67 protein-coding genes and 3 pseudogenes are annotated in these 81,415 nt (G+C 68.4%); 43 read left to right on the top strand and 27 right to left on the bottom strand.

Features of this window, described 5'->3' with window-relative positions:
- Positions 1-122: 122 nt before the first annotated feature.
- From MHN80_RS19735 to MHN80_RS19720, 4 genes and pseudogenes are all read left to right on the top strand, one after another.
- Positions 123-431: pseudogene (locus MHN80_RS19735) on the top strand (integrase core domain-containing protein); the annotation flags it as partial.
- A 34-nt stretch (positions 432-465) separates the two neighbouring features.
- Positions 466-990: pseudogene (locus tag MHN80_RS19730) on the top strand (IS630 family transposase); the annotation flags it as partial.
- Between the two features lie 742 nt (positions 991-1,732).
- A complete protein-coding gene (locus MHN80_RS19725) occupies positions 1,733-3,172 on the top strand; it encodes a cytosine permease (protein ID WP_058253433.1) in 1,440 nt (479 codons plus the stop codon).
- A gap of 123 nt (positions 3,173-3,295) precedes the next feature.
- Entirely contained in the window at positions 3,296-4,255 is a 960-nt protein-coding gene (locus MHN80_RS19720; protein ID WP_058253421.1) for a phosphotriesterase, read from the top strand.
- A gap of 21 nt (positions 4,256-4,276) precedes the next feature.
- Here the strand turns inward: MHN80_RS19720 and MHN80_RS19715 are convergent, their stop codons facing one another.
- Positions 4,277-5,074: an SDR family oxidoreductase gene (locus tag MHN80_RS19715; protein WP_058253420.1), complete on the bottom strand. Its 798-nt coding sequence runs from the start codon at positions 5,072-5,074 to the stop codon at positions 4,277-4,279.
- Positions 5,075-5,275: 201 nt separating this feature from the next.
- Between MHN80_RS19715 and MHN80_RS19710 the strand changes: the two genes are divergently transcribed.
- Entirely contained in the window at positions 5,276-5,818 is a 543-nt protein-coding gene (locus MHN80_RS19710; RefSeq protein WP_058253419.1) for a dihydrofolate reductase family protein, read from the top strand.
- Between the two features lie 118 nt (positions 5,819-5,936).
- On the opposite strand, the gene MHN80_RS19705 is transcribed toward MHN80_RS19710, so the two are convergent.
- The 6 genes from MHN80_RS19705 to MHN80_RS19680 all read right to left on the bottom strand — a co-directional run bounded on the left by MHN80_RS19705 (position 5,937) and on the right by MHN80_RS19680 (position 12,049).
- A complete protein-coding gene (locus tag MHN80_RS19705; RefSeq protein WP_064571441.1) occupies positions 5,937-7,268 on the bottom strand; it encodes a hypothetical protein in 1,332 nt (443 codons plus the stop codon).
- Between the two features lie 87 nt (positions 7,269-7,355).
- Positions 7,356-8,168: a hypothetical protein gene (locus MHN80_RS19700; protein ID WP_004019699.1), complete on the bottom strand. Its 813-nt coding sequence runs from the start codon at positions 8,166-8,168 to the stop codon at positions 7,356-7,358.
- 143 nt (positions 8,169-8,311) lie between these two features.
- Positions 8,312-9,481 (bottom strand): hypothetical protein, encoded by a 1,170-nt coding sequence (locus tag MHN80_RS19695; protein WP_058253417.1) that lies wholly within the window; start codon positions 9,479-9,481, stop codon positions 8,312-8,314.
- A 283-nt stretch (positions 9,482-9,764) separates the two neighbouring features.
- Complete coding sequence (locus MHN80_RS19690; protein ID WP_058253416.1) at positions 9,765-10,250, bottom strand: ATP-binding protein; 486 nt, start codon at positions 10,248-10,250, stop codon at positions 9,765-9,767.
- A gap of 6 nt (positions 10,251-10,256) precedes the next feature.
- A complete protein-coding gene (locus tag MHN80_RS19685; protein ID WP_004019695.1) occupies positions 10,257-10,688 on the bottom strand; it encodes an STAS domain-containing protein in 432 nt (143 codons plus the stop codon).
- Between the two features lie 161 nt (positions 10,689-10,849).
- Positions 10,850-12,049, bottom strand: coding sequence for a lipase family protein (locus MHN80_RS19680; protein WP_064571442.1), 1,200 nt, complete (start codon positions 12,047-12,049; stop codon positions 10,850-10,852).
- Positions 12,050-12,198: 149 nt separating this feature from the next.
- Between MHN80_RS19680 and MHN80_RS19675 the strand changes: the two genes are divergently transcribed.
- Positions 12,199-12,849, top strand: coding sequence for a hypothetical protein (locus MHN80_RS19675; protein ID WP_064571443.1), 651 nt, complete (start codon positions 12,199-12,201; stop codon positions 12,847-12,849).
- A 30-nt stretch (positions 12,850-12,879) separates the two neighbouring features.
- Here MHN80_RS19675 and MHN80_RS19670 read toward each other — a convergent pair whose 3' ends face one another.
- The 4 genes from MHN80_RS19670 to MHN80_RS19655 all read right to left on the bottom strand — a co-directional run bounded on the left by MHN80_RS19670 (position 12,880) and on the right by MHN80_RS19655 (position 18,551).
- Positions 12,880-14,403, bottom strand: coding sequence for a fatty acyl-CoA synthetase (locus MHN80_RS19670; protein ID WP_064571444.1), 1,524 nt, complete (start codon positions 14,401-14,403; stop codon positions 12,880-12,882).
- A 49-nt stretch (positions 14,404-14,452) separates the two neighbouring features.
- Entirely contained in the window at positions 14,453-15,085 is a 633-nt protein-coding gene (locus tag MHN80_RS19665; RefSeq protein ID WP_064571445.1) for an LGFP repeat-containing protein, read from the bottom strand.
- 62 nt (positions 15,086-15,147) lie between these two features.
- Complete coding sequence (locus MHN80_RS19660; RefSeq protein ID WP_101822739.1) at positions 15,148-16,875, bottom strand: DUF6777 domain-containing protein; 1,728 nt, start codon at positions 16,873-16,875, stop codon at positions 15,148-15,150.
- A 242-nt stretch (positions 16,876-17,117) separates the two neighbouring features.
- Complete coding sequence (locus MHN80_RS19655; protein ID WP_275447952.1) at positions 17,118-18,551, bottom strand: NAD(P)/FAD-dependent oxidoreductase; 1,434 nt, start codon at positions 18,549-18,551, stop codon at positions 17,118-17,120.
- 179 nt (positions 18,552-18,730) lie between these two features.
- Between MHN80_RS19655 and MHN80_RS19650 the strand changes: the two genes are divergently transcribed.
- Positions 18,731-20,971, top strand: coding sequence for a molybdopterin-dependent oxidoreductase (locus MHN80_RS19650; RefSeq protein ID WP_239403146.1), 2,241 nt, complete (start codon positions 18,731-18,733; stop codon positions 20,969-20,971).
- Positions 20,972-21,052: 81 nt separating this feature from the next.
- On the opposite strand, the gene MHN80_RS19645 is transcribed toward MHN80_RS19650, so the two are convergent.
- Both MHN80_RS19645 and MHN80_RS19640 read right to left on the bottom strand, forming a co-directional pair.
- Positions 21,053-21,718 carry a fasciclin domain-containing protein gene (locus MHN80_RS19645; protein WP_004019684.1) on the bottom strand — a complete coding sequence of 222 codons (666 nt, stop codon included), beginning with the start codon at positions 21,716-21,718 and terminating at the stop codon, positions 21,053-21,055.
- Between the two features lie 139 nt (positions 21,719-21,857).
- A complete protein-coding gene (locus tag MHN80_RS19640) occupies positions 21,858-22,439 on the bottom strand; it encodes a DinB family protein (RefSeq protein WP_064571447.1) in 582 nt (193 codons plus the stop codon).
- 243 nt (positions 22,440-22,682) lie between these two features.
- On the opposite strand from MHN80_RS19640, the gene MHN80_RS19635 reads away from it, so the two are divergent.
- Complete coding sequence (locus MHN80_RS19635; protein WP_239403130.1) at positions 22,683-23,345, top strand: pyridoxamine 5'-phosphate oxidase family protein; 663 nt, start codon at positions 22,683-22,685, stop codon at positions 23,343-23,345.
- A 182-nt stretch (positions 23,346-23,527) separates the two neighbouring features.
- On the opposite strand, the gene MHN80_RS19630 is transcribed toward MHN80_RS19635, so the two are convergent.
- Positions 23,528-25,105, bottom strand: a complete 1,578-nt coding sequence (locus MHN80_RS19630; protein ID WP_239403127.1) for an AMP-binding protein — start codon at positions 25,103-25,105, stop codon at positions 23,528-23,530.
- Positions 25,106-25,200: 95 nt separating this feature from the next.
- Here MHN80_RS19630 and MHN80_RS19625 point away from each other — a divergent pair, with 95 nt between their 5' ends.
- Both MHN80_RS19625 and MHN80_RS19620 read left to right on the top strand, forming a co-directional pair.
- Positions 25,201-26,004 carry a LuxR C-terminal-related transcriptional regulator gene (locus tag MHN80_RS19625; protein ID WP_078111943.1) on the top strand — a complete coding sequence of 268 codons (804 nt, stop codon included), beginning with the start codon at positions 25,201-25,203 and terminating at the stop codon, positions 26,002-26,004.
- A gap of 255 nt (positions 26,005-26,259) precedes the next feature.
- Positions 26,260-27,147 (top strand): DUF5995 family protein, encoded by an 888-nt coding sequence (locus MHN80_RS19620; protein ID WP_239403120.1) that lies wholly within the window; start codon positions 26,260-26,262, stop codon positions 27,145-27,147.
- 237 nt (positions 27,148-27,384) lie between these two features.
- Here the strand turns inward: MHN80_RS19620 and MHN80_RS19615 are convergent, their stop codons facing one another.
- A complete protein-coding gene (locus MHN80_RS19615; protein WP_101822725.1) occupies positions 27,385-27,660 on the bottom strand; it encodes a Rho termination factor N-terminal domain-containing protein in 276 nt (91 codons plus the stop codon).
- A gap of 352 nt (positions 27,661-28,012) precedes the next feature.
- On the opposite strand from MHN80_RS19615, the gene MHN80_RS19610 reads away from it, so the two are divergent.
- From MHN80_RS19610 to MHN80_RS19565, 10 genes and pseudogenes are all read left to right on the top strand, one after another.
- Complete coding sequence (locus MHN80_RS19610; RefSeq protein WP_239403106.1) at positions 28,013-29,101, top strand: S-(hydroxymethyl)mycothiol dehydrogenase; 1,089 nt, start codon at positions 28,013-28,015, stop codon at positions 29,099-29,101.
- Positions 29,098-29,730, top strand: coding sequence for an MBL fold metallo-hydrolase (locus MHN80_RS19605; protein ID WP_239403098.1), 633 nt, complete (start codon positions 29,098-29,100; stop codon positions 29,728-29,730). The genes MHN80_RS19610 and MHN80_RS19605 overlap by 4 nt, the downstream gene beginning before the upstream one ends.
- Positions 29,731-30,106: 376 nt before the next feature.
- Positions 30,107-30,775: an HAD family phosphatase gene (locus MHN80_RS19600; protein ID WP_239403097.1), complete on the top strand. Its 669-nt coding sequence runs from the start codon at positions 30,107-30,109 to the stop codon at positions 30,773-30,775.
- A 31-nt stretch (positions 30,776-30,806) separates the two neighbouring features.
- Positions 30,807-32,018 (top strand): sedoheptulose 7-phosphate cyclase, encoded by a 1,212-nt coding sequence (locus MHN80_RS19595; RefSeq protein WP_239403096.1) that lies wholly within the window; start codon positions 30,807-30,809, stop codon positions 32,016-32,018.
- Positions 32,015-32,836, top strand: a complete 822-nt coding sequence (locus MHN80_RS19590) for an O-methyltransferase (RefSeq protein ID WP_239403095.1) — start codon at positions 32,015-32,017, stop codon at positions 32,834-32,836. The genes MHN80_RS19595 and MHN80_RS19590 overlap by 4 nt, the downstream gene beginning before the upstream one ends.
- Before the next feature lie 3 nt (positions 32,837-32,839).
- The gene (locus MHN80_RS19585) at positions 32,840-34,135 is read left to right on the top strand and encodes an ATP-grasp domain-containing protein (protein ID WP_239403094.1); all 1,296 of its coding nucleotides are present in this window, start codon (positions 32,840-32,842) and stop codon (positions 34,133-34,135) included.
- Positions 34,135-35,160 (top strand): D-alanine--D-alanine ligase, encoded by a 1,026-nt coding sequence (locus MHN80_RS19580; protein ID WP_239403093.1) that lies wholly within the window; start codon positions 34,135-34,137, stop codon positions 35,158-35,160. Before MHN80_RS19585 ends, MHN80_RS19580 begins: the two co-directional genes overlap by 1 nt.
- A pseudogene (locus MHN80_RS19575) lies at positions 35,157-35,930 on the top strand (TauD/TfdA dioxygenase family protein). The gene MHN80_RS19580 and the pseudogene MHN80_RS19575 overlap by 4 nt, the downstream one beginning before the upstream one ends.
- Positions 35,931-36,093: 163 nt before the next feature.
- Positions 36,094-37,461 (top strand): MFS transporter, encoded by a 1,368-nt coding sequence (locus MHN80_RS19570; protein WP_004022229.1) that lies wholly within the window; start codon positions 36,094-36,096, stop codon positions 37,459-37,461.
- Between the two features lie 87 nt (positions 37,462-37,548).
- Positions 37,549-39,066, top strand: coding sequence for an ATP-dependent DNA ligase (locus MHN80_RS19565; protein WP_239403092.1), 1,518 nt, complete (start codon positions 37,549-37,551; stop codon positions 39,064-39,066).
- A gap of 85 nt (positions 39,067-39,151) precedes the next feature.
- Here the strand turns inward: MHN80_RS19565 and MHN80_RS19560 are convergent, their stop codons facing one another.
- Both MHN80_RS19560 and MHN80_RS19555 read right to left on the bottom strand, forming a co-directional pair.
- The gene (locus tag MHN80_RS19560; protein WP_239403091.1) at positions 39,152-40,039 is read right to left on the bottom strand and encodes an anti-sigma factor; all 888 of its coding nucleotides are present in this window, start codon (positions 40,037-40,039) and stop codon (positions 39,152-39,154) included.
- A 350-nt stretch (positions 40,040-40,389) separates the two neighbouring features.
- On the bottom strand, positions 40,390-40,797 hold the full coding sequence (locus MHN80_RS19555; RefSeq protein WP_239403090.1) for a YccF domain-containing protein: 408 nt from the start codon (positions 40,795-40,797) through the stop codon (positions 40,390-40,392).
- 90 nt (positions 40,798-40,887) lie between these two features.
- On the opposite strand from MHN80_RS19555, the gene MHN80_RS19550 reads away from it, so the two are divergent.
- Positions 40,888-41,142: a hypothetical protein gene (locus MHN80_RS19550; protein WP_033206618.1), complete on the top strand. Its 255-nt coding sequence runs from the start codon at positions 40,888-40,890 to the stop codon at positions 41,140-41,142.
- Positions 41,143-41,426: 284 nt separating this feature from the next.
- Here the strand turns inward: MHN80_RS19550 and MHN80_RS19545 are convergent, their stop codons facing one another.
- Positions 41,427-41,990: a maleylpyruvate isomerase family mycothiol-dependent enzyme gene (locus MHN80_RS19545; RefSeq protein ID WP_239403089.1), complete on the bottom strand. Its 564-nt coding sequence runs from the start codon at positions 41,988-41,990 to the stop codon at positions 41,427-41,429.
- A gap of 37 nt (positions 41,991-42,027) precedes the next feature.
- On the opposite strand from MHN80_RS19545, the gene MHN80_RS19540 reads away from it, so the two are divergent.
- The 4 genes from MHN80_RS19540 (at position 42,028) to MHN80_RS19525 (ending at position 46,448) form a co-directional block, all read left to right on the top strand.
- Entirely contained in the window at positions 42,028-42,861 is an 834-nt protein-coding gene (locus MHN80_RS19540; protein WP_004021501.1) for an AraC family transcriptional regulator, read from the top strand.
- 125 nt (positions 42,862-42,986) lie between these two features.
- Positions 42,987-44,279: a GAF domain-containing protein gene (locus tag MHN80_RS19535; RefSeq protein ID WP_239403088.1), complete on the top strand. Its 1,293-nt coding sequence runs from the start codon at positions 42,987-42,989 to the stop codon at positions 44,277-44,279.
- 157 nt (positions 44,280-44,436) lie between these two features.
- The gene (locus tag MHN80_RS19530; protein ID WP_004021499.1) at positions 44,437-45,960 is read left to right on the top strand and encodes an aldehyde dehydrogenase family protein; all 1,524 of its coding nucleotides are present in this window, start codon (positions 44,437-44,439) and stop codon (positions 45,958-45,960) included.
- Positions 45,961-46,022: 62 nt separating this feature from the next.
- Entirely contained in the window at positions 46,023-46,448 is a 426-nt protein-coding gene (locus MHN80_RS19525) for a DUF779 domain-containing protein (protein WP_004021498.1), read from the top strand.
- A 77-nt stretch (positions 46,449-46,525) separates the two neighbouring features.
- On the opposite strand, the gene MHN80_RS19520 is transcribed toward MHN80_RS19525, so the two are convergent.
- Positions 46,526-46,990, bottom strand: a complete 465-nt coding sequence (locus tag MHN80_RS19520; RefSeq protein WP_004021497.1) for a hypothetical protein — start codon at positions 46,988-46,990, stop codon at positions 46,526-46,528.
- A gap of 275 nt (positions 46,991-47,265) precedes the next feature.
- Here MHN80_RS19520 and MHN80_RS19515 point away from each other — a divergent pair, with 275 nt between their 5' ends.
- Entirely contained in the window at positions 47,266-47,808 is a 543-nt protein-coding gene (locus MHN80_RS19515) for a hypothetical protein (protein ID WP_239403087.1), read from the top strand.
- Here the strand turns inward: MHN80_RS19515 and MHN80_RS19510 are convergent.
- The 3 genes from MHN80_RS19510 to MHN80_RS19500 form a co-directional block, all read right to left on the bottom strand.
- The gene (locus tag MHN80_RS19510) at positions 47,789-49,297 is read right to left on the bottom strand and encodes a dynamin family protein (RefSeq protein WP_239403086.1); all 1,509 of its coding nucleotides are present in this window, start codon (positions 49,295-49,297) and stop codon (positions 47,789-47,791) included. The two genes, MHN80_RS19515 and MHN80_RS19510, sit on opposite strands and share 20 nt — an antisense overlap.
- Positions 49,294-51,288 carry a dynamin family protein gene (locus MHN80_RS19505; RefSeq protein WP_239403085.1) on the bottom strand — a complete coding sequence of 665 codons (1,995 nt, stop codon included), beginning with the start codon at positions 51,286-51,288 and terminating at the stop codon, positions 49,294-49,296. Before MHN80_RS19505 ends, MHN80_RS19510 begins: the two co-directional genes overlap by 4 nt.
- Before the next feature lie 129 nt (positions 51,289-51,417).
- Positions 51,418-54,774: an IniB N-terminal domain-containing protein gene (locus MHN80_RS19500; protein WP_239403084.1), complete on the bottom strand. Its 3,357-nt coding sequence runs from the start codon at positions 54,772-54,774 to the stop codon at positions 51,418-51,420.
- 345 nt (positions 54,775-55,119) lie between these two features.
- On the opposite strand from MHN80_RS19500, the gene MHN80_RS19495 reads away from it, so the two are divergent.
- From MHN80_RS19495 to MHN80_RS19475, 5 genes are all read left to right on the top strand, one after another.
- Positions 55,120-56,871, top strand: coding sequence for an Hsp70 family protein (locus MHN80_RS19495; RefSeq protein WP_239403083.1), 1,752 nt, complete (start codon positions 55,120-55,122; stop codon positions 56,869-56,871).
- A gap of 34 nt (positions 56,872-56,905) precedes the next feature.
- A complete protein-coding gene (locus MHN80_RS19490; RefSeq protein WP_239403082.1) occupies positions 56,906-59,407 on the top strand; it encodes a helix-turn-helix transcriptional regulator in 2,502 nt (833 codons plus the stop codon).
- 194 nt (positions 59,408-59,601) lie between these two features.
- Positions 59,602-60,402, top strand: a complete 801-nt coding sequence (locus tag MHN80_RS19485; RefSeq protein ID WP_239403081.1) for an enoyl-CoA hydratase/isomerase family protein — start codon at positions 59,602-59,604, stop codon at positions 60,400-60,402.
- On the top strand, positions 60,399-61,157 hold the full coding sequence (locus MHN80_RS19480) for an SDR family oxidoreductase (protein ID WP_064572087.1): 759 nt from the start codon (positions 60,399-60,401) through the stop codon (positions 61,155-61,157). The genes MHN80_RS19485 and MHN80_RS19480 overlap by 4 nt, the downstream gene beginning before the upstream one ends.
- 352 nt (positions 61,158-61,509) lie before the next feature.
- Positions 61,510-62,187, top strand: a complete 678-nt coding sequence (locus MHN80_RS19475) for a hypothetical protein (RefSeq protein ID WP_239403080.1) — start codon at positions 61,510-61,512, stop codon at positions 62,185-62,187.
- A gap of 192 nt (positions 62,188-62,379) precedes the next feature.
- Here the strand turns inward: MHN80_RS19475 and arr are convergent, their stop codons facing one another.
- The 4 genes from arr to MHN80_RS19455 form a co-directional block, all read right to left on the bottom strand.
- Positions 62,380-62,808: an NAD(+)--rifampin ADP-ribosyltransferase gene (gene arr, locus MHN80_RS19470; RefSeq protein ID WP_239403212.1), complete on the bottom strand. Its 429-nt coding sequence runs from the start codon at positions 62,806-62,808 to the stop codon at positions 62,380-62,382.
- Between the two features lie 163 nt (positions 62,809-62,971).
- Positions 62,972-63,436, bottom strand: a complete 465-nt coding sequence (locus MHN80_RS19465; RefSeq protein ID WP_239403079.1) for a hypothetical protein — start codon at positions 63,434-63,436, stop codon at positions 62,972-62,974.
- 153 nt (positions 63,437-63,589) lie between these two features.
- Positions 63,590-64,921 carry a sensor histidine kinase gene (locus tag MHN80_RS19460; protein ID WP_239403078.1) on the bottom strand — a complete coding sequence of 444 codons (1,332 nt, stop codon included), beginning with the start codon at positions 64,919-64,921 and terminating at the stop codon, positions 63,590-63,592.
- The gene (locus MHN80_RS19455; protein WP_239403077.1) at positions 64,905-65,543 is read right to left on the bottom strand and encodes a response regulator transcription factor; all 639 of its coding nucleotides are present in this window, start codon (positions 65,541-65,543) and stop codon (positions 64,905-64,907) included. Before MHN80_RS19455 ends, MHN80_RS19460 begins: the two co-directional genes overlap by 17 nt.
- A 351-nt stretch (positions 65,544-65,894) precedes the next feature.
- Between MHN80_RS19455 and MHN80_RS19450 the strand changes: the two genes are divergently transcribed.
- The 12 genes from MHN80_RS19450 (at position 65,895) to MHN80_RS19390 (ending at position 80,200) form a co-directional block, all read left to right on the top strand.
- Positions 65,895-67,325: an MFS transporter gene (locus MHN80_RS19450; RefSeq protein WP_239403076.1), complete on the top strand. Its 1,431-nt coding sequence runs from the start codon at positions 65,895-65,897 to the stop codon at positions 67,323-67,325.
- A gap of 22 nt (positions 67,326-67,347) precedes the next feature.
- Positions 67,348-67,992, top strand: a complete 645-nt coding sequence (locus MHN80_RS19445; RefSeq protein ID WP_239403075.1) for a GntR family transcriptional regulator — start codon at positions 67,348-67,350, stop codon at positions 67,990-67,992.
- A gap of 21 nt (positions 67,993-68,013) precedes the next feature.
- Positions 68,014-68,826 (top strand): carbon-nitrogen family hydrolase, encoded by an 813-nt coding sequence (locus MHN80_RS19440; RefSeq protein WP_239403074.1) that lies wholly within the window; start codon positions 68,014-68,016, stop codon positions 68,824-68,826.
- Positions 68,823-69,506: a DUF2848 family protein gene (locus MHN80_RS19435; protein WP_239403073.1), complete on the top strand. Its 684-nt coding sequence runs from the start codon at positions 68,823-68,825 to the stop codon at positions 69,504-69,506. Before MHN80_RS19440 ends, MHN80_RS19435 begins: the two co-directional genes overlap by 4 nt.
- Positions 69,507-69,508: 2 nt before the next feature.
- Positions 69,509-70,963 carry a 4-hydroxyphenylacetate 3-hydroxylase family protein gene (locus tag MHN80_RS19430; protein WP_239403072.1) on the top strand — a complete coding sequence of 485 codons (1,455 nt, stop codon included), beginning with the start codon at positions 69,509-69,511 and terminating at the stop codon, positions 70,961-70,963.
- Between the two features lie 11 nt (positions 70,964-70,974).
- Entirely contained in the window at positions 70,975-71,322 is a 348-nt protein-coding gene (locus MHN80_RS19425; RefSeq protein ID WP_064569928.1) for a cupin domain-containing protein, read from the top strand.
- 9 nt (positions 71,323-71,331) lie between these two features.
- On the top strand, positions 71,332-71,856 hold the full coding sequence (locus MHN80_RS19420) for a flavin reductase family protein (protein ID WP_239403071.1): 525 nt from the start codon (positions 71,332-71,334) through the stop codon (positions 71,854-71,856).
- Between the two features lie 105 nt (positions 71,857-71,961).
- The gene (locus tag MHN80_RS19415; RefSeq protein WP_239403070.1) at positions 71,962-72,954 is read left to right on the top strand and encodes a hypothetical protein; all 993 of its coding nucleotides are present in this window, start codon (positions 71,962-71,964) and stop codon (positions 72,952-72,954) included.
- Between the two features lie 71 nt (positions 72,955-73,025).
- Complete coding sequence (locus MHN80_RS19410; protein ID WP_239403069.1) at positions 73,026-75,215, top strand: DUF2254 family protein; 2,190 nt, start codon at positions 73,026-73,028, stop codon at positions 75,213-75,215.
- Positions 75,216-75,259: 44 nt separating this feature from the next.
- Entirely contained in the window at positions 75,260-77,998 is a 2,739-nt protein-coding gene (locus MHN80_RS25730) for a LuxR C-terminal-related transcriptional regulator (RefSeq protein ID WP_308219788.1), read from the top strand.
- 124 nt (positions 77,999-78,122) lie between these two features.
- On the top strand, positions 78,123-78,746 hold the full coding sequence (locus MHN80_RS19395) for a hypothetical protein (protein WP_239403068.1): 624 nt from the start codon (positions 78,123-78,125) through the stop codon (positions 78,744-78,746).
- A 44-nt stretch (positions 78,747-78,790) separates the two neighbouring features.
- Positions 78,791-80,200: a carotenoid oxygenase family protein gene (locus tag MHN80_RS19390; RefSeq protein ID WP_239403067.1), complete on the top strand. Its 1,410-nt coding sequence runs from the start codon at positions 78,791-78,793 to the stop codon at positions 80,198-80,200.
- A gap of 84 nt (positions 80,201-80,284) precedes the next feature.
- On the opposite strand, the gene MHN80_RS19385 is transcribed toward MHN80_RS19390, so the two are convergent.
- Positions 80,285-81,334 (bottom strand): alpha/beta hydrolase fold domain-containing protein, encoded by a 1,050-nt coding sequence (locus MHN80_RS19385; RefSeq protein ID WP_239403066.1) that lies wholly within the window; start codon positions 81,332-81,334, stop codon positions 80,285-80,287.
- Between the last annotated feature and the right edge of the window lie 81 nt (positions 81,335-81,415).

Here is an 81,415-nt window from a genome sequence, read left to right as displayed (position 1 = left end):
CATCGCCTACACCCTCAACAACCGTCCTAGAAAAGTCCTTGGATGGAAAACTCCCGCCGAAGTCTTTGGCGAACAACTACACTCGCTACAACAACCCAGTGTTGCATCGACCGATTGAACGCGCCCAGTACACATCGGTTACACTGACTGAGCGGCTGCGGCTCGAAGACATCGCCGCGTCGATCGGGTCGGTCGGGGACGCCTACGACAACGCTCTGGCCGAGTCGGTGAACGGGCTGTACAAGACCGAGTGCATCCGGACCACGATCTTCCACTCCGGCCCGTACCGGACGATCTCCGACGTCGAGTTCGCGACCGCTGGTTGGGTCGACTGGTACAACAACAGCAGGCTGCACTCGAGTATCGGCCAGATTCCCCCGACCGAGTTCGAAACGCTCCACTACGCTGGCCTCGGCCCCGAGGACCAGCCCACGTTGGAGGCGGCACAAAACCCTAGGGTGATTCACCCAGCCGATCTTTCCCATGCTCCCGGGCACCCCGCAACGGGCCAGCCACGACTATGTGCGCAACGGCACCTCCAGTCTGTACGCGGCGTTGGACATCGCGTCGGGAAAAGTGATCGGTTCGCTTCACTCACGGCATCGGGCAACAGAATTCATCGGGTTTCTCCGCAAGATCGACGCCGAGGTGCCCGACGAGCTCGACGTCCACCTGGTCATGGACAACGCCTCTACCCACAAGACGCCCGCGGTCAAACGATGGCTGACCTCGCACCCACGATTCGTTGTCCACTTCACCCCGACGAGCTCATCCTGGATGAACCTCGTCGAACGCTGGTTCGCCGAACTGACCACCAAGAAGCTCCAACGCTCCACCCACCGCACCGTGAGAGCGCTCAACGCCGACATCAGAGCATGGATCGAGACCTGGAACGACAACCCCCGCCCCTACGTGTGGGTCAAGACCGCTGACCAGATCCTCGACTCCATCGCCCACTACTGCACACGAATTAATGACTCAGAACACTAGCGGGAATTATGTCATAACGTAGGTTATCGGCGAATCTTGGAGAAAATCAGGTCATTTCGTCATCAATGACGAAACTGTGGAGCAATCACGAACCGTTCGGCCGTCGAGGCGTTCTCCAAGCTGATCCTGCGGAACGAGTACACCCTCTCCGACGTCGAGAAGGTCATCGCCGGGGACACCGATGCCGTCGACGTGCCACCCGACTAGACCCCGTCCAGCGGTGGGCCGCGACCTCTCACGGTCGCGGCCCAGCGCCCCGGCCCCGCTCACACCCGCCACCTCGAGGAACCATCGTGACCATCACCGCCGAACTTTTCCCCCGCTGCGCCCTGCCCGGCTGCGCGATCCCCACCGACACCCAGGGCCACCCCTGCAGACAATGCCGCCGTGACCTCGGAACCCTCGTGCGCCACAACCCCGGCGGCCGCCGACGCCCAAACCGGCCGCGACCACGACGTCGCCCTGGCCTACCGGGCTTAAGAACAGCTACGCATCGCCGACGCCGCCGAACAACGCATCGCCCTCCAGATCGGTCAGCGCGAGAAGCCCGGACAGTCCAGTTGGCTGTGCGAGAAACGCCGAAGGTGTGACATTCTGTCCGTTCCGTACCCGAGGAGTGCGAACGTTCTGTAGGTATCGCGCGACGGGCGGTGCGACCACCATGGATGCACTGCGCATCGTCGCGCGCCATGCCCGAACGCACCCCGCCCAATCGGGGGCCGACACTTCCTGGACGGACTCCATGACCGCACTCGACGCCGCGACCCCGTCGGCACCCGGACCGGGCCATTCGGGCCCGCAGGCCGAGGCCGAACTCGAACTGATCCCCGAGTCCGCGAAGACCCATGACGTGCGCGGACAGTTCTGGATCTGGGCCGGTGCGAACATCGCGCCGATCAACTGGGTGCTGGGTGCACTCGGCGTCACGATGGGCCTCGGGCTGTGGGAGACGGTGGCGGTCCTCGTCGTCGGCAATGCCATCGGCATGACCATCTTCGGCGTCTTCGTCGTCATCGGTCAGCGCACCGGGGTCACCGGAATGGTGCTGTCGCGAGCCGTCTTCGGACGCCGCGGCGCCTACGTTCCCGCCGCCGTCCAGGCCCTGGTCTGCATGGGCTGGTGCGCGGTCAACACCTGGATCGTTCTCGACTTGGTGATGGCGCTGCTCGGCGAGATGGGACTCGTCGACCCGGACCTCGACAACAACGCCGCACGGATCGTCGTGGCCGCGGTCATCATGGGGATGCAGGTGACGATCGCGTGGTTCGGGTACCGGGTGATCTCCGCGTTCGAACGATGGACGGTGCCTCCGACGGTCGCGATCCTGCTCGTCATGACCGTCGTCGCGTGGGTCGGCCTCGACGTCGACTGGGGACAGACGACCGCTCCGGAGCTCACGGGATCGGCCCACATCGGCGCGATCACGGCGGTGATGACCGCGATCGGCATCGGCTGGGGTCTGACGTGGATCGGTTACGCCGGCGACTACTCGCGCTTCGTGTCCCGGGACGTCCCGTCGCGCAGGCTGTTTCTCGCCAGTGCACTCGGGCAGTTCATCCCGGTCGTCTGGCTCGGAGTGCTGGGTGCGTCCCTGGCGACATTGAGCGACTCCGCCGACCCGGGTGAGATCATCGTCGACGCCTACGGCGTTCTCGCACTGCCGGTTCTGTTGCTGGTGATCCACGGACCGCTCGCGACCAACATCCTCAACATCTACACGTGCACGGTGTCGACGCAGGCGCTCGACATCCGCGTCGACCGGCGCGTGCTGAACCTGATCATCGGCGTCGTGGCGATGGCGGTCGTCGTCTACTTCGTGCTCAATAGCGACTTCGCGACCACCATCGACTTCTGGCTGGTGTCGATCGTCGGCTGGTTGAGCCCTTGGGGCAGCGTTGTTCTCGTGCACTGGTTCCTGATCGCGCGGCAACAGATCGACGCCGAGAGTCTGTTCGCCACACCGGCGGACAGCGTCCTGCCGATGGTCCGGCCGACCGCCCTCGTCGCACTCGCTCTCGGTGTCACCGCGACCTGGATGTTCATGTACGGGATGCTGCCGGCACTGCAGGGGCCGGTTGCGGTCGCACTGGGCGGGATCGACCTGTCGTGGCTCGCCGGGGCAGTCGTTGCCGGCACCTCCTACTGGACCATGGAGAAACTCACCGCGCCACGCGCTGCCTGAAGCCCGTCCCGCCAGAGCCGTGGCGGTCGGCGGCGACGACGGGCGAAAGCCGCCTGCCGCATCAGGTCGTCGACTAGGGTTCGGCGCAGTGGAGGCAACGCGGCCTCCTGGTGAGGAGGTTCCATGGCCACCGTCCACACCGCGACCGGCCCGATCGATTCCGCTGACCTCGGGAACGTGTTGGTGCACGAGCATGTGTTCGTCGTCGGCGAGGAGTTCCGGCAGAACTATCAGGACGATTGGGACGAGGACGAGAAGGTCGCCGAAGCTGTCCGCGACCTGACCGAACTGAAGGAACTCGGGATCGACACGATCCTCGACCCGACGGTTCTCGGTCTCGGCCGGTACATCCCACGCATCCAGCGGATTGCCGAACAGATAGACCTCAACATCGTCGTCGCGACCGGGTTGTACACCTACAACGACATCCCGTTCCAATTCCACTACGCGGGACCGGGAATGCTCTTCGACGTCCCGGAGCCGCTGGTCACCCTGTTCACGAAGGATCTCACCGAGGGCATCGCGGACACCGGTGTGCGGGCGGCTTTCCTCAAGTGCGCCATCGAATCCCAGGGACTGACACCGGGTGTCGAGCGCGTGATGCGCGCGGTGGGACAGACCAGCGCCCAGACCGGCGCGCCCATCACCGTGCACACCGATCCGCACAGTCAGTCGGGACTGGTCGCCCAGAAGGTCCTGGCCGAGGAAGGGGCCGACCTGACGAAGGTCGTCATCGGCCACTCCGGAGACAGCGTCGACCTCGACTACCTGATGAAACTCGCCGACGCCGGTTCCGTTCTCGGCATGGATCGTTTCGGGCTCGACCTCCTCCTGCCGTTCGACGAGCGCGTGAACACGGCCGCCGAACTGTGCAAGCGCGGCTATGCCGACCGCATGGCCCTCGCGCACGACGCCGCCTGCTTCATCGACTGGTTCGACCACGAGGCCAAGAAGCAGGCACTCCCGAAGTGGAACTATCGGCACATCAGTGAAGAGGTGTTGCCGGCACTACGGGAACGCGGGGTGAGCGAGGCCGACATCACGACGATGCTCGTCGACGTGCCGCGACGCTACTTCGAGTAGCGGCGCGACACGGCGACAGGGTCAGCGCAGGCTGCTCTGGTACCGGCGCATCCCGCGGAGCCACCGGTCGTAGTCGGCGCCCTTCTGCCGGTACATCTCGAGGACCTCGGGGTGGGGGAGGATCAGGAAGCGTTCGTCGGCGACGGCGTCGAGCACGATCGCGGCCACCGCCCCGGGCGTGAGCACCGTGCCCGCGGTCTCCACGGCGCGCTGCATCAGTCGTTGCTCCTCGGTGGCGGAATCACCGTCCGGCCGCAGCAGTTTGGTGTCGACGCCCATCGGGCAGAGGCAGCTCACCCGGATGCCGTCGTCGCCGTGGGTGATGTTGAGCCACTCCGCGAAGCCGACCGCCGCGTGCTTGGTGACCGAGTACGGGGCATTGCCGATCTGCGTGAGCAGACCCGCGGCCGACGCCGTGCTGACGAAGTAGCCGGTCCCTCGTTCCACCCACTCCGGGACGAGGCGCCGAGCTGCTCGGATGTGGGCGCGGAGATTGACGTCCAGCGTGAGATCCCACACCGCCTCGGCGGTGTCGACACCGCCACCCACACCCACGCCGGCATTGGCGAAGTAGAGATCGACCGGGCCGAACGTGTTCTCCGCCAGCCGAACCGCGGCGTCGATGTGCTCGTCGGATGAGGCGTCGCCGCCGATCGCGGTCGTCGAATCCCCCAGTGAGTCGGCGACGGCCAGGGCGCCGGACTCGTCGAGATCGGTGACGACGACCCTCGCGCTCGCATCGACCAGCGCATGCGCGATCGCCGCGCCGATACCCGCACCGCCACCCGTGACGATGGCCACCTTGCCTGCGACGTCCATGGATCTCCTTCGATCGCCGATGTGTGGGGTCCAGAGTTACCAGACGCGAGGGCGAAATCCCGCTCCCTGAGGTGCGAGGAGCGCAAGCGACGAGCCTCGAAGGGTCCCGACAGCAGTCACGAGACTCGAAGCCGATGACTTTTCCGCCGCCCCACGGTCTGACATCGTGACGTTCACCGCGAAGAGACGAGAGGCCACACCATGGGAAAGATCCACGTCCACGAATTCATCACCCTCGACGGCAGCTACGAGGACCCGAGCTTCACGATGCCGTATGGATTCGCCGACGGGATGGGCGAGCTGCTCGGCTCCTTCATGTCCGACTGCACCGGAATCCTGCTCGGACGCAACACCTTCGAGATGTTTGCCCCGGCCTGGGCGCACCGGACGGTCGAGGACGATCCCGGTGCGCCGTTCTTCAACGACACCACCAAGTACGTGGTGTCCTCGACCCTCGACGACGCGGCTGCCTGGCAGAACTCGGAGATCATCGGCGCCTACGACGCCGACCGGATTCGCGAACTCAAGAAGGATCGCGACCTCTACATCAGCGGCAGCGGCACCCTCGTGCGGGCGTTGCTGCGCGACGAGCTCATCGACGAGCTGCACCTGCTGGTGTACCCCGTGGTCCTGGGGAGCGGTGCCCGCCTCTTCGACGGTCTGGCCGATCTGCCTCTCACGCTCGTCGGCACAGACGTCTTCGACAACGGCGTCGTACACCTCTCGTACAGCTCCACCGACTGAGCGGTCGCGATCCTCGGCGGAGATGGCGCCGGAGTTCGTCGAAGGCGCAGCGGCCCTTCGTGGCTCGTCGCTTGCGCTCCTCGCACCTCAGGGAGCAGAGGGGGTCGCTCCTTTCGGACTAGGGAGCAGGGGGGCGTTGCGACGGCCCCGATGCCCCGTCGGCGAGGTCCATGGCGCTGAGGAGCAGGCGGGCGACGCGGGCGTAGGCCTGGTGCTCGGCCTCGCACAGTGCGATCTCCTCGTCGCCGAGCTCGGCATTGCGGGCTGTCGTCAGATTGTCCATCCACTCGCGCATCTCGGCGGCACAGATGTCGAAGAACTCGTGCACACGCTCCCGATCCCGGTGGCACGCCGCGAGAACCGTCGTCGGGGACAGCTTGTTGTCGAGCTTCTGGTTGACCCGCAGGAGACTGAGCAGGGCGCCGGGCAACCGATCGCCGCGGCCGCGATGATCCAGTTTCGGCTGGCTGCCGAGCCGCCTGATCATGTCGCCGCGGGCCGACCTGGCGAAGTCGTCCCAGCGCCGGAGGGCGGCATCGAGGTTCGCGGGACTGAACACCGCGACGTCGATCCGGCGCTGCGCGTACACGAGTCCGTTGCGCACGACCACCGCGACTTCGGGCCATCGCGGGGAGAACTCCGCGACCACCATCCCGAGCAGCGAGGGTGCGGGCACCGACGAGCTGAGGATGGTCACGATCTCCAGCGAGCGGGCATCTCGGGTCGGTCGTAGCAGCGAGGTGCCCGTCGACCGCAGGAAGATGGCCTTGCGCGGACTGACCACGGCGGGACGGCCCGCCGCGGTCATCGCGGCGCGGACCAGTTCGACGAGATGGTCTTTCGACTGCGGGATCACCCCGCCCTCCGCGGGGGCGTCGACGAATCGGGGCGGCGCGGTGAAGCGGAGTGTGTCGGCGTCGGTGATGCGTACGGTGTCGTCGGGATCCTCGCCGACCACGCGGCTCGACTCCGATGACCGGGCCTGGTCCCGCTCGGCGTCGAGATCGTCTGCGGGCAGAGGTGAGTGGTGGCGGGCGAAGGACGGGTCGCCGATGCTGACGAATGACGGATGGATGACACCCCACACCTCGCGCAGGGCCCGCACGGCGGCGTCGGCGAGGTCGGCGAACCGGAGGGGGTCGACCTCGAAACAGAAGGCGCTCCGACCTTCGAGCCGACACCAGCCGCGGTCGACGATGTAGGTGGCCTGTCGCATCCACCGGTCCTTGTCGGTCCAGGTGAGGTCACCCGCGGAGATGGTGCAGCGGAGGCGTTCGGTCGACCCGAGGGTTCCGGTCACCGCAAAGGTCATCCGTCGACGCCATCCCCCGGCGGCCGCCTCGACGATGGCGAGACTCTGACCCGGCAGGAGGCGTGGCACCCGGACCGCGAGAGTGTCGGCGAAGTCCCGCCAGGCCGCCTCGAGGACGGCGTCGAAGTCGGGGGACATGCGGGTTCCTCCTGGGCGGGACGTACGCGGACCGGATCCGAATAGTACGACGCGGAGCAGACACCCGGGGCGACACCCGCGACAGAACTAGCGGGGTGCCGAGTGCTCGACCGTCTCGTCGAAGACGGGGTGCCAGGGAAGGCTGTGCGCGGCGTAGTCGGCGCTCGTCGGCGCGGCCCGCGGCACCGGTTCACCGGTCATCGACCTCCACGCGATCGAGTTGACGATGCGGACCGTGGCGGCGTCGGAGATCGTCGGGTGCCAGGTGTCGACGGACTCGAGCGGACCCGTCACGAGCGGCGCGGCGAGGCGGGGATGCGCTCGTTCTCGTTCGGCTCGGGAGATGTCGCAGAGCACGCAGGTGCCGGGCGCCGACGGACGATGGCGTCGTCGCCGGGCCCACGCGTCGGCGCGCATCGGGATGACGGCCAGCTGCACGAGCGTCCCGAGTCGGCCGCCGTCCCCGACGGTGTGCGTCGAGGGGGCGAGGAACTGCTGATCGTCGAATCCACCGCCGGCCGGCCCCCGGTGCGAGGCGAGCGACGGTTGCGTGGGGACTTCGAGATAGTCGCCGGCGTCGAAGTCCGGCACCCCGGTGAACACCTCACCGCTGATCGCGTTGACACCGTCGACGCCGACCATCACCAGGAACGGATGCAGGTGCGGCGAGGAGAAATCCAGCCAGGTGGCCTCGGACTGCCACATCGGGATCGTCGCGTGTGCGTCCCCGTCGGGAGAGCCCTGGGCGAGGCGCAGGGCACCGTCGCCGCCGGCCGAGCCGCATCCTCCGACCGGGTCGGGGGTCCGCAGCGTTCGCTGGAACGTGACGTGCAAGCGCGCGTCGCGACCGAGTTCGGGAAAGGTGAACGTGAGCGCGCCGCGATCAGTGGTGATGGCCATGCGAGGGCTCCGATCGGTGACGCGAACCGCTGAGGGTGGCCTAAAGAATTGAACGCCTCGCCGGCCGCCGGCGCGATGGGCGGCGTCGAAAATCGTCCGCGCAGACTACGTGCGCCGATGATTCGGATCCCGATTTGCCGGTATCACTTGGCTGATGAGCTGCTGTCCGCGGTGTCGTCGTCGGACAGCACGACGACGCGGAGAGCGGCCCGCAGGTTGTGCGTGGTCGCCTTCCAGGTGTCGGCCTCGTGACGACACGCATCGGCCTCCACCGAGTCCGACGCGGCGGCCGCGTCGACCGCCGAGCGCCGCCACGTGAGGTGCTGTTCTTCGCTGGTGTGGATGTAGGAGAGGATGTCGGCCTGGTTGTAGCGGCAGATCTTGGCGACCTCGCGGGCGCTCAACGACCGGCCGTCCGGGTCGAGCTCGAGCAGGGTCTGCAGGGCGTCGGGGAGCCGGCCGTCGTTCCGCGCGGTCAGGGGTGTGTCCTCGCAGATCTTGGCGATGACGGACGGTGCGCAGTCGGCGAGGAACGAGAACCACTCGGCCAGGGCCGAACTGAGGTTGTGCGGGTGGAAGACCGCGCACTCGACGGTCAGCGTCGCGAAGACCTCGTTCTCGAGCAGGTGCACGCGCACCGCCGAACCCATGGTCGGCTGGGCGGCGACGATGTCGGCGGCGCGCCGGCGGTCGGTGATGTCGCCGGCCAGGCGAGCGAAGAACTCGAGCCGCGGGGCGTCACTGCGCGGACTCAACCACGACGAGACCGGCTTGGTGGGCAGGGCGATGTCACCGTCGGCGTCGGTCTGGATGCGGCAACCGGTGAGGTCTTCGAGCGAGCCGACGAGCAACGCGCGCAGATGGTCGGCGTCGAAGGGCTGGACCGCGACCTCGATCCGGGGTTCGGGGCGAGCGGCGGGGGAATGGTCGAGGAACGCGGGGTGCACGACCTCCCAGACCTGACGCAGCGTCAGCACCGTCACGTGCGCGAGCTGATCCACGCGGCGTCGGCCGACCTCGAAGATGTGGGTGCCGTTGCGCAGGCGCCGCCAGCCGAGAGAGGCGAGCATGGTCACGTGCTCGGCGAAGTACTCCGGGGTGGGATGCAGGTCGATGTCGTCGATCGTGCAGCGCAGCCGACGTGAACCGGTGATCGTGAACCGCAGCGTCCCGTGGGGTCCCTCCGGGATCATCGGGTCCTGCTGGATCGTGAGGGTCTCGCCCGGCTCGAGATGCGACAGGCGATCGCCGACGTGCAAGGCGAACGTGCGCCAGGCGTCGTCGATGTTCGAGTCCACGGTGAAGTCGGTCATGTCGACTCCCTTCCTCGTGCGCTGACGAGCATGCGCATTGTGCAGCGATGTCGGGATCGGGAGCACGCTCCACCGAGCTGTTCGACGGCCGGCCCCGAACCCGCCTCGGAGTTCAGGTTAGGTGACCTGGCCGACAGACTTGGTCGGTTGAACAGACCCCGCGATGAACTCGTTGCCCGAACCGTACTCCAAGGTCGGTGACCCGGCTGAGTCAGGCACAGGTTGTCAACCGACAACGAGTAGTTGTGTCCCCAGCCTTGGGGACACGCACTCGGACCGCCGCTCAGACGCTGAGCCGCTGATGCCAGCGCAACGTCACCGAGGTCCCGTCGGGCCCGCTGGTGACGTCGGATGCGTCACTGAGCGCCGAGATCAATGCGAGGCCGCGCCCGCGATAGGGCGACGACGAGGCATCGGATTTCCAGCGCCCCGAGTCGGTGACCGTGACCTCCAGCGATTCGTCGCGCGTCACGTGGGCGCGAACCCCGATGGCACGGGACCGCGTGGCGGAGGACTGGGCGGCGGAGGGCTGAGGGCCGGGCGAGGGCACGTCAGCGGCGTACGCGTGCTCGGCCGCGTTGGCCACGGCCTCGTAGACCGCGAGGACGATGTCGCTGCGACGTTCGGCGTCCACGTCGAGCGTCGCGTCCAGCCACCGTGTGAAGTGCTGCCGAAAGAGGTGGGCGGACTCGGGCGTGGCTGCCACCGACAGCGTCAGGCCGCCGTCCGAGTCCTCGGGGCGCGGGTGGGCCGATGAAATCCGGACCATCGGCGTCTAACCAGCCGGACGGTCGGCCAGCCCCTCTGTGGTGGTCATGGCCGTGACCGCGTCGTTCAGTGTCGGGTAGAGCACCATCGTCTGGTCGAGTCCCATCACGGTGAGGGGCCGTGTGGTCGCCGGTCCGGCGGCCACGACCCCGAACATGCCTCTCGGCGCGATGGCCTCATGGGCGGCGACGAGCGCTGCCATGCCCGCCGAGGCGAGGAATTCGGTGGTGGTCAGGTCGATGATCAGACCGTCCGGTTGCCCGCTCAGCGCCTGGGAGACCGCCTCGGACAACTGCGGAGCGGTGAGCACGTCGATGCTGCCCTCCACGGTCAGGATCACCAGCTGCTCGTGCGCCGCGGACACCACCGTCATCAGGGCGCGTCCGGCACTCAGGCCGTTGTCGTCGACGATCACAGCGTCAGGATGTTCTGCCTGCATCGGTGGTGGCCCTCTCTACGGGGGACTACAGCAGGCCGGTGTGCGGCCCCGTCCCGGCGATACGTATGACGGCAGTTGCTCAACCGGTGCCGTCCATCGTGCCATGGGACGCCGTCGCGTCGGTACCGGGGTGAGCGAGAGATTTACCGAGTGATGAGTGACTACTTGCCGAAGAGCCGGTCGAGGAACGGGATCGTGTCGGCTTGCGACCGAACCAGTGTTCCGCTGTGGTCACTCGGATAGGTCCGGAAGGTCACCGGTTGGCCGTTGGCCGCCAGCGTCGCGGCGTACGCCGCGGTGGTGGGATACGGCACGTCGGTGTCCAGCAGGCCGTGGCCCATGAAAAACGGCTTGTCGAAACCTTTTTCGGGCATGCCGAGGTAGTCGGCGAGGGTCGCCGAGAAGTTCGGCAGGCTGGTCAGCGGAGCGGAGAAGTAGTCGCCGACGGAGACTCCCCGGAGCTGCTCCTCGAACTCGCCGACACACTGTGTCTCGGCGAGCGCCACATACTTCCGGCCGGTCGGCGTGAGGATGCGATCGATGCCGAGTTCGGGGTGTGCGTACCGGAGGCCGGCTGTGATGTAGCTGAGGTAGGCGGTCAGCGCGGGTGTGATCGCCACCGGCGGTACGCCCGGGCCGGCGATCTGGACGAGGCGTTCGATGTAGGCCGGCGTACCGGTGCCCACGGCGCCGCGGTAGTCGAGTGCGGGACCGCCGAACTGCGTGGCGTAGCGCGCGGTGTAGATCGCCGCGCCGCCGCCCTGCGACTGCCCGACCGCCGCCCAGGATCGTGACAACCGCTGTGCGGCAGGCAGAGTCGCGGAGAACTCGCGACCCGCCCGCACCATGTCGACGACATTGTGGGCCGTGGTCCGGCCGTCGAGGTAGGCATGCAGGCCGGGGGTGCCCAGGCCGGCGTAATCGCTGGCGACGATGGCGTATCCCTGCTGCATCCACTTGGCCAGGTACGGCAGGTCGCGCTCCGGGAGGCCTGGTCCCCGGACCGACGGCGCGCAGTCGTCGCCGATCCCGGAGGTCCCGTGGGCCCACGAGATCACCGGCCAGCCGCCGGGCGGGGCGGTGCCCTCGGGGATGAAGACGGTCCCGGTGCTCAGCGCGTTGTTCCCGAACGTGTCGGTGGTGACGTAGGTCAGGACGGTGGCGTCGGCGGACCCGGGTACCCAGAACTGCGGCGCCAGCGGTCGCGACGAGACGACCGAACCGGTGTCGCCGAGAGTCGACGGTGAGGCGATCGCCGGACCGGCGGCGAGGGTCCCGGGCGCGCCGGAACTCCCGATCACGACGGCCGCACACGCGGTGAATGCCAGAACCCTGCGATGCCATCGAGTCACGGTCCTCACCGTACTGCGGACGAGTCCCGGTCGTCGATTCGCTCGCGTACCCCGTTGCTGCGCAGTCATTTCGGTGAGCGGTACCGGATTCAGTGAGCGAGGCCGGTGGCCGCGCCAATACGCTGGGTCGGACAATCCCGACAGACAGGTGCCACGACATGGCGTTGCAGACGGTCGACCTGCCGGCTCCGGCGGAGATGCGATCCAGGTGGGCTGCCTACGCAGCTCTCCTGGCGGTACGAGGAGAACGCTGGGCGCAGGGCGCGCATGCGACGCCGGACGGGTGGCACTACGACGACGGTGGCGGCAACTGGGTCGACGTGGTGCTGGTCGGTGCCGACCGGGCGGTGCTCGTCGGCCACGATCACGAGTACTCCGAGACGTACTTCCGCGAGGGCGCCACATATTTCGGCGAGTCGGAGACCGACCTGCTCGGCGGCGCGCCGCCGTGGTGGGAACCGGCCATCGCGTCTCACCTCGAGAGGCAACGCACCGACGGCATGTGGATCGGATTCGTCTACGGTTTCGACGGCCGATGGACCCGATCCGGTTACGACCTCGCCGACGGTTTCACCAGTGTCGGGCTCCCGTTCACCGATGACCAGAAGACCGTCGATGCGCTCGACGATCTGCTGGCGAACTGGTTCGTCGAACTGCGACTGCCGCCCCCGGCCGACATCCGTGCCCGTGTGCGGGAGATCATCGAGCCCGGGGCGGAGGTGACCGCGGCGGTTCTGCAACGGATACTCGGACCGGCGGGCGCACACGCCGACATCCCCGGGGCAGTGGCTGCGGCGCAACGGTTCTGACGATGTCAGGCCCGGCGCGCCGCACGTCCGTCACTGCGAGCGCAGCTCCCGCTTGAGCAGTTTACCGCTCTGATTGCGGGGGAGCTCGTCGACGAACCGCACCTTCTTCGGGACCTTGAACGGCGCGAGCCGGGACCGGACGTGCTCGATCAGTTCCTCCTCGGTCACCGACCGGCCGTCCCGCACCACGACGACCGCGGTGATGGCCTCGATCCACTTCTCGTCCGGCTCGCCGATGACGGCCACCTCCGACACCGCCTCATGGGTGTAGACGGTGTCCTCGACCTCGCGTGAGGCGACCAGGATGCCGCCGGTGTTGATCACGTCCTTGATGCGGTCGACCACGGTGATGAAGCCCTCGGCATCGCGGGTGACGAGGTCGCCGGAGTGGAACCAGCCGTCTCGGAACGCCTCCTCGGTGGCGGCGGGGTTGTCCCAGTACCCGCGGCAGAGTTGCGGCGAACGATAGAGGATCTCGCCGGGGACCCCGGGCTCGACGTCGTTCCCGTCGGTGTCGACGACGCGCGTCTCGACGAAGAACACCGGGCGACCGCACGACGACGGCCGGTCCTCGTGTTCCTCCGGGCGCAGAACCGTTGCGAGCGGGCCGATCTCGGATTGCCCGAAGCAGTTGTAGAACTGCATGCCGGGGAACTGGTCGCGGAGCCGGTTCAGCACGGTCACCGGCATGATCGACGCGCCGTACTGCGCCTTGCGCAAGGAGGACAGATCGCTGGTGGCGAGGTCGGGATGATTGGCCAGCGGAACCCACACGGTCGGAGCGAGGAACAGCGAACCGATGCGGTCGGCCTCGACGCGCCGCAGGATCTCCGGGATGTCCGGCGTGGCCATGAGTCGGACGGTCGCGCCCACGGAGAGGTACGGCAGCATGAAGACGTGCATGCCCGCCGAGTGGTAGAGCGGCATGGCGATCAGCGGATTGTCCTCGGCCGTGAAGTCCAGCGCGATGACCGACGAGACGTACTCGCTGATCAGTGCGGCGTGGGACATCATGGCGCCCTTGGGCTTCGACGTGGTCCCCGAGGTGTACAACAGCTGCGCGAGGTCGTCACCCGAGGCCTGGGAGTCGAATGCGGCGGGCGGTTCGGATGCGGCCGACGCGAGCAGCGAATCGTCGGCGTCACGCAACGGGACGACCGCCTCGACGTCGGCGAGATCGCCGCGGATCTCCTCGACCCGCTCGGACAGCGCGGGGTCGACGAGGACGGCGCGTGCGCCCGACTGCACCACGAGGTAGCGGAGCTCGTCACCCCGGAGCGCGTAGTTGATCGGCACGTGGACGAGTCCGGCGCGACAGCATGCCAGGAAGCCGATGACGTAGGCATCCGAGTTCGTGCCACAGGCCGCGACCCGGTCCCCCTGCTCCAGGCCGCGGGCGAGCAGGCCGGCGGCGGCAGCGGACACAGCGTCGTCGAGCTGACGATAGGTGTAGTCGCGGTCGTCGAAGACCAGCGCGGTGCGGTCGGGATGCCGCGCGGCGGACCTGCGGAGAATCCCGTCGATGCTGTTCGTGGAGGAGAGTCGCGAAGCCATGCCGACGACAATACTTGGACGTCCTAGTGACACGCGCCGATACCGCGTATCAGGGCCAGAAGATGGTGCCGTTCAGGAAGTCCTGCGCGAACCGGCCGCCGGTCCGGTACTCCCCGCCGAGCGGAACCCCGAAGTACCCGCCCGCACCGCCGGTGTTCTCCCACTTCTGCCGGATCTGGCCCCACACGATCTGTGCGCCACCGGTCTTGGACCACGTGACGACGCCGCCCTGGAAGTCGTTGCTCCGCCCGCTGCCCGACCGGTACTCGTTGCTCACGGGGTAGCCCAGCGCGCCGCGCTCCGCGCCGGCCTGCTGCCATCGACTCCGGATCGCGCCGCCGACCTGATGCGCGGTGCCGCCGTCGGCTGCCGGGTGCCAGTAGAACGACGTGTCGCGCGAGAACGTCTGGAAACGGCCGCGCTTGGCGGCCGCGCGTTCGGGACCGGTCGGGACGCCCCACTTGAAGAACCCGCCCGTCGAGGCGTACGCCTGCTCGATCTTCCCGCCCACCAGGTGCCCGTTGATGACGCGGTCGGCATGCGCGCTCGGCGCGAACATCACCAGCGACGCCATCGCCGCCACGATCGCGACGCTCGCCAGACGTACCCGCACTCGCCTACGGGCGGATTCCGGGCGGAGGTCACGAGAGGGGCGTCGGGTCGACGTCGTCAGAGCAGACATGCGCGCGATGGTACGGACGTCCCAGGGTGCCTGCTGTTGGACAGCTCACACCCGTGGTGCGGTCACGGAGTCCCCGCAGGTGCTTCCGGGTCGGCGGGGGCGTCGGCCGGAGGCGGGCTCTCCGTGGTCGTCGTCGTGGTCGTGTCGTCGGGGAGCTCCTCGGCAGGGGTTGCGGGATCCGCGGAGCCGTCGGATGCCGGTGGTTCGGAAGCCGGGGCCGCCGGCGGCGCGGCGATCCAGTTCGCCGATCGGACGGTCACCGATCGCGACGCGCCGACCGCCGTCAGCGTCAGGGTCCACACCCCGGTGCCGGTGGTGGAGCCCGACACCGCAGGGCGGTGCAGCGCGGAACCGGCGACCGACCGGGTCACGCCGTCGGTGCACGAGAGCGTGACGGTACCGAGTGCTGGACCGCCGGGGACCGTACAGCCCACCGACAGCCCGGCGTCGACGAAGCTGAAACTGCCGACGACCTCCCCCGATCCGCTGAACGAGGTCGGCGTCGTCGGCGTTTCGGCCGGTTGGTCGGGCCCGGGCGCGCCGGGCTCCGTCGCAGGCCCGGGGGCCTCGGAGCCCGGGGCCTCGTAGCCGGGCTCCTCCGGGACGGGTACGTCGGAAGCCGGCACCGGGGCGTCCGGGGCCGGGGAATCCGGGCCGGGACCGGGGGTGTCGGGGGCAGCCGAGTCCGGTCCCGATGAGTCGGGGGCCGAGGAGTCCGTCGACGGCGCGCCTTCCGGCAGGCCGTCGTGCTCCTCGGCACGCTTCTCCAGTGCGGGCGCGGCCGCGGGATTGCCCGCTGCGAGGAGGCCGTTGTGCTCGGCGTCTTCGTCGGTGGCCGCCTCGAACGGGGTGTTCAACGCGGCCGGGGTGGGCAGCGGACCGGACGGTGGCGGGAATCCGCTCAGGTCGAGCAACCCGCCCGCCGGTTGCGAAAAGATCTGTCCGGTGCGGAAATTCAAGAGCTGGAGAACGTCGCCGGCGGGCGCCCCGGGGTCCGGGACCGGCGGCGCGGGGACGATCGTCGTCGACTTGCCGACCGCGGTGACGTGCTGGTTGTTGTACGCGATCCGGGCGACCGACCGGCTCTTGTAGCCCTCCCACGGCTGTCCGTCGAGTCGATACCCACCGAGCGGGGCGGCGGCCGGCGGGGCGAGCGGATTCCCGCAGGAACACATCGCGCGCGGCACGCCGGCGGAATCGACGTAGACCGCGGTGCCGCGTTCCAGGACCGACTGGAACGGGACCGCCCGGCCGGAGGTGTACGAGTGATTGGTGACCCAGGTGTCGGTCGTCAGAACCACCGGGGTCAGCGTGTTCAGGTAGTGCGGGATGTCGGCGGTATCGATGCCGTAGACCCCGGCCCACGCGCGCGCCGCCGGCGGATCGGCGAGCAGCCGGTTGCTGAGCGCGGCGGTGTCGCAGGCTGCGGCGTCGCCGGAGCCGTACAGCCCGGCGTCGGTACCGTTCACCGCGCGGCCGCCGAGGTCGGCGGCCCCCGCCGTGCCGGTGAGGGCGACATTCGCCGGCAGGTCGCCCGCCCCGGCCACGAGGACCGGATCGGTGAACGGGTCGATCCCCGGATCGTTGGCCGCGGTGAGGGTGAGGCCGGGTACGAAGATGTCCCCATCGCGCGCCTTGACGACGAAGACGATGCCCGCGGCGAGGATCAGCGCCAGGACGACGACGATCGCGCCGAGCACGAGAGTGAGGGCGCGCCGGCTGTCGGACTGCGGCGGCACCGGGCCGTACGGGTTCGACGGGTGGGACGGGGGACCGGGCGGATAAGTCATCTCGGAGCTCCTACTGGTCCACTCCTGCCGGGACGCATGCCGTGGAGTGGCGCTCCGCGGGGGCGGGGCGGATTCAGCGAGACGGCTCGCTCGCCGAGCCCAGTATCGGCGCGGCGTCTCGCGAGGAGCAAGGCTTGACCAGCATATTTACGGTGCTGAGGCGAAATCTCGACCGTTTGGACCACACCGGCGTAACGCCTCGCGCGGGTCGGCCGACACCACCCCGGTCTGCGTGAGCTGAGTCAGACCCGGCCGAACACCATGGAGTCCTCGACCTTGTTGATCCGGTGGTCGATGGCGTCGCGGTAGTAGTTGTGCCGCACCTGCCAGTGACCCCGCGTGCCCGACTTCGGCAGCGCCTCCGGGGACCGTTCGACGTAACCCGCCTTGAGGTCCCACAGCGGCCGCGAACCCATGACCTCCGAACCGAGATGGGGATAGGCATGGGTGTAGCCGTTGGTGCGCATGTACTTGACCAGGTCGGCGACGGCGCGAGCGGTCATGTCCGCGCGCAGGGTCCACGACGCGTTCGTGTAGCCGACCGACCAGGCGAGGTTAGGCACGTCCTCGATGAGGTAGCTCTTGAAGACGAATCGGTCGTGGGGTTTCACCTCGGCGCCGTCGACGCGGAGCCGGGTGCCGCCGAAGCCGAGGAGTTGGAGCCCGGTCGCGGTGACGATGATGTCGGCGTCGAGGTGGCGACCCGAGGTGAGGGTGACGCCGGAGGCGTCGAACCGGTCGATGTGGTCGGTGACCATCTCGACGGTGCCCTCGGCGATGTCGGCGAACAGATCGGCGTCGGGGACCATGCACATGCGCTGATCCCACGGGTTGTAGGTGGGATTGAAGTGAAGATCGACCGGATAGTCCTCGGGCAGGTTCGCCACGACGTTGCTCCGGATCATCTTGCGCCCGAGCTTCGGGAACCGGTGGGTGAGGTGCACGATCGCCGCGGTCTGCGCCGCATATCGGGTGCGGATGACCTTGTGCGCGGCGTGGGGCGGCAGCAGCTTCTGCACGAGTGGCGCGAGGTATTGCTTCTGCTTGGACGAGAAGATGTACGACGGTGAGCGTTGGAGCATGGTGACGTGCTCGGCCTGCTCGGCGAGGCTCGGGATGAGGCTCACCGCCGTCGCGCCGCTGCCGATCACCACGATCTTCTTGCCTCGGTAGTCGAGGTCCTCCGGCCAGTGCTGCGGGTGCACGATCTGACCGGTGAAGTCGTCGGCACCGGCGAACCTCGGCGTGTACGGGTTGTCGTAGTCGTAGTAGCCGGTCGCGAAGATGACGAACCTGGCGCGGTAGGTCTCGCGGCGCCGGTCCTCGCCGACCTCGACCCCGAGCGTCCAGGTGTCGGTCGTCGAATCCCAGTCGGCGGTCAGGACGTGCTGACCGAACCTGATCTGGTCGGTGATCGAGTACTTGGCGGCGGTGTCCTCGATGTACTCCCGGATGTCGTTACCGTGGGCCAACGCGCGCGGCTTGCGCCACGGCTCGAACGGGTAGCTCAGCGAATAGATGTCGCTGTCCGAGCGCACGCCGGGATACCGGAAGAGGTCCCAGGTGCCGCCCATGCGTTCGCGGCGTTCCAGGATCAGATAGTCGGCGCCGGGATTCTGCTCGGTGAACCGGTAAGCGCAGTCGATGCCGGACAGGCCGGCGCCGATGATGATCATGTCGCGCACGGATGGCTGTGTGGCGTCGGTGTCGCTGTCGGTCACGGGGACCTCCTCGGTGGGGCTGCCTGGCGTGCTGTCATCATGCAACACTTGTCCTCAGATGTGAACGGAATCACACCGAACCGCAGGCCAGCCCGTCTGCGGTCGTCATCGAGCGAGGTCGAGGGGACGCACAGATGCCGATGGAGAAGCACACCTATTGCCGGATCTGCGAGCCGCTGTGCGGCATGATCGCCACCGTCGAGGACGGCCGGCTGATCTCGCTGCGGCCGGACAAGGAGCATCCGCTGTCGCGGGGTTTCGCATGCCCGAAGGGGATCGCGTTCACCGAGATCGTCAACGACCCGGACCGTCTCCGGCACCCGCTCCGACGACGCCCGGACGGCGAGTTCGAACAGGTCTCATGGGAGACCGCGCTCGATGAGATCGGCCGCAGGCTCGTCGAGGTCCACCAGACCTCCGGCAGCGACTCGATCGGTTGGTACTTCGGCAACCCCGCGACGTTCTCCACCGGGCACGTGCTGTGGACCGCGATCTTCATGAACCTGCTCGGCACACCGCACGTGTATTCGGCCGGATCGCAGGACGTGAACAACCGGTTCGTCGCCAGTCACTTCCTGTACGGGAACCCGCTGACCGCCCCGATTCCCGACATCAATCGCGTCGACTACCTGGTGATCATCGGTGCGAACCCGGTCGTGTCGCACGGCAGTGTGATGAGTTCCCCGCGGATCCGCGAGGGCCTGAACGCCATCACCGCACGCGGCGGGTCCGTCGTCGTCGTCGATCCCCGGCACACCGAGACCGCTCGCGAATTCGACTGGCTGCCGATCACGCCCGACACCGATGCGCTGTTCCTACTGTCGGTGCTGCATGTGCTGTTCGACGAGGACCTCGCCGACCGCGACCGGCTTCGACGGCAGGCCCGGGGGGTGGGGGAGCTCGAGACGCTCGTCGCGGCCTATGCACCGGAGACGACCGCGGATCGCACCGACATCGACCCCGAGCGCGTCCGTGAGGTCGCCCGCTCGCTCGCCCGGACGGAGCGGGCGGCCGTGTACGGCCGGGTCGGGACGTCGTTGGGGCGCACCGGGACACTGACGACCGCGCTCCTGGACATGGTCAACCTCGTCGCCGGGAACCTGGACGTGCCGGGCGGGTCCATGTTCGGCGATCTGGGAATCCCCGGGCAGCGGCTGGGAGTGAGCGCGCTGCAACGGGTGTCGAGCTTCCGGTGGGCCGGACGTCGGAGCCGGGTCGGCGATCTGCCACAGGTCCTCGGGACGGCGCCGGCGTCGCTGATGGCCAAGGAGATCACCACGCCCGGTCGCGGACAGCTGCGCGCCCTGTTCGTCAGCGCGGGCAATCCGGTGCTGTCGGTACCGAACGGCGACGAATTACGTTCGGCGCTGGACGAACTCGATCTCATGGTGTCGCTGGACATCTACCGCAACGAGACGAACGCGCGGGCCGACTACATCTTGCCGGCGACCACGATGTACGAGCGCGAGGATTTCCTGCTCCCGTTCCAGGCGCTGTTCACCACCCCGTTCAAGCAGGCGACCGAGGCGGTGATCCCCCCGCAGGGTGAAGCACGGGAGGAGTGGACGGTGATCAACGAGCTCATCGGTTTCCTCGCCCCGGAGAATGTGCTGATCCGTTCGCTACATGTCGGCAATCGGTTGGCCCGACGCATCGGGCGTCCGGTCACCCCGCGCGGGATCTCCGACCTGGTGATCCGAATGGGGTTGGGCGGGGACCGATTCGGTCTGCGTCGGGGCGGGTTGACCTACCGGCGCCTGGTCGACGACCACCCGCATGGGGTCGTGGTCGCCGACAACCTCGCACCCGGGCAGCTGAGCAAGAATGTCACATACCTCGACGGTCGAATCCGGTTGGCTGCGCCGGAACTGATGTCCGAGATCGATCAACTGGGTGTGGACGCCGACACGGGTTATCCGTTGCGGCTCATCGGAATGCGCGAGATACGTTCGGAGAACAGCTGGCAGCACAACGCGCCGATGCTGCTGCGCGGCGGACGGTCTCACGCGGCCCGGATACATCCGGACGATGCCACGGCACGCGGCCTGGCCGAGGGCGACCTGGCGACGGTGGCGTCCCGACACGGACGGATCTCGTTGCCGGTCACCGTCACCGAGGACATCAAGCCCGGTGTCGTCGCGATTCCGCATGGCTGGGGCCACAACGGCTCCGGCGGATGGACGCAGGCGAATGCGGCGGCGGAGAATGATCTGGGTGCCGGCGGAGTGAACGTCAACGCGCTCATCTCCTCCGATCCGGCCGATCTCGAGCGACTCGCGGGGATGGCCAACATGACCGGGGTGCCGATCCAGGTGTCGGCGATGTCCGAGAGTCGCCTTCAGTCGGCCGACACGGTGGAGCCGGCCCGGCACTGACCGCGCACAGCACGATTCTCACCGACGGGTCTCGTCGGTGAGAATCGTGGAAAGTGCTGTCACACAGCGGTTACGGTGAGATCACTCGCCGGCCGGGGGCATCAGCACCGTGTCGATCAGGTAGACCTGAGCGTTCGACGTGGTGACGCCGCCGCAAACGACGCCCGACTCGTTGACCTTCAGGTTGTCGCCCGAACCGGTCACGGTCACCTGCTGACCTTCGAGAGTGGTGTGCTCACCGACGATCTTGTCCGGAGCCGCCTGGCCCTCGACCACGTGGTAGGTCAGGATCTTGTTCAGCAGGGGGGCATCGGTCTTGAGCTGCTCGACGGTCTCCGGGGGCAGCTTCGCGAACGCGTCATCGGTCGGCGCGAACACGGTGAACTCGCCCTCGTTCAGCGTCTTCACGAGGTTCACCTCGGGATTCAGCTGGCCCGAAAGTGCTTGCGTCAGCGTGGTGAGCTCGGGGTTGGTGGCAGCCGCGGTGGCGACCGGCACGCTGGACATGCCGTTGACCGATGCCGGGCCCGAGGGGTTGGCCTCGGCGTATGCGGCGCAACCGGGTCCGACGAGATTGGCGGCGGGATCGGCCATCGCGCTCTCGCTCATCATGGCGCTGGATTCGGTTGCCGCGCCGGTGGTCTCGCTCGAGGTGTCAGAGTCGTCGCTGGAACAGCCGGCCATCACGCCGACGGCGAGGACCAGTCCGGTCAACGCTCCTGCTACGCGGGGAACTCGCTTGATCATCGTTGATCCAATCTGTGATGCGGTGTCGACTGCGCCGTGCCGGCAGCCTCACAACGTCTTCGGTGCCGGGCGATCCGCGGATTGGTCAACGACGAAACTGATCGTGAAGGGCGCCTTGTCGGTCAGGCCGTCGAGGGCGTCACTGGGCCCAATCCTGGTCGGCCCAGCCCTCGGCCCAGTCCTGGCCTTCGGAGACCGCGCCCATGGTGGTCTGGCCGTCCAGCGCCTCACGGATGATGTCCGCGTGGCCGCAGTGGTGCGCGGTTTCCCGGATGAGATGGATGATCATCATCCGGATCGACGACCACTCGCGCTCGGGCGCCCACGGCGCGGTGGGCTGGGGAATCAGCTCGTCGAGGTTCTCGGCGTCGGCGATCACGCGATCGAGCTCGAGCGCGGCACGGTCGTACTCGGCCAGCCACCCGGCGATGGTCTCGTCGTCGCTCATCACGTACTCGGTCATGGCCTGACTCATGTCGAACTCGGCGTTCTCGTCCCGCTCGGTGATGATGCGGGCAGCGTTCTCCTCGCCGTGCGCGAGGTGCTTGATCAGGGCGCCGATGGTGAGAGTGCTGACCGTCGTCTGCTTGCGCGCGTCGGCGTCGGAGAGGCCACGCGCGGTGATCTTGAGCATGTTGCGCTGGTCCTGCAAGACGGTGAGCAGCTCCTTCTTCTCGCCGGTGACGTCGACGCTGACTTCCGCGGGGGTGTAGGTGCCCATGATGTGTCCTCTCGGTTGGTGTGAGGACCACGTTATGAGCCATAGAGGACAGGTTCGGTCCTCGTTCAGCCGAGTTCTTCCATCAGTCGTGGGAACCGTCTGGAATGCGCCCAGCAGCGCGTCGCCGGCGACGATATGTCGCCCGATCCGGTCTGCTGGGTGGTTGTCAGCCGGGGTGGGAGAGTCCTGGTCTGAGGCAGCAAATCTGTTGAACCGGGGGCCGACGCGGGCGACCATGTCCGCATGACCTCGAACGGCGGCACCCCGACCGACGCGACTTCGCCGCTCGCGTCCCTGACGCGCAAACCCGAACGGGCCGCCGACCGTGCGTTGCTCGACGCGCTGCTCGACGAGGCGAAGGTCGGGACCCTCGGTACCGTCGTCGACGGACTGCCGTGGTCGGTGCCGATGCTTTTCGCCCGGGACGGTGACTCGATCCTGCTGCACGGTTCCACCGGGGCGGGCGCACTGCGGCACGTGGCCGCCGGTGCGCCGGTGACCTTCACGGTGTTCGTCCTGGACGGCCTCGTCGTCGCCGACACCCTCTTCGACCACTCGGCGAATTACCGTTCGGCGGTGATCCGGGGCGTACTCGAAGTGTCAGCTGATGCTCAGACGGACCTGGAAGTGCTGTCGGACAAGCTGATTCCCGGACGTGTGGCCGAGGTTCGGCCGACGACCCGCAAGGAGCTGGCGGCGACCGTCGCCCTCCGGTTGCCGATCGCCGACGGTCAGTGGATCGCCAAGGCACGGACCGGTGGGCCGGGCGGGGAGTCGGCGGACTGGACCGGGGTGGTCCCGGTACGAACGGTGTACGACGCCCCGCTCACCCACAGCGGAGAGACGCCGCCCGAATCGGTACGGGCGCTGGTGGGCCCGTCGCCGTCGACCGAAGCGCGCGAGTGACGGAGAAGCGCAACCAGCGGATAGGGGTGTGATCCGCTGGTTGCGCGTCCGGTGACCGCGTCGGGTCGGGCGAGGTCGTCGAAGCCCGGCCGACGGGGTCGGTCTGGGCGCGGCCGGGCTCGGTGGGCCGCGCAACCGGTTCATCGCTCCCGCGCGGTGGCGCCGTTACGCGCCCGAGCGACTCATCTCTGGCGGAGCAGGAACCGCTGGATCTTGCCGCTGGGTGTCTTGGGCAGGGCGTCGACGAAGTGCACGGTGCGCGGGTAGGCGTGCGCCGCGAACTGCGTCTTGACCAGCTGCTGGAGCTCGGCCTCGAGAGCGTCGGAGCCCTCGACCCCGTCGGCGGTGACGACGAAGGCCTCGAGGACCTCACCGCGGAGTTCGTCCGGGCGACCCACGACGGCGACGTCGACGACCGACGGGTGGGTGATCAGGACGCTCTCGACGTCGAACGGGCCGATCCGGTATCCGGCCATGATGATCACGTCGTCGTCGCGTGCCGTGAAGAAGTAGCGACCCTCGTCGTCGACCCGGCCGGTGTCGCCGGTCAGGTACCACCGCCCGTCCGGCGAGAACCGCTGCTTGGTCTTCTCCGGTGCGTCCAAATAGCCCTCGAACCACATCAGCGGGCTGGCCGGGACATCGATGGCGATCTGGCCGTCGACGATGCCTGCGGCGAAGCCGGGCATCGGCTGACCCATCGAACCGGGCACGAGGGTCTCGTGCACCGACTCGTGCCAGTGGTTGTTGATGAACATGCCGTGTTCGGTCTGGCCGTAGTGGTCGCGGACCTCGGTGCCGATGGCGCGGAGCGCCCAGTCGATGACGTCGGGGGTCAGGGGCTCGCCGGCCGACGACGCCCGGCGCAGCGAGAACCCGGAGATGCGCGAGTCCTTGCTGAGTGCGCGGTACACGGTCGGCGCGGCCGCGAAATTGGTGACACCGAGGTCGCCGAGGATCTTCGCGGTCAGCTCGGGGGTGAAGCCGGCGTGCAGCAGGAGGTTGCGCCTGCCGGCGGCCAGCGGACCGAGCACGCCGTAGTAGAGGCCATAGGCCCAGCCGGGGTCGGCGGCGTTCCAGAACACGTCGTCGGCGCGGACATCGAGGCCGAAGTGCATGTAGGCGACGAACGAGGCGAGCGCCTTGACCGGGACCGGAACACCCTTCGGTGCCCCGGTGGTGCCGCTGGTGAAGAGCAGGATCAGGGTGCCGTCGCCCCCGACCGCCACCGACTCGGTGACCGGTTCATGCGACGAGATGAGTTCCTCGAACTGCTCGCCGGCGATCACCGTGGTGATCCCGTCGATGCCGGCGAGTTTGTCCGCCTGACTCGGCTCGGTGATGACGACCTTCGCGTCGCCGGCCGCCAGGCGCATCTCGATCGCGGGTGTGGCGAACGCGGTGAACAGCGGGATGTAGATCGCGCCGAGTCGGGCGATCGCGAGGAGCGACACGACGAGTTCCGCGCGTTTGCCCATGAGGACGCCCACCGTGTCGCCGCGACCGACGCCCATCTCCGCGAGAGCCGCGGCGAGTCGCTTGGACCGCTCGGCGAGCTCGCCATATGTGATGTCGGTGGTGACCGGGCGAACACCGCCGGACTGCTGATCGCCGGTCTGCTCGACCTCGATCACGGTGAAGGCGATTGCGTCGGGATCGTGACCGTCGACGAGCAGCGACGCGGCGTCGGCGTCGGGCGCCCCGTAGATTCCCAACCAGCGGTCGACCATGTCGACGGGCTTCGTGGTGGCCTGTGTCATCGTGAACCTCGCTCCGTACTGAGTAAGCTGAGTCACAGTGTCCTCCGCGACATGCCCCCGGAACACCCCCTGAAGAGGGGGAGAAGTGAGGTGAGATGCCCGAGCCGCTGAGCGGGATCGTCACCGAGGCGTTGCGTCGAGTGCGCAGGTCCAGCGGGGTGCCGCTGGCCTTCGCGGGCGTCCTCAGCGGTCCGTCGAACCTGCGCCTGCAGCATTTCGCCGGATCGACGGTGGGAGCGTTGAACGGCGTGTCGGTCGACGTCGGCCACGGTCTGGGCGGCAAGGTCGTCTCGCTGAACCGCCCGATGGTCGTCGACGACTACCTCCGCACCCCACGCATCACCCATCGCTACAACACGATCATCGAGCGGGAGGGACTGCGCGCCATGATGGCCGCGCCGGTGATCGTCGACCGCTCGCCCGTCGCGGTGCTCTACGGCGCGTTGCACACGCCGGACCCGATCGGCGGACGGATGCTCGACGTCCTCGCCATGGAGGCGCGCACCGTCGAACACGAGATCGTCGCATCCCGCGCACGTCTGGAGCACGCCGCTCAGGACGAGGCCGAGATGCGCGACCGGATGACGGCGGCCTACGCCCGACTCCGATCGCTGGCCGACACCGTCGACGACGCCCGGCTCGCCGATGAACTCGCCGCGATCACCGAGGTCCTGGTTGCCGCGGACCCGGTGGCGCAGACACAGGTGGACCTGACCGGTCGGGAGCAGGACGTGATCTCCCTTGCCGCACTGGGCTACTCGAACGCCCGGATCGCCGAGACCCTCGGCGTCACCGTGTACACGGTGAAGGGCTACATGAAGGACGCGATGCGCAAGCTCGGGGCGTCGTCGCGATTGGAAGCCGTGGTGACCGCCCGCAGCGCCGGCCTCCTGCCCTGACGGACTCCACTCAGTGAGGAGCGCCCGGAGCTTGCGGAGGGCGGCGGCGCGTCACCCTGCTCCCTGAGGAGCGTCCGGAGCTTGCGGAGGGCGGCGCGTCACCCTGCTCCCTGAGGAGCGTCCGGAGCTTGCGGAGGGCGGCGCGTCACCCTGCTCCCTGAGGAGCGTCCGGAGCTTGCGGAGGGCGCGTCACGAAGGGTCTCGCGACCACGGTCGGAGGGTTGATCCGCGCGCGGAGGGGTAACACCGGGTTCCATGCGAACACTCTCGGCGACACTGCTGACCGCAGCTCTGTTCGGAACACTTCTCGTCGCCGCGCCGGCAACGTCGACGGCGGCACCGGCCGAGACGTGTGGCACCGAGCTCCGCCCGGCCGACCGCGAGCGGATCGTCGAACTCAGTACCTACGATCAGGATTCGCGGGACCTCCCGCTCGTGCAGCTACGACGCAACGTCGCGAAGCTGTACGGGATCGTCGACATCCTCACCGACCGCCGCGACCGTCGCGGGTTGTTCGCCCTCGGACTGGCCGCAGTGGAACGCGACGCGGTGATGCCGCTGCAGAACAACCCGCGCGTGTTCCAGACGCCGCGGTGGGCCCCGGTGATCAGTCTCGAACTCCTCAACCGGTTCCTCGACGCCGTGCGAGGCGAGTTCGGCGGGGGACCGGTCGCGCCCCAGTGGCGGCACTACTTCGACATGGCCGACGATTGCGCGGTCCCCGGCCAGCGGGTGGCCATGGCCGGCTACAACTCGCACATCACCGTCGACCTGGCGTATGCGACCGCCGACGCCCGGGCCACACCATCGAACGCGCGCGACTTCTTCTTCATCGTCGACGCCATTGCTGCGCATGGGAACTCGATCGTCACGGAAACACTGCGGGAGTACGGCGTCGACCTGGGTCCGATCTTCCGCTTCTACGTCGTCGGTGAGGGACTCGACCGGGTGGCCGGTGCCGGGCGCGCGACCGGCCCGATGCTGCGTGCCGCCGACGTGGGCTACAACGTACTGACGTTCCGCAACGGCCTCGCGCTCCAAGACGTCCGTGCGGCGCCCGGCGCGCGCGGCGACGTCAACGCGCTCTGGAACACCGGGGAGACCGCGCTCACGGCATTCCAGCGTGTCGGTCTGGTTCGCTGACCACTGCCCGAAACGTGTGGGTCGCGTGCGGACGAACCATGTGGAATAACTTGCCGAGGGACGCGGTTGTAGCCCTCGACGGTGACGGATCCATTGCCCCGGGTCCCACCCTTTTGCCGCTTCGAGCGGCCTGTTTGCCGAGAGGCGCACTGGCCGGCACCGTCCCTTTTCACACCGAAGCCGCCGAACCCTCAGGGGTCGGCGGCTTCGGTGGTGTCGGGCCCGGCGGATCGGGTTTCAGTGATCGCGGAGCTTCTCGATCAGCTCGTCCTTCTTCAGGTCCGAATAACCGGAGAGGTCCAGTTCCTTCGCGCGCTTCTTGAGTTCGTCGACCGTCCAGTCCTCGTAGGAACCGGACTTGCCGCCGCTCTTGCCGACGTCCGACCGCGAGCTGTTGGCCGCGGCGTTGGCGATCCGAGCAGATTTTTCCTTCGAGTTGCCCTCGTCGCGCAGCTTCTCGTAGAGCTCGTCGTCCTTGACCGAAGGTCCAGGGTCCTTCTTGTTCTCTGCCATGGTGTACCTCCTCGTGGTCGAGATGCTGAGTACGTCGCAGGGTTGCCCCGACGTGGCCGTCGTGAAACAACCTGCGTCGGCATGGACGCCGCGGGCTCGGTGTTCGCAATGGCCGAAACGGAGTCGAATCGGCCGATCGCGAGCCTAGGGTGAGGTCCGAGCGGGCCACGGCGGCGGACCACCACCGGGTTTGGCTACCAGCAGTGGACGACGGCTACTCACAATAGATCGGTGTCCGCCCTACCGATAAGGTTGTGGCGATGTGTTCCGGCGATGCCACGACGCGTCGCCGTCCTTGCGAACACACGTTGCACACGTACCCCGAACAACGCAGTTGCGGAAGGAAGAACGCATGTCGCAGACAGTCAAGGGAGTCATCTCGCGCAGCAAGAAGGCGCCGACGGAGGTCGTGGACGTGGTGATCCCGGATCCGGGTGCGCGTGATGTGGTGGTGGCGATCAAGGCGTGCGGTGTCTGCCACACCGACCTGGCCTACCGCGAGGGTGGGATCAACGACGAGTACCCGTTCCTGCTCGGGCACGAGGCCGCGGGTGTGGTCGAGTCGGTCGGTTCCGATGTCACCCACGTCGAGGTCGGCGACTTCGTCGTCCTGAACTGGCGTGCGGTGTGTGGTCAGTGTCGGGCGTGTAAGCGGGGTCGTCCGTGGTATTGCTTCGACACCTTCAACGCCAGTGTCCCGATGACGTTGACCGACGGCACCGAGCTGACCCCGGCGCTGGGTATCGGCGCGTTCGCGGAGAAGACGTTGATCCACGAATTGCAGTGCACCAAGGTCAATCCCGACACCGACCCGGCGGTGGCGGGTCTGCTCGGTTGCGGTGTGATGGCCGGGATCGGTGCGGCGATGAACACCGGCAACGTGGGTCGTGGTGACTCGGTTGCGGTGATCGGCTGCGGTGGTGTGGGTGATGCGGCGATCGCCGGGGCGCGGTTGGCCGGTGCGACGACGATCATCGCGATCGACCGTGATGCGTCGAAGCTGGAATGGGCCACCGACCTCGGTGCGACGCACACGATCGACGGGTCGAAGGTCGACGATGTGATCGCCGCGGTGCAGGAACTGACCGACGGCAACGGCGCCGATGTCGTGATCGATGCGGTCGGCCGCCCGGAAACCTACAAGCAGGCGTTCTACGCCCGTGATCTGGCCGGAGTTGTGGTGTTGGTGGGTGTGCCGACCCCGGAGATGACCCTGGAGATGCCGCTGGTCGACTTCTTCTCCCGCGGTGGCGCACTCAAGTCGTCCTGGTATGGCGACTGCCTGCCCGAGCGTGATTTCCCGATGCTGATCGACCTGTACGAGCAGGGGCGTCTGCCGTTGGACAAGTTCGTCACCGAACGCATCGGTATCAACGATGTCGAGGCCGCGTTCTCGGCGATGGAGGCCGGCAAGGTCCTGCGATCGGTGGTGGAGTTGTGAGCGGCGAGTTGCGCATCGACAACGTCGTCACCTCGGGCACCTTCAGTCTCGACGGCGGCACCTGGGACGTCGACAACAACGTGTGGCTCGTCGGTGATGACGACGAGGTGATCATCATCGACGCCGCGCACTCGGCGAAGCCGATCCTCGACGGCGTCGGCAACCGGACGGTGACCGCGATCGTGCTGACCCACGGGCACAACGATCACGTCACCGTGGCCCCGGAACTGTCGGAGGCGACCGGCGCGCCTATCCTGCTGCACCCCGGCGATGACATGTTGTGGAACGACACCCATCCCGATGTCGCGCATCAGGATCTCGAAGACGGCCAGCGGATCAACGTCGGTGGGACCGAGTTGACGATCATCAACACCCCCGGCCACTCGCCGGGTTCGTCGGTGATCCATCTGCCCGAGGCGAAGGTCCTGTTCTCCGGCGACACCCTGTTCCAGGGCGGGCCGGGCGCGACCGGGCGTTCGTATTCGAGTTTCCCCACGATCATCGCCTCGATCACCGAGAAGATCTTCACCCTCGACCCGGAGACCAAGGTCTACACCGGACACGGCGACGGCACGACTGTCGGTGACGAAGCACCTCATCTCGAGGAGTGGATCAAGCGGGGTAGCTGAGCGAACCACACGACGCAACGGCTCGCGGCCGGCGGGGCATCGAACTCGATGCCCTGCCGGCCGTTGCGGGTCCTTGGGGCTGTGAGCGCTCCGAGAGTTTGCCCGATACCCGTGGGTGCCGGGCGCGCACCGCGCTGAACTGTCGCTTGCCGGTCGCTGAGCGGCGAGATCGAAACGTTATTTTTCGTTACTCGAAAGTGATCTCGGAGCGGGTGGGTCCGTCATGCCTCGCCGGAACAGTGAAGTTGTACCGCAAATCAGGCCGGTACCTTCACAGCCCCGAAACCGCGGGCCGCGTGACCGGCATCATCCGACGGCTCCACCCGAATCCGGGACGCCACTCGCCCCTCGAGCACTCGCTTCGTAAGGATTACCGATGACCGCAATTCTCTTCGGCTCGATCAGCACGCTTGCCGACACCTCTGAGCTCCAGCGCCGCGCATTCAACGAGGCCTTCTCCACTCATGACCTCGATTGGAACTGGTCGCAGGAGGACTACGCCGACATGCTCACCAGCAACGGTGGCGCGGAACGAATCGCCGACTACGCCTCCTCGAAAGGGCAGGAAGTCGACTCCGCCGCAGTGCATTCCACAAAGTCCAGCATCTTCCAGAAGCTTCTCGCGACCGAGGGGATCGAACCGCGTCCGGGAGTGCTCGAGACCGTCGCAGCTGCGCGGGAGCACGGATACGCGCTCGGGCTCGTCACCACGACCTCGCGCGAGAACGTGTCCGCACTGCTCGATGCGTTCGAAGAACTCAGTGCCGACTCATTCGACATCGTCGTGGACAAGACCGTGGTGGACGAGGTCAAACCCGACCCCGCCGCGTATCGCGTCGCGATCGACGGCCTGGGCGAGAACGCAGATGAGTGCATTGCGATCGAGGACAACGTCGGCGGAGTCGATTCGGCGTCGGCCGCATCGGTGCGCTGTGTCGCATTTCCCAACTCCAACACCGTAGGTGGCAACTTCTCAACGGCAGTGGCCACCGTCGACCGGCTCGACCCGGACCAGCTCGTCCGGTGGGTCGAAGGTCGCGGGTGACGGACCGCCGAGACCAGAGGGGAGTCACATCATGAGCAACATGCACGCCCAGGTGACCGCCACCGATCGCGCCTTCCACGTCGAGGGTTACGAGCGGATCGAATACGATCTGCTCTACGTCGACGGTGTTTTCGACACCGCCAATTCCGAACTGGCAGAGAGCTATCGGCCATACGGTCGGTGCCTGATGGTAGTCGATGAACGCGTGGACGCGCTCTATGGGGAGCTGGCTCGCGCGTACTTCGACAGCCACGACGTCGCGCTGACCGTCGTACCCGTCACCATTGCCGAGACCGCGAAGTCGCTGGAGACGTTCGAGCGGATCGTCGGCGAGTTCGACGCGTTCGGATTGGTGCGGACCGAACCGGTGCTGGTTGTCGGCGGTGGACTGACCACCGACGTGGCCGGTTACGCGTGTGCCAGCTATCGCCGCAACACTCCGTACATCCGAATCCCGACGACGCTGATCGGTCTGATCGATGCCAGCGTGTCGATCAAGGTCGCCGTCAACTACGGCAAACACAAGAACCGTCTCGGCGCGTACCACGCCTCTCAGAAGGTACTGCTCGACTTCTCGTTCCTCGCGACGCTGCCCGAGGACCAGATCCGCAACGGTATGGCCGAACTGATCAAGATCTCCGTAGTCGGCAACAGCTCCATCTTCGACATGCTCGACAAGCACGGAGCCGAACTGCTCGCCACCAAGTTCGGGCACTCGGGCGGCACCGCCGAGCTCCGAGACGTCGCAGATCGACTGACGTATCAGGCAATCGAGACGATGCTCGAGCTGGAAGCGCCCAACCTGCACGAGATCCAGCTCGACCGCGTCATCGCTTTCGGGCACACGTGGAGTCCCACGCTCGAACTCACGCCGCCGGCGCCCTTCTTCCACGGCCACGCGATCAACATCGACATGGCGTTGTCGACGACCGTCGCCGAGCAGCGCGGATTGATCTCCACATCCGACCGCGATCGCATCTTGGGCGTCATGAGCCGACTCGGCCTCGCGCTCGACAGTGATCACCTGACGCCCGAGCTTCTCTCCGACGCCACCGCGTCGATCCTGAAGACCCGTGACGGCATCCTTCGGGCCGCAGTTCCCGACCCGATCGGGTCGTGCCGGTTCCTCAACGACCTGACGACTGATGAGCTGTCCGACGCATTGGCTCTGCACAAGAAGATCTGCCTCGACTTCGACCGTGGCGGCGCAGGAGTCGACATGTTCACGGGTGCTCACAAATGACGGACGGGGCCGTCCGCACCCCACGTCCGGTGACGCCGACGACGATCCTCGCGCGGGAACTCCGGGAACTCGTTCAGGCGCATGACGACGGCCGGGTCGACGATGTGTTCGCCCGTCGGTTGCGGCGCGCACGAGACCTGGCCGAACGCCTCGACCCATATCTGGATCGGCATACGACCCCCGAATCACCCGCCCTGGCCGAATTGTCGCGTCGCACCCACGGGTTGGACTGGGACTCGAGGACCGGCGCGTCCGGCTCCGGCCGGCTCGAGCAGGAGATGTTGTCCGGCCACGTCGAGGGTCAGGCGCTGAAGTTTCTGGTGCACATGACGGGCGCGCGTCGGGTGCTGGAGATCGGAATGTTCACCGGTTACTCGGCTTTGGCGATGGCCGAGGCGCTACCCGCCGGCGGCGAGGTGGTTGCGTGCGAGGTCGACGAGTTCGTCGCCGGATTCGCGCGCGAGTGCTTCGATGCGTCGCCGGCCGGGAACCGAATCACCGTGAAGATCGGTCCGGCCATCGAGACTCTGCGCGATCTGACGGACCAGTTCGACCTGGTGTTCATCGATGCCGACAAAACCGGCTACCTCGACTACTACCGGTATCTGCTCACCAGTGAGCTGTTGGCGCCCGGCGCTGTCATTGCGGTGGACAACACGCTGCTGCAGGGCGATCCGTACGCCGACAGGGACTACCGAACGGCGAACGGCGATGCGGTGGACGAGTTCAACACATTCGTCACCGAGGATCCGCGAGTCGAGCAGGTTCTGCTCCCTCTGCGTGACGGTGTGACACTGATCCGGCGAGTGGAGGCGTGACCCGTGAGGAATCTCGCCTCGACGGCTCGGACGGTCGGTGCGCTGATCGCCTTGACCGCCACGATGCCCGTGGACCTGGCCGTGGTCGGATTGTCGCTCCTCGATCGTCGCAGATCGGTAGTACACGCATCGGGACGCACGGTGATGGTGAGCGGCGGCAAGATGACCAAGGCATTGAGCCTGGCTCGCGCGTTCCACAGTGCCGGGCACCGTGTGGTTCTCGTCGAGTCGTCGAAGTACCGATTCACCGGCCATCGATTCTCGCGTGCCGTCGACGCGTTCCATTGCGTTCCCGATCCGACGGATCCTGACTACGCACTAGCACTTCGAGACGTAGCGCGCCGCGAGGGCGTCGACGTCTTCGTGCCCGTCGCCAGCCCCGCCGCCAGTGTGCACGACGCCGACGCCAGACGCCTGCTCGACGACGTGTGCGAGGTGGTCCACGGTGACTCCGCGACCGTTCGGATGCTCGACGACAAGGCGTCCTTCTCCGAAACCGCCTCGGCGATGGGGCTTTCTGTCCCCGAGTGGCAGCGTATCACCGCACCGGAACAGATCGGTGACTTCGAGTTCCGTCCCGGCCGTGACTACATCCTCAAACGCATCGCCTACAACCCCGTCGGGCGCATGGATCTGACCCGGCTCTCGGATCGAACACCGGAGCGCAACCTCGAATTCGCCCACAGCCTGGGTATCAGTGAGGACGATCCGTGGATTCTGCAGGAGTTCATCGAGGGCCAGGAATACTGCACTCATGGGACAGTCCGGGAGGGCCGTCTGACCGTGTTCGCATGCTGCGAGTCATCCGCCTTCCAGGTCAACTACGCGATGATCGACAAGCCCGAGATCCGATCCTGGGTAGAGAAATTCGTCAAGGCGCTCGGCGTCACAGGCCAGCTGTCCTTCGATTTCATCGAAGGCGGCGACGGGCATGTGTACGCGATCGAATGCAACCCGCGCACGCACTCCGCCATCACGATGTTCTACGACCACGACAAACTGGCCGAGGCTTACCTCGAACGCGTTGACGTCGCAGTGGTGCCGACGCCGCAATCCAAACCGACGTATTGGATCTACCACGAGCTGTGGCGACTACTGACCCAGCCGAACCGGTCACGCCGGCTCCGCGGGATTCAGGAGGGAACGGACGCGATCTATGCCCGCTGGGACCCGCTTCCCTACTTCCTGGTCCACCACCTACAGATTCCCACTCTGCTGCTGAAGAACGCGCTGACCGGTGGTAGCTGGTCGCGCATCGACTTCAACATCGGCAAACTCGTCGAACTCGGAGGGGATTGATGCCGACCACCGTGCTCGTGCTGGCCGGGTCGCCCGTCGACCAGTTCCACGTCGACCTGTCGACGGTGTACGCCACAGGCTTTCTGGACGCGATGGCGGGCGAACCGGAGTACCGCATTCACATCGCCGTCGTGACACCAGGCGGTCGGTGGCAGTTCGTCGACAGTCTGAGCGAAGCCGGGGAGGACGGTGACCTGACGCTCTCGCAGGCAATGGAGACGATAGTGGGCTTGCATGTCGATGTCGTTGTACCGCAGATGTTCTGCCTGCCCGGGATGACCGCCTACCGATCACTCTTCGACCTTGTGTCGGTGCCGGTTCTGGGAAACCGCCCGGACGTGATGGCAATGACGGCCGACAAGAACATCGCGAGGTCGGTTGTCGCGGACGCAGGCGTCGCAGTCCCGCGGGGTGAGGTGCTCCGGGCGCCGGGCACGACGACGGTTTCGTTCCCGCTCGTGGTCAAACCAGTGAACTCGGACAACTCGGTAGGTGTTCATCTGGTGAGGGAGGCAGCGGGATTCGACGCCGCACTCGACGATGCCCTGCGGTACTCCGACGCCGCGCTCGTCGAAACCTACGTTGCCCTGGGCCGGGAAGTCCGCTGCGGCATCATCGCCCGCGACGGGGAACTGGTGTGCTTACCACTCGAGGAGTATGCGGTCGACGAGGCGAGTCCGATTCGCAGCCGTGCAGACAAACTGAACCGTTCGGACTCGGGGGATCTCTATCTCGTCGCCAAGGATTCGACGAAGTCCTGGATCGTCGACACGAGTGACCCGATCACGGAAGGAGTGTGGTCGGCTGCGCGGGCGGCTTACGTCGCACTCGGTTGCCGACACTACGGACTGTTCGACTTCCGCGTCGATCCGAATGGCGATCCGTGGTTCCTCGAAGCCGGACTCTACTGCTCGTACTCACCGGGCAGTGTCATCGCGGTGATGGCCTCGGCGGTGGGGATTCCGGTCACCGAACTGTTCGCGCTGTCACTGAACGAACTGGAGAACGAGAGGATCAGGCTATGAAAAGTGAAGTGCTGCAACCGCTTGGTGTGCGCGTCACCGATATCGCCGTAGGGATCTTGGAGTCTTCGGAGGTCATCGCGCTGCGCGGTCTGCTCGCCGAGTACGGCGTGATGGTTCTGCCCAATCAGCATGTCGGCAACGACGAATTCCTGGATTTTCTTCGGTCGTTCGGCGATCCGCTGTTCACCGACGGCGAGACGCCGGTGGCGGGATATCCCGATCTCAATGTCATCACCAACGTCGGACGCACAACCCCACCCACATCGACGTTCCACGTGGACACGAGCTATGTCCCCCACCCGCCCGTCTACACCTCACTCCGGGCGGTCGACGTGCCCGCCGAGGGCGGGCAGACCCTGTTCAGCAACTAATATCGCGCCTACGAGTCGCTGCCGGCCCAGGACCGAGCGCGTGTCGATCGATCCACCGTCACGCACACCGTCAGCGGGCTGGCGGGCATCGAGGGTTCCGCCGATCATCCGATGGTGCTCGACCACCCGGTGTCGGGCCGCAAGGCCCTGTATCTGACGGCACCTGCACGCTGCACCGCGGTGTCCGGAATGTCGGACGCCGAGGCGTCGGAGTTCATCAGACGCCTCGTCGACCATTCCGTCCGCGAAGAGAATGTCTACCGTCACTCGTGGTCGGCGCACGACGTCGTCATCTGGGACAACCGATGCGTGATGCATCGGGCGGATCACGTCGGAGTCGTCGGGGACCGGGTGATGCACCGCGGTATGGTCACCGACCGCGAAGCCGCGGAAATCTGACCTTCGCAGGGTGCCGCTTGGACTCGCCCGGTCGGCGGCGTCGCCCAGGTCGCCTCGATCCCAGCAGGCCCGAGCCCCGCGTGGGGATTGTCCAGGACCGACGCTCAGGCTTTTCTCAGGGGTCGAAACGTGAGGTCGGCTGCGCAGGCGTAACGTCGCGCGAATGAGCGATTCCGCGGTCCGCAACATCGACCATCCCGACCAGGCGCCGGTACCCCGTAGCCGCATCGTGATCGCGTCGATGATCGGGACGAGCATCGAGTTCTTCGACTTCTACATCTATGCGACGGCCGCGGTTCTCGTGTTCCCGGTGCTGTTCTTCCCCAAGGGGGACGACACCGCGGCGCTGCTGTCGTCGTTCGCGACCTTCGGTCTCGCCTTCGTGGCACGACCCATCGGCTCGATTCTGTTCGGGCACTTCGGGGATCGCGTCGGCCGCAAGGCGACACTGGTGGGGTCGCTGCTCACCATGGGTATAGCCACCTTCGTGATCGGTCTGCTGCCCACGTACGACTCCGTCGGCTACCTCGCACCGGCGCTGCTCGCGCTCATGCGCTTCTGCCAGGGCCTCGGGTTGGGTGGAGAGTGGTCGGGCGCAGCGCTTCTCGCGACCGAGACGGCCGAGAAGGGTAAGCGCGCGTGGGCGGCGATGTGGCCGCAACTCGGCGCACCGATCGGCTTCTTCTTCGCCAACGGCACCTTCCTGCTTCTGATGCTCGCCCTCGACTTCGACGCCGCGTCCGCCGACCCCGACCATGCCTTCATGACCTGGGGCTGGCGAATCCCGTTCCTGGCCAGCGCCATCATGGTGGCCGTGGGGCTGTATGTCCGGCTGAAGCTCACCGAGACACCGGTGTTCGCGAAGGCCGTCGCCGACGGCAAGAAGGTCAAGGCGCCGCTCGCCGAGGTCGTCAAGACCAGCTGGCGTCCGCTCATCGCGGGCACGTTCATCATGGTCGCGACGTACACGCTGTTCTACATCGTGACCACCTGGGTGATCTCCTACGGCACCGGCAAGGTGACCGACGAATCGGGTGTCAAGCTGTCCATCAGCTACGTCGACTTCCTTCAGCTGCAGCTTGTCGCGGTCCTCTTCTTCGCCGCATGCGTGCCGATCTCGGGACGCCTGGCCGATCGGTACGGGCGCCGTGCGTTCCTCATCATCATCACCGCTGCGATCATCGTGTTCGGCCTGTGCTTCCAGTGGCTGCTCGATCCGTCATCGATGACCGACGGAATGATGCTGTTCTTCCTGATCCTCGGGATGACGTTGATGGGGCTCACCTTCGGGCCGATGAGCGCGATCCTGCCGGAGCTGTTCCCGACCAACGTGCGGTACACGGGTTCGGGGATCGCCTACAACGTGGCGTCGATCCTCGGCGCCGCCGTGGCCCCGTTCATCGCGACGTGGATCGTCGCGGACTACGGCGTCGGCTGGGTGGGCGTGTACCTCGCGGTCGCCGCCTGCGCCACCATGATCGCCCTGCTCAGCGTCAAGGAGACCAAGACCGTCGACCTCACCGAGGTCTGAGTCACGGGCGCGCTGCCGACCGGGATTGTCGGCGGCGCGGCGTACCGTCGAACGGGTGAATGCCCGTCCGGTTGCAGGTGAGGCGACATGAAGCTGACCGACGTCGTCCAGACCTCCGCGGATGTCGCGCGCGACCGGTCGCGAACCCGCAAGACGGCGGTGCTCGCGGAGGCGCTCTCGGCGACGACGGACGCGGAACTGCCGATCGTCGTCGCATGGCTTTCCGGCGAGATCCCCCAGGGTCGTCTCGGCGTCGGGTGGCGGTCGTTGTCGAAACTGATTGCGGCACCCGCGGAGTCGCCGACTCTGGAGGTCGCGGCCGTCGACGCCGCACTTGGTAAGCTCGCGTCGGCGTCGGGCCCCGGTTCGACGAAGCGCCGCGGCGAGATCATCGCGTCCCTGTTCGCGGCGTCGACCGAAGCCGAGCAGAAGTTCCTCGTGGCACTGCTCACCGGCGAACTGCGGCAGGGAGCACTCGCCGGCGTCATGACCGACGCCATCGCCAAGGTCACCGGCCAGGATCTGACGCTGGTACGCCGGGCGAACATGCTGACCGGTTCACTGCCGGAGACCGCGGCGCTGGCCCGGTTCGGGGCCGAAGCGCTGGCCGCGGTGGGCCTCGAGGTCGGTCGTGCCGTCGAACCCATGCTCGCGACCCCCGCCGACGATCTCGATTCCGCTCTCGCGCTCCTCGGGCCCGACCTCATCGTCGACTACAAACTCGACGGAGCGCGGATCCAGGTTCACCGCAAGGGGACCGAGGTCTCGGTGTTCACCCGCACATTGCGGAACGTGACGGCCAACGTGCCCGACCTCGTCTCGGTGATCGCCGCGCTACCGTGCGACTCGGTCATCCTCGACGGGGAGACGTTGATGCTGTCCGACGACGGCCGTCCGCGGTCGTTCCAGGACACCATGAGCCGCTTCGGTTCCGGGCCCACGGCGGCGGGTGAACCCGAACGCCTGCTCAAGCCGTTCTTCTTCGACTGCCTGCATCTCGACGGCACCGACCTGATCGACCGCCCGCTGTCCGAGCGGCTCGCCGCCATCGACTCGATCGCCCCGCAGCTGCGTATCCCGGCCGTGACGCGGCCGAGTGTCGAGGAGGCGCGCAACCACTTCGACGCCGCGATGGCCGACGGTCACGAGGGTGTGATGGTGAAGTCGCTCGACGGCCTGTACGTGGCCGGCCGTCGTGGAAAGGCATGGCAGAAGATCAAACCGACACACACCTTCGACCTCGTCGTGCTCGGTGCGGAGTGGGGTTCGGGGCGTCGCTCGGGCTGGCTGTCGAACCTGCATCTCGGCGCCCGCGATCCAGAGACGGAGGAACTCGTGATGGTCGGCAAGACGTTCAAGGGCCTGACCGACGAGCTGCTGCGCTGGCAGACCGAGGAGTTCCCGAAACACGAGACGCACCGGGACTCGTACACGATCCACCTGCGTCCCGAGATCGTCGTCGAAATCGAACTCGATGGTGCGCAACGGAGTTCGCGCTACCCGGGTGGTGTCGCGCTGCGCTTCGCGCGCGTGGTCCGGTATCGGCCGGACAAGACCGCGGCCCAGGCCGACAGCATCGAGGCGATCCGCGCGTTGTTGAAGTGACTCTGGAAGCCACCCGTGGAAACCGGACAGCCGCCGATATGCCGCCGGCCCGGCTCCACGGGGTGGTTTCCAGGAAACGGCCCGGTCAGGTCAGCGACAACTGCGCCACCGGGGTGGTGGTGGGCCGGTCCGAACCGCCGGGTGGTTCGACGGTGAACGCCAGCGTCGAGGCGGAGTTGATCCCGGACAAGACGGCGGTGGTGACCGGTTCGACGTCCTTGTCCGTCATCGTGCCGGCCGAGCGGGCACCGTCCGGCCCGATGAGCCACATCTGATACACGGTCCCCGGTTGAGGCGGCGGGACCGAATCCATGACCAGTACGCCGGTGTCCGCAGATTTCGCGAGGTAGACGGTGACGTTCCCGGTCGCGACCGGACCGCCGGTCGATCGCAGGTCCTCCGCGGAGAAGACCTGCTCGGCCGGTGAAGCGAGCGGGCGCACCTCCGGTTCCGGGGAGCTCGACTGTCCGATGACCCACCCGGCGGCGCCGATGGCGACGGCGAGGACCGCCGCGGCGGCGAGATATGTCCACCGGCGAGGCCTGCGTCGGTCATCGGCCCCGGTCGCCGGGGTGCCGGCGGCGGATTCCGGTTGCCCGACGTCGGTGCCGGCCGATGCGGGGTCCTGCTGGGGCATCGGATGATCCGACGCGCCGGACACGACCGGTCCGGACGCGGACGCGCCGGCCGGTTCGGCGAGGTCCGGCGCGTCGAGACCCGCGTCGGCACGCGCGGCGGACAGGATGCGGTCGCGGAGCGTCGGCGGAGGTGGCGTGGCGGTGGTCTTGCTCATCGCGGCCAGCGCCTCGCGGGTCGCGCGGACCTGCTTGTCGAACAGGGCGCGGACATCGTGCGGCGCCCCTGCGACGCGCTCCTGGACGTCGCGTAGTTCGTCATCGGAGAGTGCGTCGAGGGCGACGAGCGGTGCCATCTCCAGCAGTTCGGCAGCGTCGGGATCGAGATGCTCAGACATCGCGTGCCTCCTGCCGTCGTCGAACGATGTGTCGCTGTCCCCCCGAACGCCGCTTCCGGCGGGCGGGTGTCACGTTTCCGCGTGGGCCCGGAGGCAACGGGGCTGCGGCAAGAAGTATGACGTGCGCTGCGGGTGATCGGGGTATCCGGGCCGTCGGCTGAACGACTCCTGGTGGAGTCGGGCGCCGGTGGCGTGCAGCGAGAAATGGGCCATCGCCACCGGCGGCAGCGCCGCGTCCGTACCGGGCCTGGCGCTCGCGACGTCAGTCTGGGACCCGTGTGTCATGCCACCTGTTCGGATCCACCGGCGAGGCGGATGGGTCTGGGGAGGTCAGCGCGACGTTCGGTGGGTCACGTCCGCACCGGCGTACCGCCGGGCATCTGCTGATCGGTCGGGACGATCTCGGCACCCAGCGGGAGCAGCGACACCGGAACCATCTTGAAACTCGCGATGCCGAGGGGGATGCCGATGATCGTCAGGCACATCGCCAGGCCGGTCGTGATGTGACCGATCGCGAGCCAGAGGCCGGCCACGATGATCCAGATGACGTTGCCGATCGTCGATGCCACACCCGCGGTCGGCTCGCGGATCACGGTTCGTCCGAAGGGCCAGAGCGCGTAGCTCGCCATCCGGAACGACGCGATGCCGAAGGGGATGGTGATGATGAGGATGCAGCAGATGATGCCCGCGACGACGTAGCCGATCGCCATCCACAGTCCGCACAGGACGAGCCAGATGACGTTGAGGATGGTCTTCATTCCTCCATTGTCCATGTGGTGCCGGCCGGTGGGCACAAATGCGAGACGCAGGAGAGCACCCGCGGGCCGGCACGACACTACGATGACGTCGTGGGTGGACGGCCGGGGCGTGCGCGGGAGGCGTTGTGGGCGGTGCTCGCCACCGTGGTGCTCGTCATCCGCATCCTGGCGACCATCGCGCTCGTGCTGTTCGTGATCGGCTGGGCGGTCGCGGCGATCCGCGATTCACTCGACAACGTGTTCTTGTGGCCGTCGATCGGTGCGGGCGTCGCACTCCTGGTCAGCACCTATGTCTACGGTCACCTCCGCGCGCGCTATCCGCGGCACAACGGGTGGATCCCGTGAGTGGTGCTGACCCCCTTGCTCCCTGAGCTGCGCGCGGAGTCCCGCCCCGGCTCGCTGAGTTGCGAACCTTGTGCTCCCTGAGGTGCGAGGAGCGATAGCGACGAGCCACGAAGGGCGTGGTGAGGGTGCCTCGCCATGCCCTTCGTGGCTCGCTTCGCTCGCACCTCAGGGAGCATGGGGAGGCTCGCACCTCAGGGAGCATGGGGAGGCTCGCACCTCAGGCAGCATGGGGAGGCTCGCACCTCAGGGAGCATGGGGGCTCGCGCCTCAGAGGCGGAGGGGAGTCAGGACGCGACGCGACCCAACTTCGCGAGAAGCGTCGTCTGACGGTCGGCGCCGGCGGGGATCTCGACCTTGCGGCACACGCCCTCGGAGTAGAGCGCGTCACCGAAACCCTCGACCGCCGTTTCCATCTCGGACAGTTCGTCGTCGGTGAACCGATGCTCTGCCCCGGCGGCCCGGGCGATGTCCCACCGGTGGGCGATCATGTCGAATCCGTAGAACCGGATGAGGGTCTCGCCGATGGTGGTCGGTCCGAAGTGGCCGTCGAAGGCGCGCTCGCCGACGCTCGGGTCGGCGAGCAGGCCGGCGACGGTGTCGCGGTGGGTGTGCCAGGCGGCGGCCGGATCGTCGAGGGAGGGCGTGGGTCCGAGATCGACGTCGTGGCGTGCGAAGAACTCGCGCTGCGTGTCGATGACGTGACCGACGACGTCGCGTCCGGTCCAGCCCTCGCACGGGGAGGATGCGGTCCAGGTGTCCGCGGGAGCGTCGTCGAGGATGGCGGCGAAACCGTCGGCGAGGAGGGCGTAGTGGTCGAGCAATGGTGAGGTGTCGTTGATTGCGGTCATGATGAAAGTCAACCGCACGAGTACGGGACGGTGATTGATGAAACCCGACAATGAGGGGCGCGCGCGGCTCGACGACGTCGAGCGCGCACACCTCGTCGACCCGTCGGACGCGAGTTATCGCATCGGGCGGTGGGCGCCGAGCCCCGATCTCGACGAGCTGGTGCGCCGCTTCTGGGTTCCGGTCTGGTGGGTGCCACCCGGCGCCGAGGCGCCGCAGCGCGTTCTGCAGTACCCGGTCTGCCTCATCGTCATCAGCAACACCTATGCGCGTTTCTACGGCGTGGTGACAGGACTGTCGGAGACGGTTCTGACGGGCGACGGCTGGGCGGTCGGGGTGATGCTGACGCCGGGGGCCGGGGGGTTGCTGACCGGCGATGTCGGGGCGTGGACCGATCGACATGCCGAACTCGCCGAGGTCTTCGGCGAGAAGGGCAGCGATCTCGAGCGGTCGGTGCGCTCGGCGATGGCCGTGGACCCCGGGATCGAGGAGACCCAGCGTGTCGCGACCGATCGGGTCGAGGACTGGCTGCGCTCGTATCTCCCGCTCGACGACGACGGCAGGCTGATCAACGCGATCGTGGAGTACGTCGAGACCGATTCGACCGTCGTGGCGGTCGCGCAGATCTGCGAACGGTTCCATCTCACCGAACGGAGCCTGCAGCGGCTGACCCGGCGTCGCCTCGGCCTGACCCCGAAGTGGCTGATCCAGCGCCGCCGGTTGCACGAGGCGGCCGAGCGTCTGCGCGACCGGTCGGGAACGCTCGCCTCGCTCGCGGCGGAGCTGGCCTACGCCGACGAGGCGCACTTCGTGCGTGACTTCAAGACCGTCACCGGCATGACCCCGCGGACGTTCTCGGCGCGGTTCGGCTAGGCCGGGATCGTGGACCGGGCGCGGGATCGCGGACCGGCACGCGACGGCGGGGCCGGTCGAATGTTGCCGAGATCACATCGGTGCAGGCAGAATCGTCGACATATCGGGCAATCAACGGAGGGTGCATGACTGACGCGGCGTTGGTGGCCACGCGCATCCGCCGGGCTTACGAGGACTTCCTCTCCGGCGGGAATCCACCCGCGGATGCGGTCCGATCGATCGTCCGCGACTCGTGGGCGAGGTCGCTGACCAGGGGCGTCGACCCGAGTGAGGCCGCCGCGGACGGCGACCGTGCGTCCGTGATGTCACCCGCGGAGTTCGCCGCCTACCGAGCCGCACATCCCATCACCGCCGTCCGGCCCTTGGTGCAGTCGCTGATGGTCGATGCCATCGCCGACACCGGCGTCGTCGTCGCGCTGACGGATCAGGCCGGGCGCCTGCTGTGGATCGAGGGCGACACGGCCGCTCGCGATCGGGCCGGTCACATCAACTTCGTCGAGGGCACGGTGTGGAGCGAAGAGGTCGTCGGCACCAATGCCCCGGGACTCGCGCTGGCCGTCGACCGAGGCGTACAGGTCGTCGGACCCGAACACTTCGCCGGCCCCGTGCAGGAGTGGAGCTGTGCCGCGGCGCCCGTGCACGACCCGCTGACCGGGCACGTGATCGGTGTCATCGACGTGACCGGTGGACGTGAGGTGGCGGCACCGTTCGCGCTGGCGGCCGTCCGCTCGGTGGTCGCGGCCGTCGAGCGTGAACTGCGGGCGGGTGCTGTCGACCTCGGCGACCCGTCCACCTTCGATCCGGCGCCCAGACCGCAGGGCGCGGCGCACCTCACCGTCCTCGGAGACGGTTCGGGACGCTGGCACCGAGTCGCCGACGGGCCGGGCGCACGCACGCTGTCCCGTCGACATGCGGAGATACTCGTTCTGCTACAAGCATTTCCGGAAGGACTGAACACCGAGCAGCTCGCGCTCAAGCTGGCCGAGGACGGGCTCGACCCGGTCACGGTGCGAGCCGAGATCTCCCGGCTCCGCCGCGACCTCGGTGCCGACGTCGTGGCAAGCAGGCCCTACCGCCTCACTCTCGACATCACCTCCGACGTCGACACCCTCCGGTCGCGCATCGCGTCGGGTTCGGACCTCGCGTCAGTCGTCGACGACCTAGGTCGCGGCGGACTGCTCGCCGAGTCGAGCGCGCCGGGCATCGTCGACATCTTCGAGGAACTCCGGGAAGACCTGCGGTCGCGTCTCTTCGCGTCCGGCGACGTCGCGGCCCTGCGCCGGTGGACGTCGTCGACCCACGGACGCGACGACCTCGCCGCCTGGCGCCGCCTCGAACACCGCCTGCCGGTCGGCGATCCCGACCGGGCCGTCGTCGGCGGACGCATCCGACTCCTGGACAAGCGGTACGGGGCGTAACCGGCTGAGCTGCGTCAACAGCAGGTGGCCAACGTTGCAACGCTCGTGCAACCACCCCGCTCCTAGAGTGTGGAGCAGATCACAACGGACGCCTCCGGTGTCCCGTGTGACATCCGCAGAGCGTCCTCAGCTTGAGGCCCACACGCAAGGAGCAACCATGACCGTCTTCGCAAAGCCGGGTGCCGATGGCTCGGTGATGAGCTACGAGTCGCGCTACGACAACTGGATCGGCGGACAGTGGACCCCGCCGGTGAAGGGTCAGTACTTCGAGAACCCGTCGCCCGTCGACGGCAAGATCTTCTGCGAGGTCGCACGCTCGACCGCCGAGGACATCGACCTGGCGCTCGACGCCGCCCACAAGGCCGCACCCGGATGGGGCAAGACCCCCGTCGCCGAGCGCTCGCTGGCCCTGCTGCGCATCGCCGATCGCATGGAGGAGAACCTCGAGAAGCTGGCCGTCGCCGAGACCTGGGACAACGGCAAGGCCGTCCGCGAGACCATGGCCGCCGACATCCCGCTGGCCATCGACCACTTCCGCTACTTCGCCGGCGCCCTCCGCGCCCAGGAGGGCTCGATCTCCGAGGTCGACGAGGACACCGTCGCCTACCACTTCCACGAGCCGCTCGGCGTCGTCGGCCAGATCATCCCCTGGAACTTCCCGATCCTGATGGCGGTGTGGAAGCTGGCGCCCGCGCTCGCCGCCGGCAACGCGGTCGTGCTCAAGCCCGCCGAGCAGACACCCGCGTCGATCCTGTACCTGGTCAGCCTCATCAGCGACCTGCTCCCCGCCGGAGTCCTCAACGTGGTCAACGGGTTCGGCGTCGAGGCGGGCAAGCCGCTCGCGTCGAGCAACCGTATCCGCAAGATCGCGTTCACCGGTGAGACCACCACCGGCCGGCTCATCATGCAGTACGCCTCGGAGAACCTGATCCCGGTCACCCTCGAGCTGGGCGGCAAGAGCCCGAACATCTTCTTCAACGACGTGATGTCCGCCGACGACGGGTTCCTCGACCGTGCGCTGGAAGGCTTCTCGATGTTCGCGCTCAACCAGGGCGAGGTGTGCACCTGCCCCAGCCGCGCGCTCATCCAGCAGGACATCTACGACGAGTTCATCGCCAAGGCCGTCGACCGCGTCGGAAAGATCAAGCAGGGCAACCCCCTCGACACCGACACGATGATGGGCGCGCAGGCCTCCAACGATCAGTTCGAGAAGATCTCCTCCTACCTCGCCATCGGCAAGGACGAGGGCGCCGAGGTGCTGATCGGCGGAGAGGCAGCCGAACTCGACGGCGACCTGGCCGGGGGCTTCTACATCAAACCGACTGTCTTCCAGGGCAACAACAAGATGCGCATCTTCCAGGAAGAGATCTTCGGCCCGGTCCTCGCGGTCACCACCTTCAAGGACTTCGCCGACGCCATGCACATCGCCAACGACACGCTCTACGGGCTCGGCGCCGGCGTGTGGAGCCGTGACGGTGCGACCGCCTACCGGGCGGGCCGCGAGATCCAGGCCGGCCGGGTGTGGACGAACACCTACCACGACTACCCGGCGCACGCCGCCTTCGGCGGGTACAAGCAGTCCGGTATCGGTCGCGAGAACCACCTCATGATGCTCGAGCACTACCAGCAGACCAAGAACCTCCTGGTCGGTTACGCTCAGAGCGCCAAGGGTTTCTTCTGACCCTTCGAGGCTCGTCGCTAGCGCTCCTCGCACCTCAGGGAGCAGATGAGAGGTGATTGACGATGACCGCCGAGCAGAGTGTTCCTGATCGCGTGGTCGCCACAGACTCCGCCGTGCAGCTCCTGACCAAGTTGTCGGAGCTGCACGGCGGCCTCATGATCCACCAGTCCGGTGGGTGCTGTGACGGCTCGGCCCCGATGTGTTACCCGGTCGGGGAGTATCGAGTGGGCCAGCGGGATGTGCTGGTCGGCGAGATCGAACTCCCCGAACCCATTCCGGCTGTACGGGTCTGGATCAACGGTGACCAGTTCGAGCTGTGGAAGCACACCCAGCTGATCCTCGACGTCGTGAAGGGTCGCGGCGCCGGATTCAGTCTCGAGGCACCGGAAGGCGTCCGGTTCCTCTCACGCGCAAGGACTTTCACCGACGAGGAGAACGAGATCCTGGAGGCGTCGCCGCCGCTGACAGGAGCCACCGCCGGCCCCTGAGCTCGACCCCACACAGAATGCGTCGTCCGTATCGAAATCCGATACGGACGACGCATTCTGTGTCTGTCCGGGCTGGTTCACCACTGGTCGAAGCCGACGTTGACCTGGGGGTATCCGGTGTCGATGTGGTTGTTCATCCAGTAGTTCTGGGCGTGGGGTCCCCAGATGGTGCTCATGGCGGTGTTGACGTTGTGGGGGTGGTTGGTGAGTTGGTAGTTGGCGGTGGGGCCGAAGGCGCCGATGCGGTAGATGGCGTTGACGTCGAGGTGGTTGGTGAAGGGTGCGGTGGCGGTGATGGTTTCGGTGGCGCCGGGGTAGAGGATGTGTTGGGGTGCGTTGACCCATTGGCCGCCGTCGGCGTTGGCGCCTTGGAGGTATTCGGGCTTGTCGGTGTGGTTGGTGATGGTCATGGCGACGGTGGGTTCGCCGGGTCGGGTGATGGGGAGGGTGCCGGCGTGGGCGGCTCCGGCGGCGCCGAGGGCGATGCCGGTTGCGGCGGCGAGTCCGAGGGTGGCGGTGGCGATGCGGGTGGTGGTCTTCATGGTGTGCTCCCGGTGTGGTGTGGGGGTTGTTGTGGTGACACCACTGACTTTCCTCGGGATGTGGGTGTGGTGGTTTCCGCTGACCGGGTGATGGTGGGGGTGAACGCTGCATCCACCGATCGGGGGACATGCGGTGGGTGGTGGTGGCTTCGACTCGGCTCCTCGCTTCGCTCGGTGCCGGCTCAACCAGCGGTGGGTGGTGGATTCGAGAACGATGATCCGAGGATGCGCCGAGTTCGACGGGTGGGAGTCGTCGGGGCAACTACCATCGAGGGATGTCGAACGCCGACGGCTCCCCACCGCCCCGCCCGCGCGTCGCCGTCACGCCGATGCGCCCGCAACGGCCGACCGGACGTGCCGCGGCCGTCCGGTACGTGATCCTCGGCTGGCTGGCGTCGGTCGCCCTCGTCGTGCTGACCGCGGGACTGACACTCCTGTCCCTCAACGACATTCGGTCCACCCTGGCCGCCGATCTCGTGCGGGCCCACCCGGAGAGCGGAACCGACGCCGCACGTGCCGTGGACATCTCACTGATGGTCGGTGCGGTCATCGCCGTGGTCGTGGTGGTCCTGGGTCTGTGGGGATCAGCCCGACTCTGGGACAGCCGACGGTCCGGTCGCACCATCCTGACGATCGGTGCCGCGGCGGCTGTCGCCGGCGCCGTGGCGTTCCATCTCACCGTCGGTCCGTCCGCGACCGCCCTGGCCGATATCGGCATGCCGGTTGTCGCACAGTGGCTTCCGGCGGCCGCCGCCCTCGTTGCGGTCATCGCCACCGGGATCGCCTACACCCGGTCGGTCACGGCCTCCCTGCGCTGAAGCCCTCGATGTCGCCGGTCCGGACCACCGCGTCGAGTTGCGCGACGATGCCCTCGGCGCTGCGTACCGCGACCTGACATGCCGACGCCGACGCCGGACCGAGGAGCGGATGGCCGGCACGCGCCCGCCAGACACGCGCGGCCTCGATGGCCGCGTCGCGCAACGCATACAGGTCCGCGGTCGGTGGCAGCCCGAGGCGGACCGCGGGATCGATGCCCGATCCGCCGATGAGTCGGGTGATCTCGGCCGCCTGATCCGGGGGAAGATCGACGCCGCCGGCCCGGATGGTGCCGAGCAGACGCAGTTCACGGAAGCCGTGCACGTCCGCGAGCTCGCGACGGACCGAGGCCCGGACGTCGCGCGCTCCCGCCGACGGTGAGGCGGCGAGAAGGTGATCCATCGTCACCAGTGCGGAATGGGATTTGAGCTGGTCGGCGCGCTGGCCGAACTGGGTGTCGATGATGGCACTCAATTCCGAGAGCCCGCTGCGCTCGACGAGTTCGGCGGCCAGCGCCGACGACGAGGTGGCGCCGAACCGGATGAGCGTGACCGCCATGCGGATGCCGAAGGCGCCGAAGCGTTCGGCCAGCGAACGGCGCAGATCGGCCGGGATGGCAGGCAGGATGTCGGGGCGCGAGAACCGGTCCATGGTGAGCAGTGCCGCCTCGAGATCGGGACCCGGGGTCGCGGCCAGCTCTGCCAGCGCGCGGAACTCGACCTCCCGCATCGTCCGGGCGGCGAGCGCCAGGAGTCCCGCGACCGGCACGACCGCCTGACAGAGCCCGGTGCGTTCGAGTTCGCCGGCGAACCGCCCGGCGATCTGATGTGCCGAGATCATCGCGTCCATCCGGCCGGCGCCGAGCTCGTCGGCGCGGGAGACCACACCGATCACGCCCAGGGGACCCGACGATCCGCCGATGGCCGAACCGATGCGGCGCAGCATCGTCGTGTCGGTGGCGGTCAGGGAACGCAGCAGGTAGACGACGGCGTCGACGCCGGACAGGCCGTCGTCGGGGGTGAGGAGCGCGAGTGTGGACGCGGACAGCTCCGTCGAGAGCGAGGCCGTGCCCGGGGTGTCGACGATGGTCGTCGACTGCAGCGCCCGCGCAGGCCATTCGACGTCCAGGCGGTCGACTCGGTCGGCGGTCAGGCGCCCGAAGTCGAAGCCCAACCGGCCGTCGATGCGGGTGACCGGGATGCCGACTGCGCGGCCGTCGTCGACGTGCGCGGTGACCGACGGGGACCGTCCGTTGCGGTACCAGGTGACCACGCGTGTGCACTCGGTGGCGTCGGTAGGGGCGATGTCTTGCCCGACAAGGGCATTGAGCAGCGTCGACTTGCCTGCCTTGAGCGAACCGGCCAGCGCGATCCGCACCGGCTGATACAACCGGTGGGCGCACACGTCGAGCTCGGCCTGTGCATGCGGGTCGTCGGCGAGCGCGGCGCGGGTGGCCTCGAGAAGCCCGCGGACACGGGCGATGTCGGTCATCGGTGAGGAAGCTCCGCGGCGGTGTCGTCGGGATCGAGATGGTCGGCCGCTCTGCGCAGGGCGGCGACCGCATGGAGCCGCGATTCGAGTTCGGCAACCCGTCCGGATCGTTCCGAGTCTGCGAGGGTCGCGGCGGACTGTGCAGCACTGAGGGATTCCGAGATCGAGCGCGCGGTCTGTTCGGCGACCGAGGTGAAGTGGTCACGGAGAACTCGCTGGATCACCCGTAGCCGGTCGCGGGACTCCTTGCCGACCTGGAAGCTGACGTCGTCGGTGAAGGCGCGTACGGCGACCTTCGCCTTCGCGCGACGCTCGAGGACCTTGGCCTCCTTGTCATCCCGATACGCCTTGGTACCCAGCAACAGTCCGGCGCCGACGGACACCGGGTTGATGAGAGCCATGCCGACCATCGTCGAGATGAGGCCGAACATCAGCACGCCGCCGTAGGAGCCGCGCATCCCGATCAGCAGCTTCTGGGCGACACCGACTCGGCCGCTGTCGAGTTCGGCGAGCTCGGCAACCGAGTCGAGAACGCCGGTGAGATCCGCGACGTCGATGTCGGGGAGCGAGTTCTGACCGGCGGCCGCGAAGTGGTCGGCGACCCGTTCGGCGAGCCACACCGAACGCTCGTGCGCCCAGACGAAGTTGTCGCCGATCACCGCCGCGGTCTGGTCGGCCAACCACTCGCTCAACTGCTCCCAGTCGACCCCCGGGTCGCCCTCGTCGATCGCCCGCTCGGCCTCCCGGGTCACCGCGCGCAGACGGTCCCGCAGGTCGTGGTCGATGTCGGCGGCGAGATCGGCGATCCCATCGGCCAGCGTCTGCTGCCATTGCGCGGACTGTCGGCGCATGGCCTCGGCGTCGGACTTGGCTTCCCGGAGCGCCCCGACGGCGCGGCCGGCGGTCTCGGGGTCGCGCAGGGCGGCGAGTTCGCTGCCCAGGGTGAGCGCGAGATGCTCACTGACGACTCGTAGATCGGTGGCGACGGTGGCTCGCGTCGCCTGTCGCGCGGTGGCCACCACGCGCTCGCGCAGGTAGCGGTACAGATCGAGGAACCCGGCCTCCGCGTTCAGTTTCTCGTCACCGAGACGCAGTGCGTGGGAACGGAGTACCGACGACACCGGCAGCAGCGGGATGTCGAGGCCCGCGGTCTGCAGATGCGACCGGTCGGCGTCGACGATGGCCCGCCAGTGCGGATACAGGTCGGTCTTCGTGACCAGGCACGCCAGCGTCGGGCACAGACCGGCCACCTGTTGGAGGAACGCCATCTCCGGTGCGGTGAACTCCTGGCTGGCATCGGATATGACGAGCACTGCGTCGGCCGCTGCGACCATACCCAATGTCGCTGCGGCATAGGGATGTCCGTGACCGCCGACGCCGGGGGTGTCGACGAGGACGAGGCCGTCGGCGAGCAACGGGCCGGGCGCCTCGATCTCGAGACGCAGAACTTCGCGGCCGCCGGCGAGCGGGGAGTCGGGGGTGATGCCGGCGATCGCCTCCATCGGCACCGGGATGCGGTTGTCGGTGGCCGGGCCGTCGACGATCAGATGGGCCGACGGTTGCGTGGCGTGCGAGATGACGGTCGGCACCGCGGTCGTCTCGTCGTCGCCGACCGAGCACACGTCGAGGTTGAGCAGCGCGTTGACGAAAGAGCTCTTGCCCTGCTTCAGCTGACCCACCACGACGATCCGCAGCCGGGGGTCGGTGATCCGGGTGCGTGCGCCGTCGAGTCGGCTGACGAGATCGTTGCGACCGGCCTCCCGGGCCACGTCCGACATCGTCGACAGCAATTCGCCGATGGTGCTGGGCGACTGGGTCGTTGCGGCGGGGGCTGATCGCGCCGGCGTGACCGCGGCCGGTGGTGTCGGGGTCGGTGGTGTCGGCGTCCGCGGTGTCGGGGTCGGCGGTGCCGGGACCGGGTCGGGTTCGGGTGCGTCCCGGTCGGCGGCGTGCCGGCCGACCCGAGGTGGTTCGGCGGGTGGAGTGGTCATGGTGTCCTCACGGTAGCGGTGAGTCGGCGTGTCCGGTCGGCATCGGACGAGGACCGCCCCGGGACCTGCCCACGTCCAGGGTTGCTGGATCGGTGAACGGTCCCGGGGCGGGTTGCCGACCTGGATGGGTCAGTCGGCCTCGGGTCCGGCGTCCGGGGTGTCGACGCCGATCCCGGTGTCTGTGTCGCCACCGAGGCCACCGGTCAGGCCGCCGGTGAGGCCCCCGGTCAATCCGCCGGTGAGGCCGGCGGTCGTGTCGGCCACGCCGCCGACGGTCGTGTCGAGTGCGCCGCCGAGTCCGGCTCCGGTGTCGGCCGCGCCACCCAGGTCCAGACCGCTGTCGGCCTCGCCCCCTGCTCCGACGCCGCCACCGGCGACCGCGCCACCGGTCAGTCCGCCGGTCACGCCACCGACGACGTCCGTCGTCGTGTCGAGGGTTCCGCCGACAGTCGTGTCGAGGGTGCCGCCGATCCCGGTTTCGAGCGAGCCCGCGGTCGCGCCGGCCACGTCTGCCGCACCGCCGGCGGCGCCGGAGATCGCGGTGGTCAGGTCGGCAGTGACATCCGCGGGCAGCTCGGTGTCGAGCGCGCCACCCAGGCCCAGGTCCCCGCCCAGACCCAGGTCTCCACCCAGGCCGCCGCCGAGGCCGGTGCCGGTGTCGAGACCCAGCGCGCCGCCGAGCACCGGACCGGCGGTGGCCCCCAGTGCGGCGTCGCCGATCGAATCGAGCCCGCTCGCTCCGCTCCCGGCGCCCAGCCCGGCGAGTCCGGTCTCCAGGGTGCCGCCGAGGCCGCCCTGCAGGGTGCTGTCCACTCCGGCCACCAGGTCCGTGCCGGTCTCGGCCACGGTGCCCAGGCCGGCCAGTGTGCCGGCGCCCAGGTTGCCGGTGAGGCCGTCGACGACCGTGCCGCCGAGCCCCTCGGTGACCAGGATCGGTCCGCCGACGGTGATGGTGCCCTCGGGGGAGAGGATGAGGCTCGGGTTGATGATCGCCTCGAGTTCGCCGGTCAGCGCCCCGCCGAGACCACCTGTCGCCTCCAGGGTGGAGTCGAGGGTGGCAACGAGGCCGTCGGTGGCCGACAGGTCCACGTCGAGCGCGGTGCTGAGTACGGTGCTGAGGGCCGCGGGGAGTTCGGCTCCGCCTGCCAGCTGGCCGGCCAGCGAACCGCCGAGCTCGCCACTCAGCGCGGTCCCGAGGACAGCGCCGAGGGATGCGCCCAGGTCGGCGCCGACATCGCCGCCGGCAGCCAGCACGGTCTCGAGGGTTCCGCCGAGGTCGGCCGCGGTCTCGGTGACCAGGCCGAGTCCTGCGCCGGCGTCGAGTGCGGCGTCCAGCGCGCCGCCGAGCTGGGCGATCAGTGCGCCGTCGACGCCGAGTGCGCCGCCGAGGTCCGCAGCGAGCAGTTCGCCGAGGTTCAGTCCGGCACCGGCCGCGGCGTCGAGGATGCCCTCGATGCCGGTGGTCGCGCCCAGCACGCCGCCCAGGGTGGCGCCGAGTCCGGCTGCGAGGTCACCGCCGCCGCCGACGATCGCACCCAGTTGCGCGGCGAGATCGGTGGCCAGGCCGCCCTCGAGCAGACCCGTGAGGTCGGCACCGAGGACGCCGCCCAGTTCCAGGGCGCCACCCAGCGCGGCTCCCAGATCGGCGCCCGCGGCGGCACCCAGGACGCCGGTGAGCACGGTGCTCAGCGCGGTGTCGAGTCCGGCGCCGGCCGACAGCAGTCCGTTGAGCGCGGCGCCGAGTTCGGTGCCGAGCCCGCCCACGACCCCGAGCCCGCCGCCGAGGGCGCCTTCGACAGCGCCCCCGAGACCGGCGCCCAGTCCGGCACCGAGGCCCAGACCCGCGTCGAGTGCCCCGCCGACCCCGGCTTCGAGTGCGCCACCGAGACCGAGTCCGGCGTCGAGTGCGCCACCGAGTCCGGCGGTGAGGTCGGCTGCGAGACCACCTTCGAGTGCCGCGGCGAGCGTGCCGCCCAGGGCCGCGCCGAGACCGGCTGCGGCCTCACCGCCGACCTCGAGGCCGGCGGACAGGGCTCCGGCCAGAGTGGTACCGAGATCGCCACCTGCCTCGAGCAGTGCCTCGACGTCGACGATCCCGCCGGCTTCGAGGACGGATTCGAGTGCCGCGGCGAGTCCGGCCTGAGCGCCGCCGCCGACACCGAGTGCGGCGGTCAGGGCGCCGCCGAGGACGGCGTTCGCACCGGCGGCGCCGGTCAGGACCAGGCCACCGGTCGCGGCTGCCGTCGAGGTCAGGGCCACGCCCAGTGCGGTGCCGAGCGACGCGGCTGCCGTACCGCCCGCGGCCAGGGTGGAGCTGAGTGCGCCGCTGAGGGTGGCGCCGAGTTCGCCGGACAGCTCGGCGATGGCCTGCGCGTCCAGCAGACCCGACAGCGTCGCGGAGAGGTCGCCGGCGACGTCAAGAGTGGAGGTGAGGGCGGCGGTCAGATCGCCGGACAGTTCGGCGCCCAGGCCGAGGGCACCGGTGAGGACCGCCGAGATGGCACCGCCCGCACCGAGACCGGCGCCGAGTGCGGCCGCGAGGTCGGCGCCGAGCGCGCCGCCCGCACCGATCGTCGCACCGAGGAGACCACCCAGGGTCGCACCGAAGGAACCGGCGAGCTCGCCGCCCGCACCGAGTGCGGCGGACAGCTGCGCGGCGAGACCGCCACCGAGGCCGAGTCCGAGGTCTGCGCCGGCGGCGAGGAGTGCATCGAGCGAAGCCCCGAGTTGAGCGACCAGCGCGCCTTCGGCACCGATCGCGCCGGCCAGCGACCCGGCGATGACCGGCCCGATGCCTGCGGCGATCTCGATCCCACCGTCGACGACGGTGTCGAGCGCTGCACCCAGTGCCGCACCGAACTGCGCTGCGACCGCGCCGCCGGCACCCACACCGGCGGACAGCGCCGCGCCGAGTGTAACGGCCAGCTGTCCGGCCAGGTCGAGGTCACCGAAGGCGATGCCGCCGAGATCGAGATCGGCCAGCGACAGACCGGAGAGGTCGATGTCACCCAGCCCGATGCCGCCGAGGAGACCACCGAAGTCGATGTCGCCCAGATCGATTCCACCCAGATCGATTCCACCGAGGTCGAGTCCGCCCACGCCGAAGCCGCCCAGATCGAGTCCACCGATTCCGCCGAAGTTCACGTCGCCCAGGGCGACGTTCCCGCCGCCGAGATTGATGTCGCCGAGGTTCAGACCGCCCAGGCCGACGCCACCGCCGCCGATCACACCCCCGCCGACTGCGCCGCCCACGGCCCCACCGACGGCGCCGCCGCCGGCACCGATGATCGCGCCGAGTCCGCCGCCGGCCCCGGCGGCCAGGCCGGCATCCGCCACCAGCGGTGCTGCCGCGGAGACATCGGCCGGGGTGACGCCGGTGAGACCGGCGCGATCGATCGCGGCCTGGGGGTTGCCGCAGTAGGCGTTGAAGGATTCCTCGTCGCGAAGCAGACCGAGGATGAAGTCGAGTACCGCGTTGCTCGGCATGGCGTCGTTCCTTGCGTCGGGGAGATCGGAGTTCGATCCCGTGTCGAGTTCGACCGTATGGACTCCGGCGCCGGACGACATCGGGGTAAATCCCCAGTCCTGTCGAGGAGGGGGGTGGGCCGGCGCCCCCGGGGATTCGGCTGGGGCCGGGCTCGTCGCATCCCACGTATAGGGGTGTCGGGACTTTCCCCCTAATCTCCGCCCAAGGGCTAACACCTGGGCATCGGTGCGCGACACACTGGGTGACGTGCACCGCCGGGGCCGGGGCACGTGACATCGACGGTGTGCTCGAGATGAGGGACCGTCACCGACCACCGTCTGCAGGTGCGAACAGGAGTGACCGTCATGGCCATCGGGATCGGTGTGAAGATCGGGACCGCGAACAGCGTCGCGGTAGCTGCCTCGGAACATTCCTGGGAGGGTGCGGTCTCGGTCGAGACCTCCGCTCTGGTGGATGCCGACGACTTCGTCGCCCGGGTCGGCGACCCGGTACCGATGCTCGACGACCACGGGCACACGATCGCGGCCGCCGAGATCTACGCGGACGCGGTCACAGCGCTGCTCGCCCGGCTCGACCTCGGGACGGACTCGTCACGGTTCGACGACGCGCACCTGAGTGTCGTGTTTCCCGACAACTGGACCGATCAGGCCGTCGACGAGGCCAGGACAGCGCTCGCGGCCCACCCCGACGCGGTGCCGGCGGAGTCGACCACCTGGGTTCCCGAATCGCGCGCCACCCTGGCCGCGGCCGAGCATGCCGAGGGCGCCTTCGGCGACGGCACCGTCGTCGTCTGTGATCTCGGCGCGACCGGCGTCACCGTCTCCGTCCTGACCACCGGCTCCGACGCGGCTCCGGTGGGCCGCCCGGTGCGGCTGGAGACGGTGAGCGGCAACGAGTTCGACCGCCTGGTGCTGGCGCACACGCTCCGGGTCACCGGTGCCGACGCCGAGGTCGACTCGGGCCTTGCCGACCCGCAGCGCAGCGGCGCGATCCTCGACGACGTGAACCGGCTGCGTGGCGACTGTCGACGGGCCAAGGAGTGTCTGTCGGTCGACACCGACACCGTCGTCGACGTGCGGGTCGGAGACGTCCGCACCGAGGCGCGGCTGGTCCGGGACGACATCGAGGATCTGCTCCGCGCCCCGGTTCTGGAATCGGTTGCGCTGGTTCGTGAAGCGCTCACGGCCTCGGCGGTCGGCCTCGACTCCTCCGGAGCGGCCGCGACAGGGTTGAATCCGGCCGGTGCGACCGCGATGCTCCTCGGTGGTGGCGGTGCCGCGATCCCGCTCGTCACCGAGATGCTGTCCTCGACCCTGCGTCTGCCGGTCGTCGGCGACCCGGACCCGGCGTCCGCCTCGGCGGCCGGTGGCGCACTGATGGCCGGCGCCGCCCTCGCCGCCCACCGGTCGGCGATCGCGCCCGCCGCCTCCACCACTGCCGTCGTCTCGGCCTCGCCCGACGAGCGCCCGCTCCGCGAGATCGTCCCGGCGCCGAGCACTCCGGTGACCGAACCCGCCCCGCGCTTGTCGCGACGTAAGCGCGGCACGCTGATCACGCTCGGCGCCGCCGCCCTGGCGCTCGTGACGGCAACCGGACTCTCCGTCGGCACCGGACTCGTCGGCTCGGTCGGGGAGTCCACGCCCCCACCCGCTGGAGCAGCGACGACGACGGCGACCTCGTCCCAGAATCCCGGGGGCGGTCCGGGTACCACGGTGGCGGGTGCGCGTCCGGGAACCTCGGCCGCGCCGGTGACCGGTGCGGGCACCCGGGCTCCCGGCGCCGGAACCGGCACACCCGGACGCGCCGCGACCAACACACCGACGGGTGGAGCGCCCGCCCCCGGAACCACCCCTGGCCGGACGGCACCCGCACCCGCGCCGGGACCGGCTCCGGCGGCGCCGTCGGTCCCGTCGGCACCCGGCACCCCGTCGGTGCCCAGCCAGCCAGAACCGGAAGTCCCCGATCCGGGCACCGGTGGCGGCTCCGGCGGTGGCGGAGTCACCCCGGGCGGGGTCCTGGAAGCTCCCGGTCGGGTCCTCGACGGCACCGGCCAGATCGTCTGCGGCGTCACCGGCGTCATCGGCGTCGACTGCTGAGCCCGGTGACTCCCGGCCACCCCTGGTCTGTGCGATGACGCCGACGACACCGGTCTCGATGATCGGCGACCTGTCACCCGCTGCGTCGCGTATCTCGTCGTGGATCTCGGGCGTCGTCGACCGCGCGCAGGGCGGCCATCCGCTGTGCGCCGTGGTCGTCGGAACCCCGGGAAGCGGACGGTCGACGCTGCTGGGCGGCGTCCGGGAACAACTGCGACAGCGGGGTCTCCCGGTGAGTGTCGGGCTGCCCACGGGCAGCGAGACCGGCCCGGTGTTCGTCCTCGCCGACGACATGCACTTGTGGCCCGGGCCCGTGATCGATACCGCCCTGGGGATGCTCGACGCCGGGACGATCGGGTTGATCGCCACCACCGAACCGAGGGAACTGGACCCGAGCGTCCGCCTGCTCCGGGACCGCTCCCGGCCATACGGTGCCGTCCTCGAACTCGAGGCTCTGGGCACCGCCGACGTCCTGACCCGCGCGACGCGCACGGGTCTGACGCTCGACCCGACCACGGCATCGCAGATCCGCCGACGCTGTGGTGGTGCCCCAGTACTCGTCGACAGCGCACTCGAGGCGATCCGGAACGCCGGACTCGGCGTCGGGAACACCGCCGACGAACCGTCCCCCGACGTGATCGCGATCGTCGAACGGGTGGCCCGCGACTGGCATCACCGATTGTTGCGCGGGCTCGATCCGCTGACGCTCGCCGTGCTCGCCCTCGCCTCGGTCCGGGCGCCCCTCGACCCCGACAGCCTGGCCGACGCGGCCGGAGTCGACCGGGCTGCCGCGGCCGGGGCTCTCGACCGGGCACGGGGCTGCGGCCTGTTGCGCGGCTCGGACGTCTTCGTGTCGGCCGCCGCCGGACCGTTGCGAGATGTGCTGGGGGACCGACGGATCGGCGAGCTCCGCCACAGATCCGTCGTCGCCGCACTGCGCGCGGCCGAACTCACCCCGGACACCGCGCTGCTGGCCGCCGAGGCCGGTGTCGACGACCCACGCATCGTCGACGCGTTGCTGGCCGGCGCCACCGACGCCACCGGGGCGCGGGCGGCGGTCCTCCTCCGGGCCGCCGACCGGGTGGCGCCGGGACGCGATGACGTCCGGTTGCTGATGGCGCAACGAGCACTGGCGTCCGGTGACCTCGATGGCGCGGGCGACGCGGCCGATCAGCGGTTGGAGACGGCCGGTCCGGCCGACCCCGGGGTCGCGGAGTGGGTGGAGCTCGCCGCCACCGTCGCCGCGCATCGCGGACTGGCGTCGCATGCCGCCGACCTCCACCGGTGGGTCGGCTCGAGTTCGTCCGGGGTGCAATCGCTCCCGGCCGCGGTGGCCCTGCTCGCCGTCGGTGATCGCGCGGCGGTCACCGCCATCGCCGCGGCGGATCGAGGCCGCGCGCCGGTCGCAAGCAGGGCCGCACGGTCGCTGGTGACCCGTGGGCTGCTGGCCACCCTCGGCGATGCGGACGACGCGCCCACCGGCGACGACGCGGTCGACGCCGTGATCCGGGGGCTCTCGGCCGGGGGTGCGGGGTTCCGGGGTCCGTATGCGGGCCGGATTCTGCAGGCGGCCACCGCGGTGGCGCTGAATCACGGTGACATCGTCGGGGCACAGACGATCAGGTCGGTGGCCCCCGAGTCCGGGCGCGCTCTGATCGACGCCGAGATCGCCTTGGCCGTCGGCGATCTCGAGATGACGGCGCGCCTGATCCCGTCGGATGATCCGGTTCCTGTGCCCGAACGTCTTCGATGGCAGGCGATTCGACTCGGACTCGCCCGACGCCGAGGCGACGCTGCTGCACTGACCGCGGCGTGGCAGCACGGGTTGTCGCTGCTCGCCGGCACCGAGGTGGACCTCTTTCTGCTGCGGGCGTTCGGCGAGTTCTGGATCGCCGCAGCGAGTGTGGGCCAGTTGTCGGCGGTCGATCGACACGTGGACACCGCCGACCGGTTGCTCGCCCGTCTGGAGGATCCCCCGGCATGGACACAGTTCTGGGACTTCGCCGGCGTGCAGGCAGCGGCCACCGCGCATGACGACACCGCCATGGCGCACCGGTTGGCTCGTCTCGACCTCGCAGCGGCGGAGAACCGGACGGCCCGCTCGCTCGCCGTCGCCGCCCGCGTCTGGGTGTCGCTGACACCCGATGACTCCGAGGCTGTCGCCGCCACCGCGGTTGAGGTCACGGCGGCGGTCGACGCGTTGCGGAGTGTCGGATTGCACTGGGAGGCAGATCGGTTGGCAGGGATGGCCGCGCTGCGCGCCGATGATCCATCGACCGCGGCCGGCCTCCTGGACACCGCCCGCTCGGCCGATGAGGAACGGCGTCGCACCCCGCCGATCGGTGGACCGCTCACCGAACGCGAGGCGGAGGTCGCCCACGAACTACTCCAGGGCTTCACCTACCGGGAGATCGGTGAGCGACTGTACATCTCGGCGAAGACCGTCGAACACCACGTCGCCCGGATCCGACGCAGGCTCGACGCCGGATCCCGCTCGGACCTGATGGCTGCCCTTCGTGCGGCCGGGTATCGGTGACGACTCTGCCCTCGCGCTGAGAACCGCCCCAGGAGAGGCCGCCGGGGACGATAGGTCGTCGGTCGACTTCCCTGGGGTGGCTTCCGGGTCGTTTCGACGACGGCCCGCGCGGAGATGCCACGGATCGGAACCCGGCGGTGGTACCAACAGGTCATGGAACACATGCAGTGCCCCGGTGATCGGGAGCCGTTCTGATGCCGGCGGTCCTCATCGAGCGCGACGGTGAGATCACGACGCTCACCCTCAACCGCCCGGACGCGCTGAACACCTTGAACGTCGACCTGGTTCGGGAACTGACCGGTGCCCTCGATGCCGTCGACGAGGATCCCGGGTGCCGGGTCGTGATCCTGACCGGGGCGGGCCGCGCGTTCTGCGCCGGCCTCGACCTGAACGGCTACGGCGACGACGATTCCGTCACCGACCGCGGTGGGGTGATCCCGATGTTCGAGCGCCAGCAGGACATCGCCGGTCTCGCACGCCGGTTGCACGGGCTGCGCCAGCCGGTGATCGCCGCGGTCAACGGGCCCGCCGCCGGCGGTGGTCTGGCCCTGGTGTGCGCGAGCGACATCCGCATCGGGTCCACGACGAGCGTGTACGCGGTCGGGTTCATCCGGGCCGGGTTCTCCGCCTGCGACATCGGCGTGTCCTGGTTGCTCCCGCGCCTCGTGGGGACGGGCCGGGCGCACGAACTGATGCTGACGGGACGCAAGTTCACGGCCGTCGAGGCGGAGCGGTACGGATTGCTGGTCGATCTGGCCGAGCCCGGGGAATTGCTTGATCGGGCACACTCGACGGCCCAAGCGATCCTGGCCAATCCGCCGCTGTCGGTGGAGCTCACCAAGGTCGGGATGTGGGCCGCGGTGGAGTCCGATTCCTTCAGTGCCACCGTGGAATTCGAGAACCGGCAGCAGATGATCACGGCGATGACCGAAGATCGGGGCGAGGCGACCGCCGCCTTCCTGGAGAAACGAGCACCGAGGTACCGACGACGATGACTTCTGACCTGTTCGATGTGAGTGGCAAGACGGTGCTGGTCACCGGTGGCACGTCGGGTATCGGGGCGATGATCGCTCACGGCCTGCACGACCGTGGGGCCCGGGTGCTGATCACGGGCCGCAACGATGACGCGCTCGCCGACGCGCGCGCTGCGGGACTCACTGCGCTGCAAGCGAATCTGTCGACCGCCGAGGGTGCGCGCGCGCTCGCGGAGCAGGTGGCGTCGGAGACCGACACCCTCGACGTCCTGGTGAACAACGCCGGTGCGACCTGGGGCGCGCCGCTCGAGGAGTTTCCGGACTCGGCCTGGGACCGGGTGCTGAAGCTCAACGTGCAGACGCCGTTCGTGCTCACGCAGACGCTGCTGCCGTTGCTGACCGGTACCGCAACGGCTGACAACCCGTCGCGGGTCATCATGATCGGGAGCGTCGACGGGATCCGGGTGCCGCGCACCGCGTCGTACTCCTACTCGTCGAGCAAGGCGGCCGTCCACCAGCTGACGCGGCATCTCGCACGGGACCTCGGCCCGCGCCACGTCACCGTGAATGCCATTGCGCCAGGGCCGTTCGAGTCCAAGATGATGGCGCCGATCCTGGCCGAGCTGGGGGACGAGGTCGCCGCGGCTTCGCCGCTGGGGCGTATCGGTCGAGCCGACGACATGATCGGGACGGTGGTGTTCCTCGCCAGCCGTGCCGGTTGTTATCTCACCGGCACCGTGATCCCGGTCGACGGCGGGATCGCGACAACGCTCTGACCCCTGAGTCCAGTCAACGGGATTCCGACGCACGGTCAACGAAATCCGCTGCACAGTCAACGGGATTGGGCGCACGGTCAACGAAATACGGTGCACAGTCAACGGGATCCGAAGCACGGTCAGAGGGCAGTGCGGAATAGGCAGATGGTCGGGAGTTCCGGATCAAGAAAAGCACATACGGCATAGTTCACTGTGCGATGTGCGTGCTGGTCAGGTTCGCTGTGTAAAGGTGTTCCTCATTCAATTCCCGTCAATCGCGCTGGTATCCGATAAATCTCTTTGTTAGCTTGCGGGAGATCGATGGACCGAATGACAAAGGAGGAAAGAACCAGTGCGAAAAAATCTCATCCGTGTGACCACAGCTGGCGCGGCCCTCGGGGTCGCGGCTCTGATCGCTCCCGCGGTGGCCACCGCAGCCCCGGTATCCGAGGCGAACTGCGCCAGGACCTCGACACCCGCGAACCCAGCGGGGTGGGGCAACACCTTCGGCGACGAGCAGGGCCAGGCGGGCAAGGTGACCGCCACCACCGTCGTCGACCAGGACGGGTCGCTCGAGTTCGTGACCTCCGAGCAGACACCGCGCCAGGCCTCGTACCACAGTGCCGGACAGCTCGAGTTGGCCGACGCCGCGACCAAACCGCTCAGTTTCGAGAAGTCCGACGGTCAGGCGAACTGGCAGATCCGCGTGACCGGGGCGAACACCGGACAGGGCAACGGATTTGCCACGCTCGTCTGGACCGCTCCGGCGGGCGCGGGGAAGCAGGACGCCGCCGGCTCCGATCAGTGGTGGGCCACGCGCGACCTCGGTGACATCGACAAGGGCACCAACGCCACGTTGGACGATCTGGTGAAGGCGGCCAACACCGAGGGTCACACCACGGTGGTGGACCACTACGGGATCTCGAGCCAGCCCAACGAGAAGACCGGCAAGGTCAACGTCGACAACGTCTCGTTCAACGGCTGCACCACCAACTTCGCCGCATCAGGTGCCGGCGGAGCATTCGGATCGCTGGAGAACATCTTTCCCTGATCCGTGAGTTCGACACTGCAGCAGGCGGGCCCGCGACCGGCGATCGGTCGCGGGCCCGTTACTTCCCACCGGAGGTGAGCGGGTGTCATCCGCTCACCCGAGGGACTCCGACCTCACCACTGGTCGGAGCCGACGTCGACTGGCGACACTCTCGCGTCCTGAGGACGGGATCGGTGGATCGGGTGAGGCGCTTCAGTCGTAGAGCACCGCGTCGCCACGCTTCTTGAGTTCCTCGAGCCCCGCGCGGAACCGCTCGAGGTACTCCGGTGAATGACCCTCCCAATCGGTCATCTCGCCGACGACCCGGACCGGCCGGGCGCTCCGGTAGGAGTGGGTCGGGTTGCCGGGGAACTTCTTGTCGGTGACGTTCGGGTCGTCGTGCACGTCGTCCTGCGGTTCCACGACGTAGACCCGGGGTGGACCGTCACCCACGGCCATCTCGGCCGCGAGCACGGCGCCGTCGAGCACCTTGGTCATGTAGACGAAGTTCGAGATGTGCTCGGGCCGGTAGTTCGACCGGTGACCCGGTCTCAGGAAGTCGCCGACGCGGAGATCTGCCTTGGTGCCGTGGAAATAGTCCCCGGACTCGTGCACCCGGAAACGTTCCGGTGTGTCCGCCATGTCTGGCATCGATTGCCCTCCCAGTCGTCGGTCGTCGAGCGATTGTGCCCGGCCACCGGGGTCTTGCCGCAAGCCCCGGTCCCTGACTTATGGTGAAAGGGGCGGGGTTCGGGGGCGGGAGCACCACCCCCGAACCGATCCCCTCATCCTCCTCTCGGATTTCTCACCACTGGTCGAAGCCGACGTTGATCTGGGGGTATCCGGTGTCGATGTGGTTGTTCATCCAGTAGTTCTGGGCGTGGGGTCCCCAGATGGTGCTCATGGCGGTGTTGACGTTGTGGGGGTGGTTGGTGAGTTGGTAGTTGGCGGTGGGGCCGAAGGCGCCGATGCGGTAGATGGCGTTGACGTCGAGGTGGTTGGTGAAGGGTGCGGTGGCGGTGATGGTTTCGGTGGCGCCGGGGTAGAGGATGTGTTGGGGTGCGTTGACCCATTGGCCGCCGTCGGCGTTGGCGCCTTGGAGGTATTCGGGCTTGTCGGTGTGGTTGGTGATGGTCATGGCGACGGTGGGTTCGCCGGGGCGGGTGATGGGGAGGGTGCCGGCGTGGGCTGCTCCGGCGGCGCCGAGGGCGATGCCTGTTGCGGCGGCGAGTCCGAGGGTGGCGGTGGCGATGCGGGTGGTGGTCTTCATGGTGTGCTCCCGGTGGTGTGGGGGTTGTTGTGGTGACACCACTGACTTTCCTCGGGATGTGGGTGTGGTGGTTTCCGCTGACCGGGTGATGGTGGGGGTGAACGCTGCATCCACCGATCGGGGGACACCGATTCGGGATGTGCGCTCCGCGCGTCACACTCCGCGGGCCGGTACCTCGACGACCGCGACGGTTCCACCGCCCGGATGCTTCGACAGCGACAACGTGCCGCCGCTGCCCTCGATACGCACGCGTCGTGAGGCAAGTCCGATGTGGCCGTTGGCCTGTCGCCGACGCATCAGCTCGTCGACGTCGATGTCGGCCGGCAGTCCGGTGCCGTCGTCTACGACGACGAGACGCGCTCGTCCATCGTCGAACTCGGCAGTGACATCGACTGACGTCGCGGACGCGTGCTTGATCACGTTCGTCAGCAACTCGCGGGCGGTGGCGAACAGCAGCGAATCGGCAGAGGTCCGCAGTTCCGGCGGCCAGCCTGCGGTGTCGACGGCGACCGCCGGGGTGCCGGCGCGGCTGCCGAACGACGAGGCGAGGTCGGTCAGGGCGACCGACAGCCCGGCCTGTTCGAGTACCGCCGGGTGCAACTCGCTCAGCGTCGAACGCAGGAGCTGGGCGGCGTCGCGCAGTGCACCGTCGACGCGGTCGAGGGTCACGGGGTCGGCGGAATCGCGCAGTGTGGCGAGTTCCTGACGCGCGGCCAGCACGTACTGCAGGGCCCCGTCGTGCAGGTTGTCGGCGAGGTCGCGTCGTTCGCGCTCCTCGATCTCCATCGTTGCATCGAGCAGGCGGGCGCGTTCGGCGGCGAGCGCCCCGATCGTCGTCACCCGGGATCGTTGTAAGCGGGACAACAGGATCGCGCCCACGGCGAGCGCCGCGACGACGAGGACGCGCAGCACGATCACCGACCACGGTTCGCCATTCGAGGTGCGAGCCAACGCGGACGAGACCGCGTACACCGCGGTCGTGACGATCACGACCACGGCGCATGTCCTGGGTTGCAGTGCGATCGCCGCGATCATCGGCACGAGGACGAAACCGCTGAGGAGAACGTCGGTGGTCCAACTCAATTCGTTGGACCGGCTCGCCGCCACGGCGAGCGCCGTGAGCAGCAGGAGGTCGATGGGCAACGCGATCCACGAGTAGCGGATCATCGCCGCCTCGTGTCGGACGACGACGATCGCCCCACCGATGCACCAGGCCGCGTACAGGATTGCGGTCACGACGCTGAACGTCTCGGCGTGCGCGGGTGGATCGAGACTGACGGTCAGCAACACGAACAACGACAGGAACAACCGCAGGACCACCTGAATGCGGATCCCGCGGATCGCGTGATCGATCAGGATGTCGTGAATCCGCGGCTCGTCGGCGAATTCGTCGAGACCCAGATAGCGTGTGGCCCCGGCGATCCTGTCGCTGTTGCCCGCGTCCGACCCCCGACTCGCGGGGTCCGCGCTACTCGAGGAGGCCACGGCGCATCGCTTCGGCGACCGCGGCCGCGCGGTCGGACACCCCCAGCTTCTCGTACAGACGCTGGGTGTGGGTCTTGACCGTCGACGCACCGATGTAGAGCTCGGCGGCCACCTGCGGGATCGATTGTCCACGAGCGAAACCCGTGAGCACCTGTCGTTCCCGCTCGCTCAGCGCCGGCGCATCACGCTGGGTCTGCGCCCGGATCTCGCCGGCCAGTCCGGCCGCGAGCTCGGGTGGCACCACGGTCTCGCCTCGCGCCACCCGGGTCACCGCGCCGACGATGTCGTCGCGATCGGCATCCTTGGACAGATAACCGGACGCACCCTCCTGCAGCGCCCGGAAGACGATCGGGCCGTCGGTGACCGCCGACAGCAGCAACACCCTCGTCGCCAGCCCGTCCCGCGACACCGCATGCGCGACCTCGACGCCGGTCATGAGCGGCATCTGATGGTCGACGACCGCGACATCGGGGTTCTCGCGTCGGATCAGCTCGAGACCCGCGGCGCCATCGCCCGCCTCGCCGACGACCCGCACCCGGCCACTGGCCGTCAGGCCCCGGGACACACCGTCGCGGAAGAACGGGTGGTCGTCGACGACGACCACGGTGACGAGGCTGTTCATCGGATCAGGATATGTCCCGGTGCGTCTCGAACCGACCGTATCGGCCCGCATACGCCCCCGAAACGACGAGCGGCCTGGACATTCGCCGCGGCCCCGTTACCGCCAGGTTGCCTTCCGTGACAATTCGTTTACGCCCCTTGCCCGATCGTGTACGGGTCGTATACAACTGGTGTACGGCCTTGATGTGGTCCGCTTCACACGGTGATCAATGGTCTCGGGGTGGCTCGGTGGTTGCAGCAACAACCACCGAGCCGGACAGCTCCACCTGCACGTCCGGACGTTCGCCTACTGGCAGGTAGGCGCCGGTCGCGCAGTCGTCACGCAACGACGATTCGACTGAGGAGTCGACATATGGCAACTGCCACCACGAAATCTAGCAGTCGTAGATCCCACACCAGCCTTCCGGTGATCGCCGGTTCCAGCCTCGCCGGAACCGCCGTGGAGTGGTACGACTTCTTCCTCTACGGCACCGCCGCCGCGCTGGTGTTCAACGAGGTCTTCTTCCCCGCCGACGACCCGCTCGTCGGCACCATGCTGGCCTTCGCCACCTACGCTGTGGGCTTCATCGCCCGACCGCTGGGCGCGGCGGTGCTCGGCCACTATGGCGACGTCAAAGGCCGGCGCGCCACCCTCATCGCGAGCCTCATGCTCATGGGTGTCTCGACCTTCCTGATCGCGTTCCTGCCGTCCTACGCCGCCATCGGTGTCGGCGCGCCGCTGCTGCTGGTCTTCCTGCGCCTGGTCCAAGGGTTCGCGCTCGGCGGTGAATGGGGTGGTGCAGTGCTCCTGGTCAGCGAGCACGGTGACTCGACACGCCGGGCGTTCTGGTCGTCCTGGCCCAATCTCGGTCCGCCACTGGGAAATCTCATGGCCGCCGGTGCGCTCGCGATCCTGTCCGGGGTGATGTCGGAGGAAGCGTTCCTGTCCTGGGGCTGGCGGATCGCCTTCGCGCTATCGGCCGTGATGGTGATCGTCGGGCTCGTGCTTCGCCTCTACGTCGCCGAGACCCCGCTCTTCGAGAAGTCGCAGCAGAAGGCGAAGTCGGAGACCCGCCGCATGCCCCTGGGGGCCGCCGTACGTGGGTACTGGCGTCAGATCCTGCTGGCAGCGTTCACCCGTTTCGGTGAGAACGCCGGCTTCTACATCTTCTCGCTGTTCGTCATCACCTATCTGACCCAGATCCTCGACCTGGACCGATCGACCGGGCTCAACGCCGTGATGATCGGAATGGTGGTGGCCCTGGTGACGATTCCGTTGTTCGCCATCCTGGCCGACCGGATCGGCAGGCGCCCCATCTACATCTCGGCCTCCCTGGCGACCATTGTGTGGGCCTTCGTCTTCTTCGGGCTGCTCGACACCAAGAACACCCTGGCGATCATCGTCGCCGTCTCCGTCGGTCTGCTGATCTTCGCGGCCTACAGTGCGGTGATCGGGGCGTTCTTCTCCGAGCTGTTCCCGACCGAGGTCCGCTATTCGGGCGTCTCCCTGGCCTACAACCTGGCCTCGGTGCTCGCCGGTTCGCTGGCCCCGATCATCGCGATCGCGCTCTACAACTGGTTCGACACCGGCTACGCCATCGGCGCGTACCTCGCAGTCATGGGCGTCATCTCGCTGATCGCCGCCATCATCGCCCGCGAGACACAGTCGGTCGACCTGGCGACGGTCGGCACCACGAGGGACGACGCGGGGCTCGATCACGAACCCGACGAAGATCGCACCGCCGCAGACGAAACGACCACGACCGACACAAAGCAGCAGCCGTCCACCGCCGTTGCTCGGTGACGCTCTGAGAGGAGACCACATCATGTCGACATCGCGCTCCGGCACGACAACCGCGCCCGAACTCGCCTACGAATGGCTGAAGCAGACCATCATCACGCTCCCGCGTGACGAGGAGATGTTTCTGTCCGAGGCTCAGGTCGCGGCGTCGTCGGGAATCTCGCGCACCCCGGTCCGCGAGGCCCTGATGCGGCTCGAGGCGGAGGGTTTCATCCGCCGCGTTCCACACAAAGGGGCCTACATCCCGGCGCTGTCGGATCGCGATGTCGACGAGGTCATGCAGGCGCGACGTGTCGTCGAGGAGTGGTCGGTGCACGAGGTGGCACCGCGGCCGGGACTCGTCCCGGACAAGCTGGCGCTCCTGTTGCGACAGCAGGAAGACGACCAGGACCCCGTCGACTTCATCGCGCACGACCTCGAATTCCACACGACGATCATCCGAGCGGCCGGCAACAGCCTCATGGGTGACTTCTACAACTCACTGCGCGATCGCCAGATGCGCATGGGTGTCCGCATCGTCATGAACGACGAGCACCGCAAGAAGCAGGTGCTGGTCGAGCACCGGGCGATCGCGGACGCCATCCGGGCAGGAGACGTCGACGCGGCGGTTCGCAGTGTGCGCGAGCACCTTCGGACCACGCACGACTCCCTGCGCCACTCCCATCTCTAGATCTGTACCGAGGAGACCTTCATGAAGATCGCACTGGTCCAGGTGGCCAGTCCCGACGACGAGACCGCCGCACATCGTCTCGACCGCGTGCGCACGCTCGTCGACGGCCTGCCCGACGACATCGACCTCATCGTCCTGCCGGAGCTGTGGCGGGTCGGTTACAACCACTTCGACGACTATCCGGGCTCGGCCGAGGACCTGTACGGGCCCACGGTGTCGACCATGGCTGCCATCGCGCGTCGACGGAGCTGTCTCGTCCACGCGGGCAGCATCGTCGAGGATCGTGGTTCGAACCGCCTGCGCAACACCGCCGTACTGCTCGGGCCGGACGGTACCGTCGTGCACCACTACAGCAAGGTGCACGTGTTCGGATATCAGTCGCAGGAGGCTCGGCTGCTGGAACCGGGCGAGCAGGTCCACGCCGTGGACACAGCCTTCGGCCCGGTCGCCGCGACCACCTGTTACGACCTCCGATTTCCCGGGCTCTGGTCCGAGATCGGCCTCGCCGGAGCGCAATTGGTGATCGTACCGGCAGCCTGGCCGATGGCGCGTCGGGAGCACTGGCGGTTGCTGACCTCCGCACGCGCCGTCGACAACCAGGTGTTCGTCATCGCGTGCAACGCCGCCGGTACCCACGCGGGGGTCGAACTCGCGGGTCACAGCCGCATCGTCGACCCGTGGGGATCGATTGTCGCAGAAGCTGGTTCGGATGAAGGGGTCACCCTCGCCGAGATCGACCCCGCACTCGTCTCCGCCGTGCGGTCGGAGTTCCCGGTTCTCGGCGATCGGCTGCCCGACTACTCCGTTCTGTCCCGTAGAAAGGTCCACTCATGACCGGCACCGACACCCGGGTGCTCAGCTTCTCGATCGCCGGCACCGCCGAGCAGATCGACTTCGACACCCTCCGCACACTCGTCGCGGGGTACACCGGTCGCGACGAAGCCGCAGTGCGACACCACATCGACGAGCTCGCGGCGATCGGGGTGGCCCCGCCGCCCGAGGTCCCCATGTTCTATCCCGTCGAGCCCGGCAGCGTCACCACCGACGAGGTCACGGAGGTCTACGGTCGCGAGACCTCGGGCGAGGTGGAGCCGGTGCTGCTGCGCCGGAAAGGGCGCTGGTACCTCGGGATCGGCTCCGACCACACCGACCGAAAACTCGAGACCGTGGACATCGGTGACTCGAAACGCGCTTGCCCCAAGCCCATCGGTTCGCAGATCGCCGAGATCACGTCCTGGGACGAGTTCGACTGGGACGCATGCCATGCCCGGAGCTGGGTCGACGGTCACCTCTATCAAGACGGCTCGCTGGCGGGACTGCGGACGCCGCAGAACCTGCTCGGCATCCTCGGCGAGCGCGAGGGCGACGACGGCACCGACCTGCTTTGTTTCGCGGGCACGCTGCCCCTCCTCGACGGCACCTTCGTCTACGGCACCCGCTGGGATCTCGAACTCACCCTGCCGGACGGGACCGTCCTCACCCACTCCTACACCTCAGATCCGGAAGGACGATGATGATGCGTACCGGAACCGACTACCTGGCCTCCCTGAACGACGGACGCGTGGTGCTCGTCGACGGGCAGAAGGTCGACGACGTCACCACCCACCCGGCGTTCGCGCCGGTCGCGGCGACCATCGCCGAGATGTTCGATCTGGCCGCCGATCCCGAGCGCGGGATGCAGTACACCGCGCCGGAGACCGGTGCCCCTGCCAACCGCACCTTCGGAATCCCCCGCAGTCGTGAGGAACTCAGACTCCGTCGCGAAGCCATCCAGACGTGGGCCCGGCACACCCATGGGTGGGTCGGACGCAGCCCCGACCACGTCGGAACCTTCCTCGCATCCTTCGCCGCCCATCCCGAGGTGTTCACCGGCGAGGGCCGCGACCTGTCGGCGAACGTGACGGCATTCCATCGTCGGTTGCTGGAGGAGAATCTGTATGTCTCCTATGCGATCATTCCGCCGCAGGTCTCGCGGGCGACCACGGCGTCGGGCTGGGAGGGCGAGTTCCTCCAGGCCGGTGTCGTGCGCGAGACCGATGAGGGGATCATCGTGCGCGGGTCGCAGATGCTCGCCACCGGCGCCGCCATCGCCGACGAGGTGTTCGTCTCGTGCATCAAACCGCTCGGCCCGGACGACAGTGACTTCGCCGTCTCGTTCGTGGTCCCGGTGGCGACCGAGGGCCTGAAGCTGTACTGCCGCCGTCCCTATGCGCCCGCCGCGACCAGCAGCTTCGACTACCCGCTGACCTCACGGTACGACGAGCCGGACGCCCTGGTGGTGTTCGACGACGTGCTGGTGCCCTGGGATCGGGTGTTCGTCGACCGCGACATCGTCGGCGTGCGCCGCCAGTTCTTCGAGACCGGAGCACACGTCTTCGGCAACTGGCAGGCGCAGATCCGCTTCGCCACCAAGCTGAAATTCATCGCCGGCGTGGCGCGCCGGGTGACCCAGGTGAACGGCGTGGACAAGATCCCCAGCGTCCAGGAGAAGCTCGGCGAACTCGCCGCCGTCGTGTCCGGCGTCGAATCCGCGGTGCTGGCGGCGGAATACACGGCGGAACCGGACGCCTCCGGGCAATGGCTGCCGGGTCGGCAGGCGCTCTACGGGTCGATGGGTCTGCAGTCGGAGACCTATCCGCGCGTGCTCGCCATCCTCCGCGACCTGGTCGGCGGTGGGGTGCTGCAGCTGCCCTCGAGCGTGCACGACCTCACGAGCTCGTTGACCGCCAAGGACATCCAGCACTATGTGCAGTCGCCGGGAGTGCCGTCCGAAGAGCGGATCAAGCTGTTCAAGCTGGCCTGGGACATCGTCGGTTCCGAGTTCGCCGGCCGACACCAGCAGTACGAGATGTTCTACGCCGGAGCGCCTTTCGTCGTGAAAGGTGCCTACACCTACCGCAACTACGCCTACGACGACGCGCTCGAGGACGTTGCAGGCTTCCTGCAGTCCTACAAGCTCGAAAACGCCTGAGAGGAGCCATCATGGCCAAACCCGAATACGAGTTCTTCCCGGTCACCGATGTGGAATACACCGTGTGTCCCGGCGGCGATCCCAAGATCACCGAACGCATCCTGTCGCGCGACCCGGACGGCAACGTCGCCACCCGCATCCTCCGCTACGAGGCGGGCGCCGACTCCAGCCCGATGGGCGTGCAAAAACACGACTTCTGGGAGGAGGTCTACATCCTCGAGGGTTCGTTCGTCGACCTGACCCTGGACCAGACGTTCTCGGCCGGTGAGTACGCCTGCCGCCCACCGGGAATGCCGCACGGCCCGTGGCGTACCGACGAGGGTGTGCTCACCTTCGAGGTCCGCTACCGCAGCGCATAGGAGACGATCATGACCCTGCCGGCCTTCTCTCGTCCCACTCACTCCGACATGCGACGCAGCATGGGGAGGTTCACCACCGGTGTCGCGGTCGTCAGCGCCGAGGACTCCGACGGCGAACCGTGCGGCATGACCATCAGCTCGCTGACGTCGATCAGTCTCGACCCCGCGATCATCCTGGTGTCGCTGACCCACGGATCCCGGACCACGGACGCGGTGGAGGCCGGCGGGCGGTTCGCGGTGTCGATCCTGTCGTCCCGGCAGGAGGCGGTCGCCCGGCGCTTCGCGACCCGTGGCGGCGCACGGTTCGAGGGACTGCCGTGTGACCGCACCGCCTGCGGACTTCCGGTGGTCGCCGATGCACTCGCGCACCTGGAATGCACGGTGCACAGCGCGCACGACGTCGGTGACCACCGCGTCTTCTACGGCGACGTGTCCGAGCTGCGGTGGCGCGACGGCACCGGCCTGGTGTTCTACTCCGGCCGGTTCGGCGACTTCCGCGACTTCGGTCACGACGAGGTGCCCTGGCTGTTCTGAGCCGGAACAACGCTCCGACGCCACTCCGAATACCACCGCCGGTCGCGCGAGACAGCGTCATTTGGCACCCTCGGATCGGGACCGATACGAGGATCGGAGTGGGGGATGAATCGACCGGACCTACACCTGGGAGCGCTGGGCGGCCCGCTCCCGCGATCGCCGCTGCACGTGCTGCGGACCTACCTGGCCGCGACGACGCTGTTGTACGCGATGGGCGTGGCCCTCACGCTGTTCCCGGTCGACGACTCGGCGACGCTGTCCGACCCGACCGGGGGACTGATCGCCGTCGCGCTGGGAATCGCGGCGCTGGGGTGGCTGTCGGTGCGGCCCCAGCGTCCGCTTCCGGCCGTGATCGCGGCGTGTGCGGCCACCCCGACAGTGATGGCGTTCCACGAGCTGATCGCTGCCGAGTTCCTCTGCATGGTCGCGGCGATGTTCCTGGCGATGTACCTGCGCGCCACCTTTCCGCGTCGCCAGGCGTGGGTGCTCGTCGGTCTGCTGACCGTCGGGTGTGTCGTCGCGCTCGCGGTGGCGCCGGCGCCCAAATACCTCAGCACCTACATCGTCGTCGCGGTGGCGATCCCCGCGGCGGCCGAGTCGTTCGGGTTGCTGACGCGGACACTGCTCACCGCGGTCTGCACGGATCCGCTGACCGGCGTCTTCAACCGCGCGGGTTGGGAACTCGCCACCGCCGGGCTCTTCGCCGGGCGGCGGTCGGCCGCGGCGGTCACGGTGATCTCACTGGACATCGATGCTCCCGCGCCGGCCGCCGGCATCGGCGATGGTGAGGCGGCGGGCCGGCAGTTGGTGCAGAACGCCCGGACCTGCGTCGCTCTGCTGCCCGCCGAGACCGCGATGGCCCGTCTGGGCGATTCCGAGTTCGCGATCTGCGTGGTGCACGACGACGACGGCCCGCCCGGGCAGGCTGCGACGTTGATCGACGAGCTGCGGAGAGAGCTTCCCGATGCCTCGCTGGCTGCCGCCACCGCACCCGCGCCGGCCGCGGACATCACCGCCCTGCATGCGCAGGCGGCGTCCCGGCTGGCGTCGGTCCGACGCGACAGGACCCGACGGTCGGATCAGCCGGACCCGCAATGACGTCACCCGGTGTGATCACCGGAGTGGCGATTGCCCGCGAGAACGGCCGGCGCTCCCGCTAGGGTCGGGGGATGACCGGGTGGTTCGATGAGCGGATCGTCGAGACCGGTCGTCTGCCGTTGTTCTTCCTTCTACTCGCCTTCGTCCTGACTTTCCTGTTCATCCGGTTCAGCGTGCGGATGATCCGCGCGGAGGTCAGTTGGTGGCCCGGGAACGTGACGCCGGGCGGGGTCCATGTCCACCACGCCTTCTTCGGGATGATGGCGATGTTGGTGGCGGGCTTCGGTTTCGTCGCGGTCGATCCACTGCGGACACCGGTGATCGACTGTGTGCTGGCGGCCCTGTTCGGGATCGGCTCGGCGCTCGTCCTCGACGAGTTCGCGCTCATCCTCCACCTCCGCGACGTCTACTGGGCGGAAGAGGGCCGAACGTCGATCGACGCGGTGTTCGTCGCGATCGCGATCGGTCTGCTCTTCCTGCTGGGGTTGCAGCCGTTCGGGGCGTTCGAGGTCGTCGGGGACATCCGAAACGAGAACGGGCTCGTGGCACGTCTGATCGCTGCGGGTGTCGTCGTGCTGAACGTGCTCCTGGCGATCGTCACGCTGATCAAGGGCAAGGTGTGGACCGGTCTGGTCGGCATGTTCGTCCCGGTCCTGCTGTGGTTCGGGGCAGCCCGACTGGCTCGGCCGCGATCGCCGTGGGCCCGGTGGCGGTACAAGAACCGTCCCCGCAAACTGGCCCGGGCGATCGGGCGGGAGCAACGCTACCGAGAACCGCTGATGCGGTGGAAGATCGTCGTGCAGGAAGCGGTGGCAGGTCGATTCGGGGTGCCCGAGACCCCCGCGCCGATTCCCGCCACGACACCGGCACCGACGGCGGTCGGTGTGGTGACCGAAAAAGTTCCGAGTGCGCTGGCGACCGCGATCCGGTGGCGGCGCACGCGCCGGGCGCTGCGCACGGTCCCGATCTGGCGGTTGCCGGTCGTGCTGGTGACCCTCGCGATCGTCGCCGCGTGGACCACCGTCGGATTCGACGAGCTCCTCGAACTGGAAGTGGACCCGGGCACGCTGGCGACGCTGCTGAGCGTGATCGCCGGCTCGATGGCGACACTGACCGGTCTCGTGTTCACCGCCGTCACCCTCGCGATGCAGTTCGGGGCGTCGTCGATCTCGGTGCGGGTGATCCCGATGCTGCAGCAGGAACCCGTCATGCGGTGGTCCACGGGCTTCTTCCTCGCGACCTTCGTCTACAGCGTGATCATCGCGATCGACCTGTCGGTGGGCGGCCCGGACGAGCCGACTCCCGGTCTGTCGACGGCGATCGCGTTCATGCTCACCACGGTCAGCGCCTATCTCTTCATCGCGCTGGTCGGGAAGGTCGGGACCATCCTGAACACCGCCCGACTGCTGCAGTGGATCGCCGACGACGGCCGGTCGGCGATCGTCCGGCAGCTACCGCCGCCGGCGGCCCACGACGAGCTCACGGCGGCAACCGGATTCGACAAGCAGGTCGTCGCCGGGACCGCTGCCGTCCCGGGCGATGGCAGCCCCGATCCCGGTGCAGCGGCGGAGGTGACGCACACGCAGATCAGGCTGGGGGAGGTGAGCGCGCGAGGGCGGGTGTTGCTGGCCGTCAACGGCGATCGACTTCGACGGCACGCGGCGTCGTGGGACGTACGGATCAACCTGCTGATCGCCGTCGGCGACCATGTGCCGCACGATCTCCCGGTGGTCGAGGTCATCGGCGACCCGGCACGGGTGGAGAAGCGCCGGGTGCTGGCCTGCCTGCTGTTCGGCGACACCCACCAGCCATCGGTGAGTCCCGCTGCGGCGCTGCAGGCGATCTCGGACATCGCACTCAAGGCGATGTCCGCGGGAAGCAACGATCCGAGCGTCGTGGTGCAGGCGCTCGATCACACCGAGGATCTCCTGCTGCTGCTGGCACCGCGGCTGTGCGGCGACCGGACGGCGCCGGACACCTCCGTCCGCGGTATCCGCCGCAGCTGGGCGGACTATGTCGCGATCGGGACCGACGAGATCCGCCGGCACAGCACCGGACAGGTGCAGGTGCAACGCCGCCTCCGTGCGTTGTTCGAATCCCTCCTCGCCGGTTGCGGGCCGGCGCAGCGCGCCCCGGTGTCGGAGCGACTGGCCGTGCTCGACGCGCAGGTCGCGCGCGACTGGTCCGACGACCTCGATCGGCGACTGGCCGCGGCCGCGGACCGCCAGGGTTACGGTTCCGAATTCGGGCGGTCACGGTGAGCCGATAGATCACGCGAATCGGACACAGCCGATACCCTGGGTCCGTGCTCGCGTCTCACTCCGCTGACCGTCGCGAGGTGGTCGACGAGATGCGCGACGTCGTCGCAACCGCCCAGCGGGAACCGGGAACAGCCCGTCGCGGAGTCTGCGTGATCACCGCCGGACCGGGGGCCGGCAAGACCCACACCCTGCGGGAATTGGCGTCGGCCGCTGACGGATCCGTCCGGACGGTGCGGGCGGACGAACTGTCGTGGCGCCAGCCGTTCGGGCTCGCGGGGCAGTTGCTCGACGTCGATCTGCCGAACCCGGTGCCCGACGGCTTCGAGGACGACCTGTATGCGCGCGTGGACGCGCTGTGCGCCGGTGGTCCGCTGGTGCTCGTCGTCGACGACGCGCATCACGCCGACGCCGCGACCCTGGAACTGTTGTCGCGGCTCGTGGCCGCCACCCACGTCCTGCCGCTGACGCTCCTCGTCGGTCGCCGGCCGCTACCGGAACGGGACCTGCTGAACCGGCTCGTGGCACGCGCGGAGGTCGGCGAATGGTCGTTGCCACCGCTGGGCGTCGACGAGGTCCGCCGCATCTCGGCCGAGATCGTCGGTGCCGCGCCGGATGACGAACTGCTCGGACTCCTCGACGCATCGGGAGGCAATCCGATGCACGTGATCTCGGTTCTGCGCGCCCTCCAGCAGTCGGGTGGCCTGCGGATCGCCGACGGCCGTGCGTCGGTCGATGCCCGCACCCGGGCGGGTATGCCGAGCGGGCTCGAGGACGCGATCGCCGAGCATGTCGCACTGCTCGACGGCCGCGCGCGCGAACTGACCCAGAAACTGGCGGTGTGGGGTGGCCCGGCGACACTCGCCCAACTGGCCGCGGTCGACGCCGTTCCGCCCGCCTCGCTCGTCGGGGCGGCGCAGTCGGCGATCGACGCGGGGATCATCGCCGTCGACGATGCGGGAGCTCTGCGGTTCACCCACGACCTGTATGCCGACGTCACCTACGGGCACCTCGATCCGATGTTGCGCTCCGTGCTGCACGATGCGATCGCCAGTCATCCCAGCACCCGGCACAACCCGCAGTCCGTGGCGCATCACCGGATCGCCTCGGGGAGTGACGAATCCGCGATGTTCGCCGCGGTGCGCCGGGCGGAGAGCGAACTCGCCAGCACACCGGCCGTCGCGGCCGAGCTCCTCGAGACCCTGGCCACGCGTACCGTGCGCCCGCCGGCAGGGGTGAACACCGCCCTCGCCCTCGCCCTCGCCCGCACCGGTCAGCTGGACCGCGCGTCTCGGGTCGCCGAGGACGGCATGGCGTCGGCGACCGAGATCGCCGAGATCGCCGACCTCCACCGAATCCTGTTGTTCGCGTTGATAGCCCAGGGCGAGACCGACCGGGTCCGGAGTCTGATCGATGAGACCCTGAAGCTCCCCGTGGGTGACGATGTCGTCGGCACGCTCACCGATCTGCGGCACTACGTCGGCCTTCTCGACGGGCGTGCCCCCGCCCCGGACACCCCGTTCTTCGACGTCGACCTGGATGCGTCGACCCGCTCCGTGTCCGGCCTGATCGCCGAGGCGCTCCGGCTGTTCCTGCGTGGCGAGGTGGACGACGCGCTGCGCACGGCGTTGCTCGCCTCGCGACGCGACGCCGAGGAATCCGCCGCCGGCACGTTGTCCACGTCGTCCGCCGACATCTGGCCCTCACTGATCGAGCAGTACGCGCACGGCCCGGCCGCCGCGGCGGACCTGCTCGCGGGCGCCGCCCGGTTGCGTTCGAGCCGGGGAACCGACTGGATGACCGCCTATCACGAGTTCACCCGCGGTGGGATCGCGCTTGGGCTCGGCGACCTCGACGACTCGGCCGCGTCCTTCGACGCCGGCCTGGACCGCGCGGACTCCGCGGACATGGGCTGGAAGTCGATGGCGGTCGGCGGTCGGGCCATGGTCGACGTGCTCCGTGGCGACCTCGCGACCGCGTCGACCCGGCTCGACGCGTGGGACGGGACGGGCCTGCCCAATCAGTTCGGATTCCCGGTGCCCGCCCACGCCCGGGCCCTGCTGCACGAGGCGAACCGGAAGCTGCGCGCGGCCGCGACGACGGCCGGTGCCGCCTGGGATGACGGCCGCCGTCTGAACCTCTGTTCCTGGCTGCCCACCGTCGCGCTGGGAACCGCGCGGATCGGCGTCCGCGCCGGCGACACCGCGCTGCTCGGCAGTGTTCTCGACGGTCTCGACGACATCCCGATCCCACCCGCGTGGCCGATGTCCGGCCCCGTCGCGGTGGCCCGCGCGATGTGCGCCGTGGCGCTCCACGACGAGAACCCGCTGACGATCGTGGCCGCCGCCGACGAGCATGCCGACATCCTGCAGACCGTCGGAGACCGGCAGTCCGAAGCGTGCGTGTGGGAGGAGGCCGCCTGTGCGGCGGCGATGGCGGGAGATCGGGACCGCGGCCGCGACCTCGCCCGACGTGCGATGCGCCTGACGCGCGCGATGGGTGCCGCCACCAGCTCGGCGCGCGTGGCCTCCAGGTTGCGGCCGTTGGGGATTCGGCTCGATCCCGCCGCGCGGGACCGGCCGACGCACGGCTGGGAGAGTCTCACCAAGACCGAGACGACCGTCGCCGAGCTGGTCGCGACCGGTATGAGCGGAGGCGAGATCGCCGACCGTCTGTTCATCTCGACCCGCACGGTGCAGACCCACGTCTCGCACGCCCTGGCCAAGCTCGGCCTGCGCACCCGCGTCGAACTCGCCGCGTTCGTCGTGGGTCGGCAGCAGAACTGATCGAACTCCGCACGGTTGGCGGCGATTTCTCCGTCATGACGCAGATGTACGCGTCATCGGCGCGGCGGACAGTGGGTGTACCCCAACGAGGACCCACCTCGGCCGTACCGAAGGAGAACACACCGTGAACGCCAAGTCGATGATCCTGGGACTCGCCCCGTGGTTCGTATTCGCCTGGTCGGCCGAACGCCTGGGCGCCGACCACGTCACTTTCGCCGCGCTCGCCGCGTGCGCACTGGCCCTGGCCGTCACCATCTACGAGGCGGTCCGCACGGGTGGCGGATGGAAGATCATCGACGTCGCCGGGGTCGTCCTGTTCGGTGTCATCGCGCTCATCGGAGTCTTCGGCGACCACGGGGTCGACGAGGCGCTCGTGTTCTTCGGGCGTGGTGGCTCGGCGTTCGTCCTTGCCGCGGTCATGGCGGTGTCGGCGTTCACGGTCCCGTTCACCGAGCAATATGCCCGGGAGTCCGTCGACCCCGCGCTGTGGCACTCGCCCGTGTTCCGTGCCAAGAACCGCCAGATCAGCCTCCTGTGGGCCGGTGCGATCGCACTCATGGGTTGCTCGCACATCGTCGCCGGGTTTCTGGCGTCGTCGGCGTCGGTATCGGGCAGCCACCCCGGCAACATCCTGCTCAACTGGGTCGTCCCGATCGCGCTGATCGTGTTCGCGGTCAAGCGGACCCGGGCCATCGCCGACGCAGCGCCCAGCGCGCCCGCCGACTCCACCGCACCGGCCGCCGGCTGAACCGCCGCGACGCAACCAATTTCGACCAGCCCAGAGGAATTCCGATGACCATCGCAACGCCCCCCACCCCCGCTCCCGTCGACATGGCCCACCACGCCCACCTCACCGGTGTCTTCGCGCCGCAGCGCGACGAGGTCGATGTCGCCGATCTGCCCGTCTCCGGCGAGATCCCGGCGGGCCTACACGGCAGCTACCTACGCAACGGGCCCAACCCTCGCTTCGATCCGATCGGCTCGTTCGTCTATCCCCTCGACGGCGACGGCATGGTGCATCGGATCAGCATCTCCGACGGTCGTGTCGGGTACACCAACCGGTTCGTCCGGACCCCGATGGTGATCGCGGAAGAGGCTGCCGGACATGCTCTCTGGTCGGGACTCACCGACGGATACACGCCGCCGGCAAGCGTGGTGGGTGACGAACTGGCCGGCACATACCGCGAACTGCCCGACATCAACATCGTCCGGCACGGCGGACGACTGATGGCGATGGCCGAATCCGACCAGCCCTACCTGCTCGAGCCGTCGTCGCTGGCCACCCTGGCCAAGACCGACTGCTCCGGGGCGATGCGGGTGGGTAGTACCGCCCACCCGAAGATCGACCCGGCGACCGGCGAGATGGTCTTGTTCAACTACGGCCTCGAGGCGCCATACCTGACGTGGTCGGTGGTGTCCGCGGACGGGACGACGACCACCGGGCCCACGCCGGTCGACGGACTCGACAAGCCGGTGATGATCCACGACATGGCCTTGACGTCCCGATACCTCGTTCTCTTCGTGTGCCCGTTGATCTTCGACCTCGAAGGCGTGATGTCTGGCGGGTCGCTGCTGTCCTGGCAACCCGACGACGGCACGCGCATCGCGCTCATCCCGCGCGACGGCGGTCCGGTGCGCTGGGTGCACACCGACCCGTTCTGGGTGTGGCACTTCGCCAACGCCTTCGACGGCCCGGGACCGGACGACAGCGTCATCGTCGACTACGTCGAATGGAGCTACCCGGGAGGGTTCGCCGACGAACCGCGGCCGGCGACGTCGGCACTCACCCGGGCGATCATCCGCCCGGACGGCTCGATCACGCGGAACACGATCAGCGACAACGCCTTCAACATGGAATTCCCGCGGGTCGACGACCGACTGCTCACCCGGGATCACCATCGGGTCGCGACGGTGGCCAAGGGGCCGAGGGACAGTGGCGCCACCGACAGCCTCTGGTTTCACGACCTCGCCGCCGGAACCGAGACCTACTGGAGTCCCGGGACCGCCATCGGCGAGCCGATCTACATCCCGGGCGCCGACGGCGACCACTGGGGCGCGATCGGCACCGATCCCGCCGACATGCGTTCGTATTTCTACCTTCTCGCCGCCGACGAGCCGACGGCCGGGCCGGTCGCCACCGTCGAACTCCCGATCCGCGTCCCGGCCGGACTCCATGGAGCCTGGCTCGCGGACCCGGCCTGACGACAAACCCACCCTGTTTCCGTGAACTCACCCCGTCCGCGCGTGGTGGGTTTGCGGAAAAGGGGTGGGTGTGCGGGTGCGGGGCTACTGACGGTCCGGGGCCGTCACCTCGATGAACCGGGCCGCGATGTCGATGGCCGAACGCGCTTCGGCCGACAAACGGGGGATCAGTTGGAAGACGTGGCCCTGATCCGGCCATGCCTGGATCACCGAAACCCCGCCGGCGCCGGTGATCTCGTCGTGCGTGGCGCGGGCGTCGGCCCCCATCACCTCGCGTGCGCCGTACTGGATCAGGGTCTTGGGCAGGGCCATGTCCGGGGTGAGCCGAACCCGCATCCGGGGATGATCGGGCGCCGCGGTCCGGGTGTAGAGCCGCAGGATCTTCCGGGCGGGCACCGCGTCGATGATCGGATCGCGGACTCCGGTCCGTTGATTGCGCACGGCCAGTTCGAAAGTGGGGTCGTAGAGCGGTGAGAACAGCACCATCGAACCCGGCTGCGGGGTGCCCGTCGCGTGGTTGACGGCGAGCAGGTCGAGCGCGAGGTGGCCACCGGCGGAGTCGCCCGCGATCACGATGTCCTCGGCGCGGTACCCCTGAGACAGCAGCCAGCGATAGCCGCGGATGGTGTCGTTGCCCGCACACGGCCAGGCGTGTTCCGGGGCGAGTCGGTAGTCCAGGCTGAACGCCGGCAGACCGGTCCGGTTGCCGAGTCGTCCGACGAGGCCCCGGTGCGTCCGCGGCGAACACACGACATACCCGCTTCCGTGCAGGTAGTAGATGAGCCGAGAGCCGGGAGACGGGGCGCTCGCGTGCCGGCCGGTCACCCATTCGCCGCGGACCTGGCCGCCGCGGAAGCTCTCGCGCACGATCTCCACCCGGGTGTTGGCCGGAGGCGGGTTGAGGCGCTCGATCGTCCGATTGAGGGCCGGGCGGGTCCGCTGGATCATCTGCGCCGTCACCCGTGGATGACTGACCCCGGCCGCCGCCATCATCGGCCAGGTGACGCGGGCCAGGTAGGCGTTGACCGCGCGGGAGCGCCGCGAACCGTGTGGATCGACGCCGAGGCGGCCGAACGGATGCTCGACGAGGACCGGGTCTGCGACGGGTTCGCCCGCGGGCACAGTGACACTCATCACCTGACGGTAGATGCCCGACGCCATCCGGGTGGGTGATCGTCCAGGGTGAGATCGGGCCGCAATCCGACCGCGACCGAC

Origin of the sequence: Gordonia sp. McavH-238-E (genome assembly GCF_022348225.1) — a bacterium.
In the GTDB taxonomy this organism is placed as follows: domain Bacteria; phylum Actinomycetota; class Actinomycetes; order Mycobacteriales; family Mycobacteriaceae; genus Gordonia; species Gordonia terrae.
The sequence above is the reverse complement of the archived record's forward strand: the minus strand, read 5'-3'. Positions and strand labels throughout refer to the sequence as shown.

Excerpts from the sequence above, each read along its gene's own strand:
- MHN80_RS19420 (WP_239403071.1), top strand. The coding sequence starts at position 71,332 with ATGACCCTGCCGGCCTTCTCTCGTCCCACTCACTCCGACATGCGACGC.
- MHN80_RS19725 (WP_058253433.1), top strand. The coding sequence starts at position 1,733 with ATGACCGCACTCGACGCCGCGACCCCGTCGGCACCCGGACCGGGCCAT.
- MHN80_RS19485 (WP_239403081.1), top strand. The coding sequence starts at position 59,602 with ATGCCGGCGGTCCTCATCGAGCGCGACGGTGAGATCACGACGCTCACC.
- MHN80_RS19530 (WP_004021499.1), top strand. The coding sequence starts at position 44,437 with ATGACCGTCTTCGCAAAGCCGGGTGCCGATGGCTCGGTGATGAGCTAC.
- MHN80_RS19490 (WP_239403082.1), top strand. The coding sequence starts at position 56,906 with ATGACGCCGACGACACCGGTCTCGATGATCGGCGACCTGTCACCCGCT.
- MHN80_RS19480 (WP_064572087.1), top strand. The coding sequence starts at position 60,399 with ATGACTTCTGACCTGTTCGATGTGAGTGGCAAGACGGTGCTGGTCACC.
- MHN80_RS19510 (WP_239403086.1), bottom strand. The coding sequence starts at position 49,297 with ATGACCGACATCGCCCGTGTCCGCGGGCTTCTCGAGGCCACCCGCGCC.
- MHN80_RS19590 (WP_239403095.1), top strand. The coding sequence starts at position 32,015 with ATGACGGACGGGGCCGTCCGCACCCCACGTCCGGTGACGCCGACGACG.
- MHN80_RS19635 (WP_239403130.1), top strand. The coding sequence starts at position 22,683 with ATGACCTCGAACGGCGGCACCCCGACCGACGCGACTTCGCCGCTCGCG.
- MHN80_RS19675 (WP_064571443.1), top strand. The coding sequence starts at position 12,199 with ATGGCGTTGCAGACGGTCGACCTGCCGGCTCCGGCGGAGATGCGATCC.
- MHN80_RS19665 (WP_064571445.1), bottom strand. The coding sequence starts at position 15,085 with ATGTCTGCTCTGACGACGTCGACCCGACGCCCCTCTCGTGACCTCCGC.
- MHN80_RS19670 (WP_064571444.1), bottom strand. The coding sequence starts at position 14,403 with ATGGCTTCGCGACTCTCCTCCACGAACAGCATCGACGGGATTCTCCGC.
- MHN80_RS19710 (WP_058253419.1), top strand. The coding sequence starts at position 5,276 with ATGGGAAAGATCCACGTCCACGAATTCATCACCCTCGACGGCAGCTAC.
- MHN80_RS19705 (WP_064571441.1), bottom strand. The coding sequence starts at position 7,268 with ATGTCCCCCGACTTCGACGCCGTCCTCGAGGCGGCCTGGCGGGACTTC.
- MHN80_RS19640 (WP_064571447.1), bottom strand. The coding sequence starts at position 22,439 with ATGGGCACCTACACCCCCGCGGAAGTCAGCGTCGACGTCACCGGCGAG.
- MHN80_RS19465 (WP_239403079.1), bottom strand. The coding sequence starts at position 63,436 with ATGAAGACCACCACCCGCATCGCCACCGCCACCCTCGGACTCGCCGCC.
- MHN80_RS19500 (WP_239403084.1), bottom strand. The coding sequence starts at position 54,774 with ATGCCGAGCAACGCGGTACTCGACTTCATCCTCGGTCTGCTTCGCGAC.
- arr (WP_239403212.1), bottom strand. The coding sequence starts at position 62,808 with ATGGCGGACACACCGGAACGTTTCCGGGTGCACGAGTCCGGGGACTAT.
- MHN80_RS19495 (WP_239403083.1), top strand. The coding sequence starts at position 55,120 with ATGGCCATCGGGATCGGTGTGAAGATCGGGACCGCGAACAGCGTCGCG.
- MHN80_RS19700 (WP_004019699.1), bottom strand. The coding sequence starts at position 8,168 with ATGGCCATCACCACTGATCGCGGCGCGCTCACGTTCACCTTTCCCGAA.
- MHN80_RS19555 (WP_239403090.1), bottom strand. The coding sequence starts at position 40,797 with ATGAAGACCATCCTCAACGTCATCTGGCTCGTCCTGTGCGGACTGTGG.
- MHN80_RS19385 (WP_239403066.1), bottom strand. The coding sequence starts at position 81,334 with ATGAGTGTCACTGTGCCCGCGGGCGAACCCGTCGCAGACCCGGTCCTC.
- MHN80_RS19525 (WP_004021498.1), top strand. The coding sequence starts at position 46,023 with ATGACCGCCGAGCAGAGTGTTCCTGATCGCGTGGTCGCCACAGACTCC.
- MHN80_RS19650 (WP_239403146.1), top strand. The coding sequence starts at position 18,731 with ATGCCGATGGAGAAGCACACCTATTGCCGGATCTGCGAGCCGCTGTGC.
- MHN80_RS19615 (WP_101822725.1), bottom strand. The coding sequence starts at position 27,660 with ATGGCAGAGAACAAGAAGGACCCTGGACCTTCGGTCAAGGACGACGAG.
- MHN80_RS19435 (WP_239403073.1), top strand. The coding sequence starts at position 68,823 with ATGACCGGCACCGACACCCGGGTGCTCAGCTTCTCGATCGCCGGCACC.
- MHN80_RS19630 (WP_239403127.1), bottom strand. The coding sequence starts at position 25,105 with ATGACACAGGCCACCACGAAGCCCGTCGACATGGTCGACCGCTGGTTG.
- MHN80_RS19580 (WP_239403093.1), top strand. The coding sequence starts at position 34,135 with ATGCCGACCACCGTGCTCGTGCTGGCCGGGTCGCCCGTCGACCAGTTC.
- MHN80_RS19390 (WP_239403067.1), top strand. The coding sequence starts at position 78,791 with ATGACCATCGCAACGCCCCCCACCCCCGCTCCCGTCGACATGGCCCAC.
- MHN80_RS19440 (WP_239403074.1), top strand. The coding sequence starts at position 68,014 with ATGAAGATCGCACTGGTCCAGGTGGCCAGTCCCGACGACGAGACCGCC.
- MHN80_RS19625 (WP_078111943.1), top strand. The coding sequence starts at position 25,201 with ATGCCCGAGCCGCTGAGCGGGATCGTCACCGAGGCGTTGCGTCGAGTG.
- MHN80_RS19620 (WP_239403120.1), top strand. The coding sequence starts at position 26,260 with ATGCGAACACTCTCGGCGACACTGCTGACCGCAGCTCTGTTCGGAACA.
- MHN80_RS19425 (WP_064569928.1), top strand. The coding sequence starts at position 70,975 with ATGGCCAAACCCGAATACGAGTTCTTCCCGGTCACCGATGTGGAATAC.
- MHN80_RS19715 (WP_058253420.1), bottom strand. The coding sequence starts at position 5,074 with ATGGACGTCGCAGGCAAGGTGGCCATCGTCACGGGTGGCGGTGCGGGT.
- MHN80_RS19600 (WP_239403097.1), top strand. The coding sequence starts at position 30,107 with ATGACCGCAATTCTCTTCGGCTCGATCAGCACGCTTGCCGACACCTCT.
- MHN80_RS19505 (WP_239403085.1), bottom strand. The coding sequence starts at position 51,288 with ATGACCACTCCACCCGCCGAACCACCTCGGGTCGGCCGGCACGCCGCC.
- MHN80_RS19645 (WP_004019684.1), bottom strand. The coding sequence starts at position 21,718 with ATGATCAAGCGAGTTCCCCGCGTAGCAGGAGCGTTGACCGGACTGGTC.
- MHN80_RS19415 (WP_239403070.1), top strand. The coding sequence starts at position 71,962 with ATGAATCGACCGGACCTACACCTGGGAGCGCTGGGCGGCCCGCTCCCG.
- MHN80_RS19520 (WP_004021497.1), bottom strand. The coding sequence starts at position 46,990 with ATGAAGACCACCACCCGCATCGCCACCGCCACCCTCGGACTCGCCGCC.
- MHN80_RS19610 (WP_239403106.1), top strand. The coding sequence starts at position 28,013 with ATGTCGCAGACAGTCAAGGGAGTCATCTCGCGCAGCAAGAAGGCGCCG.
- MHN80_RS19410 (WP_239403069.1), top strand. The coding sequence starts at position 73,026 with ATGACCGGGTGGTTCGATGAGCGGATCGTCGAGACCGGTCGTCTGCCG.
- MHN80_RS19690 (WP_058253416.1), bottom strand. The coding sequence starts at position 10,250 with ATGGTCCGGATTTCATCGGCCCACCCGCGCCCCGAGGACTCGGACGGC.
- MHN80_RS19695 (WP_058253417.1), bottom strand. The coding sequence starts at position 9,481 with ATGACCGACTTCACCGTGGACTCGAACATCGACGACGCCTGGCGCACG.
- MHN80_RS19455 (WP_239403077.1), bottom strand. The coding sequence starts at position 65,543 with ATGAACAGCCTCGTCACCGTGGTCGTCGTCGACGACCACCCGTTCTTC.
- MHN80_RS19450 (WP_239403076.1), top strand. The coding sequence starts at position 65,895 with ATGGCAACTGCCACCACGAAATCTAGCAGTCGTAGATCCCACACCAGC.
- MHN80_RS19560 (WP_239403091.1), bottom strand. The coding sequence starts at position 40,039 with ATGTCTGAGCATCTCGATCCCGACGCTGCCGAACTGCTGGAGATGGCA.
- MHN80_RS19430 (WP_239403072.1), top strand. The coding sequence starts at position 69,509 with ATGCGTACCGGAACCGACTACCTGGCCTCCCTGAACGACGGACGCGTG.
- MHN80_RS19540 (WP_004021501.1), top strand. The coding sequence starts at position 42,028 with ATGAAACCCGACAATGAGGGGCGCGCGCGGCTCGACGACGTCGAGCGC.
- MHN80_RS19565 (WP_239403092.1), top strand. The coding sequence starts at position 37,549 with ATGAAGCTGACCGACGTCGTCCAGACCTCCGCGGATGTCGCGCGCGAC.
- MHN80_RS19545 (WP_239403089.1), bottom strand. The coding sequence starts at position 41,990 with ATGACCGCAATCAACGACACCTCACCATTGCTCGACCACTACGCCCTC.
- MHN80_RS19720 (WP_058253421.1), top strand. The coding sequence starts at position 3,296 with ATGGCCACCGTCCACACCGCGACCGGCCCGATCGATTCCGCTGACCTC.
- MHN80_RS19445 (WP_239403075.1), top strand. The coding sequence starts at position 67,348 with ATGTCGACATCGCGCTCCGGCACGACAACCGCGCCCGAACTCGCCTAC.
- MHN80_RS19570 (WP_004022229.1), top strand. The coding sequence starts at position 36,094 with ATGAGCGATTCCGCGGTCCGCAACATCGACCATCCCGACCAGGCGCCG.
- MHN80_RS19655 (WP_275447952.1), bottom strand. The coding sequence starts at position 18,551 with ATGATCATCATCGGCGCCGGCCTGTCCGGCATCGACTGCGCTTACCGG.
- MHN80_RS19595 (WP_239403096.1), top strand. The coding sequence starts at position 30,807 with ATGAGCAACATGCACGCCCAGGTGACCGCCACCGATCGCGCCTTCCAC.
- MHN80_RS19515 (WP_239403087.1), top strand. The coding sequence starts at position 47,266 with ATGTCGAACGCCGACGGCTCCCCACCGCCCCGCCCGCGCGTCGCCGTC.
- MHN80_RS19535 (WP_239403088.1), top strand. The coding sequence starts at position 42,987 with ATGACTGACGCGGCGTTGGTGGCCACGCGCATCCGCCGGGCTTACGAG.
- MHN80_RS19660 (WP_101822739.1), bottom strand. The coding sequence starts at position 16,875 with ATGACTTATCCGCCCGGTCCCCCGTCCCACCCGTCGAACCCGTACGGC.
- MHN80_RS19685 (WP_004019695.1), bottom strand. The coding sequence starts at position 10,688 with ATGCAGGCAGAACATCCTGACGCTGTGATCGTCGACGACAACGGCCTG.